The sequence below is a fragment of the Arthrobacter sp. NPDC058288 genome, assembly GCF_042880995.1.
In the GTDB taxonomy this organism is placed as follows: domain Bacteria; phylum Actinomycetota; class Actinomycetes; order Actinomycetales; family Micrococcaceae; genus Arthrobacter.
The window spans coordinates 619,692-733,379 of record NZ_JBHVYH010000001.1 but is presented as its reverse complement, the minus strand read 5'-3'; the positions used below and the strand labels follow the sequence as shown (position 1 = coordinate 733,379).

Below are 113,688 nucleotides of genomic sequence, written 5' to 3'. Positions count from 1 at the left end.
TCGTAGGACAGGCCTTCGAGATCGCACAGGACGACGGCGGCGCGGAAGTCCGGCGGCAGTTCCTCCAGGGCGGCCTGGACGTCGAGGTCCAGGTTGTTGAATTCGAAGCTCTGTTCCGGGCCGGGCTCGCGGCCGGGCAGACGTGATTCGGCGTCTTCGGCGAGGGCATCAAAGCGGATGCGGCTCTTGCGGCGCGCCTGGTCCAGGAAAAGGTTGGTGGTGATCCGGTGCAGCCAGCCGTCGAGGGTGCCGGGCTTGAAGTTCTCCAGCGACCTGAAGACGCGGACGAACACCTCCTGCGTGAGGTCCTCGGCGTCGTACTTGTTGCCGGTCAAACGGTAGGCAAGGCGGTAGACCTTGGCGGAGTGGTTGGTTACCACTTCCTCCCAGGTTGGCCTGACCCACTCCGCTTCTGACTGGGCCACTGAATCTTCAATTGCCGGGACAGGTGCCACAACTGATGCTGACATCGTCCACTCCCCTCGTGGATGGTACTAACGCCTGGACGGTGCTGACACCAGTGCTTCGGCGCCGATCACCTCCTGGATGAGCGGATTACCATCATTTCAAAGTTGGCTGGGAATTTCCTGACTATCCCGGGGCTTCAGCCTTGGGCGGAAACCCGCGCGGCCCGCGCGGCCGGGACAGTGGTTCCCGTCACATCCGGAAGCAGCCACAGCCCGCCGGGCCGTCACCTCCGGGCCGGGCACCGCCTGACACAGTACGCTGTTAGGAACAATCCCCTTGCCGCCCAGAAAGCGAATCCTCATGAGCGCCGATAAGTCCACGAGCTGGTCCTACGCAGAAGATCTGCCTGCCGAGGATGAAGTATTGCTGCATGCTCGGGAGCGTTCCTTTGAGCTGGGCGTCACGCCGGTCGGACCTGGCGTGGGAGCGGTGCTGACGGTGCTGGCGGCAGCTTCGAAAGCGCAGACGGCTGTGGAAATCGGAACAGGAGCCGGCGTCTCCGGCGTCTGCCTGCTGCGCGGCCTTGGCCCCCAGGCGGTCCTGACCACCATCGACGTGGACGTGGAACATCTCAGGGCGGCACGGGAGGCATTCCAGGAAGCCGGAAGCCCTGCCAACCGCACACGCACCATTTCCGGACGTGCCGGTGACGTCCTGCCGCGGCTGACCGACGGCGCCTACGATCTGGTGTTCATTGATGCGGACAAGCCGGGCACCCCGGGGTATGTGGAGCAGGCCATCCGGCTGCTGAAACGCGGCGGCTTGCTGGTCATCAACGACGCGCTGGACAAGGACCGCGTTGCCAACCCGGCGGCCCGGGATTCAACCACCGTGGTTCTACGCCAAGTGGGCAAGGCAATTCGCGACGACGAACGGCTGGCTTCGGCCATGCTGCCCACCGGTGACGGGCTTTTGGTAGCGGTCAAGAAATAAGGAAGGGCCCGCAGCCAAAGGCCGCGGGCCCTACCCGGGCAAATCTATTCGGTAACGCCGACGAGGCATTCCTTGAGGTTTGCCGCCTCTGCCGCGTTAAGTTCGACCACAAGCCGCCCCCCGCCTTCGAGCGGCACACGCATAATCAAGCTGCGGCCCTCTTTGGTTACTTCCATAGGGCCGTCGCCGGTGCGTGGTTTCATAGCCGCCATGAGGAAAATCCCCTCCAATAGTCCCAGGACCTACCAGCCCGGGCGGGCTGTGGCCGCGTCGTCAATCAAGCCGCTATGGCGGCCTAGCAGCTACCGCCATGGCTGAACAGTTGTGAATGCAATTTGTTCATGCTTAACCCCTATTATCCTGTAATTACCCGGCTGTAGCTAATTGATGGATTTTCTTCATCACTTGGAAAATTGTGGCCGACTGTGTCGTGCGTCATAGTCCTGCAGGCCGGCTCACGGCGGATAGTCGCCCCCGCCTGGCAGCTGGGCCCAGGCCCACAGCCACACGATCCAGACAATCTGGAGCAGGACGAACATGGTGACCACCGTTCCGCGGTAGGCGCGGGAACGCGACATGAGGGCTGCACTCAGCGCCAGCGGGAAGAGCGGCAAGAGCATCCGGAACGTGCTGGTCTGGGGATGCAGGAACACGAGCAGATAACCCATGTAGCAGACGCACCAGAGCCGCAACTCTGTCCCCAGCGCCGCCACGGGAGAAGATGTCATGACAAGCCCGAAGGCCGCTACAAATACAAATGGAGCCAGCACCCCCAATACCGGCCCGAACAGCTGGATTCCGGTGTCGAACCACGGCTTAAAGGGCACAAGGTCGTGGCCGCGCCAGACGGTTTCCGTCTTGGTGTAGGCCGCAGGATCTCCGGTGACGGCCCAGGCAATGGCAGGCCACAACAGGGCGCTGAGCCCGCTGACCACGGTCAAGACCGCCAGGCCCAGGAGGTCCCGTCCGCTGTGAGGCGGGGCCTCGTCGCCGCGTCGGATGCCGGGACGCGCGCGCTCCCACAGACGGTAGGCGAGCAGCCCTCCCGCCATGGCGGCAAACGGAATCCCTGTAGGCCGGGAAAGGCACATGAGGACGACTACCGGCATCGCCCACAGATATCGCCTCTGCACGACCAGGAGGAGTGCCGACGCCAGCAGCAGAAGGTTCAGCGACTCGGCATAGGGAACCTGGAGGACGGCGGCCACGGGGAACGTGGAAAAGAAGGCTACCCCCCACATCGCCGTGCGGTGGGCGGCTTTCTGCCGGAAGAGGCGATACACCACCAGGGCGGCGCCCAGCCCGGCAGCCATCGCAATGAAGGTGAGGGCCAGCGCGGGGTCCATGCCCGTCATGGCCGAGACTGCCCGTCCCAGCATCGGAAAGAGCGCATAGAAAGCCCAGGCGTTCTCCTTGACGTTCCCGCCGTCGTCCAGGGGAAGCTGGCTCGGGTAGCCGTTCAGGAGTATCTCGCCGTACCAGCGGGCGTCCCAGATATTGATGAAGTTCCAGTAATCAGGCTTTGCGGGAAACCACGGGTTGACTCCCTGGTGGAGGGCGGCCGCCATGAAGATGCAGGCGCTGACAACCCGCGCGGCAGCGTACACGGAGGCCACCTGCGCCCACCACGGCCATCTGCCCGCGCGCGCGGCGGCTGACACCATCTTTTTCCGAACCAGGGCGTTCAGTCCCGGGTTACCTTCCTGCACCACCCGTCCCGCGGACGTGCCCTGTTGGCTCAAGGCACGCTCTCCCCCGGCTGCGCCGGCGTACGGAGTTCCATCCGCAGCCGTTCAATTTCGTGGTCCTTGGCGGCTAGCTGGTCGCGGAGGTCGTCCAGGACCTGGTCCACCTGATCCATGCGGTAACCACGCAGCCCAAGCGAAAACCGGATCCGGTCAACATCGGCAGGTGATGCCTCGGCCGGGAGCAGCACGGGGGGCAGCGAGGCCACGGGATCGTCGAAACCGGCCAGGAGCGGGGACTCCCGGGACCGCCGGCGTCGAAAAACACCCGACGCGGACCCCCCTCCGAAGAAGAGCGCGGCGCCGATCAAAGCGATGGCGAGGAATATCAGGAAGAAACTCACAGGATCCATCGTGCCAGACGCCGTCGCGGCTGTTATTCCGGCCGCTGGTTGCCGTTCGGCCCGCCCCCGCCATTGCCTGCGCTGCTTCCCGGCGACGGCCGGATGGCGCCGTGGATGACCAGGTCCACGGCGTGGCCGGGCTCATCGACAACCTGGATGAGGCTCAGGTCCTTCTCAGAGATCATGCCGTCTTCCACAAGCGTGCCCCTGATCCAGTCGATCATGGGTCCCCAGAAGGCAGTCCCAAGGAGGACGATGGGGAACGAGGTGACCTTCCTGGTCTGGACCAGGACCATCGCCTCGAAGAGTTCATCCAGGGTGCCGAGGCCGCCGGGCAGCACAATGAAGCCCTGGGCATATTTCACGAACATCGTTTTGCGCGCGAAGAAATATCGGAAGTTGATCCCAAGGTCCACCCACTGGTTGAGGCCCTGTTCAAACGGGAGCTCAATGCCAAGCCCCACGGAGACGCCGTTTCCCTGGACGGCCCCCTTGTTGGCCGCCTCCATGGAGCCCGGGCCGCCACCGGTAATGACGGCGACTCCCGCTTCGGCCAGTTTGCGGCCCACCTCAACGCCCAGCTCGTAGTAGACGGAACCGGGTTTGGTGCGGGCGGATCCGAAGACGCTGACGGCCGGCCCCAGGTCAGCGAGGGCACCAAAGCCTTCCACGAACTCGCTCTGGATCCTGAGCACGCGCCAGGGATCCGTGTGGACGAACTGGCCCGGTCCCTTTGTGTCCAGCAGGTGCTGGTCCGACATCTCCACCGCCGCCTGTTTGCGCCGCAGCTCCAGCGGACCCTTGTGACGGGTGGCAATGGGAGGTACTGGAGTTGGAGAAGGCTGCGGATCGGTACTCATCCACCAAGGCTAGCGCGGTTCGACAAGCCCGGCCGTCCGGCGCGTCGGAACCCCCAGCAGCGGGCACCCGGGCCGCTGACCAGCAGGTATCTCTTGAATTACGATCTGCATGAAGTTGGAGTGATTGGCGTCATATCCCGCTAATGTTCGCTAGATTCTCTCTTATGACTACTCAAGTGCCCGGCGATGCGCTCGTCTCCCTGAAAGCCGTGAACAAGCACTACGGCCAGCTGCACGTACTGAAGGACATCAACCTCAACGTCCGCAAGGGCGAAGTTGTTGTGGTCATCGGACCATCCGGTTCCGGTAAATCGACTCTCTGCCGGGCCATCAACCGTCTCGAGACCATCGATGACGGCAAGATCGCCATCGACGGCAAGGAACTCCCGGAGGAAGGCAAGGAACTCGCCAAGCTGCGGGCCGATGTCGGGATGGTCTTCCAGTCTTTCAATCTCTTTGCCCACAAGACGATCCTCGAGAATGTCACCCTGGGGCCGATCAAGGTCAAAGGGGTGCCCAAGGCCCAGGCCGACAAGGACGCCATGGCACTGCTTGAACGCGTCGGCGTCGGACACCAGGCGCCCAAGCTGCCGGCACAGCTGTCCGGCGGCCAGCAGCAGCGCGTGGCAATTGCCCGCGCCCTGGCCATGAAGCCGAAGGTCATGCTCTTTGACGAGCCCACCTCTGCCCTTGACCCGGAGATGATCAACGAAGTCCTTGACGTCATGATCCAGCTGGCCAAGGAAGGGATGACCATGATCGTGGTCACCCACGAAATGGGCTTCGCCCGTAAAGCGGCTGACCGCGTGGTGTTCATGGCGGACGGCCAGATCGTCGAGGACGCCACACCCGAGGAGTTCTTCACGAACCCGCAGAGCAACCGGGCCAAGGATTTCCTCTCCAAGCTCCTCACACACTGATTCCCCGAGACCGCACCAACTCAGTTCGCACCCCGGCCACCACAGTGGCCGCCAATGAAAGGTAATGTCATGAAGGCATTTTTGACCCGACGAAAGTCCTTTGTGGTTGCAGCATCGGCAGCCCTCGCTCTGACACTGAGCGCCTGCGGCGGCGGCGGCGGAACCACCAGCAACCCCTCAGTCGCGGAGAAGCCGACCTTTGCGGCAGGCAGCACCATGGAGAAGCTCTCCAAGGCCGGTTCCATCAAGATCGGCACGAAATTTGACCAGCCGCTTTTCGGCCAGGTCGGCCTGGACGGCAAGCCCATCGGTTTTGACGTTGAAATGGGCAAGCTGATTGCTGCCAAGCTGGGCATCCCTGCCGACAAGATTGAATGGTCCGAGACTGTTTCGGCCAACCGCGAACCTTTCATCGAGCAGGGCAAGGTGGATCTGGTCATCGCCACGTACACCATCAACGACAAGCGCAAGCAGGTCGTCAGCTTCGCCGGACCCTATTACGAGGCCGGACAGGCCCTGATGGTCAACAAGGACAACGACACCATCAAGAAGCCCGAAGACGTCAAGGGCAAGAAAGTCTGCTCCGTGACGGGTTCCACCCCCGCAGGCACCATTGTGGAGAAGTACGGAGCCGTACTCGTTCCCGCCGCTACGTACTCGGCCTGCCTGGAGCCGCTGCGCAACAAGCAGGTGGAAGCCATCACCACGGACAACGTGATCCTGGCCGGCTTTGTGGATAAGGAACCGGAAGCTTTCAAGCTGGCCTCGGACGAAACCTTCACCAAGGAGCCTTACGGCATCGGCCTGAAGAAGGATGACGCCGTTTTCCGCAACTGGATCAACGACCAGCTGGAAGAGTTCAGCAAGGACGGGTCTTACAAGAAGGCCTGGGAAGCGACCGCGGGCTCCGTCATTAAGACCGCCCCCGAACTCCCTGCCATTGTTCGTTACTAAATAACGCAGGGCGGTTGCCGGAGTCCGATCCGACGCGATTCCGGCAGCCGCCAACCCATCTTCGCTCCCGTCCGCGACACACAGCCGAAGGATGTTATGGACGTCATCATCGCAAACCTGCCACTTTACTGGGAAGGCTTTCTCCGAACCCTGTTCCTGTCTGCCGTATCCGGAGTCATTGCCTTAGTGCTGGGAACCGTGCTGGCCGCAGCCCGGGTCTCCCCCGTTGCCGCCCTCCGCGGTTTCAGCATGACCTACGTGGAGATCCTGCGGAACACCCCCCTGACCATCGCCTTCTTCTTTGCCGCGATCGTCCTCCCCAGGCTCGGGGTGAAATTCGAGCAGTTTGAAGTGGCCGCGATCATCGCCCTCAGCGCTTACACAGCTGCCTTCATCGCCGAGGCTGTCCGCTCCGGTGTCAACAGCGTTCCCGTCGGTCAAGCCGAAGCCGCACGGAGCATCGGCATGAAATTCGGGCAGGTGCTGTCGCTGATCATCCTGCCCCAGGCGTTGCGGACGGTCATCCCGCCGTTGATCAACATTCTGATCGCGCTTGTGAAGAACTCCTCCGTTGCCGGCGCGTTCTTCGTCCTGGAACTGTTCGGCTACGGCCGTCAGCTCGCCAATTCCAACGGTGATGCAGTACTGGCCGTTCTCCTCGGAGTGGCCTTCTTCTACCTGCTGATCACTGTTCCGCTGGGCATCCTGGCGAGCACCGTCGAACGAAAGGTGGCGATCGCCCGATGAGTTCAGTTCTGTATGACGTCCCGGGGCCAAAAGCCCGGAGGGTCTCACTGATCGGTTCCGTTGTAGGTTCCCTCCTGATCCTTGGCCTGCTGGCCTGGATCATCAGCACGCTGGCTCAGCAAGGTATCTTCGAGGGACGCCGCTGGGCCATCTTCACCCGCGCGGATGTTTGGACGCTGCTGGGCAACGGCATCGGCGCAACCCTGAGCGCTGCCGCTGTGGCCGCCGTCATCGCGTTCCCCCTGGGGCTGCTGCTCTGCCTGCTGCGGATTTCCGACCTCGCCGCCATCCGGGTTCCCACCCGGATTGTGCTGGAATTCCTCCGGGGCATGCCCGTGGTACTGATGATGTTTTTCGTCCTGCTGGTCTTTGGGACCAACCAGTTCATCGCGGTGGTGGCGGGCCTTGTCCTGTACAACGCGGCCGTTTTCGCGGAGATCATCCGCGCCGGCATCCAGTCCCTGCCCAAGGGCCAGCGCGAAGCAGGCCTGACCATTGGACTGACAAGCTTCCAGTCCCGCATGATCATTGAGCTCCCGCAGGCCGTTCGCCGGATGATGCCCTCGCTCGTGGCCCAGCTCGTGGTTCTGCTGAAGGACACGTCCTTGGGTTACATCGTTGCCTACGGTGAGCTGCTGCGGGCGGTGCAGGTCATGGCTGACTTCCTGGGAACGCAGTTCCTGTTCCCGGTCTTCTTCGTGGCCGCCGCGATCTACATTGCCATCAATATCTGCGTTTCGCGCATCGCAGTATGGATCGAACGCCGCGGCTCCAAAAAGGCCGCCGGCGGCGTGGCCAAAGCCGAGCCTGAGCCGATTGAAGCCGAAGTGGCCTAGCAATCTCGACGTGCAGTACCAAGAAGGCCCGGATCAACAGATCCGGGCCTTCCGTCGTAATTCGTGCGGTGTACCTGCCTAGCCGGCCAGCCACGTCCGCAGCGCACGCAAGCATTCGCGGATCGCGTCGGCGTCGACGTGTTCGTTGTCCTTGTGCGCCAGCAGCGGATCGCCGGGGCCGAAGTTCACGGCGGGAATCCCCAGCTCACTGAAGCGCGCGACGTCGGTCCAGCCGTACTTGGGTTTCGGTTCCGCACCGACCGCGGCCACAAAGGACGCGGCGGCAGGATGGTTCAGACCGGGACGCGCGCCGGCGGCGCTGTCCGTTTTGACGACGTCGAACCCGTCGAGAAGTTCCCGAACGTGGGCTTCGGCCTGCTCCGGCGTCTTGTCCGGAGCAAAGCGGTAGTTGATTTCCACCACGCAGCGGTCGGGGATGACATTGCCGGCGGTGCCCCCGTTGATCTTTACCGCGTTGAGGCTTTCGCGGTAGTCCAGGCCGTCCACATTGATGGTGGCCGGTTCATAGGCGGCCAGCCTGGCGAGGATAGGGGCCGCGGCGTGGATGGCGTTGCTGCCCATCCAGGCCCGGGCGGAATGCGACGCTTCGCCGACGGTGGTTGCTTCGAAGCGCATGGTGCCGTTGCATCCGCCTTCCACAGTCCCGTGTGTCGGCTCCAGCAGGATGGCAAAGTCGCCGTTCAGGAGCTCGCCATGGTTGCGGACCAGGCGCCCGAGTCCGCTCTTCACCGCTTCCACTTCCTCATGGTCGTAGAACACGAAGGTGACGTCCTTGCCCGGTTCCGCGCCGCCGTCGAACATTGTTGCCGCCAGTGCCAGCTGCACCGCGACTCCGCCTTTCATGTCCGTGGTGCCGCGGCCGTACAGCAGCCCTTCCCCCGGCGCGCCGGACGGCCAGAACGATGGGACGGTGCCCAGTGCCCCTTCGGTGGTCGGCAGGGGCACTGTATCCAGGTGCCCGGCCAGGATGATCCGCTCCGGGCGGCCCAGGTCGGTACGGGCAATGATGGAATCGCCGTCCCGGACGATCTTGAGCTGCGGAATCTTCAGCAGGGCGTGTTCGACGGCGTCGGCAAGTTCCTTCTCGTTGGCCGAAACGCTGTTGATGTCGATGAGCGCAGCAGTGAGGAGGGCGACGTCCTGGCGGAGATCCAGGCGGACAGAGGCGGTTTGAGCAGTCACGATGACAGTCTAGTTCGAGACCTGCTCCCGCCTCTCGATAGACTGGGACCATGACTGAAACCGCTGCTGCTTCCGCCGTGCCCGCTGACAATTCCGCGTCCGCCGACGCCCGCTCCGCCTATGGCTACGGTGTGGCCACCATTTCCACCCGTAACGGTGAGGCCACGGTGCTGGACGTCTGGTTCCCGGCGCCGTCCCTTGGAACAGCAGCGGACAGCCTCCGGAACGTGGAAAGCGCCGACCCCGTGCTGGCCGAGATCGCTGCCGCCGGCGCCGACGCGGACCGCGGCACGGAACAGCAGGTTGTTTTCGTCCAGGTGCACCTGGACGAAGCCCCCGCCGATACGGCGGATGCCTACCTGCGCCTGCACCTGCTCTCGCACCGGCTGGTCCGGCCCAACACCATCAACCTGGACGGTATCTTCGGCAAGCTCCCCAACGTCGTGTGGACGAACTTCGGCCCGGCTGCCGTTGACGGCTTCGAAATGACCCGGGCAAGGCTGCGCAAGCGCGGCGCCGTGACGGTCTACGGCGTGGACAAGTTCCCCCGCATGGTCGACTACGTGGTGCCTGCAGGTGTCCGGATCGCCGACGCCGACCGCGTCCGGCTTGGCGCGTACCTTGCCGAGGGCACCACGGTGATGCACGAAGGGTTCGTCAATTTCAACGCCGGCACCCTGGGCACCTCCATGGTCGAAGGCCGTATCTCAGCGGGTGTCGTCACGGGCGACGGCACCGATGTTGGCGGCGGCGCGTCGATCATGGGCACCCTGTCCGGCGGCGGCAAAGAGAAGATCTCCCTCGGCGAACGCGTGCTGCTGGGCGCGAACTCCGGTGTGGGCATCAGCATCGGCGACGACTCGGTAGTGGAGGCCGGCCTGTACGTCACGGCCGGGACCCGCGTCCGCGTGATCGGGCCGAAGGACGCCGACGGCGAGGACACCACCCGGGTGGTCAAGGCAGTTGAGCTCTCCGGTGTGCCCAACCTGTTGTTCCGCCGCAATTCGGCGAGCGGCGCTGTTGAGGTGCTCCCCCGAAAGGGCCAGACCGTGGAACTCAACGAGGCACTCCACGCCAACTGATTCCCCCCGTCCGCACACGTCAACCGGCCCGTCCAGGGCCTGAGGGAGTAGCCCCGTGTCACGGAGACGCGGCCTGCGCCGCCTGCTAGTGCTGGGGCTGGCCCTGGCCCTGATTGCCGGCGGAATTTACACAGCCGTGAACTTTATCCAGCGCTCGGAAACGCTCATTGCCGAGAAGTGCACCTCCGTCGTCGGGTCGCGGAAGGCCGAGTTGGCCACGGACCAGGCTGCCAACGCGGCCCTGATCACCGCCGTCGCCGTGCGCCGGGGGCTGCCGCCCCGGGCGGCGAGCATCGCTTTGGCGACTGCCATGCAGGAGTCCAAGCTGCGCAACATCGAGCACGGGGACAAGGCCGGGCCGGATTCGCGCGGACTGTTCCAGCAGCGCCCCTCGCAGGGCTGGGGCACCGAAGAACAGGTGATGGACCCCTATTATTCGACCGGGGCCTTCTACGACGCCCTGGTGAAGATTCCGGGGTATGAGTCAATGGAAGTCACGGCTGCCGCGCAACAGGTCCAGCGCTCGGCCTTCCCGGCAGCCTATGCCGAGCATGAGGACATGGGCCGGGCCTTTGCCTCCGCCCTGACCGGGCAGTCTCCCGCTGCGTTGGACTGCACCCTCAAGTCTCCGGAGGGTGCCGGTGATGTCCAGGCCGTTCTCGCCGAGATCAACGCGGCTTTCGGGAACGTCCGGGCGTCGGCAGACGGCACCACGATCGTGCTGGAGGCGGACGGCAGCGAGGCGTGGGCCCTTGCGCAGTGGGCCGTCGCGAACGCGAAGTCCCTGTCGGTGACGGAGGTCGGAGTGGAGGGACGCAGCTGGGACCGCGCGTCCAGGAACGGCTGGCAGCCCTCGGAAGCCCAGTCCGGCCAGGTCACGGTTACGGTCGCCGCCGGGGCTTCCTGACGGTCAGACGAGCAGTTCCACAACGGGCTGGACGTAGCTTCGGAACACCTCGGGCTGGGAGAGTAGTTCCCTGCTCATGATGATCTTGTCCGGCTCCAGGTACCACGCCCGAGGTTCCGTCAGCGGAAGTTCGATGATGGTCAACGTGAAGTCACGCGACCCGCGGCCCACTTCCAGCAGGCGGTCCTCCACCATGTCGCCGAGGAGTTGCGGGGCGCCGCTGGCCTCGCGTTCCGCTTCGAGCGCTGCGTACTCGGCACGACGCTCCCGTGCCCATGTCAGAGCCGAACCGAAGTGCGCCTGCAGCACGCGCTGAAGAGCCGGAGAGTTGCCAAAGGCCTCGAAGTCCGGCGGCGTCACGTCCGGGGTCATTTGGGGATGCGCCTTGAGCAGCTGCTCCCACCAGGCCTCCCATTCCGTCTTCAGCGCACTGATTCCGCCTACTTCGGATGTGAGGTTGGTGTGGTCCACGGGACGGATTTTGGGTGCCAAATGGCTTAGCGCCGGACGCCCGGCGGAGTTGAGGCCTGCGGCGTCGCGAACATAAAGCGCGATGAGCATGGGACCCGAGGTGTCCATGGTGATTCGCCAGCCAGGACCGCCTGTTTGGTGCATCCGAATGGCCTCCCTTGGCATGTTTACTGTCCCAGTGTATTCCTGATGACTACCCACGTTAATGGCTGGTTGAAGACTAGCCCAGACTCTGCAGATGCGATGACAGGACGTCCCGGCACATCTCTGCTGTCATCCATTCCGGCTGCAGCAGCGCGTGCATCGTCAATCCGTCCAAGGTAGCCAGCAGCCTCTCCGCCTCGGTCACCAGAGCCTGGTGCGCCTCGCCGTCCTCCGATTCTCCGGGGCCCCGGAGTTCCATAATCAGCCAGCCCACGACGGCGGCAACAGCGCGGTGGCTGCGGTCGGCCTCGGCGGCCAGGGAAGGCCTGATGCGGGCGGCATTCTTGAACGCCATCCAGACACATGCGTCCACTGCCCGCTCCTCGTCCAGCGGGAGGAACTGGCCCAGCAGGGTTAACACACCCTCCCCGTGCTCGGGCGTCCCGGGGTGCTGCCGGCTGAGGTGTTCCCGGGCCACGTCCAACCTGCCCGTGATCCTGTCCACCACAACACCAAAGGAATGGGCCAGCAGCTCGTCGCTACTGGCAAAGTAATGGCGAACGGAACCTACCGCCAGTCCGGCCTCGTCAGCCACTTCACGCAGGGACGCCCGTTCCAGCCCGTCCGCCGCGATGATCCTGAAGACTGCTTCGACAACTTCCCGGCGCCGGACTGCGGCATCAACAATTTTGGGCACCCTTATTATTTAGCACAGTTGTGCCGCCAAGGTGTGGGCAACACGGGCGGAAGCCTGGCGAATTGGGATAGCGTTGAGTCCATGAGAATTCTGGTTACGGGCGGCACCGGCTACATCGGGTCCCACACTGTTCTGTCCCTGCAGGAAGCCGGCCATGAGGTAGTGGTCATCGACAACCTGGTCAATTCAAGCGAAGAGTCGCTGCGCCGCGTAACCGAGCTCAGCGGCAAGGAGGCTGTGTTCCACAACGTCGACCTCGTGGACGAGGGGGCTGTTGACGCTGTCTTCGCGCAGGACCGGATCGACGCAGTGATCCACTTCGCCGGGCTCAAGGCCGTGGGCGAATCCGTTCGGGAGCCGCTGAAGTACTACTACAACAACCTCGTAGGAACTCTGAACCTGATCCGCGTCATGGACCGGCATGATGTCCGGTCCCTCGTGTTCAGCTCCTCCGCAACCGTGTACGGCGAGCACAATCCCATCCCCTACGTGGAAAAGATGGAGATCGGCGCCAACAATCCCTACGGCCGGACCAAGGAACAGATCGAGGACATCCTGTCGGACCTCGGAGCCGCGGACAGCCGCTGGCACATCGCACTCCTTCGGTACTTCAACCCGGTGGGAGCGCACCCCTCCGGCCGGATCGGCGAAGACCCCCAAGGCATCCCCAACAACCTGGTTCCGTTTATCGCCCAGGTCGCCGTGGGACGCCGCGAGAAGCTGATGGTCTTCGGCGGCGACTACGACACTCCCGACGGCACCTGCCTGCGTGACTACATCCACGTCGTCGACCTTGCCGAAGGCCACGTCGCGGCCCTCAACCACGTGGCGGACCGTACCGGGGTCTTCCGCTGGAACCTCGGCTCCGGCAAGGGATCCTCAGTGCTGGAGGTGCTGCGTTCCTTCGAAAAAGCCGTGGGCCACGAGCTGCCCTACGAGATCACCGGCCGTCGGGCGGGAGACCTCCCGGCGTTCTGGGCTGATGCCACGTCCGCGCTGGCGGACCTGAGCTGGTCCACCACCAAGACGGTGGACCAGATGTGCGAGGACCACTGGCGCTGGCAGAAGAACAACCCGCTGGGCTATAACTCCTAGCACCGGCACGAACGACGGCGGCCGCCCACCTTCGCAAAGGTGGGCGGCCGCCGTCGTTAGTGCCTAGCTCGCCGGGTAGTTGCGCTCCGGCTCTCCTGTGTAGAGCTGGCGCGGACGGCCGATCTTGGTGCTGGGATCGTTGATCATTTCGCGCCACTGGGCAATCCAGCCCGGCAGGCGGCCGATCGCAAAGAGGACAGTGAACATCTTCTCCGGGAAACCCATGGCCTTGTAGATCAGCCCGGTGTAGAAGTCCACATTCGGGTAGAGCTTGCGCTGGATGAAGTAGTCATCGCCCAGGGCCTTCTCTTCGAGGCGCATGGCGATGTCCAGCAGTTCGTCGTTGCCGCCAAGCTTGCCGAGTACTTCGTGTGCGGTGTCCTTGACGATCCTGGCCCGCGGATCGTAGTTCTTGTACACGCGGTGCCCGAAGCCCATAAGGCGGACGCCGTCTTCCTTGTTCTTGACCTTCTCCATGTAGTCCTCGGGCTTGATGCCCTCGGTCTGGATCTGGCGCAGCATCTTGAGCACTGCCTCGTTGGCGCCGCCATGGGCCGGGCCGAACAGCGCGTTGATGCCTGCGGATACGGAGGCGAAGAGGTTGGCATTGGACGAGCCCACCAGGCGCACCGTGGATGTGGAACAGTTCTGTTCGTGGTCCGCGTGCAGGATCAGGAGCAGGTCCAGGGCCTTGACCATGACCGGATCCAGCTCGTACTGCTCGGCGGGGAGTCCGAAGCTGAGGCGCAGGAAGTTCTCCACGAGGTTCATGGAGTTATCCGGGTAGAGCATGGGCTGGCCGATGCTCTTCTTCAATGCGTAGGCTGCGATGACCGGCATCTTGGCCAGGAGCCGGTATGTGGAAACTTCCACGTGCTCCGCGTTGAAGGGGTCCAGGGAGTCCTGGTAAAAGGTGGAGAGGGCGGACACGGCCGACGACAGTACAGGCATCGGGTGCGCGTCGCGAGGGAAGCCGCCAAAGAAACCCTTGAGCTCTTCATGCAGCAGGGTGTGGCGGCGGATGCGCTGGTCGAAGGCATCCAGCTCGGTGGGCGTCGGCAGGTTGCCGTAGATCAGCAGGTAGGAAACTTCCAGGAAGCTGGAGTGCTGGGCCAGCTGCTCGATCGGGTAACCGCGGTACCGCAGGATTCCGGCATCGCCGTCGATGTAGGTAATGGCCGAAGTGGTGGCCGCGGTGTTCATGAAACCGGGGTCAAAGGCAACGGCGCCTGTCTGCTTCAGCAGTTTGGAAACGTCATAGCCTTCGTTTCCTTCTACAACCTTGATGCGCGGGAGTTCGAGTTCGCCGCCCGCGTGGCGCAGGGTTGCGCTGGTGGTCTCAGTCATGGAGTCTCCTCATGAGGCGTCAGGGCCTCTCTGTAGAAAGCTTGATCCAACCTCCGGTGGAGCCGCCCGAGGAGCCTGCATGGCAGGGATTCCAACGGCCGGGCTGCCTTCTTGTAGAAAGCCACCATTGATAGTCAGTTAAAAAGTACCGCTCCAAGGCAAGGTGACACTAATCCGCTAGTGCCTAAATGCCCCGAAAACGCCCCCGTTGTGTTGCGTGTCACACCATTGTTACGGACCCGTAGCCGCTACGCGCCGGTGGTCAGGCGGCCAACTGCCGCGTCAATCCGCTCATCCGCGGCAGTCAGCGCCACCCGGATGAACCCGTTGCCGGCGTCGCCGTAGAAGACGCCGGGACCCACAACGATTCCGAGTTCGGCAAGCCTGCCCACTGTGTCCCACGTCGCCTCTCCGGCCGTGCACCACAGGTACAGTCCGGCCCTGGACTCGTGGATTGTCAGCCCGAAGGCCTCGAGTGCCGGGACTATCCGTTCCCGCCGCCCGCGGTAAAGGTCCTTCTGTGCCTGTACGTGGGCGTCGTCCCCCAGCGCGACCCGCATGGCTTCCTGCACCGGGTAGGGAACGATCATGCCGGCATGTTTGCGGCTGTTGACGAGGTTGGCCATGATCACCGGATCACCGGCGACGAAAGCTGCACGGTACCCCGCAAGGTTTGACTGCTTGCTCAGCGAATACACCGCAAGGAGGCCGTCATGGGATGGTCCGGCGACGCGAGGGTCCAGGATGCTGGGCACGGGATTGCCGCCGCGCTGGACGTCCCACTCCCCCCAGCCCAGCTCCGCATAGCATTCATCGGAAGCAACCACGGCGCCCGCCTCACGGGCCTGGTCGACTATCCGTTTCAACGACGCGGCGTCACGGACGCTTCCGGTGGGGTTGGCGGGCGAGTTGACCCAGACGAGCCGGACGCGACGCCGTGTGTCGTCATCCAGTTCATCAAGATCGTCGGCGGCGATTGCTTCAGCACCGGCGAACGTCGCCCCGATGTCGTAGGTGGGGTAGGCAACCTTAGGACGAACGACGACGTCACCGGGCTTTAGCCCCAAAAGGAACGGCAGCCAGGCCACAAGTTCCTTGGACCCGACGGTCGGCATCACGTCCCGGGGGTCCAGGCCGGGAACGCCGCGGCGGCGCGCGAACCAATCGGCGATGGCTTCCCGAAGTGCCGGCGTTCCATGCACGGTGGGGTACCCCGGGGCGTCAGCAGCCCGCTGGAGCGCTCCCTGAATCAGGGCGGGCGTACGGTCCACCGGGGTGCCGATGGACAGGTTGACTGCCCCTCCGGGGTGCTCCGCGGCCCTGGCAAGGTACGGTGCCATGGCCTCCCACGGGTAGTCGGGCAGGCTGAGGCCGAAGGTGCGTACGGCAGAGGTCACGCCAGGCGCCTCAGTGATCCTGGTTCTGGGGCGGCAGGGCGGCAATCATCGGGTGGTCGGTGTGAGTATTGCCAACCTTCGCGGCACCGCCGGGAGAGCCCAGATCGTCGAAGAACTCAACGTTGGCCTTGTAGTAGTCGGCCCACTCGTCGGGGGTGTCATCCTCGTAGTAGATGGCCTCCACGGGGCAGACGGGTTCGCAGGCGCCGCAGTCGACGCATTCGTCCGGATGAATGTAGAGGGACCGCTCACCCTCGTAGATGCAATCGACGGGGCACTCCTCAATGCATGCCTTGTCCTTGACATCTACACACGGCTGCGCGATTACGTACGTCACGTCCCTTGCCTCTCCACGTTGGTTCCGGCGTTCGGCCGGATATCACTCCCGGCCTGAGCGCCGGGCTACTGACTTCTGAGCCTATTATCTACCAGCCTGTTCCCGCGAACCTAGCCCGTCATACAAAGCCCCGCGTCATACAAGCCCGGCGTCCTAGTATGGAGTGGTGAATTCGCAGATCCCCACTCCCCGGCAGTTCCTTGAAGGCGCCCCCCTGGGCACCAGGGTGGTGGTGCGTTACAGGATACCGGAGGGCCTGACGGATGCGCTGGGCGACCTGGCGGCGATCAACCAGGCGGAATGCACCGTCCGGACCCGGCGGACCGACGTCGTTATTCCGTTAGCCCTGGTGGTGGCAGCGAAGCCGGTGCCACCGGCACCGGCGCGGCGTGCCCCGCGTACTGCTCCCCGGCCGTAACCCTGGCCCTGGCGCTCCGGACAGGCTTGGCTACACTTTCCCTATGAACCGGCCGGAGCTGGACCCTGATGCGGACGTTGTCGCCAAGGGCCGCGCCCTCAGCTCGCCGCTCCGGCTTCGGATCCTGCGGATGTGCCTGCACCAGTCCCGGACCAACAAGGAGATCGCCGAACTCCTGGACCTCAACCCGGCGTCGAGCCTCCACCATGTCCGGACTCTCGTGCGGACCGGGTTCCTGGTGCCTGGAGAGCGCCGGAAAGGCAAGAGGGGCGCTGTGGAGGTTCCCTACACGGCCAGCCGCACGTCCTGGCATACGCCCGTGGACAATGTGGCTCCGATCCTGATCGAGACGTTCCTGCAGGAGACCAGGGATCTTCCGTCGGAAGACATCGAGGTGTGGCGCCTCGGGGTGAAGTTCAACGCCGAGCACCGGGAGGAAATGCTCGCCAAGCTGAGGGCGGTCATGGAAGAGTACGTCCGGCTCCCGGCCGACGACGACGGCGAGGCCACCTCGCTGATGATCGCCCACCACCGGGACCCGACAGCCGGTTAGCCGGCGCTGAAGCGCGATCAGGCCGGAGGCCGCTGCCTCCGGTAGCGCCGGCACCACAGGAGCATGAGCACGGTTGTGCCAGCGATGCCGTAGATCCAGGTGTTGCCCGGAAGGTCTCCGACGATGAGCCGCTTGCCGGGCTCCAGCATGGACAACCAGCCCGCCAGAACGTAGGCAAGGCCGCCACACACCGCCGTAGGGACGACTGACCGGAAGCCCGCCCCGAGGAGCAGCTGGACCGACCCGAGAAGGACCAGCGCCACCACCGCACCCCAGGGAAGCACGACGCCGGCCAGCATCGATTGGTGGCGGTGCAGTACCGTGCCCGCCGCTGCAACAAAAAGAGCTGCCGGCACGGCGGCGGCGATGCCGCCTGCCATGCCGGCAGCTCTACTGTTCACGAGAGTGATAACCCGAACGTGCCGGGATCAGACCTTGGCGCGGGCGCGGTTGGCCTTGGCACGCTCGTTGGTGTCAAGGATGACCTTGCGGATACGGATGGACTCCGGGGTGACCTCAACGCATTCGTCCTCACGGGCGAATTCGAGGGACTCTTCGAGCGTCAGGTCACGCGGGGGCGTCAGGTTCTCGAAGGTGTCGGAGGAGGCTGCACGCATGTTGGTGAGCTTCTTTTCCTTGGTGATGTTGACGTCCATGTCGTCCGCGCGGGAGTTCTCGCCGACGATCATGCCCTCGTAGACCTCAGAGGTGGGCTTCACGAAGAACGAGCCGCGTTCCTGCAGGTTGATCATGGCGAATGGCGTCACCACACCGGCGCGGTCAGCGATCATCGAGCCGTTGGTGCGGTACTCGATCGGACCGGCCCAGGGCTCGTAACCTTCGGAGATGGAGGCCGCGATGCCGGCGCCGCGGGTGTCCGTGAGGAACTTGGTGCGGAAACCGATCAGGCCGCGGGCCGGAACGATGAACTCCATGCGGCACCAGCCGGTGCCGTGGTTGGCCATGTTGGTCATGCGGCCCTTGCGGGCTGCCATGAGCTGCGTGACGGCGCCGAGGTACTCTTCCGGCACGTCGATGGTCATGTGCTCCATCGGCTCGTGGATCTTGCCGTCGATGGTCTTGGTGACCACCTGCGGCTTACCGACGGTCAGCTCGAAGCCTTCGCGTCGCATCTGCTCAACGAGGATGGCCAGTGCCAGCTCGCCACGGCCCTGGACTTCCCAGGCGTCGGGACGCTCGGTGGGGAGAACCTTGATGGAGACGTTACCGATCAGCTCCTTGTCCAGGCGGTCCTTCACCTGGCGGGCAGTGACCTTGGCGCCCTTGACCTTGCCGGCCAGCGGCGAGGTGTTGATACCGATGGTCATGGAGATGGCGGGATCGTCCACGGTGATCAGCGGCAGCGGCTGCGGGTTCTCGGCGTCGGTCAGCGTCTCACCGATGGTGATGTCCTCGATGCCGGCGACGGCGACGATCTCGCCAGGGCCGGCGGACTCGGCCGGAACGCGGTCCAGGGCCTTGGTGGCCAGCAGTTCGGTGATCTTGACGTTCTTCAGCTCACCGTTGGCGCGTGCCCAGGCAACGGTCTGGCCCTTGCGCAGGGTGCCGTTGTAGATGCGGAGCAGAGCCAGGCGGCCAAGGAACGGGGAGGCGTCCAGGTTGGTGACGTGGGCCTGCAGGACACCGTTCGGGTTGTACGTCGGTGCCGGGATGTGCTCGATGATCGTCTTGAACAGCGGCTCAAGGTCCTCATTCTCCGGAGCCGTGCCGTCGGCCGGCTGCTCGAGGGAGGCGCGGCCAACCTTGGCGGCAGCGTAGACAACCGGGACCTCGAGGATCTTGTCCAGGTCCAGGTCCGGAACTTCGTCGGCAAGGTCGGAGGCCAGGCCCAGGAGCAGGTCCATGGACTCGTGGACAACTTCTTCGATCCGCGCGTCGGGGCGGTCGGTCTTGTTGACCAGCAGGATCACCGGCAGGTGGGCAGCGAGGGCCTTGCGGAGCACGAAACGGGTCTGGGGCAGCGGGCCCTCGGAAGCGTCGACGAGGAGCACAACGCCGTCAACCATGGACAGGCCGCGCTCCACCTCGCCGCCGAAGTCGGCGTGGCCGGGAGTGTCGATCACGTTGATCGTGATGGTCTCGCCCTGGGAGGACGGTCCGTTGTAGGCCACCGTGGTGTTCTTGGCCAGGATGGTGATGCCCTTTTCGCGCTCCAGGTCACCGGAGTCCATGACGCGGTCTTCGAGGTGGTTGTGCTCGGCAAAGGAGTTGGTCTGCTTGAGCATGGCGTCGACCAGGGTGGTCTTGCCGTGGTCAACGTGGGCCACGATCGCGACGTTGCGCAGGTCACTGCGCGATGCAGTGGCTACCGCGGTGTTGGTGGTGGTTTCAGACATGCGTTATTGCTCGATTCAGTGGTGAAGTCAGCTGTGGTATCGCGACATTTCCAACCGGAACGCACGACGGACGAGACCCTTTGGCACAGGGCGCCTTCTACAAGTCTAAGCGCTAGGTCATTTATTGGCCTAAAAACCCCAAATCCACACCCCCGGAGCCCCGTTACCGAAGTGTCACTTGAATGGGATGAATAGTGCGTAAAGTTACTGGATATTCCCACTGCCATGCCTCATGATTACGGAGGTAACAGCCAGCACAGCCCGGAGACCATAGATGCGATTTGCCTCAGCTTTGCCCCGCGTCCTCGCACCTATGATCGTCATCGGCGTCCTGATGGCAGGCTGCGGCCAGGCACCACAAACACCGAACGCCGCTACGGAATCCAATGGTGCCGCTGCAGGCGCCGTGGCGGAGCCGTCAGCCGGCGCCGCTCCGCTGAAGTCGGCATCCGCTCCCCGGAAGTCCGCCGCCGCACCGGTGGCTGCTTCGCCGGGTGAACCGGTGGCGGCAGGTTCCGGAACCAAGGCACAGCTCACCCCGGCGCTCGATCCGGCAACCATGGCCCCGGGATCCGTCTACAAGAACCCTTCGAACGGCCGCAACGAAGTGATCGTGGCGAACATCAAGCGGACCGCCGTACTGATCGGGGATTCCCAATCGGAACCGGAAGCCGGCTGGCCGCGCCAGGGCCTGTCCGCCATGGGCTACAACGTCTTCTTCTGCGGCCGCGGAGGTACCGGGTATGTTGCCTCGAACGGCAAGACCGGCAACTACATTGACGCCCTGCAGCGCGGTGACTGGCAACTCCCCTACGGCTCCCCCGCACTCGTTGTCATCGAGGGCGGCGGAAACGATGCCGCACGTGGAGCAACCGACGCCCAGATCGTGGCCAATGCCGAGCGCCTCATCGCGTCGCTCAAGCAGCGCTACCCGGGATCCAAGTTCGCCATGATCGGTACCCTGGCCCGCGGGGTCAACTATGGCGGGGGGCGCAGATCACAGGTGGATACACTGCTCGGCACCGTCGCAGCCAAGCACGCCATTCCTTTCATCAGCGTCGGGGACTGGCTGACCAAATACGACCTGGCCAAGGAGCTGGCCGATGGCGTGCACATGAACAGCGTGGGCCACAAGGCGCTGGGCACGATCCTGGCCGCACGGCTGAAGGAACTGGGCCTTGAGGCGCCGGCCCAGCCCGCCACCTCGGCGTTGCCGGTCGGTTAGGCCGGCGTTCCGGCTTTCGTCCGCATCTTCCCCACGCAACCCGATAAAGAAGGAGCCGGTGTCCGCCCGCGGGGGACGGACACCGGCTCCTTCCTTGTGCACCTGCAGGTGTCTGCAGGCACCTGCAGGCTAGGTCTGCTCAGGCAACTTCAGGCGGCAGCATGAGCCGCGCACCCGGTATGGCGTTGAGCAGCGCCTTCGTGTAGTCCTTCTGCGGCGCGTCGAAGACGTCATCCGTTGAACCGGTTTCAACCAGCTTGCCTTTTTCCATCACGCACACGTGGTCCGCGATCTGACGGACCACGGCGAGGTCGTGGGTGATGAACAGGTAGGTCAGGCCCAGCCTGGATTGGAGCTCAGCGAGCAGGTTCAGCACCTGTGCCTGGACCAGTACGTCGAGGGCGGAGACCGCCTCGTCGCAGATGATCACTTCCGGATCGAGTGCCAGCGCACGGGCAATGGCAACACGCTGCCGCTGACCGCCGGACAGTTCGTTCGGGTACCGCTGCATGGTGGACTGCGGCAGCGCCACTTGGTCCAGAAGCTCACGGACCTTCTTCTCGCGGCTGGCCTTGTCCCCGATCTTGTGGGTGCGCAACGGTTCCTCGATGGTCCGGAAGATGTTGTACATCGGGTCGAGGGAACCGTACGGATCCTGGAAGATCGGCTGCACGCGGCGGCGGAACGCGAAGATCTCCTTGTTGTTCAGCGTGGACGTGTCCACGCCGTCGAACACGATCTTGCCTGACGTCGGCTGGAGGAGGTTAAGCACCATCTGCGCCACTGTGGACTTGCCGGAACCCGACTCCCCCACAATCGCCGTCGTGGTTCCGCGTTTGACGCTGAACGAGACGTCGTCCACGGCGGTGAAGTCGGTGGACTTCCCGAAGCCGGAACGCAACTTGAACACTTTGCGGAGGTTCTGGATCTGGAGCACGTCTTCGGTCATGGTCGGCTCGACAACCACAGCGTCGCTCGGAGCAAGCAGTTCGTCCGACTCGACGCCGAGCTCCTTGGCCACCTGGATGCGCCGTGAAGCAAGGGACGGGGCTGACGCCACCAGGCGCTGCGTATACGGGTGCTGCGGGTTCTGCAGCAGCTCCAGCGACGGTCCGGACTCCACGACCTGCCCGCGGTACATCACCACCACCTTGTCCGCACGTTCGGCCGCGAGGCCCAGATCGTGCGTAATGAGCAGCACGGCCGTGCCCAGCTCGGTGGTCATCTTGTCCAGGTGATCCAGGATCTGTCGCTGCACGGTTACGTCCAGGGCCGACGTCGGTTCGTCAGCGATGAGCAGCCGCGGCTGGCAGGACAGGCCGATGGCGATCAGCGCACGCTGGCGCATGCCGCCGGAGAATTCGTGCGGGTACTGCTTTGCGCGGCGCGCCGCATCGGGAAGCCCGGCTTCGGAAAGCACCTTCGCGACGTCGTCGGGTCCGCTGGGCAACCCGTTTGCCTTGAGCGTTTCCCGGACCTGGTAGCCGATCTTCCAGACCGGGTTGAGGTTCGACATCGGATCCTGCGGCACCATGCCGATGCTGTTGCCGCGCAGTTCGATCATGCGCTTCTCGGAAGCGTGGGCAATGTCCTCGCCATCAAAGATGACCTGCCCGGCGGCCACCCGGCCGTTACCCGGGAGCAGGCCGATGGCGGCCAGCGCCGTCGTCGACTTGCCGGAACCGGACTCGCCGACAATGGCGACCGTCTCACCGGGCATCACGGTGAGGTGGGCATTGCGGACAGCGTTCACCTCGCCGTTGCTGGTGGTGAAGTTGATCGCCAGATCCTTGATTTCAAGGAGCGGGCGTTCGGCAGTTGCGTCGGCTTCGAAAATTTCGACAGAGGCGTTCATGGCGTCCCCTTTCATCGCTTGCGCGCTTTGGGATCGAGCGCATCCCGCAGGGCGTCGCCCAGCATGATGAAGCTCAGGACGGTGATGGACAAAGCGATGGCCGGATACAGCAGCGGCATCGGGTTGGAGCGCAGGGACGCCTGTGCCGCCTGGATGTCATTGCCCCAGGACATGACGCTTGGCGGGAGGCCGATGCCCAGGAAGGACAGGGTGGATTCGGCCACGATGAACGTGCCCAGTGAAATGGTGGCCACGACGATGATCGGCGCGAGAGAGTTCGGCATAACGTGACGCATGAGTGCACCGAACTTGGAAACTCCCAGCGAGCGGGCGGCCGTCACGAAGTCCGCGTTGCGGACCTCGATCACGGCGCCGCGGGTGATGCGGGCGATTTGTGGCCAACCGAAGGTGACCAGAATCAGCACGAGTGTCCAGGCCGTACGGTTGGCTCGGAACACCGGAAGCTGCATCATCACGATGGCGCCGAGGATCAGCGGCAAAGCGAAGAAGATGTCGTTGATGCGGGCCAGGATGGCATCCACCCAGCCCCCGTAGTATCCGGCGAGGGCACCGGTGATACCGCCGATAAGGAGTACGCCGAGGGTGGTGAAGAGTCCGACGGTCACCGAGGAGCGCGTGCCGAAGATGACACGTGCGTACACGTCGCAGCCCTGCTGTGTGAAGCCGAGGGGGTGCCCGGCCGCCGGTCCGGCGTCGGAGTTGGCCAGCTGGCATGCTTCTGAAGCCGGGTCAATGCCGGAAAAGAGCGACGGGAACAAGGACACGGCCACGACGACCAGGATGAGGAACGCGGAGATCAGGAAGAGCGGCTGCCGGCGCAGGTTCTTCCAGGCCTCGCCCCAAAGGCTCAGCGGGGCCTGGTCCTCCTTGACCTTGTCGGTTGCCTGCAGCGGCGTCTCGGAAAAGTCGGCGACAAAGTGTTCGATGTGCCGCTTTGCCGGTGCGTCAGTGAGTTGGGATGATGCGATGTTCTCAGGCGTCATAGCGGATCCTCGGGTCAAGCCAGGCGTACAGCAGGTCTACAAGCAGGTTGGATACGACGTAGATCAGCACCAGCACGGTGACGATCGAGACAACCGTGGGGCCCTCGCCCTGGGTAACGGCGCGGTAGAGCCGGTTGCCGACACCGGGGACATTGAAGATGCCCTCGGTCACGATGGCTCCGCCCATCAGGGCGCCCAGGTCGGCGCCGAGGAACGTGATGACCGGGATCAGCGAGTTGCGCAGGATATGCACTCGGACCACGCGGAAACGGGACAACCCCTTGGCCGTGGCGGTTCGCACATAGTCGGCGTTCATGTTCTCAATGACGCTGGTCCTGGTGAGGCGCAGGACGTAGGCGAAGGAGCCTAGGCCGAGGACGATCGCCGGCAGGATGAGGTCCTGGACGGTGGCGGCCGAGCTGACCGTCGGCTTGGCCCAGCCGAGCTGCACGCCGATGGTGAACTGCAGCAGGAAGCCGAGCACGAAGATCGGGATGCCGATCACGATCAGGGATGCGACCAGGACGGTCGCGTCGAAGAACTTGCCCTTGCGGAGGCCCGCAATCAGGCCGAAGATGATGCCGAAGGCGGCTTCGAAGATCAAGGCCATGACGGCCAGTCGGGCTGTGACCGGGAAGACCTCGCCCAGCACAGCGGCAATCGGGCGTCCGGAGAAGTCCTGGCCCAGGTCGAAGGTGAAGATCCCCTTGAGGTACAGCACGTACTGGATCCAGAAAGGCTGATCGAGGTGGTATTGCTCCCGGAGTTTCGCCGCCACGGCCTCATTGACCGGCTTGTCGCCGAAGAGAGCCACGATGGGATCACCAGGCAGACTGAAGACCAGGAAGTAGACGAGCAGCGTGGCGCCGAGGAATACCGGTATCAGCTGCAGGAAACGCTTGAGGATGTAGGTCGCCATCAGCGAAGGACACCCCCGTCGGCAGGCATCCCGTCCAAGGATGCGGCGGAGTTGTTCATCAAAGAACCTTTTCACTATGGGTGCAGCCGGCGCCGGTGCAGTCACGGCGGCAGGGCTGCGGAAAGTTCGCCCGAAGAGCCGGGCATCAAAAAATGGATAACGGGTGGAAGCACGACGACGGCGGAGGCCCCGGTGTGGGCGGCCCCCGCCGTCGTTTCAGTTGCTACTTACCGGTGATGTTGTAGTACAGCGGAACGCCGTCCCAGCCGTAGTCGACATTGGTGACCTTGTCGCTCCAGCCGCCCTGGGCAACCTGGTACCACAGCGGGATGGCCGGCAGGTCCTGGAGGAGGATCTCCTGGGCCTTGTTCATGGCCTTGTTGCCGTCACTGACGGAGGAAGCGGCAAGACCTTCAGAGATGGCCTTGTCGAACGCCGGGTTGGCGTACTTGGCGTCGTTGGAACCGGCACCGGTCTTGTAGATCGGTCCGAGGAAGTTGTACAGCGACGGGTAGTCTGCCTGCCAGCCGGCGCGGATGGAGCCGGTGAGCGTCTTGGCGGTGGCGTCGTTGCGGGCTTCCTTGAAGGTTGCGTACGGCTTGCCTTCAACCTTGATGCCGAGGGTGTTCTTGAGCTGGTTGACGACAGCCTCGACCCATGCCTTGTGTCCGCCCTTGTCAGCGTTGTAGGCAATAGTGAAGGTCTTGTCAGCGTCCCACTTCTGGATCGCGTCAGCCTTGGTCCAGGCTTCCTTTGCCTTGGCGGCATCGAAGGTCAGGTTCTCGGAACCCGGGATCGAGTCGCTGTATCCGTCCAGGACGGGAGCAGTGAAATCCTTGGCGGGCTGGCGTGCACCGCTGAAGATGACCTTGGTGATTTCCTCGCGGTTGATCGCCATGGAGATGGCCTGGCGGCGGAGCTTGCCGGCTTCGCCACTCCATTCGGGCAGGTACTCCGGGATGGCAATCGTCTGGTTGCCGGCGTACGGCTTGTTGATGGTGCGGTCGCCGAGGTCAGACTTGAAGTTCTTCAGCGCGCTGGTCGGGATGGTCTGCAGGATGTCCAGGTTGTTGGACAGCAGGTCCTGGTAGGCGGCGTCGTCGTTCTGGAAGATCTTGAAGGTCACGCCGGCGTTCTTGGCCTTGCGCGGGCCGTTGTAGTCCGGGTTCGGAACGAGCTGGATCTGCACATTGTGCTGCCAGCCGCCGTCCGCAAGCTTGTACGGGCCGTTGCCGACCGGCTTTTCGCCGTAGCCCTTAGGGTCCTTCAGTGCCTCCGAGGGGACCGGAACGAAGGCGGTGTAGCCCAGGCGCAACGGCCAGTCGGATTCCGGCTGCGTCAGTTCGACGGTGAAGGTCTGATCGTCTACAACCTTGAGGCCGGACATGGTCTCAACGGTTGAGCCCTCTGCGCTGGCTTCGTCGTAGCCCTTGATGCTTTCAAAGAAGCCACCGCTGAGCTGGGCGTTCTTGGCAGCTGCACCGAAGTTCCAGGAGTCGACGAACGACTTGGCCGTGATGGCCTCGCCGTTGGTGAACTTCTGGTCCTTCTTGATCTTGATGGTGAAGTTCTGGCCGTCCGGTCCTTCGATGGATTCGGCGAGTTCATTGACCGGCTTGCCGCTGGGGTCGTAGCTGACGAGGCCCGCGAAGATCATGTCGATGACTTTGCCGCCGCCGACTTCGTTGGTGTCAGCCGGCATCAGGGGACGCTGGGGTTCGGAGCCGTCGGCGATGATCACCTTGCTGGTGTCACCGCCGGTACTGCCGCTACCGGTTGTGGAGCCGCCTCCGGCACCGCATCCGGTCAGGGCCAGGGCCGCGATGGCAACCATGCCCAGTGCTTTGGAAGTGCGCGAAAAACGCATTCCGCCTCCTATGAGTTGTGGGAGTTGAGTAGGGAAATCTTGTGTTTCCCTGCAGGCCGGGCACAGAGTTGTACTGTGACGTGGCATACACAAGTGAGTAGCCTAACCTCAAAATGTCCAAATAATGGAACTCCGTTGCCAAACTGTAACCGGGTCACAATTTGACCACTAGCGTCAACACCACAGCATTTCAAGTCACATGTTACTCACTGGTATGCTACCCCTGATGTGACGGACGCTACTCCACTCCACTCGCCAGCAACTGTGCCCGCAGCTCCCTCCGCTCACGCTGTTTTTCGGGGTCCGGAAGGGGCACCGCAGCCAGCAGCCGCTGCGTGTAGGCCTCCTGCGGATTGCGCAGAATCTGGTCCCGGGTGCCTTGCTCGACGATCCTGCCCCGCTGCATCACACAGATCCGGTCGGCCAGCACGTCGACCACTGCCAGGTCGTGGGTCACGAACAGGCAGGCAAAGCCGAGGTCCTTTTGGAGGTTCTGGAACAGTTCAAGCACTTTGGCCTGCACGGAGACGTCAAGGGCCGACGTCGGCTCATCCGCAACCATCAGCTTGGGCTTGAGCGAAAGCGCCCTGGCAATGCCCACGCGCTGTTTCTGGCCGCCGGAGAGTTCATGCGGGTACCGGTTGCGGTAGCTCCGCGGAAGCTCGACCTGGTCAAGCAGCGCTTCGATCCGCTTCTGCAGCGCGCCTCCTTTGGCCTCACCGGCAAGGAACATCGGTTCACCGATGCTTTCGCCGATCGGAAGGCGCGGATTCAGCGACGACGACGGGTCCTGGAACACCATGCCGATATGCCGCCGGACCTGGTGCAGCTGTTTGCCGTTTTTCTTTGCGGCGGATATGTCCTGGCCCACCACCCGCATGGTGCCAGCGGCGACTGGAAGCAGTCCCACTGCCGCCCGGCCGATGGTGGTCTTCCCGGAGCCCGATTCGCCCACGAGCCCCACCACCTGGCCCGGGTAGATCACAAGGTTTGCGCCTTCGACTGCCCTGAAGGCCGGTACACGGCCTTGCTTGGGGTACTCGATGGCCACGTCGGTCAGCTCCAGGACCGGTTCGCCCTGGGGCCTTTCCGCTGCCGCAGCGGCAAGCGCCGCAGCGTTCTCGCGTTCGCGCCGGGCCAGTTCCGCGTGGTCCACCGATTCGAGTTCGGCGTGTGTAGCGGCGGCCAGCGCGGCAGTGACGTCCACCTCTTCGCCGGGCTCCGCACCTCCTTGGCCGAGGTGCGGCACTGCCGCCAGGAGAGCCTGGGTGTACTCGTGCCGGGGGTTGCGGAAGACTTGTTCGGCCGTTCCCGTCTCGACAATCAGCCCCTGCCGCATCACGGCGATCCGGTCGGCAAGGTCCGCCACCACGCCCATGTCATGGGTAATCAACACGATGGCGCTGTCCAGCTTGTTCCGGAGGTTGCGCATGAGGTCCAGGATTTCGGCTTGGACTGTCACGTCCAAGGCAGTGGTGGGCTCGTCGGCAATAAGGAGTTTGGGATCGCAGGACAGTGACTGCGCGATCATGGCCCGTTGCCGCTGGCCTCCGGACAACTGGTGGGGGTAGGACCTGAAGGCCTTCTCCGGGTCCGGGAGCTCCACTAGTTCCAGCATCCGCAAGGCACGCTCCTTGGCCTGGTCAGGCGAAACTTCGTTGTGGAGCCGCACCGTCTCCACGATCTGCGCCCCAACTGTGTAAACCGGGTTGAGGGCGGTCATCGGCTCCTGGAAGATCACGGCCACATCCTTGCCGCGGACCTCGCGGATGTTGGCTGCGTTAGCGCCGAGCAGTTCTTTACCGGAGAGCCGGACGCTCCCCGACACCCGGCTGTTGCTGGGCAGGAGGCCCAGAAGGGCCATGGAACTGGCACTCTTTCCGGAACCGGACTCCCCCACAATGGCCAGGACTTCGCCTGCCCTGACCTCGTAGTTCAGGCCGATGGCCGCGGGCACCCACTTCTTGTCCACGCCGAAGTCAACGCTGAGATCGCGGACCTCAAGGACAACTGCGCCCTTGGCGGGTTCCTGCGCCCGGGCGGGGTCCTGGCCCGGGGTGATGTTGTCAGTCATGACGGTTCCCTTCCGCCCAGGCCACGACTGCACCGGAGATTAGTGCTGTGGCCTGGAATCCTGAATTATTAGGGGCATGAGCAGTGTGCCGCACGCCGGAAATGTTGAAGTCTTCAAAGCCCGCACCAACAAGTGGTTCGCGTGGCTGTCCTGGCTGGTCGCAGCCCTCGGCGTGGCCGTCACCGCGGCGGCCGGAGAACCGGCCGCGCTTCTGGGCACAGGCCCGCTGCTGCTCATCGGCTTTCTGGGCTGGCTGCTGTTCTGGATGCCGTCCGTCGTAGTCCACGACGGCGGGATCACACTGGAGAATCCGTTCCGCTCCGTTCACGTCCCGTGGGGCGCCCTCGTGAATGTTGATACCCGGTACGCCCTGACGCTTGTCACGCCGGCCCGGAACTATGTTTCCTGGGCGGCACCTGCACCGGGCATCTGGGGCGGCCGGAACGCCCGTCCCGAGGACCTCAAGGGTCTGCCTTCCCCGACCTACGGGCCGGGAAAGTCCGTGCGTCCCGGGGACCTGAAGACTACGGATTCCGGCCAGGCGGCCCGCCTGGTCCGCGGGCGCTGGGAAGAACTGGTCGAGACCGGCGCCCTGGACGCGGGAAATGCCGAAGCAACGGCTGTCAGGGTGACATTCCGCTGGACGGCCATTGCCGCCACTGCCGTACTCCTGGCCGCCAGCTACTGGGGCGTGGCAGTTCCGTAGGGCGGATGCCCGGACAGGGCGCATTCAGTCGCCCACGGGGCCGTCGGCTGCTGGAGCGGGGGTCTTCCCCGCCTCGGCAGGCTTCACGTCCTTGGCCTTTTTGGCGTTGAACTTCTTCTGCCTCGGATCGAAGGCATCACGGAGTCCGTCACCAATGAAGTTGATGCTGAGGCAGATCAGGACAATGAAGAGGCCGGGGAACCAGAACAGCCAGGGCCGGGTGGCGAATGCTTCCTGGTTTTGTGAGATGAGCAGGCCCAGGGAAGTGTCCGGTGATTTCACGCCGACGCCGAGGTAGCTCAGGGCCGTCTCGAGCAGGATGGCAGCGGACATGGTCAGGGTCACGTTGACGATCAGCACGCCGATGGCATTGGGCAGGATGTGCTTGAAGATGATTCGTGAATTGCTGGCGCCGGAGATGCGTGCCGCGTCAACAAACTCCCGTTCACGCAGGGTGAGGAACTCCCCGCGCATCAGCCGGGCGAGGCCAACCCAGCTGACGAGGCCCAGGAAGATTCCCAGGATCAAGATGCCGTTGCTGGCAGCAAAGCCCGAGAACCAGCCTCCCTGGTCGCGGCGGTTGACGCTCTGGGCCACTACGGCGGCGAGCAGCAGCACGGGGATGATGATGATGACATCGGTGATCCGCATCAGCACGGCTTCGACCCAACCGCGGAAGTAACCGGACAGTCCGCCCACCACGGTACCGAGCAGTCCGGCGATGGTCCCGATGAGGAGCATGATGATGATGGACTGCTGGGCTCCGCGCATTGTCATGGCGAAGAGGTCGCGTCCGATCCGGTCCTGCCCGAACGGGTGCTCGCCCCAGGCAGGCGGCCACAGGGACGCCGTGGGCACGCCGTCGTTGACGAGCGGCGAGACATCCAGGTGGTTGTATTTCCACCAGCCCGGAATTCCGGCCCAGCCGACTGACGTGAACGCCATCAGGAAGATGATGGCAAAGATGACCAGGCCTGCGATGGCTCCGCTGTGGCCCAGGAACCGCTTACGGACTATTTGTCCCTGGCTCAGCCCTTTCGCGTCGGGTTCAAGGGACGCACCCGGCGGCCTGGGGTGCGAGTGCTCGGCGAGGAATTCTTCCTGCTGGGTTGGCTGGCTCATGCCTTAATCCTTACGCGGGGATCGAGTGCGGAATACGCAAGGTCTGCGATCAGGTTGAACACCATCGCGGTCACTGCCACGCAGACGAAGACGCCCATCACGGGGTTCGGGTCCGTGTGCATGATGCCGTCAAGGAAGAGGAACCCCATGCCTCTGACCGAGAACACAGTCTCGGTGATGACGGCGCCGCCGATGAGGGCACCGATATCAAACGCAACGATGGTAGCAATGGGAATCAGGGCATTGCGGAACGCGTGTCCCATCACCACGGACCTTTCGGAGAGGCCTTTGGCGCGGGCTGTCCTGATGTAGTCCATGTTCATGATTTCCAGCATGGACGACCGGGTGAACCTCGTGTAGCTTGCCAGCGAAACCAGGATGAGGGCCATCGTCGGGAGAATCAGGTGGGTGAAGGTGTCCAGGGTCAAAATCCAGAAGTCGCCCTGGATGTTGGGGGTGCCCGCCCCGATGGTGGCGATGGGCCTGCCCCGGACCCTGCTGTTGCTGAAGTAGCTGGGCCACGCCTGCATGAAGCGGTCCATGAGGACGAGTCCACCCACCAGGAAGGCAGTAATGCCCGCGGCGCGCATGGACTGGCCCCGGTCGTAGCCGCCCGTCAGGTAGCCCACCGCTACGCCCACGCCGATTGTCGCGATGCCAAGCAGGACGATCATGATGGCCGTCGCCTGGTTGAGCAGCGGCTGGACTGCGAAGTAAGCCACCACACCAAGTGCCACCACGATCAGCGATGCCTGGAGCGCCTTCCGGTTCTTTAGCCCGGCAACCAGGAGGGTGACGGCGAAGGCGAGGCCCACTCCGGCAATCGCTATGACCACCGGTCCAAGGCCGGGATTCCGGAACCACTGGACAACGGAGAAATAGATCAGGATGAGGCTGACCGCGAGGAACACGATGCCGCCTGAAACGATCCGACGGCGGGCCGCGCCGCCCACGGCGACGCCCACGATCAGGCCCGCGACGGCGCCGATTCCCAAGGCCACCGGCAGCGGAATCTCAGGATTGCGGAGGAAGTCGTTGAAACCGATGGCCCCGTATTCCTTCAGAAGCACCGCAACCCAGAAGATGGGCAGCGAGAAGAACAGGAAGGCCATGAACGTCACGCCGTAGTCCAGGGCACTGTATTGCCGAAGCGCCGTGATGATGCCCAGGGCAATGCCGATAAGGATGGCCAGGATCGTTGCGCCCGTGACAAGTGTCAGGGTTTGCACCAGCGCAAATCCGAGCGCATCGGTAATCGGCTGCCCGGCGATGTTCTTGCCGAGGTCGCAGGAGCTGCCGAAAGGAACCAGGCACCTGGCTGCCCCGCTGAGCCACTTGAAGTACCGGAGGGGTGCCGGGGTGTCCAGGTCGAGGAGCTGGCTGCGCGAGTCCATGAGCTGTTGTTTATTCGGAGCGCTGCTGGCGCGGAACTCCTCCAGCGGATCCCCTGACGACGCTGTCAGGAGATACACGAGGAATGATGCCCCAAGAAGTATAAGTGCGGCCGTAATCAGTCGCCGGACGATGTACGTCACCATGGTGGAAAGCCTCGATATCCGGGCCGGGATCTCACCGGGCCCATCGCTGAATCAGTCCGGCTGCCCGCATGAGGTGGGCGGAGAGCCGGCAGAGTACCGGTGGTGCCGGAGAAGGCGCCGGGACGTTGGTGCATTTGTCCCGGCGCCTTCACCTGCTATCTTGCTCGCTGAGCGGGGGCTTTACTTCTCAGCCCACTCCCAGAAGTTCCACCAGACACCGGTCTGGTTCGGCATGAACTTCACGCCCGTGATCCGGTCACTGTAGGCGTCGACTCCGACGGACTGGAAGAGCGGAAGTCCGTAGGCGGACGCCCAGATCTTCTTGTCGATCTCCTTGCTGAGCTCGTCCTGCTTGCTGCGATCGGTGGTGACGATCAGCTCGTCCATCAGCTTGTCAGCTTCCGGATCGCTGAACTGGTTGAAGTTCGATCCGTTGCCGGTGCGGAAGATCTGAGGTACGCCGGAAACTCCGACACCCGGGTTGATCCAGCCGAAGATGGTGGCATCGTAGCTGCCGTCGCCCAGGGCCTTGCCCCAGTCAGACTTGCCCAGGCCGCCGTCAACGATCTTGAAGCCGGCCTTGGTGGCCGACTCGCGGATCAGGGAAAATGCGTCAACGCGGTTGGGGTTGTCCTTGTTGTACATGATGCGGATCTCAGGCGTCTTGCCGGCGAGCAGCGCCTTGGCGCCGTCGATGTCCACGTCCTGATAAGCGGAAGAACCATTGTTCTTGGCCGAATCAGCGTAGGCCGCCTGGGCCGGAACAAACAGCTGCGAGTCCAGCGGCTTGGCCTCCGGGTCAAGCTTCTTAACAATCTTGTCCACGATGTCCTTGCGCGGAACGGTCTTCATGAACGCCTCACGGACGCTCTTTTCGGCCAGCGGACCCGAGTAGTTCAGGTCGATGTGGTCGTAGGAGAGCTGGTTGCCCTGCTCGAGGGTGACACCCTGGCTTTCGAGCGCCTTGAGCTGCTCAATCGTGTCAGCAGAGGCCTGCGGAGCAATGATGTCCGCTTCGCCGTTCTTGAGTGCCTGCACCTGTGCCGGAGCGGAACCGATGTAGCGGACCGTGATTTCGTCCAGGCTGGCTTCCGGTCCCCAGTTGTAGTCCTTGTTGCGGACCATGGTCAGGGACTGGTCCTGGGTGACGCTCTTGACGATGTACGGGCCGTTGGAGAGGAAGAGGCTCGGATCGGACGGAAGGGTCTTGGTGTCGAAACCGGTGTTCCAGAGATCCGCCATGGCCTTAAGCTTCTCGTCTGCCGGCTTCGGGGCCTTGGGATCGCCCTTCGGCTTTTCCTTCAGGTAGTCCACGAGCGCCTTCGCGTCGGTCAGGCCGGCTTTCTTGGCCAGGACGTGAGCCGCGATGTCGATCCCCGGGCCGCCAAGGATGGTTTCCCAGTCGGCGAAGGGCTTGGAGTACTTGATGGTCATGGAACGGTTGCTGTCACCGATTTCGGGGAAGTCGGTGAGCTTGAGACCGGTGGGATCACCCGCGTAGGAGAAGTAGGACGTGCCCGTCTTCGCTTCGGAGTCGGCATCGTCGTAGTAACCCGAGAAGGCCGCCCACTGCAGCAGGAGGTCGGCCGCGGTGACCGGCGTCCCGTCGGACCATTTCACTCCCTCATTGATGGTGTACTTCACCGTCAGGGGATCGTCGGAAGTCTTTTCCATCTTGCCGAACTTCTCGTTGCGTACAACGTTCAGCTGGTTGTCGATGTAGTAGAAACCCGAGTGGGTGGCATAGCTGATCTTTGAGTTGATGTCCGTGTTGCCATCGGCAGTGTTCGGGTTGAACGTGTTGAACGCGTTCACCTCGACCACAGTGGCTGAACCACCCTGTTTGCCGGCAGTAGCGCTTGACGGGGTTGTCCCGCCGCTGTTGCCGGCGCAGGCGCTGAGAGCTAGCGCGGCAGCAGCCGCGACGCCTACCGCTTTGGAAATACGACCGAAGCGCATTCCGCCTCCTATGTTTCTGTGGTGTTGAAAAGACCGCCGCTGTAGGCGCCGGCCAGACCCGCCCATTCCCCCAGTGAGAATGTGGCTCGTCTCACATGAGCAGTAGCCTAGACCCGAAAAGAATGCGCATGGGACCAAAGTTGCCTGTGGGTAAAGGTTGTTACCGAGCTGCAACAATGGACAGGGGGAACCGTTTTAGTTCTTCAAGAAAGCGGGCGCGCAAAACGCCGCCCCGCGCCGATCCAATGACAACAAAAGCCCCGATTCTCTGGAATCGGGGCTTTCACCGTTAATGCTCAATCACTGACTTTGGAGGCTCCTGCTACACGTTGAAGCGGAACTCCACGACGTCGCCGTCGGCCATGACATATTCCTTGCCTTCGATGCGGACTTTGCCCCGGGCCTTTGCCTCGGCCATGGAACCGGCCTCGATGAGGTCGTCGAAGGAAACAACTTCGGCCTTGATGAAACCGCGCTGGAAATCCGAGTGGATGACGCCCGCGGCCTGCGGTGCGGTGTCTCCCTGGTGGATGGTCCAGGCTCGGGTCTCCTTGGGACCGGCCGTCAGGTAGGTCTGCAGTCCCAGCGTGTGGAAGCCGACGCGCGCCAGCTGGTCGAGGCCGGATTCGTCCTGGCCGTTCATCTCCAGCATCTCGCGGGCCTCTTCCTCGTCCAGTTCCACGAGGTCGGATTCAAGCTTGGCGTCGAGGAAGACGGCGTCCGCCGGGGCGACCATGGCGCGCAGTTCTTCCTGCTTCTCCGGGTTGCCCAGAATTCCTTCGTCCGAGTTGAACACGTAGATGAACGGCTTGGCTGTGAGCAGGCCGAGCTCCTTGAGGTGCTCCATTTCGAGCTTGTCGCTCTTGATCGAGGAGAAGATGGTGTCGCCGCGTTCCAGTACAGCCTGCGCCGCCTTGATGGCTGCCAGTTCAGCCGCGTCGCGCTTCTTGATCTTGACTTCTTTTTCGATCCGGGGAATGGCATTTTCAATGGTTTGAAGGTCAGCCAGGATCAGTTCGGTGTTGATCGTTTCCATATCTGAGCGGGGATCCACCTTGCCGTCGACGTGGATGACGTCGGGGTCATCGAACACACGGACAACCTGGGCAATGGCCTCTGCCTCCCGGATGTTGGCGAGGAACTTGTTGCCCAGGCCTTCGCCCTCAGACGCACCCTTGACGATCCCGGCGATGTCGACAAACGACACCGGAGCGGGCAGCAGGCGCTGGGATCCGAAGACGGCGGCCAGCTTGGCGAGCCGCGGGTCCGGCAGGTTGACCACACCGACGTTCGGCTCGATCGTGGCGAACGGATAGTTCGCCGCGAGCACCTGATTGCGGGTCAGTGCGTTGAAAAGGGTTGATTTGCCGACGTTGGGCAGTCCGACGATGCCAATAGTAAGAGCCACGAGCACTAATTCTACCGGCAAACGGGCCGGGGACCTGCGTCCGCTGGTTCCTGATCGCCCCGGACCGTGACCGCACGTGCGTCTGCGACAAAAATGTCAGAGGCCCGTGCCAAAGTGAACACATGGACGCTTTTGCACTGATACTTGCCCTGCTGATGCTCATTCTTGGTGCCGTGGTTGGCGCAGCCTGCACCTACGTGGTGTTCCGGCGGCGCAGCGTGGCCCTGGAGCAGGACTTCGACGGCGTTTCGGCCCGCCTCTCGGAGGTCAGCGCCCAGTTCGCGGCGGCCGACGCCGAGCGGCGCCTTCTGTCGGCGCAGAACCGGGAGCTGGGCGAGGCACGCAATCAGGACGGCAGCGTCCTCCGCGCCCTGGCCCCGGTGGCAGAGAAACTTACGGCAGTGCAGCAGCAGGTGTCCCTGCTTGAACGTGACCGTCTGGAGCAATACGGGCAGCTGGCACAGCAGCTGCAGGAGGCGCGCCTTTCCGACCAGCAGCTTCTTCGCTCAACGCACGCCCTTGAATCCGCCCTGCGGTCCAACAGCGCCCGCGGCCAGTGGGGCGAGGTCCAGCTGCGCCGCGTCGTGGAAGCTGCAGGCATGCTCCGCCATGTGGACTTCCACGAGCAGCAGCACAGCGCCGGGGCGGGTAACGCCGTCCGGCCCGACCTCGTGGTCCAGCTTCCGGGCGGGAAGCAGCTTGTGGTGGACGCCAAGGTGCCCCTGGCGTCCTACCTGGAGGCCCAGGACCTGGGATCCTCGGCGGGGCAACAGCAGCCTGGGGCCGCGCTCACCGGCCAGAACGCGCTGCTGACGGCACACTCCAAGGCTTTGAAATCACACGTGGACGCCCTGAGCACCAAGAAATACTGGGACATTCCGGGCAATTCGCCGGAACTCGTCATCTGTTTTCTGCCAGCGGAATCCATCCTGGCAGCCGCGCTTGCGGCGGATCCCGCCCTCCTGGACTACGCCCTGAACAAGAACGTGGTGCTTGCGTCCCCGGGCACCCTGCTGGCCGTCCTGAAGTCAGTGGCGTTCACATGGCGCCAGGATGTGCTGACAGACAGTGCCCGGGAGCTCTTCGAGTTGGCGCGGCAGCTCTACGAGCGGATGGGAACGCTCGGCGAAAATGTCACCAAGCTGGGGTCCTCGCTGAAGACTTCCGTTGACCGCTACAACTCGATGGTGGGGACGCTCGAAGCACGGATCCTTCCCACGGCCCGGAAACTCAACGCCCTCGAAGCCGAAGGACTGGTCACGCCGCCTGCGGTCGAGGTGACGCCCCGATCCGTGGCGGCACCCGAGCTCCAGTCTGAGGAGTCGGCCGCCTAATACGCGGCCGGGCAGGAATCAGAAGGGAGTGCGTCAGACCCGCGCGCCGCGTCCGCCGAGGGCGCGGGTCACGTCGCCGGACTTCTTGAGGGTTGCGCGCAGCTCCTTGGGCAGCGAGAAGAGCAGGTCTTCCTCCGCTGTGACCACTTCCTCCACGGCGCCGTAGCCGTAGTCCGCAAGCAGCCGGAGCACGTCCTTGACCAGCACCTCCGGAACGGAGGCACCGGAGGTGACGCCAACCGTGGCGACGCCTTCGAACCAGGCCTCATCCACTTCGTTGGCGAAGTCGACGCGGTAAGAGGCCTTTGCGCCGTATTCCAGTGCAACCTCCACAAGCCGGACAGAGTTGGAGGAGTTGGCGGAGCCCACCACGATGACCAGGTCGGCCTGCGGGGAGATCTTCTTAATGGCCACCTGGCGGTTGGTGGTGGCATAGCAGATGTCGTCGCTGGGCGGATCCTGCAGCGTCGGGAAGCGTTCCTTCAGCAACCGGACCGTTTCCATGGTTTCATCCACGCTTAGTGTGGTCTGCGAAAGCCAGATGACCTTTTCCGGATCCCTGACTGTCACCTTATCCACTTCATGCGGGCCGTTGATGATCTGGATGTGCTCAGGGGCTTCGCCGGCCGTTCCTTCAACTTCCTCGTGGCCGTCATGGCCAATGAGGAGGATGTCGAAGTCGTCCTTGGCAAAACGGACGGCCTCCCGGTGCACCTTGGTAACCAGCGGACAGGTTGCGTCAATCGTACGCAGGCCGCGGTCCTCTGCCGATTGCACCACTGCAGGCGATACCCCGTGGGCCGAAAAGATGACCAGGGCACCTTCGGGGACCTCATCGGTTTCATCAACGAAGATGGCGCCCTTCGCCTCAAGCGAGCTCACGACGTGGACGTTGTGAACGATCTGCTTACGGACGTACACGGGCGGACCATAGTGTTCCAGTGCCTTCTCAACCGCAATGACTGCCCGGTCGACTCCGGCGCAATAGCCGCGGGGAGCTGCGAGCAGTACTTTTTTGGGACCGGGCACCGGTGCCGCAGCCAGCACGTCCTCAGGCGACCGGCGCCTGCGTGGAATTGACGGCATGGGGATGGAGACTGCTGAGGTGGTCATTGTTCAATGCTACCGGGAACGCCGGTCGCGCCCGGCGCGGGCAACGACGGCGCCTGCAACAACACGGAGAATGACTCCCGCCACGATGAGGACTCCGCCGGCAATGAGTGCCGCAAGGATCCACTGCCCGAACCGCTCGGAGGATGCCGCCACAAATTCGCTCTTGAAGATGTCCGCCACCTCGTTTCCGCTGGCTGTCCCGCCCACTGCGAGTCCGGCAGCGTCTGAGCCGAGTTTCCACACCGCCGCCAGCACCAACGCCCCGGCTCCCGTACCCGCCAGCACGGTCCAGCGGCGGCGCGCGGCAATCAGGGCCAGAAGGAAGGCGATGGCGGAGCCGGCAGCCACCGCATAGCCCATGGGGGCATACGCCGAAACCTGGTCCACGAGTTGACGCTGGCTTGGCTGTCCTATGTTGATCAGCGTCTCATCCGGCGCGTCCAGCGGAACATTTACTGCATCCGAAATCTGTTTGGTCAGCAGGCCAACCAGGGGTGCCACATCCAGGGTGAGGGACGTGGCCGGCTCAGCCTCCGGCGAGCCGGCCCCCGAAGCCGGGAAATTGAGCCGGTGGCTCTTCCTCAGCGTCTCCTCCCAGGCTGCCGGATAACCGGGGAGCGCCGTCAGGGATTTGGCGGCAGAGTCGAGGATCGGCTGCACTAGTTCCGCGAAGGGTTCAGGAATGCGGCCGGCCGGATCGATGCTGCCAACCGCTGCGGAAGCCAGCCGTTCCTGGAAGGCTGTGTCCTTGCCCAAGGGGGCGGCGAGGGAAACAAAGCCGTCCTCCTGGACAATGTTCCGGTCAACCCAGATGGCTGGAACGGCGACGGCGGCCAGCAGCAGTCCAAGGATGACGGCGGCAGCTGAGACAAAAGTGCGCAAGGGATTCCTCGGTTGTGGTGGGCGGTACTGCCATCCTAGGGCTGCCGGCGGGGAAGCAAAAATGTCGGCCGGCAGTGGTAGAGCTATGGATAGAGTTGATTCGGTTTGATGCCCGTCCGTTATTGATGCACTGCCCCCGCAAAGGATTCCCATGCCCAAGGCTCCCTCCCCGTCACGGTCCCACCGTGCCTGACAACGTGCCCGCGGCCACCACGGTTCCTGCCACGGCTGCCGAAACGAGCCCGGACAATCCCTGGCCCCTGCAGCTCCTGTCCCAGAAGCTCAAAGCCCACATCGACCGGACGCCCTCCGCCTGGGTCGAAGGCCAGGTCATCGAGTTGAACCGCCGCGGCGGCAGTGCCTTCATGACGCTCCGGGACGTCGACGCCGAAATTTCGCTGCCCGCGTCCATCTGGTCGAATGTGCTGGATCGCCAGGATGTTCCCCTGGAACGGGGTTCCAGGGTTGTCGCGCTCCTGAAAGCCGAGTTCTGGCTGAAGACGGGGCGCCTCAACATGTCGGTGAAAGACATCCGGCCGGTGGGGCTGGGAGACCTGTTGGCACGGATTGAGCGGCTCCGCCACGCACTTTCCATGGAAGGGCTTTTTGCGGACTCCCGGAAGAAACGCCTCCCGCTCCTCCCCCACCGGATAGGTCTAATCACCGGACGCGACTCCGACGCCAAGAAGGACGTGCTGCGCAATGCCGCGCTCCGTTGGCCCGCCGTCGAATTCGAGGTCAGGGAGGTCGCCGTGCAGGGAAACACGGCTGTTTCCCAGATTATGGCCGCGCTGCGGGACCTCGATGCCGACCCTCATGTTGACGTCATTGTGATTGCCCGCGGCGGCGGCGCCCTTGAGGACCTCCTCCCGTTTAGTAATGAGGACCTGATCAGGGCCGTGTCCAACGCCTCCACGCCGGTGGTCAGCGCGATCGGCCATGAGGCGGACCGCCCCATCCTCGACGACGTCGCTGATCTACGGGCCTCCACGCCCACGGACGCCGCAAAGAGGATTGTTCCCGATGTGGCGGAGGAACTTGCCCGGGTACGGCAGGCCCGGGACCAGCTCCGGCGCGGAGTCAACCGCCTGGTGGAGCGGGAATCCGACCGGCTGGCTTCCCTGCATTCACGGCCTGTGCTCGCCGCGCCGGAGGTCATGGTCAGCGCCCGGGCCGAAGACGTGGCCCGGCTCAGCAGCCGCTCCCGTGCAGCCATCAGCACGGCAGTGCTGAGAGGGGCTGACCAGATCCTCCATCTTCGCAATCAGGTCCGATCCCTTTCCCCGCAGCAGACGCTGGATCGGGGCTACGCAGTGGTGCAGGTCGCCGGGACAGACCCGGCCGGGGACGCACCGCTGGCAGTCGTTCGGCACCCTTCGCAGGCTCCGGAGGGCTCTGATCTGTTCGTACGGGTTGCCGGTGGGTCCTTTGCCGCCCGGTCCACCGGCGGCCAGCGAATAACCGATCCCTAATCCAGCCCGCGCCGGAGAATCGCCCGGTAGCACCCATCCACTCATCACCAGCAGGGAGCAATTACATTGGCAGCAGAACAAAACCCGAACGCAGACATCGAGGCACTGAGCTACGAGGAGGCACGGGAGCAGCTTGTGGCTGTCGTGGGCAAGCTGGAAGCCGGCGGGGCCAGCCTGGAGGACTCTCTCGCGCTGTGGGAGCGGGGCGAAGCCCTTGCCAGACGCTGCGAGGAGTGGCTGGAAGGCGCCCGCAAACGGCTGGCCGCCGCCCGAAACCAGGCCGGCCCGGAGTCATAGGCCCCGGCCCGTCAGGACCGCTCCACGAGGCTCCGCTCAAGGTCGACGTCGAATTCCGCGGCGGGCCACTCAAGGTTAAGGTCTTCCAGGGCCTGGAGCAGCAGTTGCTGCACGGCGATGCGCGCGTACCACTTCTTGTTCGCCGGGATCACATGCCAAGGCGCCACTTCGGTATGCGTCTTATCGAAGGCCGCCTGGAAAGCGGCCATGTAGTCGTCCCAGAAGGCACGCTCCTTCAAGTCGCCGCTGCTGTACTTCCAGTGCTTCGAAGGATCGTCCAGCCGGGCCAGCAGGCGGGCTTTCTGTTCGTCCCGGCTGATGTTCAACATCACCTTGACGATTCGGGTGCCGCTGGCTGAAAGCCTGGCTTCAAATTCGTTGATCGCCGTGTAGCGCCGCTCCAGCTCTTCCGGAGAGGCCCAGCCGTGGACGCGGTGAATGAGCACATCCTCATAGTGGGAGCGGTCAAACACCCCCACCATGCCGGCCGCGGGTACTTCCTTTTCGATCCGCCAGAGGAAGTCGTAGGACTTTTCCTCATCGGTGGGCGCCTTGAACGCCTTGAGCTGCACACCCTGCGGGTCCATGGCGCCCACGACGTGGGCCACGATGCCGCCTTTCCCCGCCGTGTCCATGGCCTGGAGGATCAGCAGTACGCGCTTGGTGCCGCCGAATTTGGCTTCCGCGAACAACTTCTCCTGGAGCGTGGCGAGTTTGCCGTCGAGTTCGGCCAGGAGGGCCTGTCCGTCCGATTTGCCGCCAGGGTACCCCGGAGTGGAATCCGGATCGACCTCGGACAGCCTGAACCCGTCACCGGCCGCGAGGGTTCCTGAGGGGTGTTCGTCGAATGTTTCGATTCCTGACATGTGAAGCCTTCCGCCGATGTGCCGCCAGTCCGGAGACCCGCTTCCTCGCGGCCGCGTCCGGTTGCCGCCGCCCGGGAAACACCGGGCGGCGCTGATGCCATCAGGCTAGTTCCCCTGGTACCGGCTCAGGAAGTCCCCCATACGGCCGATTGCCTCTTCGATATCCTTCACGTTGGGCAGCGTAACCATCCGGAAGTGATCCGGCCGTACCCAGTTGAAGGCGCGGCCGTGCGAAACGAGGATCTTCTGCTCACGGAGCAGGTCCAGGACAAACTTCTCGTCGTCCCGGATGTGGAAGACCTCCGGATCCAGTTTCGGAAACAGGTACAGCGCTCCCCTCGCCTGCTGCGTGCTGACGCCGGGGATGGCATTAAGCAGGTCGTAAGCCTTGTTCCGCTGTTCCAGCAGTCGGCCCCCGGGCAGGATCAGGTCATTGATGCTCTGGTATCCCCCCAATGCCGTCTGGATGGCATGCTGGGCAGGCACGTTGGCGCACAATCGCATGTTGGCAAGCAGGCTGATGCCTTCGAGGTAGTCGGCCGCGTCCTTCTTTGGCCCGGAAATCGCCATCCAGCCGGCCCGGTAACCGCACACGCGGTATGCCTTGGACAACCCGCTGAAGGTCAGGCACAGGACGTCGTCGCCGGTGAGGCCGGCCAGGTTAACGTGGACAGCGTCCTCGTACAGGATCTTCTCGTAGATTTCATCCGCAAAAAGAACCAGGCCGTGCTTTTCGGCCAGGGCCACGATCTTCTTGAGGGTCTCCTCCGGATACACCGCACCGGTGGGATTGTTCGGGTTGATCACCACGATTCCCTTGGTCCGGGAGGTGATCTTGGATTCCAGGTCCTCCAGGTCCGGCTGCCAGCCGGACTCTTCATCACACAGGTAGTGCACGGGCCGCCCGCTTGCCAGGGCCACGGAGGCCGTCCAGAGGGGGTAGTCAGGCGTGGGGATCAGAACCTCGTCGCCGTCGTCGAGGAGCGCCATGAGGGACATGGTGATGAGCTCGCTGACCCCGTTGCCGAGGTAGATGTCGTCCACGTGGATGTTCTGGATACCGCGGGTCTGGTAGTACTGCGACACTGCGGTCCGGGCGGAGAATATTCCCCGGGAGTCACTGTAGCCCTGGGCATGGGGCAGATGGCGGATCATGTCCACCAGGATCGCGTCCGGCGCTTCAAAACCAAACGGGGCCGGGTTTCCGATGTTCAGTTTGAGGATCCGGTGACCCTCTGCCTCCATCTGCTGGGCGGCCTGAAGAATCGGTCCACGGATGTCGTAGAGGACATTATGAAGCTTGGTGGACTGCTTGAATTCTGCCATTCATCAAATATGCCATATGGAGGATGTACTTCCGCTGAGACTTGACTCACACCGAGAACGACGGCGGCGCCTGCCGGACCCCGTGAGGTCCGGCAGGCGCCGTCGGACTTGCTTTAGCTGGTTTGGCCTACTTGACGAGGCCCTTGTCCTTAAGCCAGGCGGCCGCGGCATCCTTCGGGTTCTGCTTCTGCGTCCCGCTGACTGCACGGTTGAGGTTGATCAGGTCATCCGTGGTGAGGGTCTTGGAAACGGAGTTGAGCGCTTCCTTGGCCTTATCGGTCATCTTGGCCTTGTTGTACAGCGGCAGGACCTGCTGGGCGATGAAGTTATTCTTGGGATCATCCAGGACCACCAGGTCGTTGTCGGCAATGGCCGGCGTGGTGGTGTAGATGTCCGCGACCTGCACCTTGTCCTCGAGCAGCGCCTTGACGGTGATGGGGCCGCCGCCGTCGCTGAACGGTTCCAGCTTCTTGGGTTCGCAGCTGTAGTTCTTCTTCAGTCCCGGCAGGCCGTAGGCGCGCTCTGCGAAGGTAGCCGGAGCTCCTACGACAAGCTCGCTGCAGACCTTGGCGAGGTCTTCGATCGATTTGAGCTGGTACTTTTCGGCCGTAGCTTTCGTCACCACCATGGCGTCCTTGTCCTCCGCCTTGGACGCTTCCAGCACGGCCAGGCCCTCCGGCAGCTTGGCCGGAAGCGCCTTGTAGATGTCCTCCGCCGAAACCTCGGTGGCTTCCTTGTTCACATGCAGCAGGAGGTTTCCGCTGTAATCCGGAATCACGTCCACCGAGCCGTCCTGGACAGCCTTGAAGTACACCTCGCGCGAGCCGATGTTGGGCTTGGTGCTTGCGGTCACGCCGGCGGCGTTCAAGGCACCGGCATAGATTTCAGCGATGATCTGGCTTTCGGGGAAGTCCGCAGACCCGATCACCAGCGCAGAACCTGACCCGGAACCGCCCGTGGCCGGCGCACTTCCCAGCGGGTCCGAACCGCCGCCGCACGCGGACAGGGCCAGGGCCAGCCCCACGCCGGCGGCCAGGCCGCCGAATGCGCGGCGGCCCAGGTTACTAGGGTTGGTTTCCTTCATGATGTACCTCCTTGAACAACAGGCTCCGCGGGCACGGGGTCTGTGAGAACAACCGGCGCCTGCTGGCTCCGGCCTGGCGTGGCAGAGGCTCCCCGCGACAGGAACAGCCTCTGGAAAACAGCGAGCAGCAGATCGACCGCGATGGCCAGCGCTGCTATCAGCAGCGAGCCGCCCAGCATCTGTGGAAAATCGGACAGCACCAGGCCGTCGAAGAGATACCGGCCCAGTCCGCCGAGGTTGATGTAGGCCACCACTGAAACTGTGGCGATCACCTGGAGCACACCGGTCCTGAATCCGCCGAACATCACGGTCAGGGCATTGGGAAATTCCGCCCGGAACAGCACCTGCAGTTCGGTCATGCCCATGGCCCGGGCCGCGTCCACGACGTTCCGGTCCACGCTGGCAATTCCGGCGTAGGTGCCCGCGAGCAGCGGGGGGACCGTGAGAATCACAAGGGCCCAGATAGGAGGCATCAGGCCAATGCCGGCAAGGAGCACGAAAAGGGTCAGCAGGCCCAGGGTGGGCAACGCCCGGAGTGCGCCGGCCAAGGCAACCACCGCCACCCGGCCGCGCCCGGTGTGGCCGACATAGAGGCCGATAGGGACGGCGATGGCGGTGGCAATCAGCATCACGAGCCCCGTGTACTGCAGGTGCTCAGCCAGCCTCGCCGGAATGCCTGAGCTTCCCGCCCAGTGCAGCGGGTCTCCCAGCCACGCGAAGGTATCCGCGAAGACGTTGCTCATGCCGACGCACCCCCCGTCCGCACATCGGACAGACGCCCGGCCGCCGAAGGGATGGCAGCTTTGTCCGTCCTGCCGGCCGCCCTGGTCCAGGGTGTCAGGAGCCGTTCCAGGAGCACCAGGACCGCATCCATCAGCAGCGCCAGTACCAGGATGGCAATGATCCCGACCACGACTTCGGTTATGAAGCCCCGTTGGAGGCCGGAGGTGAAGAGCATTCCGAGGTTTCCGATTCCCAGGAGGGCCGCCACGCTCACCAGCGAAATATTGCTGACGGACACCACCCGCAGCCCGGCGAACAGCACCGGCAGGGAGAGCGGGAGATCGATCTGAAGGAAGCGCGCGCCTGGCTTGAACCCCATGGCGACGGCGGCCTGCCGGAGATCTTCGTCGACGGAATCGAAGGCGTCGAGCGCTGCCCGTACCAGCAGCGCCACGGCATAGATCGTGAGGGCCACGATCACGTTGACAGGGTCAAGGACCCTGGTCCCCAGGACTGACGGGAGAATGATGAACAGGGCAAGCGACGGGACCGTGTAGAGCAGGGACGTGGCCGTGACAACCACGGAACGCAGGGTCCTGTTCCGCCGGGCGAACTGGGCCAGCGGAATCGAAAGCACCAGGCCAAGGACCATGGGCACTATGGCCAGCATGAGGTGCTGGCCGGCCAGCTCGAACACCCGCCCGCTGTTGGCCAGGAACCATTCCATCAGAGGGCACCCTGCCGGACCAGCCGGGCCGATTCGATGACCGCGAGCACCTCGTCCGCCTTAAGGACTCCAGCGAGCCGGCCGTCCGCGTCCACAGCCACGCCCAGGCCGGAGGGTGAGGACAGCGCCGCGTCGAGGGCGCGCCGGAGCGTATCCCCCTTCCGGAAAAGGGAACCGCCGGGTATCAGCACGGCGCCGGCACCGGGGCTTGTCCAGCCGAGCGGGCGTGACTCCGCATCCAGTACGAGCAGCCAGTCGCCGCCCGATCCGGCAGCACCGGCCTCCAGTTCCCTGCGACTGACCGTCGGCACGTCATGGAGGGCGACGGCGTCGGAAGGGCTGAACGCCAGGTGACGGAATCCCCGGTCCTTGCCCACGAACGAGGCCACGAAATCGCTCGCCGGCGCCCTGAGGATCTCCTCGGGAGTTGCATACTGGGCCAATTTGCCCCCGGTGGCGAAGACAGCAACCTTGTCCCCCAGCACGGTGGCTTCATCGATGTCATGGGTGACGAAAACGATGGTCTTGGCCAGATCCCGCTGCAACCGGAGAAGCTCCTGCTGCAGTTCGTCCCGCACCACCGGGTCCACCGCGCTGAACGGTTCGTCCATCAGCAGCACCGGCGGGTCTGCCGCGAGCGCCCGCGCTACTCCGACCCGCTGCTGCTGGCCGCCGGACAGCTGGGAGGGGTACCTCCTGCCGAGCACCGAAGCCAGCCCGACGACGTCGAGCAGTTCCTCGGCGCGCTTGCGCGCCTCCGCCTTGGGAACGCCGTTCAACCGCGGGACCGTAGCGATGTTGTCCAGAACCGAGCGGTGCGGCATGAGCCCGGAGGACTGCATGACATAGCCCATGGACCGCCGCAACTGCGCGGCCGGCACGGAGGTGACGTCTTTCCCGTCCACGGTAATGGTGCCGGACGTGGGCTCCACCATGCGGTTGATCATCCGCAGGGAGGTGGTCTTGCCGCAGCCCGAGGGCCCGACAAAGACAGTGATGGAGCCCTTGTCGATGGACATGGTGAGGTTGTCCACGGCCGGCTGCCCGCCCTGGTACTGCTTGGTGACGCTCTGGAATTCGATCATGGCTTCAGCCATTTCCGGGCTTACCTTACTGTTGGCGGCGACATCGGACGGTCAAGCCGGAAGATCATAAGCATGCTGATTTTCGGCTGTAAAGCAGGTAATACACAGCGTAACCAGCGGCCCGGACAAAGTCAGCGGTGCCGCGGCTACCGTAAGCATTCGGTGACCTGCGCCTTTTGGATGGGTGGCGGTGCCGGACTCTTCCACTTCATGCAGCCCGGCACCGCCGTCGCCCTTCCTTAGCGCGTCAACTGCGCTTCCGTTTGCCCCGCTTTCCGTCGCCGCCGGCGCGGTCGGCGGCGTTTTCGTGTCCGTAGCGCTCGGCCGCCCGCTGGCTCTTGCCCGCCACCACCACCTTCTGGTGCCATTCCCGCTGGTACGCCCGCCGGGCTGCTGCGTCGTGCCGGCGGTTGAGTGCCGCAAGCTCACGCTGGAGCTTGAGGTAGCTCTCCCACCTGCGGATCTCCAGCGTCCCGTCGACGAGCGCTGCCTGGACAGCGCAGCCGGGCTCCCGATCGTGCGCGCAGTCGGCGAAGCGGCACCGGCCGAACAGCTCCTCGAGGTCTCCAAACATCTCCCCCATTCCGTCCTCGGCGTCGAATAGCCCGAAGCCGCGCACACCGGGCGTGTCCATGAGCACCGTACCCCCGGGCAGCGGGACCAGCTCCCGGGAGGTGGTGGTGTGTCTGCCTTTGCCGTCGCCGGCCCGGACCGGACCGACGTCCTGGACGTGATGCCCGGCAAGGGCGTTGATCAGCGTGGACTTGCCGGCGCCGGAGGGCCCCAGCAGGACCACGGTGCCTCCGGCGGGCACGTGTCCGAGCAGTTCATCGAGGCCGTCGCCCCGTTCCGCCGACGTGGTCACCACAGCTACGCCCGCAGCCTGCAGGATGACCTTTCCGACGACGTCGTCCGCGATGTCGGCAAGGTCGGCTTTGGTGATGATAACCAGCGGGGTGGCTCCCGATTCCCACGCCGCCACCAGCGTTCGCTCCAGCCGGTTGTGGGTGAGGGGCCGGTCGACCGGGACCACGACTCCAACCACATCTATGTTGGCGCCCAGGACCTGGGCCTCCGAGGATGCTTCGAAGGCCCGCTTTCGGCTCAGCGCGGACTGGCGGGGCAGCACAGCGACGACGGCGGGTTCCCCCGCCAAGTTGGCACCGAGCCACACCCAGTCGCCGGTGGCAGGGATGTCGCCGTTGGCCGGGTAAGGCAGGTGCCGTAGCTCCGCCGCCCCGGCAACCACGACCCTGTTCCGGTCCACACGGACCACCCGCCCGGGGCTCTCCGCGCCGGGGACGGGATGGGCCTCGAAAAGTGCTGCCGTCCGAGCTGTGAAGCCGTACTGCACGGGACCGGCCAGCATTGATGTTGAGGTGGTATTTGTTGAAATTTTTGCGGTCAGCACGTGACCTGGAGTTGTTTTCACTGAAAAACCTCTGGTGAGGCCCCGTGGGCACGGACTCCGCTGATTGAATCAGTTGGTGCGACTCAGCTGCTGCGGGTCAGGACGTGCTTGCGTCCGGGGCGGGAATAATGACGTTGTTGGCGCTCTGGGCGCACAGGAATATTGCAGTCATCATCTCCACCTCCCCGTGTCCGCGATCATCACACTTGATGTCAGACCGTTAGCTTTGCCGGGCGCATAAGCCGGCGGCTTTTCAAGGCTAAACCGTCCAGCCCGGCTTGGCTAGGGGTCAGGCCGTCCCACGTGTATCTGCGGTTGACGGGCCCCTGCCGGCAACCGGTTCTTCGGCCTAGAGTTGGTCTGTGACGAACCTTGAAGTAAGCCCCGTTGAAGAAGTGTGCCCGCCAGGACAGCCCGGAGGGTACGAGGGAAACGGTCCATGCCTCCAGTTGTGGCCGGCACGGGAAGTCCCGCTCGGCGGAGTCCGGGCCATGAACGTCCTCCGGACCCTTCCGCAACGGGGCCTGCCCACCGTGGGCGCCTGGTGCTTCCTGGACAGTTTCGGCCCGGACCGGGTGGCCATGTCCGTCCTGCCGCACCCCCACACCGGTCTGCAGACCGTAACGTGGCCCCTTGCCGGCACCATCAGGCACCGTGACAGCGTCGGCAGCGATGTGATTGTGCGTCCGGGCGAGCTCAATATTATGACCGCGGGCAACGGCGTCTCGCACTCCGAATTCGCCGTGCTACCGCCCCGGCGTTCTTTCGGTGAACCGACGGACGCCGGGTCTTTCGGCGCCGCAACCGTTTCGGCGGGGGCTTCCGACGCCGGGACCGAACTGCCGCTGCAGCGCGGCCTCCAGTTGTGGGTCGCCCTTCCGGACGGCGAGCGCCACAGGACACCCGCGTTCGAGCAGCACCGCAACCTCCCGGAGGTCACCGGTGACGGTTTCACCGCAACGGTGATGGTGGGAAGCTTCGCCGGGGTGGCCTCGCCGGCCACGATGTATTCACCCATCGTCGGTGCGGACATCACCTGCAGCGGATCAGTCGTCCTGCCGCTTGACCCCGAGTTTGAGCATGCGGTGCTGGTGCTCGACGGCGGCCTCACCCTCGACGGGCAGGACGTGCCGCCGGGTCCGCTGGGTTACCTTGGGGCCGGCCGGCGCCTGCTGGAAGTCGGGGCGCTGCCCGGGACCCGCTTCATCCTGCTGGGCGGCGAGCCGTTCCAGGAAGAGCTGCTGATGTGGTGGAACTTCGTGGGCCGGACCCACGAAGAAGTGGCACAGGCCCGCCAGGACTGGGAGGACCAGGCAGACCTCCCGGACCCGACAGCCGAAGGCTCCCGGTTCGGACTCGTCCGCGGGCACGGACCGGAGGCGGGCGCCGAGGCCGGGCGCATTCCGGCGCCTCCCCTGCCGGGTGTCCGGCTCCGGCCCCGCACACGTTCCTGACGCCGGCTGCTGGCGGCCGGGCGCCGGCTGCCGGACGCCGCACGGCGCCCGGAGGCTACCCCTGCTCGGCCACCAGCTGCAGGACCCCGAAGACAGGGTCCTGCTGCAGGACCCGAACGTCCGTGACGCCGACGGCGGCGAGGGCGCGCTTGAAGGAGTCCTGCAGCCGCGCCACGTTCATGCCGAGGCCGCTGCCCAGAATCACCGGGCCCTGGATGCCCAGCTTCCGTAAAGCTTGCGCAGCCAGTCCGGCGAGGTCCATGCCTGCCTGTTCAACAAGCGCTTGGCTGGCGGCGTGGCCCGCGTCTGCGGCTTCCACAACGAGCCGGGCCCGCTGGGCCCAGTACCGCCGGCCGGTGTCCGGTGAGTGGAAAAGCGCTATCAGCTTGTTGGGGTCCTCGATGTTGCAGGACCGCAGCAGGGCGGTGGTGAGTTCGTCGGGTTCCAGGCCCTGGTTCATGCGGCGGAGGCTGTGCCGGACAGCCTCGCGGCCCAGCCAGTAGCCGCTGCCTTCGTCTCCGAGCAGGTAGCCCCAGCCGCCGGCCCGTGCTTCCTCGCCCCGGTCATTCTTGCCCCAGGCAGCCGAGCCGGTGCCGGCGATAACGGCCACCCCTGTGCTCGCCCCGCCGGCCGCCAGCAACAGCCGCGAGTCATGGACCACCGTGATCCTGGCGCCGGGCACGTGGGGCGCGATCAGAGCTGAGAGTGCGGCCGCGTCCTCGTCCGTGTCGATGCCGCCGGCCCCGGCGTAGACCTGGGACACCGCGCCTCCGCCGATCTTCGCGAACAGCTCCGCCAGGTGCAGTGCCGCTTCCTCACGGCTGACGTTCTGCACGTTCGAGCTGCCGACGCTTTCGTCGGCCACAACCTTCCCGTCCTCGAAGCGGACGCCGCGCGTCTTGGTGCCGCCGATATCCAGGCCGATCACAGCGCCGGGGATCACGGTGCCGGGGATCCTGGCGGGCGGTGCCGCGGACGGCGCGTCGGGGGCACCGCCGGTGGAAGGAACAGAATCCGTCGCCGGCAGGTTGTCAGAATTAGTCACGTGAACAGACTACTGAGTGACCACAAGGAGCAGGGAATGACGGGCGCTATTTTCGGGACACGGATCATCGCCGCACCCATGGCAGGGGGAACTTCGACGCCCGGGTTTGTGCAGGCCGTGCACGCCGCCGGCGGGCTGGGTTTCCTGGCTGCGGGCTATAAAACCGTGGCAGCGATGCAGTCCGATATCCGCGAGGTGCGCTCCGCCGGGGCGCGCTTCGGCATGAACCTCTTCGTCCCCGACCGGACGCAGCTCAATCCCCCGCCCGCCGTCAGGGAACAGATGGAGCATTACCGGCGGAGCCTCGAGCCGGACGCCCGGCGGTACGGTGTGTCCCTTCCCGGGCTGCGGCTCGACGACGACGACGAGTGGCAGGGCAAGATCGACGCCCTTCTGGAGGATCCCGTGGAGTTTGTCAGCTTCACCTTCGGGCTCCCGGAGCAGGCCGGTGTGCATGCGCTCAAGCGCGCCGGTTCCACGATCATTGCCACGGTCACCAGCCCGGCGGAAGCCTCGCTGGCCGTAGAGCGCGGAGCGGACATCCTGGTGGTCCAGCACGGCAGCGCGGGCGGCCACAGCGCGGCCTTCCTGGCCCGGGAAAACACTCCGGACTCCCCCGGCTCCGCGACGACGGCGCAGCTGCTGGCCACGGTGCGCACCGCCGTCGGCGTTCCCCTCGTGGCGGCCGGCGGAATCATGGATTCCGCGGGCCTCGACTCGGCACTGGCCGCGGGGGCAACGGCCGCCCAGCTGGGTACGGCGTTTCTGCGCAGCGACGAAAGCGGCGCCCGCCAGCTCCACAAGGACGCCCTCGCCAGCCAGGCCTTTACGGAGACCCGGATGACCCGTGCGTTCACCGGCCGGCAGGCAAGGGCCTTGGCGAATTCCTTCGTCAGGGAGCACGACGACGCACCGGAGGGGTACCCGGCCCTCCACCATCTCACCGCTCCGATCCGCGCGGCGGCCGCCGCGGCAGGTGACCCGGAAAGGCTGAACCTTTGGGCCGGAACCGGATGGCGCAAGGCGGAAGCCGGTCCGGTCTCGGACATCATCAACAGGATGCTTGCGGGTTCGGCCCTTCCCTGAACAGACCCGCCCCTTGAAGCGGGCGGCTCAGCCCTCCGAACGCGCACGGATAAGTCCCGCCAACAGCCCCGGCCCCTCGGTCAGGACCATTTCCCGGAACAGCCTGACCTGATCGGCCTCGGCCTCGTGGCCGGTGCGGCGTTCGCGCCAAGCCAGGCCGATTTCACGGAATGCCAGTCCTGATGCCAACGGCACCTCCACCCAGCCAAGGTTTCCGGTGTGCTCAGTCACTGTCCGGCCTGGAGCCTGGCCACCGGGCGGGAGGATGCTGACGCCCAGCCCGGCGGATACCAGCCCGCGGACGGTGTGGGAATCCTGGCTTTCGAAGGCGATGCGCGGGCGGAAACCGGCCTCGCGGAACAGGGCGTCCGTCAGCGACCGCATGCCGTATCCGTGCCCCATGGCCACGAACGGATCGTGCCTGATGTCGGCGATCCGGGCGCTCATCCGGCGGGCCAGGGGGTGTTCATGGTGCACCACCAGCCTCAGGGGCTCCCGGTACAGGGCCGCTGAGCCGATGCTGCGGCCCGCGGGCGCGATGGGCGCCGTCAGGGCGAGATCAGCGGCCCCTGCCGCGAGTTCAGCCAGGCAGCCATCCCGGGCTCCCTGGCTGAGGTCAAAGGCGGTCTGCGGGTGGCGGCGGTGGAACGCATTGATCAGGAGGGGCAGCGTCGCCTCGCCAAACGTGTGTTGGAACGCCACGGCGATCCTTCCGCGCACCACCTCGGATTCGTGCCGCACCAGGTCCAGTCCGGTCCGGAACTCGTTCAGCGCGGCATCGATGTAGGGCAACAGCGCCTTGGCGGCGGGCGTCAGCCGCACTCCCCTGCCGTCCCGGACCAGGAGTTCAGTGCCCACCACGGCACTGGCACGGGCGAGCGCCCGGCTGACGGTGGACTGGGGCATGCCCAGCAGCTCCGCCGTTTCCGTCACGTGCTGCGTCCGGCCCAGTTCGGACAGGACTGGAAGTAACGGCAGCAACTGCGCCAGCTGTTTGTGCTCAATGTCCATCGTGGCCTCCTTGAGATTGATCCGTTTTCAGCATTTGTTCCATGTAAATCATGCATTGGAAGCATGCCATCCGGCGATCTACGCTGGCTTGGTGCACATGACGGCAACGCAGGACACCCCCCAACCCGGCCCGTGGGCAGGCCATCCCAAGGGCTCGGCCGCCTACGGACGACTGCTCGCGGGGCTGGCCTTCGCCGGGGTGGCGACATTCGCGCAGCTTTACTCCACCCAGGCCGTGCTGCCGATCATGGCCGCGGACCTGCAGATCACGGCCGCCGAAGCCGCGCTGACGATCTCGCTGGCGACGGTGGGGCTGGCCGTCACTGTCATCCCGTGGTCCTTCCTGGCTGACCGGATCGGCCGGGTGCGGGCGATGACCCTGGGCATCACGGCCGCGACCGTCCTGGGCCTGCTGGTTCCCCTGGCCGCCACCTTTCCCATGCTCCTGGGGCTCCGCTTGCTTGAGGGCATGGCGCTCGGCGGAATTCCGGCAATCGCCATTGCCTACCTGAATGAGGAAGTCCACAAGGCGCACGCCGCCATGGCGGCCGGAAGCTACGTCGCGGGAACCACGCTGGGCGGGCTTGCGGGACGGCTGGTTGCGGGCCCCGTCGCTGAACTGTGGGGATGGCGGGCGGCCACATTGGCCGTCTCCGTCCTGGCCGCCGTTGCTGCCGTCCTGTTCCTGGTCCTGGTGCCCAAGGCCCGCGGCTTCACACCCGCACACGCCAGCGGATTCCGCGGGGCCGCAAGGATGCTGGCGGGCCACCTGCGCAATCCCCGCCTGCTGGCCCTCTATGTGCAGGCGTTCCTGCTCATGGGCGGCTTCGTGGCCGTGTACAACTACCTCGGCTTCCGGCTGTCCGGTGATCCGTTCGGGCTGCCGGCCACCGTGATCAGCCTCATTTTTGTGGCATACCTGTCCGGGACGGTGACCTCCAGGCTGGCCGGCGGGCTCACGCAGAAGTTCGGACGGCGGACCATCCTGCTGGCGGGAATCGTGCTGATGGTCCTTGGCCTGGCGCTGACATTAACGCAACTGCTGGTCCTGATCCTGGCCGGTCTTCTCGTTTTCACCGGAGGATTCTTTGCGGCGCACAGCATCGGGGCAGGCTGGACCGGAGGGATCGCCACCACCGGCCGGGCGCAGGCCGCCTCGCTGTATAACCTGGCCTACTACCTTGGCTCCAGTGCGATCGGGTGGGCAGGCGGCCTGGTATTCCAGTCCTTCGGCTGGACGGCGCTTGCCCTGGTGGTCATCGGGCTGGGATGCACGACGGCGGTGATCACCGCCGTCGTGCATCCTGCGTCGGGCGCCGGGCAGCCGGCCGGCTAGCGCGTTCCTTCAACTGCCTGCAGAAGGTCCGCCACAATGTCGGTGGCATCCTCCAGACCCACAGACAAGCGGAGCAGGCTGGCCCGCGGCCTGGCCTCGGCGGCAACGGGCCGGTGGGTCAGACCGGCCGGGTGCTGGATCAGGGTATCGATGCCGCCCAGGGACACGGCGTGGGTGATCATCCGGACCGCCGCCGGGACCCGCTCGGCGTGCTCGGCGCTGGCCAGTTCAAACGCCAGCAGCGAGCCGGGGCCGGACATCTGTGTCCCCACCAGCCCCAGCGGGTCGCACTCGGGGAGGCCCGGGTAGTGGACCGACTTCACGAGACTGTGTCCGGCCAGGGCAGCGGCAACCTTGTGCGCCGTTGCCTGCTGTGCCCGCACGCGCACCGGCAGGGTGGCCAGCCCGCGGTGGAGCAGATAAGCCGGCCAGGGAGTCAGGATCCCGCCTGTCACGGCACGGACCTGGCGGAGCCTGGTGGTCCACTCCACCGAAGCCGCCACCACACCGCCCATCGCGTCCCCGTGGCCGCCGAGGAATTTGGTGGCGCTGTGCAGCACGAGCGTGGCCCCGTGAGCCAGGGGCTGCTGCAGCACCGGGCTGGCAAAGGTGTTGTCCACCAGGACCGGCACGCCGTCAGCGTCCCGGGAGAGTTGAGCGATGTCCACCAGTTCCAGACTGGGATTGGCGGGCGTCTCCACAATCACCAGCCCCGTGTCCGGACGCAGGGCCTCGCGGACACCGTACGCCGTCGTGAACGTCACTTCAGTGCCCAGGACGCCCGAGGCGAGGACGTGGTCACTCCCGCCATACAATGGCCGGACCGCCACCACGTGCCTCCTGCCGGCGGCCACGGTCGCGAGCAGGACGGCCGAAAGGGCAGCCATCCCGGTGGCAAAGGCCACCGCCTCGGGTGCGCCTTCCAGGGCGGCCACGCCCTCCTCGAAGCGGGCCACGGTGGGATTCCACAGGCGCTGGTAGACGGTGCTCTGGCCTTCCAGGGGCATCCCGCCGGTGGCCATTTGTTCATAAGCCCGGCCGCCGTCGTGGACCGACGGAAGCGGTGCAGTGGTGGAGAGGTCGATCGGCACGGCATGCACGCCTTGTTCGGTGAGGCCGGCCCGGCCTGCATGGACAGCCAGTGAATCGGGAGAAAGCACGGGACTCCTTTGAATTATTCGCCATTGAATCCGGCAAGTCTCTGGCAATAATTCGGAGATTCATAGTGCTCACGAATGGAAATGTCGGAAAGTGGAGTTTATGATGAACTCATAACACTTTGAGGAGGCGCTGTGAGTAGCGGTGCGAAGAATATTCGGCTGGGCGCGGGGACCGAACCGCTGGACGCCATCGACGAGCGGCTGCTGGCAGCCCTCGTGGACGACGCCCGGATCTCAAACAAGCAGCTGGCCGAGCTCGTGGGCATCGCTCCGTCCACGGCCCTCATGCGCACGCGGGCGCTGTCCGAACGCGGCATCATCCAGGGCTTCGAAGCGAAACTTAGCCTGTCAGCCATCGGGCGGTCCGTCCAGGCACTCATCGCCGTGCGGCTCCGCGCCCACGACCGCGAACAGATCGACCGGTTCACGTCCCGGGTGCCCCGGCTCCCGGCCGTGCTGTCCACCTTCCACACCTCGGGGTCGGTGGACTACCTGCTGCACATTGCCGTGGCCACTACCGAGGACCTGCGCGACTGGGTCCTGGACAACCTGGCCACCGATCCCGTGGTGGGCCACACCGAAACCACACTGGTGTTCGAACACATCCCCGGCAACCACGGGCCGCTGCCGGACTGACCGGCCAGCCTGCTGGATCACCGCCACGAGCGGGCAGTCCGGCCGGATTATTTGGTTCGGCTGCGGGACTCCCCACTAGTGCCAGATGTAGAGCCCGGAGTGCGCGGCGCCCATGATGTCACTCCGAAGGACGTCCAGCTGCTCCCGGCGGAGCATGGCGGCGCGTTCACGCTCGGCCCGGTCGGAGAGAATGACCTGCCGGCGTTCAGCCCAGCGGACCAGCGCCGTACCCAATCCTGCCGCAGCAGACTCGACGGCGGTGGGCCTGCGGTACGGGCTGCAGGCAGCTGATCCGGTGGCGCAGACTGTGCTCATCTCACTTTCCTTTCAGGACTTTCCGGTGGTGTGTTCTGACGTTCTTCGTTCCGCGACGAGCGGATCCGGCCTCCCGCTGACGCGGGAACGCCGAGGAGGGGAAAGGCGTTCAGGTGGATCTGGACCGGGCGGGCGCCTTCCTGTTCGCCTTCATTCCTGATGTCCTCCAGCAGGCGGTGGCCGTAGGCTTCCAGGGCGGCGGTGTACCTCGCCAACTGGTCCGCCGTGAGCCGCGCATTCGCAGTGCTGATCAGGGCCGCGTGGAGCCATGCTGCATCAAGGGTGTCGCTGCCGTGTGCCATGAAGTCCGCCAGGACTGCCTGCCGGCTGTGTTCAAACTCGCGGGTGACCAGCCGGGAGGCTTCCTCCGTGGCAGGAGATGTTGCCAGTTCCGGGGAGGTGATCTGGATGGCCCCGCGCGGGCGTTCCCACCAGCGCTCCCGGGCCGTGCCCTTGCCTTCAACCTCCCGGACGAAGTCGTGCTTTGCCAGCTGCCGGAGGTGGTAACTGGTGGACCCGCTGGATTCGTTGAGCAGTTCGCCCAGGCTGCAGGCCGTCTGCGCCCCGTAGCGGGAGAGCATCTCGAGGATCTGCACCCGGAGCGGGTGTGCCAGCGCTTTCAGCGCCACAGTATCGACGCGGCGGACCGGAAATGGCGCATCCTGCTCAGGCTGAGGTGCCGAGTCCAGTGGACCCCCGGACGGCCGGGCTGCTGCTGGTGCGATGTCCGGTGAACTGTTCATGCATCAAAAATACGCCTGCAAAGAAACCTTTGCAAGGGTTTCTTTGCAATGATTTATTTGCATTAGTTTCTTTGCAATCCGGCCTCGTCGAGGCCGCTTAGCCCGGCCGGCGCAGGGCTGCGGCAAGTGTCACGGCGGCCAGGACAAGCGCCAGGAGGGCGCAGAGCAGCACGAATCCTGCCACCGCCGCCTGCAGCCCGTACACCGCCGTCGCAATTCCCAGGCCGATCACCGGCAGTGCGCTGCCAAGGTAAGTGATCACGTACACGGTGCTGATGATCTGCGCATGCCGCGACGCCTCCACCTTTCCGGCCACATCGTTGAACACGGTCCGAAAGGACACTCCTTGGCCGACACCTGCGGCCAGGCTCGCGGCGATGAGCAGCCACGGGCTCCGCCAAGCTGCGGCAGCGGCAATCAGGAGCACCGACACCGCCAGCACAGCCAGGCCGGCCGGCACCACAAACCTCCCGCGAACGGCCAGCAACTGGCTGAGGGCGGAAGCACCGAGGGTCAATCCGGCGAGCACTCCGATGAGGGGGCGGGAGTCTGCGCCGACGATCTGGGCAAAGTAGCCGGGGGCCAGCGAAAGGCAGAAGCCGAAAACGGTGAAGCTCAGGAACCCGACGGCGGACGCCAGCCAGAAGGCGCCACGGGCTTCACGCGAAACGGAGGGGCGGCGGGGCGCCAGCACCTTCAAGGACTGCGGGCCGGCGACGGACGTGATGGCGGGCCGCGCCTTGAGCAGGTACAACGGAACCAGCATGGCGATGAGGACAACGGAGTGGAGGTAGTACGGCGTGGATGTCGGCCCCGGCAGGAGCGAGAGGATTCCCCCGATGGCCGGACCGGCTGCGACTCCCCCGGCGGACGCCAGCAGGGTAAAGCGCGAGGCCCAGTCGGGACGGGCCGGCAGCAGTTCGCGCAGGGCAGCGGAACTGGCTCCGGTGGCCAGGGCCACCGCGATGCCCTGAAGGGCGCGCCCGGCGGACAGCATCGCCAGGCTGTCCGCGTTGGCAAAGATCATCCCGCCGGCCAGGCCCACGACGACGGCGAGCAGCAGCGCCGCCCGGCGGCCGATGTGATCGGACCAGTGTCCGGCCAGCATGAGCGTGGACACCAGCGCCAGGACATAAGCGGAAAACGCCACCGTGATCCCGAATGACCCGATGCCCAGGTTCGCCTGGAGCAGCGGGTACAGCGGGGTTGCCAGGTTCGCACCGACAAGGAGCGTGAAGATCACCACGCCGGCCATTACCAGCCGCGCCGTGGTGGAAGCGTCCCATGCCCAGCCGCCGGCGGTAGCCGGGCGCATGCGGAGTTCGCTGAAGACAGTCATGTGCGTGCCTTTGCCTGCAGAGCCGGCCCGTCTCTGTTCCTTGTGGGAACGCCGCGGTCCGGGCGAAAAGAATTTGGTACTAACAGAATGGGGCACACCTGACCTTGGAGACCAAGTTCCGTGCCAAAATTGAGCAAAATAGTCAATGATGCCCAGTAGAAATGAACCGGAGTGATGATTTGAACAGCCTGGACACTACGGACCTGAAGATCCTCCTGGAACTGATCCGGGATCCGCGGGTCCAGATCGGCGAGCTCAGCGACACCCTGGGCATCGCCCGCAATACGGCGCAGTCGCGGGTCCGCAGGATGCTCCGCTCCGGCCTGCTGCACGACGGCGGACGGGAGATCGACCTCGAGGCGGTGGGGTACGACGTCGTCGCTTTCGTAACGATCGAGGTCAGCCACCGGGAGCTCGACGGCGTGGTGGGCGCCCTGCGCCTGATTCCGCAGGTCCTGGAGGTCCACGAGATCTCCGGCCGTGGCGACGTCTGGTGCCGCGTGGTGGCAACCGATACCCACAACCTGCAGGCGGCCCTGCGGTCGATCCTCAGGATCAAGGGCGTCATCCGGACGGAAACTGTCCTCGCCCTGCACACGCACATCCCCTACCGCACGGAGCCGCTCATTAGCCGGCTTGCCCAGGGCGGGGCGCCGACGGCAGCACGCAAGGGACTGGGATAATAGCGCGTGACCATCATCGACAACGCCGTATACGTGAACGGCCGCCGGACCGCCGAACCGCACAATCTTGAGCAGACCTTTGAGACCCTGGCGGACCACGGCGGCATGGCCTGGATCGGCCTGTACCGGCCGACCGAGGCTGAGATGTCGGCAGTGGCCCGGGAGTTCGGACTCCACCTCCTCGCGGTGGAAGATGCCATCTCGGCCCACCAGCGGCCCAAGTTGGAACGCTATGATGACGTCCTCTTCACCGTGCTGCGCCCGGCCCGGTACCTTGACGATACGGAAACGGTGGAGTTCGGTGAACTGCACGTGTTCACCGGCACGAACTTCGTGGTCACTGTCCGGCACGCGGAAACAGCCGGCGTGGCACAGGTGCGCCAGCGGCTGGAAGGCCGCCCCGAACTCCTGCGCCACGGCCCGGAAGCGGTGCTCTACGCTCTGATGGACCAGGTGGTGGACGACTATGTTCCGGTTGTTGCCGGCCTCGAAAACGACATCGATGAAATCGAGGACCAGCTGTTCAGCGGAGACTCCGCCGTCTCCCGCCGCATCTATGAGCTGGCCCGCGAAGTGATCCAGTTCCAGCGGGCGATCCATCCGCTGCCGGGAATGATGCAACTGCTCAAGCGCGGCTTCGACAAGTACGATGTGGACACGGACCTCCAGCATCACCTCCGGGACGTCGAAGACCACGTGGAGCGGCTGATCTCCCGCGCCGATTCTTTCCGCGACATCCTTCAGAATGCTCTCACCCTCGACGGCACCCTCACCGCCAACCGGCAGAACGAGGCGAGCGCCGAGCAGAACGAGCAGGTCAAGAAGATCTCCTCGTGGGCGGCCATCTTCTTCGCCCCGTCCTTCGTTGCCGGTGTCTACGGCATGAATTTCGACCACATGCCCGAACTTCACTGGGCTTTCGGCTATCCGCTGGCGATTGCCATGATGGCCGCAACGGCAGCCTTGATGTACACGATCTTCAAGCGGAAGGGCTGGCTCTAGGAGCCGCCGGCATGACTGGGACACCGTCGGGAGGTCCGCAGCAGGCCCTCCGGCCGGGCCGGATCATCGTCCCCGGCACGGCCCGGCAGCTGGGTACGTTCGGACTGTTCGCCCCGGCCCCCGGCCAGCGGCGGACCGTGGACGTGGCCGGGAGGCCGATGGAGGTCAAGAGCGCCGAAGGGGACCTTTTGTGGGTGGGTTTCGGCGAACTCACCGGTGCGAAAGCGGCCGCCACGGCTTTCGCCTCCCTGGCGGTCCGGTTCAGGGAGTGGGTGGTGGACGGACTTCCGACCGGGGCCGGTGCCGGCTCCCAGGAGTGGCAGCAGTTCCTGGCCGTGGTGGACCTGCTGTTTGCCGCGGACGTCACCCTCTTCGTCATCGGACCGGCGATGCCGGAGTCCGGCCCCGACAACCCGTTATCGCGCCTGCTCCGGGTGGAGTCCGGCGAAGAACTCCCGGCGGAGCATCCGTCCGGAAGCTAGCCCTGCGCGGGCTGGACGATGGTCACGGTGCCGGCCCCGCCGTCGACCTCTATCCGCTGCCCGCTCGTGATCCGGCGGGTCGCCACGCCCGTGCCCAGCACGGCGGGAATGCCGTATTCCCTGGCCACTATGGAGCCGTGGCTCAGCGGGCCGCCAACATCCGTCACAACGGCCGAGGCCATGGCGAACAGCGGCGTCCAGGCAGGAGTGGTGATGCGGGCCACCAGCACCTCCCCCGGCTGCATCAGGGAAAAGTCTTCCGGACCGGCCAGGACCCGGGCAGGTGCACTGACCCGCCCCTGGCTGGCGCCCACGCCCTTGATCGTGTTCCCCTGCTGTTCCTGGGACCCCTCCGGCATCATCCCGGCGAGGGACCGCTGGAGCCACCGGATCTCGGGCAGCATCTGCGGGGCGGTTGCGTTACGCTGGCCCCGCCAGCGTAGCTTCCGCTCAGCGACTGCCTCCGCCAGGACCGGCCGGTCAGCACCCGTGATCGCCGCCGGACCGCCCGGCGCCGCAAGGCCGAATTCGACCGCACTGCCGACTTCCTGGTGCCGAAGCCAGAACACGTCGCCGGAGTCCGCAATGAGGCCGGCCGTGACCAGCCGCTCTCCCAGTTCGCGCAGCATGCGCCGCATGAGCGGCCACCCGAGCCCGACGTCGGCAAGCGCGTCTTCCCGGATCGGCGCCGGCCCCTGCGCCCACCGGAGCAGACGAACGAAAGCCTTCCTGCGCGCAGGGTGCAGGCGGGCCAGTATCCTGCCCGTGCTGTCCTCACGGCGGGCGGCGGCGAGCTCCTGGCGCCGGTGCGGGTCGTTGCCCTGCCCCCGCAGGTAGAACTTCAGCGTGTCCAGCAGCGGGGACGCGTCGTCTGCGGGTACGGGATTAATGAAGTCCAGGTTGTAGACCGTATGGCCGAAGCGGTCCAGGTGGAGCTGAAACCGGCGTTCCCACTGCTGCCACAAGACGTGGTCCATCCCGCTCGGAGGCGTCCCTGACAGCTGGGCCCGGGCCAGCGATTTTGTCGGCGTCGCCAGGATGGCCTCGGCGAGCCCCGGGACTCCGAGGGACCACCCGGCCAGGTCGAAGAGGGATTTTTCCGCCCGGATCGGCTGGCTGTCGTAGCCGAGCAGAAACGTGGCAGCCGGCGGGTCGCCGTCCTGCCGGACAAACTTGTCATAGAACTTCTGGAAAGCGAGCTCGCTCGACGTCGCAATCGGAATGATCGACTGGACGGCTGTGTAGTACACCGTGCCGGCATCGAGCAGGGCAGATACCCCCTCCAGCAGCTCCTCCCCGGTCAGGTCGGCAAGGGGCTTAGCAGACCAGGACTCCACCACGCGCACGTAGCGCGGGTGCGAATAGTCCCGCCAGCCTTGGACCCCCATGTGGGCATCTCCCCGGATGAGGGCACGGACAGCGGCCGGAGTCTTGCCCATCAGCCGCCACAACGCCGCTGTCCGGTAGTAGTAATAGGCGTAACCGTTGACGGCAGGCAGGCCCAGGTCGCCGTCGCGGAGGCTGCTCTTGCCGAACGCCTGGTCCATCAGGGCATTCAGGGACCGGGACACCGAGCCATCAATCAGGTCGGCAAACAAGGGCGACAGCGGATCGGGAAGCTGCTCCACGATGCTCGCCCGGAAATACAGCCCCTTGGGGTACGGCACGCTCCAGTCGCGCGGCGTTTCCCCCGCGGGTTCGGGCAGGGCGGTGATGGGCCGTGACTGCAGGATGAAGAATTCGCCGCCAGCGCGTGCCCACTCGATGTCCTGCGGGGAGCCGAAGTGCCGGGCAATGCGGGTTCCGTAGCCGGCCAGTGTTGCCGCCGCGGCGTCGTCCAGCACGGGTTGATGTCTGAGGGAAGCGGGGACGGGTTCCTCACGGGTGCCCCGGTCGGCGTAGGCCGTCATGACCGCCTTGTCCGCTGTCCGCCGGAAAACCACCTTGCCGGTCGCGGCCTCGACCACGATGTCGTCGGTGGAGACGGCTCCGCTGACCACGGATTCGCCCAGCCCCCATGCGGCAGCGACCACGATCTGGTCGCGGCGTCCGGTGGCCGGGTTGGCGGTGAACATGACTCCAGCGGCGTCAGCGGCCACCATGTGCTGGACCACCACAGCCAGCCGGACCTGGTCCGGGCCGATGCCCTCCCGGGCACGGTAGGCCATCGCCCGGGAGGTCCAGAGGGAGCCCCAGCAGTTGATGACCGCATCCATGAGGACATCGGTGCCACAGACGTTGAGGTAGGTGTCCTGCTGGCCCGCGAAACTGGCCGAGGCGAGGTCTTCGGCGGTGGCCGAGGAACGTACCGCCACCGCAGTCTCCGCGCCTGAATCGGGACCGGTGCCCTCGCGTGAGCCCAGCCGCCGGTACGCATCCCGGATTTCGGCGGCTACCTCCTCAGGCATTGAGCCACCGGTAAAGAGTGCTCGGATCTGCCTGGAAGCTTCCTCGTAGTCGCGGGACGTGGCGCTCGCCGGCACGGCGGCGTACTCCTGGATGCGCCCGGCCAGCTGGTTGTCCCGGACGAACAGCTCGTAGGCACCGGTGTTGATCAGGAATCCAGGGGGGACCGGCACACCCGCCCGAACGAGTTCGCCCAGCCCGGCGCCCTTTCCGCCCGCCGTCGCGACTCCGTCCCGGCCGACTTCGCTGAACTCATTGATGTAAACCATGACTGCGGCGCCTCCTATTCGGCCGGGCCTTCCCGGCAGCCCCTGATTCACAACATACTGGCACGCGCACCGCCATCGGGCCATGGCCGGGCGTTCCGGTGCCGGACCTGTCCAAAGGCCCTTTTGCTACCTCGCCCGGAACCCTAGTGTGGGTCCATGGCTGACGCATTTTCCTCCCTCGTGGAGACGTTCAGGAACGTGGGTGTGGCGCGGGCTTACGGCGCTCCGGTGCAGATCGGGGGCGAGGAACTGATCCCGGTGGCACTGGTCTCCTTCGGCTTCGGCGGCGGGGGTGACTCCGGTCCGGAGGGCGCCAACGGCGCCGCGGAAGGAGGCGGGGGCGGGGGCTTCGTGCTCCCCCTCGGCGCCTACCTGACAAACGGGCAGGGCCGGGTGGTGTTCCGGGCCAATACCCTGGCGGTTCTCGCAGGGCTGGTCCCGGTGGTGTGCGCCGTAGGGATGTCAGTTCGCGGAGTGCTCAAGACGGTCAGCGCAAACCGGCGGTAGTCCTGATCCAGTCCAGTTCGTAGGGAACGGACGCCGACAGGTTCAGGTAGGCGGGCGCGGGCGGCAGTTCAATCGCATTCGTCACCCCGACCAGCTTCTGGTCACCGTGGTCGGACCAGATGACAGGGCCCCCGCTGTCACCGCGGTTCGCCGACGTATGCGGCGAATAGGTACAGAACTGCCAGGGACCGGCGATATCCGGGCATGCCTCCGTGGGAACTGTTGTGAGCCGCGTTTCAACCAGCCGGCCAGCGGGATCGCACGGTACAGCGGGGTTGAACGGGTCCCCTGTACAGCCATAACCGGCCACCGTGACCTCGGCCCCCACCGGAGCCGGCGTGGACGCCAACCCGATGGTGGGCTCGTCAACGGCCGATTGCAGGAAGAGCAAGGCTATGTCGTCCTTGATCCTGGCGGGGTCGTAGCGCGGCATCGGAACGGCCCTCGCCACCCCGATGGTGTACTCGGAGCGCTGCTGGCCGTAGTGGAATGTCACGGCGATGGCGGACGGGCTGCGTCCGTTGTTGCTGATGCAGTGCGCCGCCGTGACCACAGTGTCTTCCGCGATCAAAGATCCGGTGCAGGAGGCAACCCCTTCCGGGTAGGCCAGTTCCACTTTGACGGCCCACGCGTACTCGTCGGAGTCCGCCCTGCTCCCGTTATAGACGGCGAGGGCCGGAGCGGCCGTGGCTGCCGTAAGTGCCGCTGCGAAGAGAGCCGACAGCAGCGGTGCCGCTAGTCGCCGGCGCGCGGAGCGTGTCCGCATACCTTCGCCGTTACGGGCCGTGGTGTGTGTGGGGATTCTTGTGCGCATGAGGGTGCTCCTCATCATTGCCTGGAGATATATCGCGGATGTGGTGGAGGAACCGTGACTAACCCAGGTTCCCGGAGATCGCACATCTGCCCCCAGTCGCAGCACCATAACTCTGCTCCTCCGCTTGAGCGGCCGTCAAGGCATGTTGCATGCAGGCTGGGAGGTTTGCGCCAGCGGTCAGGCGTCAGCGGTCAGGCGGCGCGTACCTCGACCTCACCGGGCAGGGCCGCATCGGCTCCGAAGACCAGGTACCGGTTGGCGATCTTTTCACTGAAGAACCTGTCGTGGCTGACCACCACCACGGCGCCGGGGAAGTGCATGAGCGCCCGTTCCATGACCTGGGTGCTGGACAGGTCGAGGTGGTTGGTGGGCTCGTCCAGAAGCAGCACCGAGGCGCCGGACAGCAGGCACTGCGCCATGGCGACGCGCGCCTTCTGCCCGCCGGAGAGGTTCCCGATCTTCTGCTTGAGGTCCGCCTCGGAGAACTGGAACATCGCAAGGAACCGGTTGACGGACTTCTTCGTGGCGCTGAACGCCAGGCTGCCCGGCAGCGCGTTGACCGCGTGGGACACGGTATCGGCGTCGTCGAGCTCTTCAAGCATCCGGTTGTAGGACACGAAACCGGGGCCTTTTGCCCAGGAGACGACGCCGGCGTCTGCTTCTTCCTCCCCGGTCAGCACTTTCAGGAGGGTGGATTTGCCGCTGCCGTTCGCGCCGAGCACGACGATCCGGTTCCCGCGCCTGATTTCGAAGCCAAGGTCGTTGAAGAGTGCTTTGTCTCCGTAGGACTTGGCCAGCCCCTCCACCCGGCAGAGGACGTCCTTGACGTGCAGGCCGCCGTAGATCTCGGTGACGATCTGGTCCACCGGGCGGGGTGTACGTGATTTCTTGATCTTGGCCAGTTGGTTTCCCAACCCGCGGCTGGCGGCCTTGGCGGCCTCGCGGCGGTCGGCGATCCCTTCAGCCTCGAAGGCCAGCAGTTCGGATTCGTGCACAAACTGCTGTTCCAGGGATTTGAGGCGGAATTGCTTCTGCACGATGTATTCGCCGAAGTTGCCCGGGTACTCGTGCAGGTGGAAGTTTTCCACTTCGATGATCCGGGTGACGACGGCGTCGAGGAACTTCCGGTCGTGCGAGACGATGACTGCTGCACCCTTGAAGTCCCGGAACCAGCTTTCAAGCCATTCGACGCCAGCCACATCCAGGAAGTTGGTGGGCTCATCCAGCAGCAGCACATCCGGATCCTCAAGGAGGATCTTTGCCAGCGCGGCCCGGTTGCGCCAGCCGCCGGACAGTTCGTCAATGGCGCACACCCTGTGGGCGTCGCTGAAGCCCAGCGTCGTCAGGACCTTGTCGATCCGCCGGGGGTAGTCCCAGCCGTCGAGGCGGTCCATCTCCTCGAACAGTTCGGCCTGGCGGGCAATCAACCGGTCGAGTTCTGCTGCTGCGGGGTCCCCGGCAATGGCTGCGTCTATGGCCGCCAGTTCTTGCTCGACAGCCTTGATCTCCGAGAACAGTCCATCCAGGACATCGGTAATGGTTAATTCCCCGTTGAGCTCGGAGAACTGGGAGAAGTAGCCGATCCGAGTCCCCGGATCCACGGTGACCGTTCCGGCGTCCGGAGTGAGCCGGTCAAGGATCAGCTGGAGCATGGTGGTCTTGCCGGAACCGTTCTTCCCGATGAGGCCCACCCTGTCGCGCGGTTCGAGGCGGAAGAAGGCCTCACGCAGTATCTGGGTGTTTTCGAATCGCACGCTGACATCTTGCAGCCGGACAAGGCTCATTGCTGCTGTCCTCTCGGGAGTGGTTCACGGGTGCGCAGTGCCGGGCCGGCAACGGGAAAGCTCCCCCACCCGGTGCTGGCACCGGATGAGGGAGCTTGTTTTTGTGGAGCTAAGGGGATTCGAACCCCTGACCTCTTCGATGCGAACGAAGCGCTCTACCAACTGAGCTATAGCCCCCGGTCGGATGCCATTCCTTCGGAGGAATTCCTGGAACAGGCAAACCAGTGTCCCTAGGCTACAAACTATCTGCGCGCTTCGCCAGCCAGCCCGCGAATGTCTCAGTTCCGTACCGGTGCTCCGGGACCAAGTTGCCGCCCTCCCGCAGGTATCTGCCGGTGGCACCGGGCAGGGGCAGCCGGACCAGGCGGGCGCGGGATCCGCTAAAGTTCTTCCAGGTTTCCGCCAGTTCCGCCATTCCGTTGACTGCCGGGCCGCCCACAGTCCGGAGCCGGTGGAGCTCCTGCGAGGGCTTCTCGAAGGCCGCTTCGAGCAGTGCCGAGGCAGCCTCGCCGGGCGCTATGGTCTGAAACCGGGCACCCTTGATCACCGGAATGAGTCCCACCCTCGCGCCGGCCGCGAAAAGCTGTGCCAGGAGGCTGTGAAACTGGGTGGCGCGCACGGTGACGGTCTCAAGGGAAGACGCCGCATAGCGGCCTTCCTTATCCGCCTTGGACCGATAGAAGCTCAGGGGCACCTGGTCGCAGTTAATGATGGACAGCAGCACAGCCTTGCGGACACCCGCATCGTTCGCTGCGTTGAGGAGGCGGGCGCCGCCGGCCGCGAAATCTTTGAGGCCCCGCCCTGATCTGCCCTCGAGGCAGTCAATAACGACGGCGGCACCGGCCAGTGCGGCCGCTAGCCCTTCACCGGTGGTGACGTCTGCGCGGTAGTAGTCCGCGCCGTCGTACGCCCCTTCGTCGCCGGGGACAGGCGGGTACCGGCTGATAACGGAAACTTCGTGGCCCAGCTGCAACGCCTGGCGGACCACCTCACGGCCAACCTGTCCGGTACCGCCGGCAACACAGATGCGGGTCATGCTCCAGACGTTACAGGCTCAAGCCCGGCGGCGCTGCAGGACGTCGTCCAGGTTGCTCAAGGCGCTCTGTGCCTTGGTCAGGGGCTTGGGAGCACCACCGGAGGCAGCCGCCGCCGCCGCCGGCCCCTGCTTGAGGGACGGCTTCCCTACAGCTTTCGGAGCTTCGGGCAGGTCCAGCGGATCAGGAGCCGCCCGTTCTGCCTTGGCAGCTTCCACGTACGTCGGCTTGGGAACGTCGACAGGCTCCCAGCTGGAGTCCGCGCTGACAGCCGAGCCAGGCGCAGTGGCGGTGCGGAGCGCAGTGTCCCCGGAGGCCTTCGCCTCGGCGAGGGCCGCTTCACGCAGTTCCTGGGCCGTCAGCGGCTTCATCTTTGGCTTGTTCCCTGCTTCGGCGTCGAAAAGGGGAATTTCCGGAGCGTCCACGGCAGGTTCCCGGCTGGGACGCGGCACGACAGTGCGCGTCTGCCGTTCCGGCGCTGTCATGGCCGCCCGGAAGGCAGCGTTCATTTTGGCGCGCCGGTCACGCACTGCCAGACGCCGCAGCAGAGCGACGGCGGCGATAGCCGCGAAAAGGGACCCGACAGGCAACCAGGACGAGCCCATCCCGAAAACACGGAAGATGCCGGCCACCACCCCGGTGAGCAGGGCTACCACCCCCACGAGCGCGATGGCGCATCGTCCGTATCGGATCCTCAGTGCACCCGGTCGCGCCGTCGCCGGCCCCGGGCCGGCTGCGGTTGTCACGGACCCCTGGGCGGATCCGGTGGCCTGCTTGGTTACCATTGGTTTCTCCTGCTGGGCGGCCATCTTCATGACGTTTCCGGCTTGGGGGTCTGCGGGTTCGGCGAAGTTGATTTCGGACATCAGCTCGGCTGCGGGTTGAAGCTGATGCCGGCGGTTCCTGAGTACATAAGGGGCCACCCACACAATCCAGAGCGCAACAGCGACAACAAGGATCACTGAGCTGCTAAGGGGGAAGTCCACATTCAAAACCGTATGAGCAATTGGCCGACAGCTCTGGCATTAGCTCCGGTGTGTCGCAGGGCAGGTGGCAAATCAATGGATTTATGACGAAGAACACGCCAGGAAAACCCGGGCACCGCGGGTGGAAAGCCAACAGGCCCGATCAGGCAGGGCGGCTTCGCAGCCACCTGGCCAGCAGCCCTTCCGGAACTTCATCGGACGTCAGCGCAAAGGACCGGTGGTCCGCCCATTCACCGTTGATGTGCAGGAACCGCGGCCGGTAGCCTTCGTCCCGGAAACCGAGCTTTTCCACCACCCTCAGGCTGGGCCCGTTTTCAGGCCTGATGTTGATCTCCATCCGGTGCAGCCCGAGGGTTCCGAAGCAGTAGTCGGTGGCCATGGCAACGGCCGTGGGTGCGATCCCCCTGCCGGCACAGGACTTGTCCACCCAGTATCCAAGCGTCGCCATCATCGCCGAGCCCCAGACGATGGATGACACGGTAAGTTGACCAACGATAACGGGGTCGCGCCGGGACGGCGTGCGCTCGGCGATCACAAAAGGCAACGCCGTGGCCTGGGCAGCCTGGGCGTTGAGGGACCTCACCATTTGCCGATAGTCCGGCAGAGCCCCTCCCGGGGCCGGATTCGAGGCCTCCCACGGTGCCAGCCATTCGGAATTGCGCGACCGCACCGCCATCCATTCCTTGCGATCACGGTACCGGATGGGGCGCAGCACAATGTCACCGCATTCCAGCGTCACCGGCCAGATGCTGCCCCGCATGGGACGTTACTTGGCCAGGGAGGAGGTGAATTCCGGCAGCCACTCCCGCAGCCCGGGGCCGAGGTCCTCGCTGTCGCAGGCCAGCTGGACGCAGGCCTTCAGGTAGCTGAGTTTGTCGCCGGTGTCGTAACGGCGGCCGCGGAACACGACGCCGTAAACGCCGTACCCTTCGCCCTCCCCTGCAGCAAGTTCCTGGAGTGCGTCCGTCAGTTGGATTTCCCCGCCCCTGCCCGGTTCGGTGCGTTCGAGGACGTCGAAGACTGCCGGGTGGAGGACGTAGCGGCCGATCACGGCCAGGTTGGACGGCGCCTCCGCGGCATCCGGCTTTTCCACGAGCTTCCTGATCCGCACGAAGCCGTTCATGTCTGTTTCGTCGATGTCGGCGCAGCCATAGGCGCTGATCTGGGACGACTCCACCTCAATGAGTGCCACCACGGAACCACCGGTCTTGGCCTGCACTTCGATCATTTTGCTGAGCAGTTCGTCGCGGGCGTCGATGAGGTCGTCGCCAAGCAGAACCGCAAAGGGCTCATGGCCGACGTGCTGCTTCGCCCGCAGCACGGCGTGGCCGAGGCCCATGGGGTCGCCCTGGCGGACGTAGTGGATGTCACCGAGGTTGCTTGCGGCCTGGATGGCTTCAAGCTTGGCAGTATCGCCCTTGGCTTCGAGGGTGGCCTCCAGCGAAGGGACCCGGTCGAAGTGGTCTTCGAGGGCGCGCTTGTTCCGGCCGGTGATCATCAGGATGTCGGTGAGGCCTACGCTGACAGCTTCTTCGACGACATACTGGATCGCGGGCTTGTCCACGACCGGCAGCATTTCCTTGGGCATGGCCTTGGTCGCCGGAAGGAACCGGGTGCCGAGGCCGGCAGCAGGAATGACAGCCTTGCGGACGGAGGTATTGGTGGTAGTCACTGGACTAATCTAACGTCAGGGACCAAACATTGGGTAATTGCCCGAACCGCCATGGCTGGCCCCCGCATCGGGGCCTCCGGTCGCGGCCTCCTGACTTGGAAGGACGGCATCGATGCCATCGAAGGAAGAGATCCGCTCGGCCCACAGAAGCCAGCGTGCGGCTTTCCCGCCCGGCAGCCTGGACGCTGCCGGTGCCGGTATCGCCCGGCACGGGCTCCAATGGGCCGCCATGGTTGCGGCCGGTGAGCGCAGCACTTTTGCCGTGTACCTGGGGGTTGGAACCGAGCCTCCGACCCTTCCGCTCATTGCGGCTTTGCATGGCACCGGGCATCGCGTGCTGTTGCCGGTCTGTGGACCTGACCGCACCCTTTCCTGGGTCTACTGGACTCCGGCAACCGTATTCGTCCGCAGCAGTTATGCGCCCATCGAGGAACCCGTCGGAGAACAGCACGGCAGCGAAGCAATGGCCGGAGTAGCCGGGCTCTTTGTCCCCGCCACGGCAGTGGACTTGTCGGGCAACAGGATCGGGCAGGGCGGAGGCTACTACGATAAGTTCCTCGCCTCGCTGGAGGCTGCGGGCCGACCTGTGCCCGCGGCGGCGGTGGTCTTTGACAGCGAAGTCCTGCCGGCCGGCAGCATCCCCGCAGAGTCCTTTGACCGCAAGGTACCGGTTGCTGTTACGCCGTCACGAATCGCGAAGCTCATGTGAAACCCGCCCGTTGCGGATGATAGAATTGGCACTCAGGCCCTGCGACTGCTAAAGGGGAAACCTGCCGAGAGACTTCGGCAGTGATTTCCCGACAGGCAGCACGGGACCTGCTCGTTTGTCCCAGAGGAGGATTTCCAGTGCCCACGTATGCATATGCCTGCAAGGACTGCAGCCACGCCTTCGAGATCGTGCAGTCGTTCACCGACAGCTCCCTCACCTCCTGCCCCGAGTGCGAGGGGACCCTGCGCAAGAAGTTCAACAGCGTAGGCGTCGTGTTCAAGGGTTCGGGCTTCTACCGGACGGATTCCCGCGATTCCAAGGGCAGCAGCGTTTCGCCTGCCCCGGCAGCCGCTCCGGCGCCTGCCACCGCCGCCGCCAACTGAGGATAAGCCGGCGATCCGCCGCTCCAGCACCGTTCCTCCAAGCACTGGTACTCCAGTGGAGTAGACGGTACTAAAGGTGCGAGTGCCCTGCCAGGCCGGTTATCCACATAGGGCCGGGCTGTGCTGTCCGCATGACAGCTGGCATCCGTAGCCTGTCGGTATGCCCTCCATCCTTCGCAGCAACGGACTTTCCTCGCCCCGGCAGATCTTTGGAACCGGACGCCCCGGCCGTGCAGGGCCTTCCGGACTGCGGCGCTTCTCCTCGTCGCTGAACCGCAACCGGAGGCTCGTCGTCGCACTGCTGCTGTGCGCTGCCGCCGGCATCGCCGTACAGCAGCTGACTCCGGCGCCGGCCCACACAGTCACTGCCCTTGCTTCGGCGCGCGACCTTCCCGCCGGAGCAGCATTGTCAGGCAATGAGCTGGTGCCCGTGAAGGTGCCGCCGGGGATGATGCCCGCCGGGGCCTTCACGGACGTCTCCTCCCTGCAGGGGAAACAGCTGGCCGCACCGCTGCGGAAGGGTCAGCTGATCTCCGATACTCAGATACTCGGACCGGGGCTGCTGGCAGGCACGGAACCCGGATCTGCAGCTGTGCCCCTGAGGATGGCGGATCCGGCGTCCATCCAGCTCGTGGCGCCGGGCCAACTGGTCAACATTGTGATGACCAACGGAAGCGACTTCGGCAAGACTGCGGAATCGGAAGTGCTGGCAGCCTCCGTGCCGGTCCTGTGGACCTCGGGTCAGGGCGGACAAACCGGACAATGGCTGGGAACCGGAGAAACAGAGGGGCTCATAGTGGTCGCGGCGGATCCGGACCAGGCACGCCGCCTCGCAGGCTCCTCAACCCAGGGAAAGCTCTTCTTTGTGCTGGTGGGATCACAGGGCTAGCTGCACCCGGCTGGCTTGACCGGCCGCAGGTGCACCACCGGCTGCGGGCGGCTCAGCCCCAGTGCGGCGGCTTCTGCTCCTGGAGCCAGGCGTCGTGGTCGTAGTCAGAAGCGTCTCCCCAGCGCTTCGGGTCATCCTCGGAAGCCTTGTTCGGCAGCACTCCTGAGGGAACGCCAACACCGGCCTGCTGCAGGGACCTCTCCGGTGCTGAATCGTCCTGTCCGCTCCGGGGGGTGTCCTGGCTGCCAGTTGCCTTGCTGTTTGAGTCCATGCCGTCTTCCTTGATGTCTTCCGCTGCCTCAGTGCCCGCGCCACGGAGCTCATCCCGGGATACGCGGCCCTGCTCCAAGGATACCGAGTGCGTGTCCCCGGCAGCCACACTGCCGGAATTGCCGCCTTCGGACTCGGCTGTCTCACGTGGCCCGTTGTTGCCGCGGTCGGCGCTGTTCAGCGTCAGGTTGTCCACGTCGTCCTCGAAGAACGCCTGCGAGGCGGAGGAGAAGCCGCTGACCACCGGCTTCTCCAGCCCGAGGTATCCACCGATCCGGTCAGCGCAGGCGGACGGGTCGGTAAATACCTCGATCGTCCACAGCGGCATGTAGCGCCAGCCGAGCCGCTCGAGCAGTTGCGGCCGGAGCCTGCTCCGTCCACGGACGCTCATGCGCCGGTATTGCTCAGTGCCGTCGGACTCGATTGCCACAGGCCTGGGGATTTCGGCGTCATCATGCCCGATGGAATTCACCGGATCCGCGGCAGCGGCGACGTCAAGCACACCGTCATACTGATGCCAGACCCGGGCTCCCCGGGCACGCAGCCTGTCAGCCAGGTCTGCCACGAGGGGATCGGCCCCCAGTGCCTGCTCGCTCGCCGCGGCGCGGGACGCGGGCGTACCCAGGTCAGTGTTGCCTGCAATCTCACGGTCGAGCAGCTCATAGAAGTCGAGGGCGCCGTGGCTGAGCCGGCTGACGTCCAGGTCTTCCGGTTTGAAGCAGCTAAGCACATGCAGCGATCGCCGGGCTCGGGTCATGGCCAGCGCAAACTTCGCCCGGCCCCCTTCGGCGGACAGCGGCCCGAAGTTGTGGAGCGCCCGGCCGTGCGGCGTGCGGCCGTACCCCGGGGAGAAAATTACGTGGTCGCGGACCAGGCCCTGGGCCCGTTCGAGGTCCACCACCCGGAAGGATTCCGGTCCGGCCGTGAAGAAGCTTGCCAGCAGCGGGTAATTGGGCAGCTGCAGCCGGATGGCCTCGCCGATCCTGGCGGCGTGGCGGAGGCTTGCCGTGACGACGGCAAGGGAGGTCCTTGGCCGCAGGCGGGCGTGCTCAAACACGAGCTCAACCACCCGGTTGACCTCTGCCACGGCGGACTCCACGCCTTCCTGGTCAGCGCTCGGAAGACCGGTACCGTCCGGCAGGTATTCCACCAGCAGGGCGCGGTCCAGTCCGGTGGCGGTCTGACCTTCCGGGAGCCTGTGCAGGCGGCCGTCGTAGAAGCTCTTGCTCAACTGCAGCACGAGATCCTCGTCGACTGCCCGGTAAGCGCAGGTCAGGCGCCGGGTCGGCAGCACGGCGGACAGGGCCGTGTAGGCGCTCTCGACGCTTTGGTGGGCAGTCTCGCCGGCGGCCAACCGCTCGACGCCGACAGTAAACGTCCGGGGACTTGCGATCTTGTCGTCGCCGAAGGCAACCACCTGCCTGGCCCGGGCGATGGCCGGGAGGACCGCCTGAAGGGAAGTGGCTTCTGCGTCGAGGATGACAACGGCGTCGAACTTCTGTTCAGCCGGGAGCAGGCCGGTCATGAGGTAGGGGCTTACCGACCAGACCGGCACCAGCATGGGGACCAGGGCCGGGGCCTGGGCCGTCAGGGCGGCGAGGGTGACCCGGCCGTCTTTAAGGAGGCTCCGGAGCAGGTCCGCCTGCCGGGGATTCTCGGCAATGCCTGCGCGCCACCGTTCGGCCAGCGTCCACCGCAAGCGTGCCGCGCCGCTGGCGATGTGGGCGTTGTCCGCCAGGCGGTATTCGGCCTCGAGCTGTCGCAGGGCGTCGCCGTCGGACATTGCCAGGTAGTCGTCGCCGCTGATCATCGCTTCAAGGGCTGACTGCCACCAGGCAAGTTCCAGCTCTGCCGCGACGGATTCCGCGGGCACTTCCCGCTCGGCCAGGTCCGCGAGCAGTTCGCCTAGTCCATGCTCACGCATGTTCTCGATGAGAAGCGTCCGCTCCGGAAGGGTCTTGAGGGTCCGGGTGTCGGCAACCAGCCGCTCCAGGCGCTCCATCAGTTCTTCATAGGGCGTGTTCTGAAGGTCGCCGCCTGCCGCGGTGTGCCTGACGGCCGCACCCAGCTGGGCAAGTTCCCGCTCCAGGCTGCGGTACATCACGTTCACTTCGCCCAGGCCGGACGGCACTGCGGGGTGCCGCTGCGTGGTGGCGTAATCCGCCCACAGCGCCCGCTGCTCCTGGACCAGTACCAGCGAACTGTGGAGGTCCGCAATGTGCACGCCGGGCCGGACGTATTCCTTGGCCACGCGGCGCAACCGGGAACGTTGCATGGAGGGCATCTCGATGTTGCGTTCGCGGCGCCACGGGGAGGTGGCTGTCGCCGAGATGAGGTCGTGGACCGGCCGGTCGAAGATGTCCGGGGTGAACTTGTCCAGGCTCTCCCTGACCGCCATCAGCAACTCGAGCTGGGCACCCCATTCCTGGAAGGTGGTCCCGAGGCGGATTTGGGCGTGCTCGGCGACTTCGTTCATACGGTTGCGCAGCACCGGCAGGTTCTTCTCGACCGAGCGCGCAACGTCCTGTGCCTCTTCGGTTTCCTTGCGGGTCAGGAGCCGGGCGCCGTGCCAGGGGCTGGCCGTGGAAGCCCGGCTGAAGCTGCCCAGTTCGGCTGCACGGCGGAGCCTTCCGGCAAGTTCCTCGCGGTCGCGGATGTTGTCCAGGACGCTGCGCTTCAGGCGCACGGTAGTGGCGGGCGGCGTCGGCTGGATGGACGTCAGCTCGGCCAGCGACTGCATGGCCTGATAGGGCGAGCAACCCCAGCGCTGGCGGACGTTGTGGAGCGAGGCCACGTGGTCCATGAGCGCATGCCGGTGCTCCGCAAGCGTGGTGTGCAGGTTTTCGAGCTGGGGCTGAAGCGACTTTTCGTTCCGGACAATGGCACGCACCAACTGTCCCTTGAGCTGTAGCGGCGTCGCCGTTCCGGACAGGGCAAACAGGATGGACTCGAGGCCCAGTGCTTCCAGCTGGGCGCCGATTTCACTGAGGCTGGCCCGGCGGTCGCCCACAACCAGGACGGTCTTCCCTTCGTCAACCAGGGCGCCGATGGTGTTGATGGCAGTCTGGGTCTGTCCTGTGCCCGGCGGGCTGCTGACCAGGAGGGAATCGCCCGCGCGCACGGCGTCCACCACATACTGCTGATCGGCGTCGGCGTCGAGAAGCAGCAGCTCGTCGGCCGGGTCCCGCTGGTCGATATCCTGGAACCGGTCTTCCGCGAGCTCGGCCACTTCCACGGACTCCCCTGCCGCAGAGCGGGCCAGGGCAGCGACGAGGGGGTTGTTCTGGTTGATCCACGGGTCATCGAGGTTGCCGGATAGATCCGCGAACGTGGAAACGAGCAGGTTGTGTTCCACCTCGGCGCCATGGATAGGCTTGATGAGCGTCCCCAGGCGGTCCAGGACGGGCTGGGGATCGAACCGTGCCGTGCTGTACGCCATCCGGGTTACAGCGTTGACATCGAAGACTATCCCGTGGATGGTCTTCAGATGCCTGATAAGCGCCGGATTGATCTGGGCCTGCTCCGTCAGCTGGAGTTCGTAATCGTCCTCCCCCGGGCGGACCGTAAGGGAAATGGCGGTCAGCATTACCGGCGCAGACACACGCTGGGGTTTTCCGCCGACAGCCGACGTCCAGGACACAGTTCCGGCCGAAAAATACCCGGCGTCGATGCCACGGTCATTACTAAGCTCAAAAATCTTCGAGCGGAGGTTGCGCGAAGCCCTCGCCGCAACAACGTACTGATCGTGATCCCGGATCAGCGTCGACAGGCGTGTGCGCCGCCCCGCCATGAGCTGCGCCAATCCGGACGGATGCGCATGCGTGATGTCGATGGAACCTTCCGGCGTTTTGGTGAAACGCAGCATGGTGTCTGCTCCGGTGACCGGTTTAAGCCCCGACAGCCACTTCCTGAGCTCCTCGGAGCCCTCTGGGAGGCCTTGAACAACTGACACTACTGCCTTCTTTTCTGCGTTTGCACGTGAAGCCCTGGACCATACCGGCATACTTTCGAGCGTAGCCCGTATCGGGCCCCAGTGAGAGACCGCAACACTGGGGCGGGCCAAATTTGCGCCGGATTTGGGGAGAATAAAGCAAAGTGGCCGGCCTCATCGCTGAGGCCGGCCACTCACAGTGCTATTCCCACTCGATGGTTCCCGGCGGCTTGCTGGTCACGTCCAGCACCACGCGGTTGACGCCTTCCACCTCGTTGGTGATTCTGTTGGAGATCCTGGCCAGCAGGTCGTACGGAAGCCGCGACCAGTCGGCCGTCATGGCGTCTTCGGACGAAACGGGACGCAGGACTATCGGATGGCCGTAAGTCCGGCCGTCGCCCTGGACGCCGACGCTGCGGACATCCGCCAGCAGCACCACCGGCATCTGCCACACGTCGTTGTCCAGGCCGGCTGCAGTGAGCTCGGCACGGGCTATCGCGTCGGCCTTGCGGAGCAGGTCCAGGCGTTCCTTGGTCACTTCGCCGACGATGCGGATGCCGAGGCCGGGACCAGGGAAGGGCTGGCGGCCCACGATTTCCTGCGGCAGTCCCAGCTGGGCGCCGACAGCGCGGACCTCGTCCTTGAAGAGCGCACGAAGCGGCTCGACGAGTTCGAACTGCAGGTCCTCCGGCAGGCCGCCCACGTTGTGGTGGCTCTTGATGTTGGCCGCACCTTCGCCGCCGCCGGATTCTACGACGTCGGGGTACAGGGTCCCCTGTACCAGGAACTTGATCTTTTCACCGTGGGCGGCTGCCTCGGCGATGATGGCAAGTTCGGCTTCCTCAAAGGCGCGGATAAATTCGCGGCCGATGATCTTGCGCTTGGTCTCGGGATCGCTGACCCCGGCCAGTGCCGCCTGGAACCTCTCCTGCTCGTTGGCAACGTAGAGCTTGACGCCCGTCGCTGCCACGAAGTCGCGTTCAACCTGCTCGGCCTCGCCTTCGCGGAGAAGTCCGTGGTCTACGAACACACAGGTCAGCTGATCGCCCACGGCGCGCTGGACGAGGGCAGCCGCCACGGCAGAGTCGACGCCGCCGGAGAGGCCGCAAATGACCCTGGCGTCCCCGATCTGCTTACGGATCCGGTCCACCTGTTCCTCGAGGATGTTCCCGGTGGTCCAGTTGGGCTCGAGCTTGGCGCCCTTGAACAGGAAGTTCTCGAGCACCTGCTGGCCGTATGCGGAGTGCTTGACCTCGGGGTGCCACTGCACGCCGTAAAGACACTTCTCTTCGTTGGCGAATGCGGCGACGGGAGCGCCGGCGGTGGTGGCCAGAACTTCAAAGCCTTCCGGTGCTTCCTGCACGGAATCACCATGGCTCATCCAGGTGTTCTGGTGATGCGGCAAACCGTCCAGGATGGACCGGGCCTCCCCCACGGTGGTCGCTTCCGTGGCGCCGTACTCCCGCAGGCCCGTCTGGGCGACCGTGCCGCCCAATGCGTTGGCCATCGCCTGGAAGCCGTAGCAGATGCCGAAGACCGGGATCCCGGCTTCAAAGAGGTCGGCACCCACACTCGGTGCGCCTTCCGCGTACACGCTGGAAGGGCCACCGGAAAGGATGATGGCGGCGGGGTTCTTGGCCAGCAGTTGTTCGGTGCTGTAGGTATGCGGAACCACTTCCGAATACACATTTGCTTCCCGGACGCGGCGGGCAATCAGCTGCGCGTACTGGGCACCGTAGTCAACAACCAGCACCGGCTTCTGGGAAGTCTGGGATGCAGTGGGAGTAGTCACCGTACTAGCCTACTTGGCGCCGCCGTCCGGCCGCACATTGAGAAGCCCCGCGTAAGCGAACTCACAGGACGTGACCCGCCTGCTCAGTAGCGCTTGGAGGCCTGCGGATTCGCGGCGAGTTCCGCTTCCACCTCGGCGTGGAACTTCTTCTCCACGATGAAGGACAGGAGCGGGATGACACCGCCCAGGGCCAGGAGGATGAGCTTCGCGAACGGCCACCGCATCAGCGACCACAGACGGAAATTGGACATCAGGTACACGACGTACATCCAGCCGTGCACAATCAGCACCGTGACGGAGACGTTCACTCCCCCAAGCACGCCCTGCGGCTCGGCGTCTGCGAACCCGAAGCCAAACGGCTGGCCTGTCACCGCGTTGGTGCCGCCTGCGAACAAGTACTGGCCGAAGGCGTACCGCGCAACCAGTTCGGCGCAGAGCAGCAGGAGCATTCCGCCGGTGAGGTATGCCATGACTTTGTAGAACTTCAGGGCGGACCGGATCTGGGCTTCAGTCCCGCCGAACCTGCGCTTCTTGACGGTGCCCGATCCGCCGGTCTGGGACGGCTGGGGCTGGATGGCCGGCTTGGGATCGATCATGGCTGTACCTTTTGTTCGGTCGGGCTGGGGTTTTCTGATGTGCCGGCCTGTGGTCCGGCCTGCGGAGGTCCTTCTTCGCTTTCGCGGTGCGCATTGTGTTCGTCGTCGAACTCGTCCTCGAGGTCCCGGCGGTAGTCGTCCTTCACCATCCGCCACCAGATGAACAGCGCGAAGCCAGCGAAAACTATCCACTCAACCGAGTAGAAGAGATTGAGCCAGTTCACCTGCTGGGCCGGGGGCTGCGGGCCGATGTTCAGGGGCTTCAGGTCACCGTTGACCGCCGCTGCGCTGACGTCGGCGCCGGCTGCCATTTCGGAGGTGGCTGCCACGAACCCCGGATAGCTGCTGACTTCCCAAGTGTTGATCAGTTCCGCCACGGATACTGCCGTGGCGCGACCGGGGCCGGGAGCCGTGCCGGGCAGCGGGGCTTCGGACGGCAGGAGCCGTCCGGTCAGTTCAATGGTGCCCGACGGCGGGGCGCCGGCTTGCGCGGCGTCGGCCACCCATCCGCGGGCGACCGGGATCCACGTCCGGGGCGTCGCCCCGACGCCGCTGAGGACAGGGGCGTCCTGGACCGAAAACGCCGTTACGACCCAGAACCCGGTAGCGCCATCATGAAGGCGGCCGGGGACCAGCACCTGCTTGTCGGGATCGTAGGATCCCTTCGCCGTGACCATCTGGTCCGCCACGGAGCCGTGGAAGAATTCACCCGGCTGCAGCACAGTGACCAGCGGCCTGGTGTCTTCCGTGCCGGACGAAACCGGTGCTTCCGGTTGAGTGGAGCGGCCGAACTGCCACTGGCTCAGCAGCACGAAAACCCCGGAAATGACGATCGCGAACACGAGTCCGGCGATCCAGCGGGGTTTGAGGGCAGTTTTCAACACACCTTAACCGTACTTCGTCCTCGTGTAGAACAACGAAACGGGTCCCGCCCCTAGTGGTCGAAGAACACCAGGCTGGAGTTGATGAGCTCGGCGATCACTTCGGGGTCGTAGGCCCGGCGGAGGGACTCCCTGAACGATTCCTTTGACAGCGAACGGGCCAGGGTGGCCAGGACTTCGAGGTGGTCGGAAAATGAACTTGCCGGCGTCGCAATCAACAGAATAACCGTCGCCGGGCCGTCGGCCGCCCCGAAGTCAAGGGCCTTTCCGTACTTGGTGATCCCCACCGCGATTGACGTCCGCGAAACGAACTCGCTGCGGGCGTGCGGCAGGCCGACTCCCCCGGGCAGGCCGGTGGCCAGCTGGTGCTCGCGGGCGTTGACATGCTTCAGGAAGCCGTCGAGGTCCGAAACCCTGCCCGCCGCGTAGAGGCGTTCAGCCAGCTGGGTCGCCGCATCGGTCTTGTCCTTGGCATCAAGCTCAAGAATCACCATTTCCGGTGTGGTGAGTTCGGCATCGTACCGGTCCAGTGGTTCCGCCAAGAGTTGTCCCTTCAGTGAGGCAGGAGGCGCGCATCAGGCATCCGCATCGCCTCAGCGCAACGGGACGATGTCCTCGACCCCCAGGCGTGCGGCGTCGGCGGATTCGTCGTCCGGCTGCTCCTGGCTCAGCCGTTCGGCTTCCACCCGGGCAAGGTAATGCTTGATTTCGCTTTCGCGCTGCGCGTCGCTCCAGCCAAGAATTTCTCCCATCAGCTTAGCGACTACCGGGACGGCGGACACACCCCGGTCCCAGGACTCGATGGAAATCCGTGTTCTGCGCGTCAAAACGTCGTGTACATGACGTGCGCCTTCGTGGGTTGCCGCGTAGACGGCTTCGGCCTGCAGGTAGTCGTCGGCGCCGGGCAGCGGTTCAGCCAGTGCAGGGTTCTCCTTGATCAGCGCCAGGACCTCCGTGACCATTGACCCGTACCGGTTGAGCAGGTGTTCAATCCGGGCCACGTGCACGCCGGACTCTTCCGCCGTCCGGTTACGGCGGTTCCACGCCGCTTTGAACCCGCTGGCTCCCAGCAGGGGAATGGAATCAGTACAGCTCGGCGCCACGCGCTCGTCCATGCTGCGCGTCGCTTCATCGACGGCATCCTTGGCCATGACCCGGTAGGTGGTCCATTTACCGCCGGCCACCACCACCAGGCCCGGCACCGGGTGGGCCACCACATGTTCGCGGGAAAGCTTGGCCGTGGAGTCGTTCTCTCCCGCGAGGAGGGGACGCAGCCCGGCATAGACGCCTTCGACGTCTTCCCTGGTCAGGGGCCGCTTGAGCACCTTGTTAACGTGTTCGAGGATGTAGTCGATGTCCTTGCTGGACGCTGCCGGATGGGCTTTGTCGAGATGCCAGTCAGTGTCCGTCGTGCCGATAATCCAGTGCCGGCCCCACGGAATGACGAACAAGACGGATTTTTCGGTCCGCAGAATCAGGCCGACGGTTGACTGGAACCGGTCGCGCGGCACCACGAGGTGGATACCTTTGGAGGCGCGCACCTTCAGCTGCCCGCGGTCCGTCACCATGGCCTGGGTCTCGTCGGTCCAGACACCGGTTGCGTTGATAACCTGCTTGGCCCGGATGCTGAAAGTGGAGCCGTCCTCGCGGTTGACCACCTTCGCGCCCACCACCCGCTCACCTTCGCGCAGGAAGTCCACCACTGCAGTCTGGTTGACTGCATGGGCCCCGTAGTACGCGGCCGTGCGGATCAGGTTGGCCACGTACTTGGCGTCGTCAACCTGGCCGTCGTAGTAGCGGATGGACCCGACGAAGGCGTCGTCCTTCAGGCTTGGAGCAGCGCGCAGCGTGCCCCGGCGGGAGAGGTGCTTGTGGAACGGAACGCCCCGCTGGTGGCCGCTGGAAATTGACATGACGTCGTAGAGGGCAATTCCCGCGCCGACATACGGCCGCTCGAGGAAAGGCTTGGTCAGGGGGTACAGGAAGGGAACGGGCCGGGCCAGGTGGGGGGCGATCTCCGACAGAAGCAGGCCGCGTTCATGAAGCGCTTCCTTCACCAGCGCGAAATCCAGCATTTCGAGGTAACGGAGGCCGCCATGAATGAGCTTGGAGGAGCGCGACGAGGTACCTGCCGCCCAGTCACTGGCCTCCACGATGCCCACGCTGAGCCCCCGGGTCACAGCATCCAGGGCAGCACCGGTGCCCACGATGCCACCGCCGACAATGAGGATGTCCAGTTCCTTGCCGGGCTCCATTGTCGCCTTGAGCGCCGCCAGGGACGCTTCCCGGGCAGCCGGGCCGAGTGCCCCCTGCTGAAAGGACGAACCTCCGGAAGAACTGTTCATTTCACGCCTCCATCCGCATCAAACCTCGTAGTTCACCAGACTACTTCCTAGGCATGCGGATGGGCAGGGCTCTTTTTGCTGGCGGCCCCGGGGTCCGGGACCGCCTCAGTTCCGGAAGGCGCGTCAGTTTCCGGAGTACGGGGAAACGACGACGTCGACCCGCTGGAATTCCTTCAGGTCCGAATAGCCGGTGGTCGCCATCGAGCGGCGGAGGGCGCCGATCAGGTTGGACGTGCCGTTGGTGTGGTGTCCCGGGCCGAAGAGGACCTCCTCCAGCGGACCCACGGTGCCGACGTTGACCCTGTCGCCGCGCGGCAACTCCAGGTGGTGGGCCTCCTGGCCCCAGTGCCAGCCCTTGCCCGGCGCTTCTTCAGCCCGCGCCAGGGCACTGCCGAGCATCACGGCGTCGGCGCCCATGGCGATGGCCTTGACGATATCGCCGGAGGACCCCATGCCGCCGTCGGCAATCACGTGAACGTAACGGCCGCCGGACTCGTCCATGTAGTCGCGGCGGGCGGCGGCGACGTCGGAAATTGCCGAGGCCATGGGCGAGTGGATGCCCAGGGCGCGGCGGGTGGTGGTGGTGGCGCCGCCGCCGAAGCCCACCAGCACGCCCGCAGCGCCGGTGCGCATGAGGTGTAGGGCCGGGGTGTAACCGGCCGCGCCGCCCACGATCACCGGAACGTCCAGCTCGTAGATGAACTGCTTGAGGTTCAGCGGTTCATGGTCCTTGGAGACGTGTTCAGCGGAGACCGTGGTTCCACGGATGACGAAGATGTCCACGCCGGCGGCTACCACGGTCTTGTAGTGTTCCTGGGTGCGCTGCGGCGTGAGCGAGCCGGCAACGGTCACGCCGGCGGCACGGATTTCGGCCAGGCGGGACGTAATCAGTTCCGGCTGGATGGGAGCCTGGTAGAGCTCCTGCATCCGGCGGGTGACGGCAGGGCTGTTGGTCTCGTCCTCCAGCGCCCCGATCTGGTCGAGGACCGACTGGGGGTCCTCATACCGGGTCCACAGCCCTTCAAGGTCCAGCACGCCCAGCCCGCCGAGGCGGCCCAGTGCAATGGCGGTCTCGGGAGACATCGCCGAATCCATGGGCGCGGCGATGACCGGCATATCGAACTTGTAGGCATCTATCTGCCACGAGACCGAAACGTCCTTGGGATCACGCGTCCGACGGTTGGGGACGATCGCGATGTCATCCAGGGAGTAGGCACGACGCCCACGCTTGCCACGGCCAATCTCAATCTCATAAGTCACGTGACCACTTTACTTGACCACGCGGGATACGGCGGGGCGACTCCCCGCCGTCATCATGGAAACTGATAGTCCACACTTTATTGACTGCTTTTGTCAACTATTTACAACTTGTGAAAATACCTTTACGTTTACTCTCGGTTACCACCTGATCCAGCACGTGACCGTCCATCACTCCACCCTCCGGGCCACACCTATGCCCGATCCGAGAAAGAAGCTCCTTTTGGCAAAAGCAGCAAGTGCACCAATCAGGCGCCATCGCATACTGGCCCTGTCGCTCGCCACATCAGTCGGCACCCTGGCCTTCGCCAGTTCACCGGTCTTCGCCACCACCGAAGCCGACGGCGGTTCCGCCCCGGCCGCGGTCCAAAGCACTCGGGTGCAGGATGTGGCCGCCGGCGAGGCCTACACGAAGTTCATCGTGGACTACAAGGAGACCGCCGCCAACGACACGCCGAACGGCCGCGCCAACGCCTGGGGAAAGGCGGCCAACGCCCAGGGCGTGACAGTGAAGGAGGTCCGCACGCTGGCTACCGGCGGAACGCTGATCGAGGCGGACAGGGCCCTGGCAGGGCAGGCGGCCGAGGACTTCATGGCTGGAATTGCGGCCTCGGGGTCGGTCGAATCCGTCGAGCCCGACGCGCGGATGACAGTGGCGCTCACACCCAACGACCCGCGCTACGGCGAACAATGGGATTTCACCGCGACCAACGGTATGCGTATTCCCGGAGCCTGGGACGTCGCCACCGGGACCGGCGTGACAGTGGCCGTGATCGACACCGGCATCACGGCCCACCCTGACCTGGATGCGAACGTGCTCCCCGGTTATGACTTTGTCTCCGACGCCACCGCGGCACGGGACGGGAACGGACGCGACGCCAATGCGCAGGACCAGGGCGACTGGTACGCCGCGGGCGAGTGCGGCCAGACGACCGCCGGCAACAGTTCCTGGCACGGCACCCACGTCGCCGGCACCGTGGCCGCCGTGACCGGCAACGCCACCGGTGTGGCCGGTGTGGCACCCAACGCCAAAGTGGTGCCGGTCCGCGTCCTGGCAAAGTGCGGGGGTTCGCTGTCCGACATCGCCGACGCGATCATCTGGTCAGCCGGCGGTACCGTCTCGGGCATCCCGGCCAATGCCAACCCGGCAAAGGTCATCAATATGAGCCTGGGCGGATCCGGCTCCTGCGGCACTACCTACCAGGCGGCCATCGATTCCGCGATGTCGCGGGGGGCCACCGTCGTGGTTGCCGCCGGCAACAGCAACCAGGATGCCTCCGGTTTCCGTCCGGCGAACTGCAACAACGTTGTGAGCGTGGCTGCGAGCAATCCGAGCGGCAGCCTCTCCTACTACTCCAACTACGGTGCCACGGTTGACCTGACCGCGCCGGGCGGAGACGTCCGGGTGACCGGCGGCGGAATCCTCTCCACCATCAACACGGGCACCACTACGCCATCCGCTGCGGGCTATGCCAACTATCAGGGAACGTCCATGGCGGCTCCGCACGTGGCCGGGCTCGCCGCACTGATGAAATCCAAGACTTCTTCGCTCACCCCGGCCCAGGTTGAGTCCACGCTCAAGCAGGGAACCCGCGCCATGCCCGGCGGTTGCACCACCGGCTGCGGCGCCGGCCTCTCTGACGCCACCAAGACTATGGGACTGCTGGGCGGGACCACTCCCCCGCCGTCCGGCAATCTCCTGCTGAACCCCGGCTTCGAAGAGGGCGCTGTCTCCTGGACCTCCGACCACGCCGACACGTTTGAAACCGGAACGAATGCCCGGACGGGTTCCCGTTTCGCAGGACTCAACGGCTGGGGCCAGGCGACGTCCTACAAGCTGGACCAGGCATTCGCAGTGCCCTCCACCGTGTCCGCCGCGTCGCTGTCCTTCTACTTGAAAGTGCAGTCCGACGAAACCACTGCCAGCTCGGCCTATGACACGCTCAAAGTCCAGGTGATCAGCGGCGGCACCACCGCCACGCTGGCCACGTACTCCAACCTCAACGAGTCCGCCGGCTACGTGCAGAAGCAGTTGGACCTTTCCGCCTACAAGGGCAAGAGCGTCACCCTTCGCTTCCTGGGCGTCGAGGATTCATCGCTGTCGACTTACTTCTACCTTGATGACACGTCCGTGACCACCTCCTAGCTCTTTGCTCGGATGAGGAAGGAACCGCCGGCCGCGCACTCCTGCGCGGCCGGCGGTTCCTGCATGGGAACAAGTCCCCATCGCAACGACTTCGATTCATGGAATAGTTTGGACGGAGAAACCGCGGGCAGCCATCGCCCGCACAAACAATTTGGGGGACACCATGGCGCCAGGCTTTTACGGTGCTGACATCAACCAGCTTCGAACGCTGTCAAAATCCCTGGGGCAATCGGGAGCGCGGCTGAAGAACGTGGAATCGACCGTCAATTCCCTGGTTCAGTCGGCCGCCTGGAAGGGCTCAGACGGCGACAAGTTCCGCAGTGAATGGGCTTCCACCCTGCGGCCCATGCTGAACCGTTCCTCGGAATCGCTTAACAGCCAGTCGAAGCTCCTGCTGGCCCATGCCAACGACCAGGAACAGGCCAGTAACGCCGGAAGCGGCCACACCCCATCCCCGGTGCCGGGTGCCCCGGCACCGGCATCCCCGTCGGCGCCGGCTCAAGAACGGAACTGGGGCGATGCCTTTACGGACCCCAACTACGAACACGCGCCGTCGGGACTTGAATGGCTGCTTGAGAAGGGCATAACTGAGGACGGCAACGCCACCTCGGACATTGCCAGCGCCCTGCAGTTTGTCGCAGACAAGTTCAGCTGGAACCTCGAACTCGCGCAGGTCGAAAAGGGGGTCAGCAAGTTCTTTGACGCCATGAGGGGCGTCGGCAAGGGCCTCGTTGGGCTGGGCATCGTCCTGGGCGCCCTCGATATCGCGTCAGGCATCGAGAACCGCGATCCCTTCCGGGTCGCTGATGGGGCAGTTGGCGGAGGCCTGGCTTTAGCCGCGGGAATCGCCGCCGCCAGCGGCGTCGGACTGCCTGTTGCGGCAGCCATCGGCGGTGCCGGCCTCGTGTGGGGCCTGGCGTCCATGGCCTCCGGCGACGTACCTGTAACCAAGAGGATCTGGGACTTCGGCTCGGGGGTGGTGGGCGGGGTCAAGGACCTTGCCAACGGCGCGGTTGAGGGGGCGAAGGATCTGGCCGATGGCGCCAAGGATGCCCGGGGTTGGGTCGGCGGTAAGCTCGGATTCGGCTAGCAGACCGCGGCGGGGCGGCCCCGGTGCATAAGGCAGCAACAGCGGACCATAAGGAACACATGACTGAGCAGACATTGCCCGACACGGCGTACCGTGTCACGAGCCACGAAATTTTGGCCCTACTCGCGTTCGAGCCAGGGCCGGGGACAGCGCTAACCCGTCGTGTGCTGGGTCTTGCGGACCTCCCTGATGACCATGACATAGTCCGGGCCGGCGTCGGTACCCTCAACGTCCGGGACACGGCATCGGTTGATGGTGACGTGGTTAGCCTGCATGGCCCGGCCAACTTCCTGGCCCGGGTTTTTAGCACGGCGACTCTGTGGTTCGACGTTACGCGTGTAGGTCCGGATGCCGTGGCGCCTGCTTATGTCGTCGAATCTACGGCGGGCCGGGTTGCACTCTTCCTTCGACCCTTGAGCGAGTATGTTTGCCTTCCAATGAGTGACGACGCCGAGACGTTGGACATGGTGGAAGCCACCGTCAACGACGCCGTCGCCTCGGCGCGGACGCCTTCGGGCGGTATCATCACCTCCCGCCGTTACGACCGGGACGGCGAACCGGTGGTTGCCAACCTCAAGGTGCTCGAAGACGGCATGCTGAGTCTGGCGTCGGCACCCGTCGACGCCAGCGGGCAGCTGACAGTCCGCGACCTGCAGGCCGCTGAACGGCCCGGCGCCGTGGTCCGCTCCCTGCTGGCCGGTCCGGCGTGACGGGCCCGGACCTGGGCACAGGCCCCACCGTGATGACGCCCGCGGCCGCCTACGGATTCGGGCAGCGTCGGTCGTGGGTCTTCTCCGCCTGGTGGTTCTCTGCTGTACTGGCGGCTTCCGGTGTGGCATATGCCGGTTTTTCCCTGATGCTGGGACGCAGCCCGGAAACCGGCGTGGTCCTGGCCATCCTGGGTGCAGCGATGTCCGCCATGGGCTGGGCACTGACCGCCATGCCCCGCTTCACGCGCAAACTCCCCAAGCCGGCTGCCGACATCCCCCGGGTGGAGCAGGGTATCAGGACCACTCCCATTACGATCCGGACGTTCCTCATCGCCACCGCGCTGGGTGTGGCCGCACTGGCCATACTCACGCCCGGGGACGCGTATCCGGACATATTTCCCGTACTGGCAATGATCGTGACATTGGCAGCTGGCGTGTGTGCAGGGCTGGCACATATACGCCGGCTGATGATCCGGAGTCCCGAACTCTACGCCCGGTGGCTCGAACGCCGCTGACCACCGCCCGGCGGACCGGTCAGAACCCCTCGGCCTCGTCCACGGTGAGCTGGGATTCGAACATCCTGAAGTACCGGCCGCGGAGGGCCACCAGTTCGCGGTGCGTCCCCTGCTCAACGATCCGCCCGTCTTCGAGCATGTAGACGATGTCCGCTTTCTCAATCGTCGCCAGCCGGTGGCTGATGGCTATGATCGTGCTGCTGCGATCGGCGAAGAGCCGGGTGAAAATCCGGTGCTCGGCGAGGGCATCGATTGCCGACGTCGGCTCGTCCATCACCATAAAGGATGCGTTCCGGTAGAAGTTCCGGGCCATGGCAAGCCGCTGCCACTGGCCGCCGCTCAATCCGCTGCCCTTGCGCCCGCGCGGATCTTCCATCCAGTTGCTGACGTGGTTGTCCAGGCCGTTGGGCAGTTTGTTGATGAACTCGAGGGCCTCGGCGTCTGAAGCCGCCCGCCGGATTCGCGCATCGTCCCGCGGCGAATCGACGTCGCCAAAGAGAATGTTCTCCGCTGCCGTGGCGAACTCATATTTGAGGAATTCCTGGCTCAGCACCGCCAGATGGCGGTGCCAGGATTTCACGTCGACGGCGGCGAGGTCGACGCCGTCGAGCATCACCTGGCCCGAGTCAGGGCGGTAGAGCCCGGCGAGAATCCTGATCAGGGTGGACTTGCCGGCGCCGTTCTCCCCCACGATGGCGATGTGCTGGCCTTCGCGGATGGTCATGGTGATTCCACGGATCACTTCAATGTCGCTTCCGGTATACGTAAAGCGGATATCCCGCAGCTCCACGGTCTTCGGCGCCTGCAACAGGGGCGGCGCATGCTCGGAGTGAACCGGCAGCGCCATAAAGAGCTCGTAGTCTTTGAGGTTCGCCAGGTCCTCGTCGATGGAGCTAAGCGAGGAGACAAGATTGTTGGCCGTGGACAGCGCCCGGCTAACAATCTGCTGGACATAGAGGAACTGGCCCACCGGCTGGGCGCGGGCGATGATCTGGCCCACCACCCAGATCAACGAAACAACCTCGGCCCCGTACTGCAGGGCGTCCGCCGCCAGCTGCTTGGGAATGTAGCGCTTCTGGAAATCAAGCCGCCGCTTCTCGTCAGCGTCCCGGAGCCGGGACCGGAGCCCCATCAGGTAGCCGACGATTCCGTACAGCCGCATCTCAGCAATGTGCTGGGGACGCAGCAGGTTGGTTTCGATCATGCGGCGCTGCCGGCGGGAGTCCACCTGGGTGTTCCAGTGGGCGATCTGTTCACGTGAAAGTTTGAACTGCAGGTAGACGCTGGGAACGATGGCCACCAGGACGATCACGGCGATCCACCAGCTCACCAGCAGCAGCGCTCCGACCGCCAGGATCACCGAGACCAGCTGCGTGAAGATCGCGGCGATCCGGTCCAGGACCCGGGCATAGGAATCCGAGAACCGCTTGGCGCGGTCGTACAGGTCCACCGTTTCCTTGTCGTCGTACCGCCAGAACTCTAGTGCCAGGAACCGCTCGTACATGAGGTCCCCCACAATGGCCCCCACCCTGAAGCTCATGAGCTGCTGGATGTAGCGGTCCACGCTGCTGAAGGCGCCCCAGAAGAGACCCAGCGCGGCGGTGATGATGACGTAGACGACCGCCCGCTGCCCCTCGGCAGCGTCACCGGCGTACGCGGCAGCCAGCGCGGTGGTGGTCAGCGCGGCATAGTACGTGGTGACCAGGGGCAGCAGCGCCGAGATCAGCGAGCCGACCACCTTCATGACGACGGCGGCAGGTGAGGCCCGGAAGCTGACCCGCAATACCTGCGCCACGGCCCGGGCGTAGGGCCGCACGGCCAGCCGCCGCTGAGGGTCCCTTTTCGGGTTCAGTTCGGCGGGATGGCGTGGTTGGGACATGCCTCCAGCCTAGTGCTGCGGCACCGGCCTGGCGGCAGGGTCAGTACTTCTCACCGTACTGGTATTCAGGGAGTTCAAAGCATGCGCTGTAGCCCGCGATTCGAAGCGTTTCCGGTGGCTCCTCGAAGGAGATCAACAAGTGGGTGCCGTCCTCGTGCAGGAGATCGAGCGACCGGTCCCCGTTGAGGGTCTTGTCTTCTGAAACCCTCCACCCTGCCCGGCCGGACATTGCAGCGGCCACCTCATCCAGGAACCCGTCGCGGTCCACTCCCGGCTTCAATTCGGCTTCGGCATCACCGGCCCATTTTTTCCGCTCGCCCTCGCAACGCAGCAGGCTTGAGGTGTCGTTGGCCCACGTTGACAGGACTGCGTCGCCGGGCAGCAGCGCCACGATTTCCTGTTCCATCGACATGACCTTGGATTTGGCTGATTCGAGGCTGATGTCCATGTCTTTTCCGTTTCCGGCCTGCCCGCATGAGGCCACCATTGCAGTGAGTGCTGTTGCCCCGGCTACCCGCCAGGCGGTTGTCCACCCGCATCCGGCCCTACCGGTCACGGAGTTCCGTACGGACGTCGTTGATGGCCTTTTCATTCCAGGGATCCGTGGTGGCGATGAGGCTGTGGTTGTCGATGCTGTAGGCCTCTGTCCATTCGAAGCCCCCCGGCGGCTCATAAACGTGCTTTTCAAAGGCGGGCTCCTTCATCGGGTAATTCTCCCCCACAACCCCGTTTGCTTCGGCGGTCAGGAGGATATCGGGGTAGGTGAAACTGGAATAGTCGGTGCCGGGGTCAGGCTCCCAGCCAGGAGGCATGGCAGCGCCGGACAAGGCGATGAGCTTGTCAAAGTGGGCTCCTTCAGTCTCCGCCCCGGTGAGGTTCCGAAGTCCCCAGCTGTGGCCCATGCCCACCGATTGGGCCACGGACGGCAGCTCAAGGTCAACGGCGTCCTGGAAGGCCCGCAGAACTGGTGCCGAATCGGCCACGAACTCATCGCTCTTGGCCTCCACCAGGAATGCCTCAACAAAGTCACCGTCGGGAAACTCCGATCCTTTGTACACAAACGCCGCGGTCCCGCCCGATTTGTCCGCCTCGACAAAGCGGTTGGCCAGCTGCTGCGGGCCGCCGCCATAGAACGACGCTTCGTTGGTGGTGGTGCCGGGAACATAGGTGATCACGGACGTCGTGTGCTCGTCGTAGCTGCCGATGAGTTCCACGATGGACTGTTCACCGGGATCATAGGCCGCGAGCTGGATTTTCCCGTCGACCGCCCGCTGGAGATACGCCAGTCCGGACTGCCGTTCCCGCCATGCCTCGTGCTCGGCGGCGAAACGCACCGGATAGCTTGAATCCATGTTCCAGGGGTTGAATTCCGGTTCCGGATCCTTTGCTTGGAGCCAGACAATCCGTTCCTGGGCGTTCAGTCGGTTGGCCTCGACCCGCGCATCGAACGGTATGCCGTTCGTGTTTCCCGCCGCGCCCGGGTGGTCCCGGATGAAGTCCTGATGCTGGGCGTCGCTGAGACTCACCCACCAGTCCCGGACCTCGGGAGCGGACTTGCCGGCGATATCCCCCGGGCTGGGCGTTCCGGAGCTGCCGCCGGACGGCCCGGACACAGCAGAACCTCCGGCGGCCGAGCTAGCCGACTCCTGCTCGTTTGCCTGGCGCAGCAGCGCGTCCGCGGCCTGGTCAAGGAACAGGGCTGCTGCCCCCATCGAGCGGCTGTGGCTTCCTTTCCAGTCCTGGCGGAACCTCTCCGCATCAGGACCGGGCCACGGGGTTCCTGCCACACCGGCATTGAAGGCAAGCCGCTGGCCGTCCAGCATCCGCCCGGCCGACCGCATCGTGGCGGCGAGTTGCCTCAGCTGCGCCACATCGGCCCCGTGGAATCCGCCTGCCAAACCATCCCCCAAGACCGGTGAAGTATTTACTCCATCGAACATACAGACTCAGCAGTCCGAAGGGGATGGGGAAGACTCCCCATCCCCTTCGGAGCGGCGGACCTAGCGAGAGCCGTAGTTCGGGGCTTCCACCGTCATCTGGATGTCGTGCGGGTGGGATTCCTTGAGGCCGGCCGGCGTGATCCGGACGAACTTGCCCCGCGCCTTCAGCTCGGCAACGGTGGGAGCACCGGTGTAGAACATGGTCTGGCGGAGGCCGCCCACCAGCTGGTACGCAACGGATGCCAGCGGGCCGCGGTAGGCCACACGGCCTTCGATGCCTTCCGGAATCAGCTTGTCGTCGCCCGAGACGTCGGCCTGGAAATAGCGGTCCTTGGAGTAGGACGTGTTCTTTCCGCGGGTCTGCATGGCCCCAAGGGAACCCATTCCGCGGTAGCTCTTGAACTGCTTGCCGTTCACGAAGATGAGCTCGCCCGGTGATTCGTCACAACCGGCCAGCAGGGAACCGAGCATCACGGTGTCGGCGCCGGCAACCAGCGCCTTGCCGATGTCGCCCGAGTACTGCAGGCCGCCGTCGGCAATCAGCGGGACGCCGGCCGGGATGGCTGCCTTGGCGGACTCGTAAATGGCGGTGATCTGCGGAACGCCCACGCCGGCCACTACACGCGTGGTGCAGATGGAGCCCGGGCCCACCCCCACCTTGATGCCGTCGGCGCCGGCGTCGATGAGCGCCTGGGCGCCTTCGCGGGTGGCAGCCTGGCCGCCGATGATGTCCACGTGCGCGGCCACGGGGTCGGACTTCAGCCGGCGGATCATGTCCAGCACACCCTGGGAGTGTCCGTTGGCGGTGTCCACGAACAATGCGTCCACGCCGGCGTCAACGAGGGTCATGGCACGTTCCCAGCCGTCACCGAAGAAACCGATGGCGGCGCCGACGCGCAGCCGGCCTTCGTCATCCTTGGTGGCAAGAGGGTATTGCTCGGCCTTAGTGAAGTCCTTGGTGGTGATGAGGCCCTTGAGCCGGCCCTGGTCGTCAACCAGCGGAAGCTTTTCGATCTTGTTGGTGGCGAGCTTGTGCGAGGCTTCCTCGCGGCTGATCCCCACATGGCCGGTGACCAGGGGCATCTTGGTCATGACGTCGCTGACGAGGCGGATCGGGAAATCCGCTTCCGGTACGAAGCGGGTGTCGCGGTTGGTGACAATGCCCAGCAACCGCATACCCTCGTCCACCACCGGCAGGCCGGACACGCGGTAGTGCGAGCAGATCTCGTCCAGTTCGGCCAGTGTAGCTTCCGGTCCGATGGTCAGCGGGTTGGTGATCATCCCGGACTCGCTGCGCTTTACACGGTCCACCTGGTCGGCCTGGTCCTGGATGGACAGGTTGCGGTGGACAACGCCCAGGCCGCCCTGGCGGGCCATGGCGATGGCCATTCGGGACTCGGTGACGGTGTCCATCGCAGCGGACAACAGCGGCGTCTGGACGGTGATGCGCTTGGAAATGCGCGAGGACGTGTCTGCTTCTGACGGGATGACGTCGGTGTGTCCGGGCAGGAGCAGGACGTCGTCGTAGGTCAGGCCGATAAAGCCGAACGGGTTGTGTTCGGGCTGGGTCATGAGTGCGCCTCTTACCTTAATTCCGGGGTTCACGGGTAGGGGTTGCAGCTGATGACCAGCCCGTCATTACGGGACTGGCCTGTGCAGATGGTGGTGCCTTGGTGCGGAAGTGTTGAATAAATTCTAGAACCTCGGCGGCGATCCCCATATTCCGCGGGGGTAATGTGAGCAACCGCACCTGCCCGGTCGGGTCGCGCCGGCTCAGGTCCATCCGGTGGCGGCCAGCAGCCGTTGCTCGAACATGGGAATCATGCTCTGCACATACGTTTTGGTCAGGTGGTTGTCGTCCTTGTAGACGTAGACGTTGCCTACCACTGCCGGGCAGATTCCGTCCGCACAGATGAAGTCGCTCATGTCCATCAGGTGGAGGCCGGGCACCTTGCCGCGGTACTGGTCCAGCGGTGACGAGCCGGCGAGCGATTCGCTGAGCGGCGGATTGCATTCCTCCGCGGCGGCGCCCCGCTTTTGCACGCACTCCGGCATGTTGAACCCAAACCGCGGATTGTCGCGCACGCCCACGACGTCCATCCCGGCATCCGTGAACGGCTTGATGCCCTCCAGGTAGCCGGGGACCTCGGTCTCGAACGGCGCCTCAGTGTGTGTCAGGGACGCGACAGTGAATACGGCATCCGGCTTGTGTTCAAGCACGTATGCGGCGCTGGCCCTGTTGAAGGCGTTGCACTCAGCATCGCGCTCGGCCGACTCCGCACCGAAACGGCAGCTGCCCTTGAGGAGCGTGACTACTTCCCAGCCATGCTCCTTGGCGATCGGACCGAGGGCGGCCATGTACTGCTGCGCGTGCGAATCGCCCAGCACCACGATCCGCTTGGTGACAACATCGGGCTTGCTGTTCTGCAGGCAGCCCGAGAGCAGCGGATCACCGGGCACGTTGCCGTCAGTGCAGAGGCCGTCGATATCCGCCCACTCGTTCTTCATGGCGGCCGGCGCCGGAATAATCCTTGCTTCCGGCGTCGGTTTCCCCACGTTCTCGGGAGTCAGTGCGGCGGCACCCGGCGTCAGTTCCCTGGGCTGCGCCGCGGCGGCTGCTTCCTCAGCGGTCAGTTTGGTCTGCCACAGTGACACCGGCCCGGCGAGCAGGGCACCGCACGCCACAATCACGACGGCGTTCCGCCAGATCCGCCGTTGCGGCCAGTGCCATTCGCGCAGCGGTTTTTCCACGAACCGGGTGGTGAGGACGGCCATCACCACGGAGGCCGCGACGATGGCAAGGCCCTGTACGAGGTTTGGCGAGACAATGCCTGTGCCGGCGAGGGCCAGGACCAGCAGCGGCCAGTGCCATAGGTACAGTGCGTAGGAGTTGTCGCCGAGTGACACCAGGGGTTTCCAGCTCAGGAGGCGGTCGGCACCAAGGCGGCTGCCGCTCTGGCCGGCCACAATGATTGCCGCCGCCGCCAGCGTTGGCCATAGTGCCACAAAACCGGGAAACGACCGGTCCACTGTCAGCAGCAGGCCGCAGGACACCATGGCCACCACGCCGGCCCAGCCCAGGATGACCCGAAGGACCTTTCCCGGCTTGAGGTAAGGAAGTGAGAGAGCCAGCAGGGAGCCCAGCGCGAACTCCCACAGCCTGGTCCTGGTATCGAAGTAGGCGTAGGCCTGGTTGCTGGCCGTCTGGTCAATGGAGTAGGCCAGCGACGCCGCAAAAATCACGCCGAAGGCAATGGCCAGCAGCAGGCGGTAACTGATCCCGGGCCTGCGGAGGACCCGGTGCAGCGCGGCTGTTCCCGCGAATACCAGGGGCCACAGGATGAAGACCTGGCCTTGGATGGACAGGGACCAGAAATGCTGGAGGGGGCTCGCGCCGGAGTGGTCCTGGGCGTAGTAGTCGACGGCGGAGTCCGCGAGCAGCCAGTTCTGCCGGTAGAGCAGTGAGGCCCATGCCTGGTCCAGAATGTCCGGCCAGCGGCTTTGCGGAAGGATGGCCCACGTGCCGGCCAGGACACCCAGGATAACGACGACGGCGGCAGGCAGCAGCCGCTTGAACAGGTGCAGCCAGTGGCTGACCAGTTTGAGCGGGCTGCCGCTTTCCACCTTCCGTACGAAGGAGAGGGTAAGCAGGAACGCGGAGATGAGCAGGAAGATGTCCACTCCGCCGGACACCCTGCCCAGCCAGACGTGGTAAGTAACCACCATCAGTACTGCAAGGGCCCGGAGGCCCTGGACCTCGGGGCGGTAGCCCTTCCTGGCAGCCTTGCCGGGGCTTGCGTGCGTGGCTCCGTTTAGTCGTTGGCTCGTCATTGTTCCTTCCAGCCCGTCACCGCCATGAACCGTTCCTCGAATATCGGCGTCAGGGTCTTCATGTAGGTGGCGGTCGGGTGGTTATCGTCCAGATAGGCAATGATGTTTCCGATGACTGCCGGACACGTGGCTCCCGGGCAGAAGTAGTCCGAAAAATCCAGGTTCTTTACGTTCGGGTAGGCGTTGGCCGGAGACTCGCCGGGGTAGGCGTCTGTCCGCGGCATAGCGCAGGCTGCTTCGTCGTCGGGATGCCGGGTCAGGCATTCGGGAACCGAGCCGGTAAACCGCGGGGTGTCCCGGACGGATACCACGGGAATATTGGGACCGGCAGCGGCTTCCAGCATCCCGGCCCAACCGGGGTCCATGAATTCAGTCCGGGGCTCGCCGTGGCTGACCCGGGTACTGGTGGTGAAGATGAGATCAGGTTTGATCTTGGCAATTTCCGCTGAGACTGCATTATTGAAATCCACGCAATCCTCCGGGATGGCCGGGTCAGCCCCTTGGGTGACGGGGCACAGAGCCTTGACATACGTCACCACCGACCAGTTGTAGCGTTTGGCCAGTTCCATGACCGGGGTCGCCCAGACGCCGGCATGCGAACTTCCCCACACCACGATTGTCTTCTTGGGTGACTCCACGTCGCCGTTGCTGCAACGAATGCCGTTCGGGTCATGAAAGCCTTCGCAGCCGCCCGGGAAATCCGCCCAGTCGCTGCTGACGTCCGCAAGGTCCGGCAGGAGGACTGCATCTTCGGCCGCGGTCCCCGAATATCCGGGCATCAGGCTCTTGGCGCCCGGATTGTTATGTTCAGCCTGGGCCAGCGCGGCATCTGCCTGCAACTGAATTGCATATCTTGCTCCGCCCAGCGAACCCGCAGCGAGCGTGAGAACGAGGGCGATCGCGACGACGGCGCGCCTGCGGTTAACCTCCGGCCACCTCCATTCGCGCCACGGCTTCTCGATAAAGCGGGTGGTGAGGTAGGCCAGAAGCATCGAGACGGCAATGATGACCGTCCCTGAGAGCGGACCGGCGTGGTCCCGGCCCGTGGCAGCGAGGGCAATGACAAGGACCGGCCAGTGCCACAGGTACAGGGCATACGAGTTGTCCCCCAGCCGGACCAGGGGACCGGCGCTGAGGATCCGGTCAACGCCGAATTTGCTCCCGGTCTGACCGGCCGCGATGACGCAGGCGGCCGCAAGAGTGGGCCAGAGCGCCGCCACTCCCGGAAAGGCCGCCTGGACGTTGAGCAGGATTCCGCAGCTGAGCATGGCCACCACGCCGAGCCAGCCGAGAAATATCCGGCCGGTCCGCGGAAGCCGAAAACCGGGGAGAATTAGAGCCACGAGAGTGCCAAGGGCGAATTCCCAGAGCCGCGCGCCGGTATCGAAATAGGCCTCGGCCTGGTTTGTGGCGGTAAAGACGACGGAGAAGGCCAGCGAAGCCAGGAAGACGCCGGCAAAGACGTAGCACAGCAGGATGCGGTAATGCAGCCGGTACCGCTTAGCAAGGAGAGCGGCGCCGGCAAAAATCAGGGGCCACAGGACAAAGACTTGGCCCTGGATCGAGAGCGACCAGAAATGCTGGAAAGGGCTGGCGCCGCTGTGGTCGGTCGCATAGTAGTCGGTGGCCTGTGACTGAAGCAGCCGGTTTTCGACATAGAAAAGTGACGCCCAGCCTTCGGAAATGATGCTGAGCCAGCGTGTGCGCGGCAGAAACAGTGAGCTCGCCGCCAGGACTGCAATGATGACGGTGACGGCCGCCGGCAGGAGGCGCCGGAACAGATGGAGCCAGTGCTTGAAAAGAGCCATGGGCCGGCGCTGCTCATACCGGCCCACGAACTGCAGGGTCATCAAGAAGGCCGAAATAAGGAGGAACACGTCCACTCCGCCGGAGACCCGTCCGAACCAGACGTGGTAAGTCACCACCATTAGTACGGCCAAGGACCGTAGACCTTGGATTTCCGGCCTGAACTTTGATTTTCGGCTCGCTTCAGTGCCGGCGCCACTGCGGCGCGGCGAGGCCAGGGCTCTCGCTATGGACATAGAAAAACCCCTCAAGCGGATAACCAAAGCATCCATGTTACCGATTCGTAACTTTTATCGCCAATCGCCGGCGCATGCGGGAAGAGTCCCCGGCTTCCATTAAGGCACTGCCAGCTGGGAGTTTCCAGGGGGAGGGTTTCGGTCGCGGACCGGTCTGGAAACTAGGCTGGTGCCGACGCCGGCGTGCAGAACCGGTCAACACGGAGGAGTGGCCACAGTGATCGTTCAGGTGCGCATTTGCATACCCGCGGAGCTCTCCGACCTGGTGGTGGAAAGTTGCACCCAGCAAACCGGCGCGGCAGAAGTCGCCCTGCATAAAGGAGCGTCCATCCAGCCGCCGGGGGACGTGGTGGTGGTCCACGTGGCGAGGGAATCGGTGGAGGAGCTGCTGGAAAAGCTGCATGCCCTGAACGTCCAGGAGCTGGGTTCCATCGCCATTTCCATGCCCGAGCTTATGCTCTCCCGGCGGGCCGACCGGGCTGAAGCCGCAGCGCCGGGCGACGGGGCGGACGCCATGATCTGGGATGAGGTGACGCGGCAGACGGGCGAGGATTCGCGGCTCACATGGAGCTATCTGGCGTTCCTCGTCCTGGCGACGCAGCTGGCCGCGATCGGGATCGTCACCGATTCAACCATCGCCATTGTGGGAGCCATGGCCGTTGGACCAGAGTTCGGGCCGCTCGCCGCGCTGGCGGTGTCGTTGGCACAGCGCAAATGGAAGCTTGGACGCAGCGCCGCGCTGGCCCTGGGCGTTGGCTTTCCCGTAGCGATGCTGCTGGCGGCCCTGACTGCCTGGTTGTCGGTTCCGCTGGGGCTCTTTCCTGCCAACACCCTGGACACCGGGTCCGCCGTCGAATTCATCTACCATCCAGGGCCTTACTCGTTGATCGTTGCGGTGCTGGCCGGCGCAGCCGGGATGCTCTCCGTGATCAGCCGGCGCTCGGCAGCCCTGATCGGGGTCTTCATTTCCGTGACCACCGTTCCAGCCGCCGGGTTCGTGGCCGTCGCACTGGTCCTGGGCGAGTATCAGAAAGCGGCGGGCTCGGCCCTTCAGCTGCTGTTGAACCTCGTGGGCATCGTGGTTGCGGCGCTGGCTGTCCTCATCTTCTACCGGATCATCACCAAGCGGCTGCCGGAGGGCAGTGCCCGGCTGCTGAGGCGCCGGGCACTGCGGGCCCGGAGCTAGGCCGCCGGCGAGAGGGCACAAAAAAGCCGGCCCGGCGCGGGCGGTTCCTGGAAACCGTCCGGCCGGGCCGGCTTTTATGGCGCTGGCTGGAAGCTAGTGCTTGTGGCCTGCGTGCTCGTCCTCGTCGGCCGGCTTCTCAACAACGAGGGTCTCGGTGGTGAGAACCAGCGCTGCGATGGAAGCGGCGTTACGGAGGGCTGCGCGCGTCACCTTGACGGGGTCAATAACGCCGGCAGCGATGAGGTCTTCATATTCGCCGGTCTTGGCGTTGAAGCCCTGGTTGACTGCAGACTCGGCAACCTTGGCGGTCACTACATAGCCGTCGAAACCGGCGTTCTGGGCGATCCAGCGCAGCGGCTGGACGAGTGCGCGGCGCACGATGCCCACGGCCGAGGCTGCGTCGCCTTCGAGAGCGGTGACTGCAGGGTCCTCGTCCAGTGCCTTCAGGGCGTGGATGAGGGCTGAGCCGCCACCGGCAACGATGCCTTCTTCAAGGGCAGCGCGGGTCGAGGAAACTGCATCCTCGATGCGGTGCTTCTTTTCCTTCAGCTCCACCTCGGTGGCTGCGCCAACCTTGATGACACCAATGCCGCCGGCCAGCTTGGCCAGGCGTTCCTGGAGCTTTTCCTTGTCCCAGTCGGAGTCGGTGCGGGTGAGCTCTGCGCGCAGCTGGGCAACGCGTGCCGCTACGTCCTCGGCCGTGCCGGCGCCGTCAACAATGGTGGTGTTGTCCTTGGTCACCGTGATGCGGCGGGCCGTGCCCAGCACCTCGAGGCCAACGGAATCAAGGCTGAGGCCCAGTTCCGGGGAGACAACCTGTGCACCGGTAAGGGTGGCGATGTCCTGCAGCATGGCCTTGCGGCGGTCACCGAAGCCCGGAGCCTTGACGGCCACGACGTTCAGGGTGCCGCGGATTCGGTTGACGATCAGCGTGGACAGGGCCTCGCCCTCGACGTCCTCGGCAATGATGAACAGCGGCTTGGAGCTCTGCAGCGCCTTTTCCAGGAGCGGCAGGAATTCCTGTACCGAGGAGATCTTGCCCTGGTTGATCAGGATGAGGGCGTCTTCGAGCACTGCTTCCTGGCGTTCCGCGTCAGTGACGAAGTACGGGGACAGGTAGCCCTTGTCGAACTGCATGCCCTCGGTGAGGACCAGCTCGGTCTGCGTGGTGGAGGACTCCTCGATGGTGATCACACCATCCTTGCCGACCTTGCCGAATGCCTCGGCCAGGAGCTCGCCGATCTCATCGCTCTGTGCGGAGATGGCTGCAACGTTCGCGACCTGGGAGCCTTCGACCGGGCGGGCGTTCTCCAGGAGACGGGCTGCAACGGCTTCGACGGAAACTTCGATGCCGCGCTTGATCTGGCCCGGGGCGGCGCCAGCCGCCACGTTGCGCAGGCCTTCCTTGACCAGTGCCTGGGCCAGGACGGTGGCGGTGGTGGTGCCGTCACCGGCAACATCGTTGGTCTTGGTGGCGACTTCCTTGGCCAGCTGGGCGCCAAGGTTCTCGTACGGGTCGTCCAGTTCGACTTCACGGGCGATGGTCACGCCGTCATTCGTGATGGTGGGAGCGCCCCACTTCTTGTCCAGCACGACGTTGCGGCCGCGCGGACCAAGCGTCACCTTGACCGTGTTGGCGAGCTTGTCGATGCCGGCTTCAAGCGACCGGCGGGCAGCGTCGTTAAACGCAAGCTGCTTTGCCATGGTTTTGTCCTTTCAAGACAGAAACCCCGCGCCGCTGACCTGTCAGACATGAATCAGACGGATCGGCTGCGCGGGGGTCCAAGAGTTACTTTACGACGATCGCCAGAACGTCGCGGGCGGACAGCACGAGGTACTCGGTGCCGCCGGTCTTGACTTCGGTTCCGCCGTACTTGGAGTAGATAACGACGTCGCCAACGGCTACGTCGACCGGAACGCGGTTGCCATCTTCAAAGCGGCCGGGGCCGACTGCAACAACTTCGCCTTCCTGCGGCTTCTCCTGTGCGGAGTCCGGGATAACCAGGCCGGAAGCCGTGGTCTGCTCTGCTTCGAGCGGGCGGACAACAATACGATCCTCAAGAGGCTTAATAGAGACCGACACTCGGACCTCTCCTTTACGTCAGCAAATTCATGGACTGGAAAACTGTTGCGCCTGAGCTTGCAAACCGTCGTCGCGGTGCCGGCAGCAGCGTGGCTGGCAGTTCTTCATGTGTTAGCACCCTCCTAGGGAGAGTGCTAATGATGACTCTATGTAAGTGGTTAGCACTCGGTCAAGGCGAGTGCCAGAATTTCGTTCCCGGTGAACGCTTTAGCGCCCTGCCAGGTCCTCAAAGTCAACGTCGTCGCCATCTTCCGTGTCGTCGTCGTTCGTAACGTTGCGGTTCCGGTAGAGGACGACGGCGGCGGCGAGCGCCGTAGCCACCGAGGCAATGAGGAACACGAGGCCGCCTACGCGGACCGCGGCGTAGGACTCGCGGATTTCCCGGGCCTCGTCGGTGGCGTCCTGGATGTTCTTGCCGCCCACCGAGTACACCGTTGCGTTGAAGGAATCCAGGAAGAAGATGATGACCAGGAGCGCCAGGCACACCACGGCGATGGCGGAGCCGGCGATCAGCGCAGTCCGGGCATATTTGGCAAGTCCGGTATGCCTGGGGTGGTCATTGTTCTGCTCATCGACGGGTGGCTGCGGCCCTGCACTGTCTTCCATGCCTCCAACCCTAGCCGCACCGCGGGTATAGGGCTCCTCGATTAGGCTTGATGACATGGCTGACGCATTGCAGGACCTGATCGCTCCGCTCCTGACCAGCGAAGGCTGGGAGCTGCTGGCGTCACTGGGGCCCTATCGGGAGGACGAAGCGTTCAAGCTCAACGACTCGCTCCGGAAGGCCGGCCACTCCCCCGCCCTGGTGTCAGCGGTCCTCACCCAGTCCAGGCTGCGGACCAAGGCCGAGGCCAAGTTCGGCGAGTTCGCCCGGCAAATGATCTTCACGCCCGCGGGGCTGGAGCAGGCCACCCGCCTCAACGTGGCCGCCCGGCACGCGGAACGCTTCGCGGCCGCAGGAATCGAACATGTGGCCGACCTCGGCTGCGGGCTGGGCGCCGATTCCATGGCCCTGGCTTCGATGGACATCACGGTGACCGCCGTGGAAATGGACGAGACCACCGCCGCCTGCGCCACCATGAACCTGATTCCGTTCCCGCACGCCAGTGTGGTCCACTCCGATGCCACGTCGGTCGCGCTCGACGGAGTGGACGGCGTCTGGCTGGATCCGGCCCGCCGCACCACCTCGACATCCGGAACGCGCCGCATTTGGGACCCGGAGGAATTTTCCCCGCCGCTGTCCTTCGTGGAATCCCTCGCTGAGTCCGGGCGGGCCGTGGGCGTCAAGATGGGGCCCGGCATCCCGCATGATTCAGTGCCGGCCGGTTGCGAGGCGCAGTGGGTGTCCGTGGGCGGCGACGTCACCGAGGTGACGCTGTGGTTCAACGCGGTCAGCCGGCCCGGCATCCGGCGGGCGGCGCTGCTGCTCGGGCCGCAGGGTGCTGCGGAAATCACCAGCACGGAAGAGTTCGACGGCGGCCCGGTGGCGCCGGTTGGCCCGGTTGAAGGGTACCTGTACGAGCCTGACGGTGCCGTCATCCGGGCGGGGCTCGTGGCGGATGTCGCGGCACGGCTGGGCGGCCACCTCCTGGATGAGCACATTGCCTATATCTGCGCTCCTGAACTCGTGGACACCCCGTTTGCCAGGGCCTACAAGGTCCTGGAGGTCATGCCGTTCAACGTCAAGGCCCTCAAGGCCTGGGTAAAGCAGAACAACATCGGGGTGCTGGACATCAAGAAACGCGGCACATCAGTCACCCCGGAGGAACTGCGCAAGCAGCTTTTTGCCGGAGGCAAGCATGGCGGCAAAGGTTCCAAAGGCAAAAAGACGGCCACCCTGGTCCTCACCAGGATCGGCGAGGACCGGGTGGCCATCTCGGTGGAGCCGGTCCAGCCCCGGATCTAGCTGCGGGCCCAAGCTACCCGAAGCTACTGGGCCCGCATGAACTCTTCTGCCGCCCGGACCTGTTCGTCGGTGGGCCGGACACCGGTGTACAGCACAAACTGCTCCAGCGCCTGGATGGTGGCGACTTCCGCGCCCGTGATGACGGTCTTGCCGGCCGCGCGGGCCGCCTTGATCAGCGGCGTCTCAGCGGGCAGCGCGACGACGTCGAACACCACCTGCGCGGCGTCCACTGCCTCCTGCGGGAAGGACAGCGAGTCGGCATCCGGCCCTCCCGCCATGCCGACGGGCGTGACGTTGATGATCATGTCCGCCGTTCCGCCCGCATCCGCTGCCGGCAGCTCGGGGATCCAGTCGAAGCCGTAGAGATCCGCCAGCGGCTTACCTGATGCCTCGTTCCGGGCGACGATGGTGACGTTCGTGAATCCCGCGTCACGGAGGGCGGCGGCGGTGGCTTTGGCCATGCCGCCGGAACCCTTGAGCAACACTGAGTAGTTGGTGGGGATGGCGTTGCGCTGCAACAACTGCTCGATCGCCGTGTAATCGGTGTTGTACGCAGTGAGCCGCCCGCCGTCGTTCACGATCGTGTTGACAGAATCGATGGCCTTGGCGGAGGGATCCATGACGTCAACCAGCGCGATGACGTCTTCCTTGTACGGCATGGACACAGCGCAGCCCCGGATGCCGAGGCCCCTGACTCCGGCGATGGCCTGCGCCAGGTCGGTCGGTGCGAAAGCCTTGTAGATCCAGTTCAGGCCCAGCTGCTCATAAAGATGGTTGTGGAAGCGGGTCCCGTTGTTGCTCGGCCGGGCCGAGAGCGAGATGCACAGGGTCATGTCTTTATTCAGAATTGGCACGGGTCCATTAAACGCCTCCGGAGCCCGTACACCACTGTTACGCCACACGGCAGGGACGTCAGCAACCGCTTCCGGGCGCGTGGGGCCCGACGGCGGCAGGCAGCTTTCCGGGCGCCGGCGCCTTGCCCGCCAGGACGGCCGCCAGGGCATTGAAGGCCTCCTGGCTGCGCCCGTAAAGGGCCACCTTGGCAGGTGCCGCCGAGCCGGCCAGCGGCCACGGGGCATCCAGGGCCACCACGACATCGCCCGTGGCCGGCGGCCCTTCGTAGCCGATCAGCGTCACGAGCGGGCCGGCGCCGACGCCAATACCGGCAGCCCCGGCAGCCCTGGCGAATCGGGCCCGGTCCTGTTCGCTGCCGCCCGCCACGCGGACGCTCCCCGGCACCATGGGCCCGTGGCAGGGTCCGGCCAGGACGGTCACTGCGGCCGCGGAAATACGTTGGGAGAGGGCGGAGCCGCTTCCCGGGGCGGCTCCCGCCGGAGCAGGGGTCCGTGCCCGCCACATCATCATGGTCACCACCCGCTGCGCCGCCTCCTCGAGGCGTGGTGCTGGCAGCGCACCTGTCTTGACGGCACTAACCACTGCAGCATGGGCGGCACCCACGTCTCCGGGCATAAGCAGCAGGTCCGCCCCCGCTGCCAGGGCCAGGGGTGCGGCGGACTCTCCGGGGTATTGCTTCTTGATGGCACCCATGTTGAGCGCGTCGGTCACGGCAACGCCCTTGAAACCCATGCCGCGGAGGGCGGCGTAGCTCTGCTTGGACAACGACGCCGGCACCCCCGGTTCCAGCGCGGGCACGGAGATGTGGCCGGTCATGACCATGGGCAGCCCGGCATCGATGGCGGCCTGGAAAGGCTTCCAGTCCTTCGCGCGGAGCTGCGCCACCGTTCCTTTCTGCACCGGCAGGTTCTCGTGTGAGTCGACGGCCACTGAGCCATGTCCGGGGAAGTGCTTGGCGGAAGGCAGCAGCCCGGCTGCCAGCATTCCCTGTGAAAAGCCGACCCCCAGGCTTGCCGCCGCGTCCGGGTTGCCGGACATCGCCCTGGCCCCGATCGTTGGGTCCTGTGGCCCCGCTGTGACATCCGTATCCGGTGCGAAATCCGCAGTGAACCCGAGCCCTGCCAGCTCCGAGGCAAGCGCCTTGCCGGCTTCAGTTGCAAGCGCGACGTTCCCGGCCGCGCCAAAGCTCATGGGGGCCGGCCACTCCGTCAACGGAGCCCGCAGCCTCGCCACGACCCCGCCTTCCTGGTCCACACTGACGAGCGCGGGCCAGGAGCGCCCGTCCGCCTTGGCCGCCGTCTGGAGACGGCTGATGCCGGCTGCCATGGCGGGGGTATCCACGGTTCCGTCGGCGGACAGCGGCACATTGTCACCCATCACGATCGCCCCGCCCAGGTGGAGCCGTTCCATGGTTGCCGCGTGGGCAACAAAATCCGTTCCGGTAAAGAACGGCATCATCACCTGCCCGGCTTTCTGTTCAACACTCATTCCAGCGACGGCCGCGCGGGCCGCGTCTTCGTCCTGCTGCTGCGGCCCCCAACCGAGCGGGCGCTCTCCCGGGGCCGGGGTGGGAGCCCCGGACGTGTGGGGGGCTCCCGAAGCACCGGGTTCGGACCGCATGGCTCCGCCGGACGGCGATGCCGTTGCGGCGGGCGTTCCCGGGGACGTTGCCGAGGGGGACGGGGAAGGCACACCGGTGCAAGCAGCCGTCGCGAGTATGGCCGCCGCCATTGCGAAGGTTGCCGCTGAATTGCGGGAAGTCTTTGTGTGCGGCGTTCTTCTGTTCGGTGTTTTTTTGTGGGAACTGTCACTGCGTCCTTGAAACCAAGCCATCAACTCGATGCTACCCCTGCACTAGACTTGAACCACCCGTTGCCCGCCCTGCAGGCGGCTTCGGCAACGGACGGCGGAACAGTGAAGGGACCACATGAAGATTGATTTCGCTTCATCCAGGCAATCAACTCTTGGTGTGGAATGGGAGCTGGCACTGGTCAACGCGCAAACCGGCGAACTGGCCTCGGTGGCCAATGAAGTGCTTCGCGGCGTCGCGGCCAACCACCCCGAACTCAACGAGGACGACGAACACCCCCACATCAAGCAGGAACTCCTGCTGAACACAGTGGAGCTCGTCACCGGCATCTGCGAAACGGTGGCACAGGCCAAGGCCGACCTCAGCAGTTCCCTCGCCGCGGTGCGGGAAGTCACCGACCCCATGGGTGTTGAGGTCTTCTGCGCCGGAAGCCATCCTTTCAGCCCTCCCCAGCTGCAGCCGGTCACGGACAAGGCCCGCTACGCCAAGCTCATCGACCGCACCCAGTGGTGGGGCCGGCAGATGGTGATCTACGGAGTCCACGTCCATGTGGGCCTGGACAGCCGCGACAAGGTCCTGCCGGTGCTGGACGGCCTGGTGAACTATTTCCCGCATTTCCAGGCGTTGTCCGCTTCGAGTCCGTTCTGGGGCGGCGAGGACACCGGATACGCGTCCCAGCGCGCGCTGATGTTCCAGCAGCTGCCTACGGCCGGCCTGCCGTTCCAGTTCGCCACCTGGGCGGAGTACGAGTCCTACGTCCAGGACATGTTCACCACCGGAGTGATCGACACGATCTCGGAGATCCGCTGGGATATCCGCCCGGTCCCCAACCTTGGCACCATCGAGATGCGCATTTGCGACGGCCTGGCCACGCTGGAAGAGGTCGGCGCGATCGCAGCCCTGACCCAGTGCCTGGTGGACGAGTTCTCCACCATCCTGGACAACGGCGGCACCATTCCCACCATGCCCCCCTGGCACGTCCAGGAGAACAAGTGGCGTGCCGCCCGGTACGGCCTCGAAGCGATCATCATCCTCGACGCCGAGGGCAACGAGCAGCTGGTCACCGAGCACCTGCTCGAAACCCTGAACCGGCTCGAACCCGTGGCCGCGAAGCTCGGCTGCTCCGACGAGCTCGCCGACGTCGAGAAGATCATCAGCCGCGGTGCCGGCTACCAGCGGCAGCGCCGCGTCGCCGCGGAACACGGCGGAGACCTCCGGGCCGTGGTGCTGGACCTCGTCAAGCAGATGCGGAACGGCCCCACCGCCTAGACCCTTTGGTGCAGTGCCGGGCCGCAGGGCTGTGCGGGGCTACGCCGAAACCGTAGTGACCGGCATGGACGAATCCGGGGCGAAGCTGATGCCGCTGGGCTCGATGCCGGCCATCACCAGCTGGGCCCCCAGGGCCGCCACCATGGCGCCGTTGTCCGTGCACAGCTCAAGCGGCGGAACCGTCAGCCGGATTCCAGCCGCCCGGCACCGCTGTTCGGTCAGCTGGCGCAGCCGCGAGTTCGCGGCAACTCCGCCGCCCAGCAGGAGCTCGGTGATGCCGTTCTCCCTGCAGGCCAGCACCGCCTTGGACGTGATCACGTCCACCACGGCCTCCTGGAAGGCGGCCGCGATGTCCGCGACCGGCACGTGCTCGCCGCGGGCTTCGAACTGTTCCACGCAGCGGGCGACGGCGGTCTTCAGGCCGCTGAAGGACCAGTCGTAGCGGTGCGGGCCGGGTTCGTCCGCGGTGCCCATGTACTTTGGTTGCGTGAGTCCGCGTGGGAACCGGATGGCTTTGGCGTTGCCGGTCCGGGCTAGTTTGTCGATGGCCGGCCCGCCCGGGTAGCCCAGCCCGAGGAGCCGGGCCACTTTGTCATAGGCTTCGCCGGCGGCGTCGTCGATCGTGGAGCCCAGCAGCTCGACGTCGTCGGTGATGTTCCTGATCCGGAGGATTTCGGTATGGCCGCCGGAAACCAGCAGGGCGCCCAGGTGTTCAGGCAGGGTGTTCTCCTCCTGCAGCAGGCCGACGCCGACATGGGCCACCAGGTGGTTGATGGCATACAGCGGTTTGCCCGTGGCCACGGCGAGCGCCTTCGCGGCGCACACGCCCACCATCAGCGCCCCCGCCAGCCCGGGACCGGAAGTGACGGCGATCGCGTCCACGTCGTCGAGTTGGACCCCCGCCTCTGCGAGGGCTTCCTGAAGGGTGGGCACGAAGGCGTCCAGGTGTGCACGGGAGGCGATCTCGGGGATGACCCCGCCGAAGCGGACGTGCTCGTCCATGGAGGATGACACGGTGTTGCTGAGCAGCGCGGTTCCGCGGACGATTCCCACGCCAGTTTCATCGCAGGAGGACTCGATGCCCAGGACAAGGGGCTGTGTTCGGTTCATGGTGTGTCTGCCTCCTTGGCCGGCATAGTGTCTGTAGTCGCGTCGGTGCCTGCCGGACGGTCGACCAGGGCGGAGTCCTGAAGCTGGAGTCGCATGATCAGCGCATCAACGCCGTCCCGGTAATATCTCGGCCGGACATGGATCTGTTCGAAGCCGAAGCGGCGGTAGAGATCCTGGGCCCGCGGGTTGTCCGCCCTGACCTCCAGCAGAACGTCCGCCGCGCGGCGCCGCCGGCTCTCGGCGATGAGCTCGGTCAGCAGGGCCGAACCGATTCCCTTGCCTTCACACTCCGGGACTACGGCGATGGTCTGCACGTCCGCAATCGGTTCGATGCACATCAGTCCGGCATAGCCCACTATGTCACCGGCAACCTCGGCCACAAGGTAGTGGCGGGTCTCAGCCTGCGCCAGTTCGTCATGGAACATCTGCAGCGGCCAGGCGTCCACAGGAAACAGCCTGCATTCGAGGCTATGCACCGCGGGGATGTCCGTCCCGTTCATCTTGCGCAGCGTCACCCCTGCCGGCGCGGCGCCGGCCGCCATGCCGGTCACAGCGCACGCTTACGGGGCCCGGGAACCTGGGCGTCGGACTCGCGGAGGTACAGCGGCGTGGAATCCAGCAGCTGCTCCCCCGCGGCCAGCCTCGCCAGGGCAAACTGGCCAAGATAGAGGGCATCCGGCTGCTCCGTGCTGAACTCCGGATCGGCTTTCAGGACGCCCTCGTAGATGCCCGCACCGGCACCGAAGGCCGGGAGGTCGGGAAGATCGGCCGCGAAGCCCACGTGCGGTCCGTCAACGAGCCGGGGCAGCTGGCCGTCGACGAGGGAGTAGCGCGCCCAATAGACCTCTTTGCGCCGGGCATCCGTTGCCACCAGGAATTCCGGCACGGCCGCGGTCGATTCGGCCACTTCCAGCGCCAAAGCGTCCAGGCTCATCAGGCCGTAGAGGGGCTTGCCCCAGACGTAGGACAGGGTCCGCGCTGTGGCGATCCCCGACCGCAGCCCGGTGAACGGCCCCGGGCCCACGCCGGTCACGATCGCATCGATGTCCGCGCCCGTCACCCCGGCGTCGGCGAGCAGGGCGTCGATGCCGGGGGCCAGCACTTCGGCGTGGCTGCGGGTGTCCTCGGTGGAGAAACTCGCAAGCACTCCCTCCGGCGCGTCGTCAGAAACCAGCGCCGCACTGGCCACGGCTGACGTGTCGATGGCAAGGATGAGCATCAGGAATTCCCTTTCAGGGCGGCGGGCAGCAGCGGCTGCCCAGCCCAGCGCGGGCCGTAGCCGCGGATCAGAATGGTGCGGGGTTCGTCGTCGTCGTCCGTGTCGAAGTCAAGCACGCCGTCAGCGTCGCCCGGCACGGAGCCTGACGCGGCGCCGGGCGTAGAGCCCAGGTGACGGTGCAGTTCGACGTCGAGCAGGCTGTCACTGAGGTGTTCCACCCTTCCGCGGCCCCACTCCACCACGGTGACGGTGCTGTCCATGGTGTTTTCGAGGTCGATGTCATCGATCTCCGCCGCGGTTTCCAGCCGATAGGCATCCACGTGCACCAGGTCGGGACCGCCGGGCCGCGGGCCGTCCGGAAGGTTGGGATGGATGCGGACCAGGACGAACGTGGGGGAAATGATGCCCGCCCTCACGCCCAGACCCTCGCCAAGTCCCTGGGTGAAGGTTGTTTTGCCGGCGCCGAGCTCTCCGGTCAGGATGACGAGGTCGCCAGCGTCAAGAACGGCGCCGAGGGCCGCCCCGAGGGCATGGGTTTCCTCGGCGCTCTGCACCGTCAGGGACAGCTCCCATTGCAGATCATTCATCGTGCCGCCCCCGGCCCTTCTGTGTGGCGTTCGTTGACATAGCGTCGCGGGACCCGCGGACTGATCCGCGTCACGATCTCGTAGTTGATGGTGCCCGCCGCACGCGCCCAGTCGTCCGCCGTCGGGCCGCCGTCGGAGCCGTCGCCGAAGAGGACAGCCTCGGCTCCCAGCACGCTGGCGCCGCCGGCGGCCAGGCCGCGGGGTCCGAGGTCGATCACCATCTGGTCCATGGCGATCCTGCCCACCACCGGGTAGTTCCGGCCTTCCACCCGCACCGGGCCGCCCGTGGCCACGCGCGGCACACCGTCGGCGTATCCGAGCGGGATCAGTCCCAGGGTGCTGGCGCCGGCGGTGCGGTAGTTGAGTCCGTACGAGACGCCCTGGCCGGCGGGGACATCCTTGCAGTGTGACACCTGGGTGCGGACGGTCATCGCCGGGCGGAGGCCCAGCTCGGCCGGCGACTGGCCGTCGAAGGGTGAGAGCCCATAGATGCCAAGGCCCACGCGGACCAGGTCGAAGTGCGTGTCCGGGCGGGACAGCGTGGCAGGGGTGTTGGCCAGGTGCCGCACTTCGGGATCCACCCCGGCGTCCTCGGCGATGGCCAGGACTTCGCGGAAGGCCTGCAGCTGCTGGTCTGTTTCCGGACGGTGCGGCTCATCCGCCACGGCGAGGTGGGAGAAAATGCCCACCACGCGGAGCAGGCCTTCGTCCTGGTATTCCATGGCTTCGCCCACCAGGCTGTCCCATGCCTCCAGCGTTGCACCGTTGCGGCCCAGGCCGGTGTCCACTTTCAGGTGGATGCGCGCGGGGCGTTCCTGTTCCCGGGCTGCCAGGACGATCTTTTCCAACTCCCAGCCGGAGCAGCCAATGTCGATCCCGGCGGCGACGGCGGCACCGAAGTTGCTGTCCGGCGTGTGCAGCCAGGCGAGCAGCGGCGCCTCGATGCCTGCAGCGCGCAGCGCAAGCGCCTCTGAAATGTGCGCAACACCAAGCCAGCGCGCCCCGGCTTCAAGCGCCGCGCGCGCCACCGGCACGGCACCGTGCCCGTAGGCATCGGCCTTCACCACGGCCATGACCTGCGCAGGCGAGGCAACGGCGGCCAGATGGCGCACATTGTGCCGGATGGCGTCCAGGTCGATCACTGCTGTACGTTCGCCGGCTGAACGTTCGGTTGCTGCTGGGTAAGTCACCCTAGTGATTCTAGTGGCGGCGCGGCGGGTGGGCTTAATTCAGCTAGGCGTCGGAGAGGTGGGCGATGGTTGCCGTGGCCCGGCGCAGGGCCTGCGTGGGAACATCGCGGACGATGTCCTCGAGGAAGCTGAAGCGCCGCAGCCACTGGCTGCTTTGCCTCTCCGGCCTGGCGTTGGCCCGCTTCCACCAGTCGGCGATGTCGCCCCAGCCCGGCGCCGCGAGGGAACCGCCCACTTCCTGGACCGCCAGCGACGCGCACAGGTTGGCGAACCGCAGCCGGTCAGCCAGCGGCCAGCGCGCGAGGCTGCCCACGATGAACGCCGCGCCGAAGCAGTCCCCGGCCCCGGTGGGGTCAAAGGCCGAGACCGGCAGCGACGGCACCCACTCCTCCTCGCCCGTTTCGGAGTCCACGGCCATGGCCCCCTGCGGCCCCAGGGTCACCACGGCCACCGGAACCCGGTCGGCGAGCGCATACAGCGCTGCCCAGGGAGTGTCCCGGCCGGTGAACGCCATGGCCTCGCGCTGGTTGGGCATAAACGCGTGGAAGTACTCGAGGTTGTCGAGCCTGGTGGAGGACCATTTGCCGGTGGCGTCCCAGCCGACGTCCCCGAAAAGCTTGACTCCGGCGCTGTGGGCGGCCACAGCCCACGGGGCCAGTTCCTCGTCCAGGTCGGCGACGGCGGCGAGCGCAGCCGGCGGCGTGCCGATCAGTTCCGAGGAAGTGACCGGCGCCGGGTGGCCGTGGGTGACCATGGAGCGGTCGTGCTGCACGCTGAGCGAGACCGTCACGGGAGAGTGCCAGCCGGGTACCCGTTTGGACAGGGACAGGTCCACGTGTTCCTGGGCGGCCAGGATCTTCCAGTTGTAGTCCCCGTAGCCGTCATCGCCGAAGGCAGCCGCCAGCCCTGTCCGCAGTCCCAGCCGCGCAGCGGCGATGGCCTGGTTGGCCACCCCGCCCGGGCAGCTCCCCATCCCCTCGCTCCAGATTTCAGTGCCCGGCTCCGGCGCGTGGGGCAGCCCGGTGAAGATGATGTCCTGGAAGACCGTCCCCGTCAGGAGCAGGTCGAAGCTCCCGTCCGCGGGAGTGCGGACGGCGGAGAGCGGGTCGAACCGGCGCTCTGGTATCGCGTCCATGTTCGGCAGACTACGCCCTCGGGCCAGCCCTGCAAAGAGCCCCGTCCCTGGTCATGCGAAGGGCCCCGGCAGGAGTTCCCGTGAGCGGCCCGCCGTAGCCGAATAGACTGCGTGGTATGCGGCTCATGATTGCCGGTGGCGGCGGGTTCCGTGTCCCGCTCGTGTACCGGGCGCTCACCTCCGGCCCCTTCGCAGGGCTGGTGCGGGAGCTTGTGCTCTTCGACGTCGATCCCCTGCGGCTGGCTGCCATCAAGGCCGTTCTGGCAACAATGGGGGCTTCCGGCGGTGCTCCTTCATCCGACCGCCCCGGCCCTGCGGTCAGCACCACCACATCGTTGGCCGAGGGCCTCGCCGGCACCGACATGGTGTTCGCGGCCATCCGCCCCGGAGGAACAGCGGGCAGGACCGCCGACGAGCGCGTGGCCCTCGGACTGGGCCTGCTGGGCCAGGAGACCACGGGCGCGGGCGGGATCTCCTATGCCCTGCGGTCCATCCCGGGGATGCTGGCATTGGCCCGCGAAATGAAGCAGCGGTGCCCCGGGGCATGGCTGGTCAACTTCACCAACCCGGCCGGAATGGTCACGGAGGCGCTGGTGCCCGAGCTGGGAAGAAAGGTGATTGGCATCTGTGATTCGGCCGGCGGCCTGGTCCACCGGGCGGCCCGGGCGGCGGGGGCCGACTTGCCGGAGGGAAAGCTCGACGGCGTGGGCTATTACGGCCTCAACCACCTGGGCTGGCTGTACCGGCTGGAGTCCGGCGGGAAGGACGTGCTTCCCGGGCTGCTGGCGGACGCGCGGGCCCTGTCCGGTTTCGAGGAGGGGCGGCTCTTCCCTCAGCCGTTCCTCCAGGAGCTGGGCTGCCTGCCCAACGAGTACCTGTATTACTACTACGACACCGAACGGGCAGTCGGCGCAATGCGCGCGATGCGGCAGACGCGCGGCGAATCGATCCACGAACAACAGGCCGGGCTCTACCCGGCGCTGGCCGCGGCAGGTCCCCGCGCCTACGAACTGTGGGACGCAGCCCGACGCTCCCGCGAGGAAGGATACCTGGCTGAGGCACGCGCCGGCGGCGAACAGCGGGATGAGGAGGACCTCGCGGGGGGCGGGTACGAGCGCGTTGCCCTCGGCGTGATGCGGGCCCTGTCGGGTGGTGCGCCGTCGGGTGGTGCGCCGGCCGGGCGTACGGAGCTCATCCTGAACACCCCAAACGAAGGCGCGGTTCCCGGGTTGCCGGCGGACGCCGTCGTCGAGGTTCCCTGCCAGGTGACCCCCGACGGCGCGGTGCCGCTGCCGCAGGAGCGGCCCGGAGAAGCCCAACTTGCCCTCATGCAGCGGGTCAAGGAGGTGGAACGGCTCACGGTGTCGTCAGTGGTGCAGGGACGACGTGCCGACGCCCTTCGGGCGTTCGCGCTCCACCCGCTGATCGATTCCGAGGAGCGGGCTGTGAAGCTTCTGGCGGGCTACGAAGCGGCGTTCCCGGGGCTCCGGCTGCTGTGGCACGGCGGGGCTTGACTTCCGACGGCTGCCGCTTCCGGCGGCGCCTACAGCTTGCGGTACATCACGTTCAGGCCCACGTAACCCAGCGTCGGGTGGTTGAAGGATTCCGGGATGGTGGCCAGGACCTCGAAGCCCATGGCCTGCCAGGCCGCCACGGCGCGGACGTTGCTCTCCACCACGGCGTTGAACTGCATGGCACGGAAGCCTGCAGCCCGGGCCGCGTCCAGCGAATAGGCGCAGAGGGCCTTGGCCAGTCCTTTGCCTGCGTGGTCCGGGTGGACCATGTAGCCTGCGTTGGCCACGTGGCTCCCTCCCCCGCCCTGGTTGGGGTGCAGCTCTCCCGTCCCCAGCACCGCCCCGTCCCGGACGGCCACGAATGCCTGGCCCGGGGCGTCCTTGAACCAGCGCGCGCGGGCCTCGTCCTCCGTGGTGCCGCGGTCCCAGGTGAACGTCTCCCCGGCCCGGATGACAGGCTCCAGGATGGCCCACATGCCGGGCCAGTCTGCTGCGGTGGCGGGACGGATTGCCATGCCGGCCGGGTGCTGGTTTGAATCTGCCGTTGCATCTGCGGTTGCGCTCACACGCGCCACGTTAGCAGGAGGGATTCCAGTGTTCGGGAGGTGTTCGGGACACTGCGAAGGCCGGGGCACTTCAGGAGTAGTGTTTTATCGGATGCAGTTCCGCCAGCCGAAGGGAGAGCCGTGACTCTGATCCGCCGTGTCGCGTTCCTTTCCCTGCACACCTCGCCCATGGAACAGCCCGGTTCCGGCGACGCCGGCGGCATGAACGTGTATGTGCGGGCGCTGGCGTCGGCACTGGCCGCCAGCGGGGTCGAGGTGGAAATCTTCACGCGGTCCACGTCGTCCGGGCAGCCCGCCGTCGAACACCCGGATCCCGGCGTATGCGTCCACAACGTGATCTCCGGACCGCCGCGAAAGCTGCCCAAAGAGGAACTTCCGGAGCTTCTGCACAGCATGGTGGCGGAAATTGAGCGCATCCGGCAGCGCCAGCCGCACGGCCGGTACGACCTCATCCATTCGCACTACTGGGTGTCCGG

105 protein-coding genes and 1 tRNA gene (2 of these 106 running past the window's edge) are annotated in these 113,688 nt (G+C 65.2%); 35 read left to right on the top strand and 71 right to left on the bottom strand.

Going from position 1 to position 113,688, the window contains the following annotated elements:
* Positions 1-470: the 5' portion of an RNA polymerase sigma factor SigE gene (sigE, locus tag ACFVWT_RS03435; RefSeq protein ID WP_011692635.1), read on the bottom strand. It extends 160 nt beyond the left edge of the window; only the first 470 of its 630 coding nucleotides appear in the window; the start codon lies at positions 468-470; the stop codon falls past the left edge of the window.
* A gap of 298 nt (positions 471-768) precedes the next feature.
* Between sigE and ACFVWT_RS03430 the strand changes: the two genes are divergently transcribed.
* The gene (locus ACFVWT_RS03430; RefSeq protein WP_390245226.1) at positions 769-1,401 is read left to right on the top strand and encodes an O-methyltransferase; all 633 of its coding nucleotides are present in this window, start codon (positions 769-771) and stop codon (positions 1,399-1,401) included.
* 44 nt (positions 1,402-1,445) lie between these two features.
* Here the strand turns inward: ACFVWT_RS03430 and ACFVWT_RS03425 are convergent, their stop codons facing one another.
* The 4 genes from ACFVWT_RS03425 to ACFVWT_RS03410 all read right to left on the bottom strand — a co-directional run bounded on the left by ACFVWT_RS03425 (position 1,446) and on the right by ACFVWT_RS03410 (position 4,350).
* Positions 1,446-1,613, bottom strand: coding sequence for a DUF3117 domain-containing protein (locus tag ACFVWT_RS03425; protein ID WP_009357720.1), 168 nt, complete (start codon positions 1,611-1,613; stop codon positions 1,446-1,448).
* 243 nt (positions 1,614-1,856) lie between these two features.
* The gene (locus ACFVWT_RS03420; RefSeq protein WP_390247052.1) at positions 1,857-3,065 is read right to left on the bottom strand and encodes a hypothetical protein; all 1,209 of its coding nucleotides are present in this window, start codon (positions 3,063-3,065) and stop codon (positions 1,857-1,859) included.
* Positions 3,066-3,139: 74 nt separating this feature from the next.
* The gene (locus tag ACFVWT_RS03415; RefSeq protein ID WP_390245224.1) at positions 3,140-3,499 is read right to left on the bottom strand and encodes a DivIVA domain-containing protein; all 360 of its coding nucleotides are present in this window, start codon (positions 3,497-3,499) and stop codon (positions 3,140-3,142) included.
* 23 nt (positions 3,500-3,522) lie between these two features.
* Positions 3,523-4,350, bottom strand: coding sequence for a TIGR00730 family Rossman fold protein (locus tag ACFVWT_RS03410; RefSeq protein WP_390245222.1), 828 nt, complete (start codon positions 4,348-4,350; stop codon positions 3,523-3,525).
* A gap of 164 nt (positions 4,351-4,514) precedes the next feature.
* On the opposite strand from ACFVWT_RS03410, the gene ACFVWT_RS03405 reads away from it, so the two are divergent.
* The 4 genes from ACFVWT_RS03405 to ACFVWT_RS03390 all read left to right on the top strand — a co-directional run bounded on the left by ACFVWT_RS03405 (position 4,515) and on the right by ACFVWT_RS03390 (position 7,807).
* Positions 4,515-5,270, top strand: a complete 756-nt coding sequence (locus tag ACFVWT_RS03405) for an amino acid ABC transporter ATP-binding protein (RefSeq protein ID WP_043429919.1) — start codon at positions 4,515-4,517, stop codon at positions 5,268-5,270.
* Between the two features lie 69 nt (positions 5,271-5,339).
* Entirely contained in the window at positions 5,340-6,224 is an 885-nt protein-coding gene (locus ACFVWT_RS03400; protein WP_390245219.1) for a glutamate ABC transporter substrate-binding protein, read from the top strand.
* A 96-nt stretch (positions 6,225-6,320) separates the two neighbouring features.
* Entirely contained in the window at positions 6,321-6,971 is a 651-nt protein-coding gene (locus ACFVWT_RS03395; protein WP_390245217.1) for an amino acid ABC transporter permease, read from the top strand.
* The gene (locus tag ACFVWT_RS03390) at positions 6,968-7,807 is read left to right on the top strand and encodes an amino acid ABC transporter permease (protein WP_390245215.1); all 840 of its coding nucleotides are present in this window, start codon (positions 6,968-6,970) and stop codon (positions 7,805-7,807) included. Before ACFVWT_RS03395 ends, ACFVWT_RS03390 begins: the two co-directional genes overlap by 4 nt.
* 78 nt (positions 7,808-7,885) lie before the next feature.
* On the opposite strand, the gene dapE is transcribed toward ACFVWT_RS03390, so the two are convergent.
* Positions 7,886-9,010 carry a succinyl-diaminopimelate desuccinylase gene (gene dapE, locus ACFVWT_RS03385; protein WP_390245213.1) on the bottom strand — a complete coding sequence of 375 codons (1,125 nt, stop codon included), beginning with the start codon at positions 9,008-9,010 and terminating at the stop codon, positions 7,886-7,888.
* A 50-nt stretch (positions 9,011-9,060) separates the two neighbouring features.
* Between dapE and dapD the strand changes: the two genes are divergently transcribed.
* Complete coding sequence (dapD, locus tag ACFVWT_RS03380) at positions 9,061-10,092, top strand: 2,3,4,5-tetrahydropyridine-2,6-dicarboxylate N-succinyltransferase (protein ID WP_390245211.1); 1,032 nt, start codon at positions 9,061-9,063, stop codon at positions 10,090-10,092.
* A 55-nt stretch (positions 10,093-10,147) separates the two neighbouring features.
* Positions 10,148-10,999, top strand: a complete 852-nt coding sequence (locus ACFVWT_RS03375) for a hypothetical protein (RefSeq protein WP_390245209.1) — start codon at positions 10,148-10,150, stop codon at positions 10,997-10,999.
* Positions 11,000-11,002: 3 nt separating this feature from the next.
* Here the strand turns inward: ACFVWT_RS03375 and ACFVWT_RS03370 are convergent, their stop codons facing one another.
* Both ACFVWT_RS03370 and ACFVWT_RS03365 read right to left on the bottom strand, forming a co-directional pair.
* Positions 11,003-11,614, bottom strand: a complete 612-nt coding sequence (locus ACFVWT_RS03370; RefSeq protein WP_390245207.1) for a hypothetical protein — start codon at positions 11,612-11,614, stop codon at positions 11,003-11,005.
* 76 nt (positions 11,615-11,690) lie between these two features.
* Complete coding sequence (locus tag ACFVWT_RS03365) at positions 11,691-12,311, bottom strand: TetR/AcrR family transcriptional regulator (RefSeq protein WP_390245205.1); 621 nt, start codon at positions 12,309-12,311, stop codon at positions 11,691-11,693.
* An 81-nt stretch (positions 12,312-12,392) separates the two neighbouring features.
* Between ACFVWT_RS03365 and galE the strand changes: the two genes are divergently transcribed.
* On the top strand, positions 12,393-13,406 hold the full coding sequence (galE, locus tag ACFVWT_RS03360) for a UDP-glucose 4-epimerase GalE (RefSeq protein ID WP_390245203.1): 1,014 nt from the start codon (positions 12,393-12,395) through the stop codon (positions 13,404-13,406).
* A 63-nt stretch (positions 13,407-13,469) separates the two neighbouring features.
* Here the strand turns inward: galE and ACFVWT_RS03355 are convergent, their stop codons facing one another.
* From ACFVWT_RS03355 to fdxA, 3 genes are all read right to left on the bottom strand, one after another.
* On the bottom strand, positions 13,470-14,753 hold the full coding sequence (locus tag ACFVWT_RS03355; RefSeq protein ID WP_043482784.1) for a citrate synthase: 1,284 nt from the start codon (positions 14,751-14,753) through the stop codon (positions 13,470-13,472).
* Positions 14,754-15,001: 248 nt separating this feature from the next.
* Entirely contained in the window at positions 15,002-16,150 is a 1,149-nt protein-coding gene (gene dapC / locus ACFVWT_RS03350) for a succinyldiaminopimelate transaminase (protein ID WP_390245201.1), read from the bottom strand.
* Positions 16,151-16,160: 10 nt separating this feature from the next.
* Positions 16,161-16,487, bottom strand: a complete 327-nt coding sequence (fdxA, locus tag ACFVWT_RS03345; RefSeq protein WP_055796733.1) for a ferredoxin — start codon at positions 16,485-16,487, stop codon at positions 16,161-16,163.
* A gap of 166 nt (positions 16,488-16,653) precedes the next feature.
* On the opposite strand from fdxA, the gene ACFVWT_RS03340 reads away from it, so the two are divergent.
* Positions 16,654-16,905 (top strand): hypothetical protein, encoded by a 252-nt coding sequence (locus ACFVWT_RS03340; protein ID WP_390245198.1) that lies wholly within the window; start codon positions 16,654-16,656, stop codon positions 16,903-16,905.
* Between the two features lie 43 nt (positions 16,906-16,948).
* Positions 16,949-17,458: an ArsR/SmtB family transcription factor gene (locus ACFVWT_RS03335; protein WP_390245196.1), complete on the top strand. Its 510-nt coding sequence runs from the start codon at positions 16,949-16,951 to the stop codon at positions 17,456-17,458.
* Between the two features lie 17 nt (positions 17,459-17,475).
* On the opposite strand, the gene ACFVWT_RS03330 is transcribed toward ACFVWT_RS03335, so the two are convergent.
* Together ACFVWT_RS03330 and typA are read right to left on the bottom strand one after the other, a co-directional pair.
* Entirely contained in the window at positions 17,476-17,838 is a 363-nt protein-coding gene (locus ACFVWT_RS03330) for a hypothetical protein (protein WP_390245194.1), read from the bottom strand.
* Between the two features lie 48 nt (positions 17,839-17,886).
* Entirely contained in the window at positions 17,887-19,815 is a 1,929-nt protein-coding gene (gene typA / locus ACFVWT_RS03325; RefSeq protein WP_390245192.1) for a translational GTPase TypA, read from the bottom strand.
* Positions 19,816-20,089: 274 nt separating this feature from the next.
* Here typA and ACFVWT_RS03320 point away from each other — a divergent pair, with 274 nt between their 5' ends.
* Entirely contained in the window at positions 20,090-21,040 is a 951-nt protein-coding gene (locus tag ACFVWT_RS03320; protein WP_390245190.1) for an SGNH/GDSL hydrolase family protein, read from the top strand.
* 139 nt (positions 21,041-21,179) lie between these two features.
* On the opposite strand, the gene ACFVWT_RS03315 is transcribed toward ACFVWT_RS03320, so the two are convergent.
* The 5 genes from ACFVWT_RS03315 to ACFVWT_RS03295 form a co-directional block, all read right to left on the bottom strand.
* Positions 21,180-22,895, bottom strand: a complete 1,716-nt coding sequence (locus ACFVWT_RS03315; RefSeq protein ID WP_390245188.1) for a dipeptide ABC transporter ATP-binding protein — start codon at positions 22,893-22,895, stop codon at positions 21,180-21,182.
* An 11-nt stretch (positions 22,896-22,906) separates the two neighbouring features.
* Positions 22,907-23,899 carry an ABC transporter permease gene (locus ACFVWT_RS03310; RefSeq protein ID WP_390245186.1) on the bottom strand — a complete coding sequence of 331 codons (993 nt, stop codon included), beginning with the start codon at positions 23,897-23,899 and terminating at the stop codon, positions 22,907-22,909.
* Complete coding sequence (locus tag ACFVWT_RS03305) at positions 23,889-24,818, bottom strand: ABC transporter permease (RefSeq protein ID WP_390245184.1); 930 nt, start codon at positions 24,816-24,818, stop codon at positions 23,889-23,891. Before ACFVWT_RS03305 ends, ACFVWT_RS03310 begins: the two co-directional genes overlap by 11 nt.
* A gap of 223 nt (positions 24,819-25,041) precedes the next feature.
* Positions 25,042-26,685, bottom strand: a complete 1,644-nt coding sequence (locus tag ACFVWT_RS03300) for an ABC transporter substrate-binding protein (protein ID WP_390245182.1) — start codon at positions 26,683-26,685, stop codon at positions 25,042-25,044.
* Between the two features lie 238 nt (positions 26,686-26,923).
* The gene (locus tag ACFVWT_RS03295) at positions 26,924-28,759 is read right to left on the bottom strand and encodes an ABC transporter ATP-binding protein (protein ID WP_390245180.1); all 1,836 of its coding nucleotides are present in this window, start codon (positions 28,757-28,759) and stop codon (positions 26,924-26,926) included.
* A gap of 76 nt (positions 28,760-28,835) precedes the next feature.
* On the opposite strand from ACFVWT_RS03295, the gene ACFVWT_RS03290 reads away from it, so the two are divergent.
* Positions 28,836-29,465, top strand: a complete 630-nt coding sequence (locus tag ACFVWT_RS03290; protein WP_390245178.1) for a PH domain-containing protein — start codon at positions 28,836-28,838, stop codon at positions 29,463-29,465.
* 24 nt (positions 29,466-29,489) lie between these two features.
* On the opposite strand, the gene ACFVWT_RS03285 is transcribed toward ACFVWT_RS03290, so the two are convergent.
* The 4 genes from ACFVWT_RS03285 to ychF form a co-directional block, all read right to left on the bottom strand.
* On the bottom strand, positions 29,490-30,587 hold the full coding sequence (locus tag ACFVWT_RS03285) for an ABC transporter permease (protein ID WP_390245176.1): 1,098 nt from the start codon (positions 30,585-30,587) through the stop codon (positions 29,490-29,492).
* Entirely contained in the window at positions 30,584-32,125 is a 1,542-nt protein-coding gene (locus ACFVWT_RS03280; protein ID WP_390245174.1) for an ABC transporter permease subunit, read from the bottom strand. The genes ACFVWT_RS03285 and ACFVWT_RS03280 overlap by 4 nt, the downstream gene beginning before the upstream one ends.
* Positions 32,126-32,305: 180 nt before the next feature.
* On the bottom strand, positions 32,306-34,084 hold the full coding sequence (locus ACFVWT_RS03275; RefSeq protein WP_390245172.1) for an ABC transporter family substrate-binding protein: 1,779 nt from the start codon (positions 34,082-34,084) through the stop codon (positions 32,306-32,308).
* Between the two features lie 322 nt (positions 34,085-34,406).
* Positions 34,407-35,492 carry a redox-regulated ATPase YchF gene (gene ychF / locus ACFVWT_RS03270; RefSeq protein ID WP_028269460.1) on the bottom strand — a complete coding sequence of 362 codons (1,086 nt, stop codon included), beginning with the start codon at positions 35,490-35,492 and terminating at the stop codon, positions 34,407-34,409.
* Between the two features lie 122 nt (positions 35,493-35,614).
* On the opposite strand from ychF, the gene ACFVWT_RS03265 reads away from it, so the two are divergent.
* Entirely contained in the window at positions 35,615-36,826 is a 1,212-nt protein-coding gene (locus ACFVWT_RS03265) for a DNA recombination protein RmuC (protein ID WP_390245170.1), read from the top strand.
* A gap of 33 nt (positions 36,827-36,859) precedes the next feature.
* Here the strand turns inward: ACFVWT_RS03265 and ACFVWT_RS03260 are convergent, their stop codons facing one another.
* Both ACFVWT_RS03260 and ACFVWT_RS03255 read right to left on the bottom strand, forming a co-directional pair.
* On the bottom strand, positions 36,860-37,939 hold the full coding sequence (locus tag ACFVWT_RS03260) for a 4-hydroxy-3-methylbut-2-enyl diphosphate reductase (protein WP_390245168.1): 1,080 nt from the start codon (positions 37,937-37,939) through the stop codon (positions 36,860-36,862).
* A 9-nt stretch (positions 37,940-37,948) separates the two neighbouring features.
* Entirely contained in the window at positions 37,949-38,821 is an 873-nt protein-coding gene (locus ACFVWT_RS03255) for a hypothetical protein (RefSeq protein WP_390245166.1), read from the bottom strand.
* 185 nt (positions 38,822-39,006) lie between these two features.
* On the opposite strand from ACFVWT_RS03255, the gene xseA reads away from it, so the two are divergent.
* The gene (xseA, locus tag ACFVWT_RS03250; RefSeq protein ID WP_390245164.1) at positions 39,007-40,293 is read left to right on the top strand and encodes an exodeoxyribonuclease VII large subunit; all 1,287 of its coding nucleotides are present in this window, start codon (positions 39,007-39,009) and stop codon (positions 40,291-40,293) included.
* A 66-nt stretch (positions 40,294-40,359) separates the two neighbouring features.
* Positions 40,360-40,590, top strand: a complete 231-nt coding sequence (locus ACFVWT_RS03245; RefSeq protein ID WP_390245162.1) for an exodeoxyribonuclease VII small subunit — start codon at positions 40,360-40,362, stop codon at positions 40,588-40,590.
* Positions 40,591-40,601: 11 nt separating this feature from the next.
* Here ACFVWT_RS03245 and ACFVWT_RS03240 read toward each other — a convergent pair whose 3' ends face one another.
* From ACFVWT_RS03240 to rsgA, 7 genes are all read right to left on the bottom strand, one after another.
* Entirely contained in the window at positions 40,602-41,456 is an 855-nt protein-coding gene (locus tag ACFVWT_RS03240; protein ID WP_390245160.1) for a polyphosphate kinase 2 family protein, read from the bottom strand.
* 105 nt (positions 41,457-41,561) lie between these two features.
* Positions 41,562-42,782, bottom strand: coding sequence for a pyridoxal phosphate-dependent aminotransferase (locus ACFVWT_RS03235; RefSeq protein WP_390245158.1), 1,221 nt, complete (start codon positions 42,780-42,782; stop codon positions 41,562-41,564).
* A gap of 127 nt (positions 42,783-42,909) precedes the next feature.
* The gene (locus tag ACFVWT_RS03230; protein ID WP_390245156.1) at positions 42,910-43,866 is read right to left on the bottom strand and encodes a glycine betaine ABC transporter substrate-binding protein; all 957 of its coding nucleotides are present in this window, start codon (positions 43,864-43,866) and stop codon (positions 42,910-42,912) included.
* Positions 43,863-44,609, bottom strand: coding sequence for an ABC transporter permease (locus ACFVWT_RS03225; protein ID WP_390245154.1), 747 nt, complete (start codon positions 44,607-44,609; stop codon positions 43,863-43,865). Before ACFVWT_RS03225 ends, ACFVWT_RS03230 begins: the two co-directional genes overlap by 4 nt.
* Complete coding sequence (locus ACFVWT_RS03220; RefSeq protein ID WP_390245152.1) at positions 44,606-45,316, bottom strand: ABC transporter permease; 711 nt, start codon at positions 45,314-45,316, stop codon at positions 44,606-44,608. The genes ACFVWT_RS03225 and ACFVWT_RS03220 overlap by 4 nt, the downstream gene beginning before the upstream one ends.
* Positions 45,316-46,413, bottom strand: coding sequence for an ABC transporter ATP-binding protein (locus tag ACFVWT_RS03215; RefSeq protein ID WP_390245150.1), 1,098 nt, complete (start codon positions 46,411-46,413; stop codon positions 45,316-45,318). The genes ACFVWT_RS03220 and ACFVWT_RS03215 overlap by 1 nt, the downstream gene beginning before the upstream one ends.
* Positions 46,414-46,648: 235 nt before the next feature.
* Positions 46,649-47,833, bottom strand: coding sequence for a ribosome small subunit-dependent GTPase A (rsgA, locus tag ACFVWT_RS03210; protein ID WP_390245148.1), 1,185 nt, complete (start codon positions 47,831-47,833; stop codon positions 46,649-46,651).
* 341 nt (positions 47,834-48,174) lie between these two features.
* Between rsgA and ACFVWT_RS03205 the strand changes: the two genes are divergently transcribed.
* Positions 48,175-49,266: a pirin family protein gene (locus ACFVWT_RS03205; RefSeq protein ID WP_390245146.1), complete on the top strand. Its 1,092-nt coding sequence runs from the start codon at positions 48,175-48,177 to the stop codon at positions 49,264-49,266.
* Positions 49,267-49,321: 55 nt separating this feature from the next.
* Here the strand turns inward: ACFVWT_RS03205 and ACFVWT_RS03200 are convergent, their stop codons facing one another.
* Complete coding sequence (locus ACFVWT_RS03200; RefSeq protein WP_390245144.1) at positions 49,322-50,311, bottom strand: N-acetylglucosamine kinase; 990 nt, start codon at positions 50,309-50,311, stop codon at positions 49,322-49,324.
* 36 nt (positions 50,312-50,347) lie between these two features.
* On the opposite strand from ACFVWT_RS03200, the gene ACFVWT_RS03195 reads away from it, so the two are divergent.
* Positions 50,348-51,397 carry a nitronate monooxygenase gene (locus ACFVWT_RS03195; protein ID WP_390245142.1) on the top strand — a complete coding sequence of 350 codons (1,050 nt, stop codon included), beginning with the start codon at positions 50,348-50,350 and terminating at the stop codon, positions 51,395-51,397.
* Positions 51,398-51,424: 27 nt separating this feature from the next.
* Here ACFVWT_RS03195 and ACFVWT_RS03190 read toward each other — a convergent pair whose 3' ends face one another.
* A complete protein-coding gene (locus ACFVWT_RS03190) occupies positions 51,425-52,408 on the bottom strand; it encodes a LysR family transcriptional regulator (RefSeq protein ID WP_390245140.1) in 984 nt (327 codons plus the stop codon).
* 97 nt (positions 52,409-52,505) lie between these two features.
* On the opposite strand from ACFVWT_RS03190, the gene ACFVWT_RS03185 reads away from it, so the two are divergent.
* Positions 52,506-53,744, top strand: a complete 1,239-nt coding sequence (locus ACFVWT_RS03185) for an MFS transporter (RefSeq protein WP_390245138.1) — start codon at positions 52,506-52,508, stop codon at positions 53,742-53,744.
* On the opposite strand, the gene ACFVWT_RS03180 is transcribed toward ACFVWT_RS03185, so the two are convergent.
* Positions 53,741-54,904: a trans-sulfuration enzyme family protein gene (locus ACFVWT_RS03180; protein WP_390245136.1), complete on the bottom strand. Its 1,164-nt coding sequence runs from the start codon at positions 54,902-54,904 to the stop codon at positions 53,741-53,743. The two genes, ACFVWT_RS03185 and ACFVWT_RS03180, sit on opposite strands and share 4 nt — an antisense overlap.
* Positions 54,905-55,036: 132 nt before the next feature.
* Between ACFVWT_RS03180 and ACFVWT_RS03175 the strand changes: the two genes are divergently transcribed.
* Complete coding sequence (locus ACFVWT_RS03175) at positions 55,037-55,540, top strand: Lrp/AsnC family transcriptional regulator (protein ID WP_209743257.1); 504 nt, start codon at positions 55,037-55,039, stop codon at positions 55,538-55,540.
* Positions 55,541-55,615: 75 nt separating this feature from the next.
* Here the strand turns inward: ACFVWT_RS03175 and ACFVWT_RS03170 are convergent, their stop codons facing one another.
* The 3 genes from ACFVWT_RS03170 to ACFVWT_RS03160 all read right to left on the bottom strand — a co-directional run bounded on the left by ACFVWT_RS03170 (position 55,616) and on the right by ACFVWT_RS03160 (position 57,937).
* Positions 55,616-55,855, bottom strand: a complete 240-nt coding sequence (locus tag ACFVWT_RS03170; RefSeq protein ID WP_390245134.1) for a 2-nitropropane dioxygenase — start codon at positions 55,853-55,855, stop codon at positions 55,616-55,618.
* On the bottom strand, positions 55,852-56,598 hold the full coding sequence (locus tag ACFVWT_RS03165) for an ArsR/SmtB family transcription factor (protein ID WP_390245132.1): 747 nt from the start codon (positions 56,596-56,598) through the stop codon (positions 55,852-55,854). Before ACFVWT_RS03165 ends, ACFVWT_RS03170 begins: the two co-directional genes overlap by 4 nt.
* 97 nt (positions 56,599-56,695) lie before the next feature.
* Positions 56,696-57,937: an MFS transporter gene (locus ACFVWT_RS03160; RefSeq protein ID WP_390245130.1), complete on the bottom strand. Its 1,242-nt coding sequence runs from the start codon at positions 57,935-57,937 to the stop codon at positions 56,696-56,698.
* A gap of 179 nt (positions 57,938-58,116) precedes the next feature.
* On the opposite strand from ACFVWT_RS03160, the gene ACFVWT_RS03155 reads away from it, so the two are divergent.
* Genes ACFVWT_RS03155 through zapE form a run of 3 tightly spaced genes read left to right on the top strand, consistent with a single transcriptional unit; the run spans position 58,117 to position 60,104 of the window.
* Positions 58,117-58,620: an Lrp/AsnC family transcriptional regulator gene (locus tag ACFVWT_RS03155; protein WP_390245128.1), complete on the top strand. Its 504-nt coding sequence runs from the start codon at positions 58,117-58,119 to the stop codon at positions 58,618-58,620.
* A gap of 6 nt (positions 58,621-58,626) precedes the next feature.
* A complete protein-coding gene (gene corA, locus ACFVWT_RS03150) occupies positions 58,627-59,622 on the top strand; it encodes a magnesium/cobalt transporter CorA (RefSeq protein WP_390245126.1) in 996 nt (331 codons plus the stop codon).
* 11 nt (positions 59,623-59,633) lie between these two features.
* A complete protein-coding gene (gene zapE / locus ACFVWT_RS03145) occupies positions 59,634-60,104 on the top strand; it encodes an AFG1/ZapE family ATPase (protein ID WP_390245124.1) in 471 nt (156 codons plus the stop codon).
* On the opposite strand, the gene ACFVWT_RS03140 is transcribed toward zapE, so the two are convergent.
* A complete protein-coding gene (locus ACFVWT_RS03140; protein WP_390245122.1) occupies positions 60,101-62,779 on the bottom strand; it encodes a PEP/pyruvate-binding domain-containing protein in 2,679 nt (892 codons plus the stop codon). The two genes, zapE and ACFVWT_RS03140, sit on opposite strands and share 4 nt — an antisense overlap.
* Before the next feature lie 156 nt (positions 62,780-62,935).
* Here ACFVWT_RS03140 and ACFVWT_RS03135 point away from each other — a divergent pair, with 156 nt between their 5' ends.
* Positions 62,936-63,286 carry a hypothetical protein gene (locus ACFVWT_RS03135; RefSeq protein WP_390245120.1) on the top strand — a complete coding sequence of 117 codons (351 nt, stop codon included), beginning with the start codon at positions 62,936-62,938 and terminating at the stop codon, positions 63,284-63,286.
* On the opposite strand, the gene ACFVWT_RS03130 is transcribed toward ACFVWT_RS03135, so the two are convergent.
* The 7 genes from ACFVWT_RS03130 to galU all read right to left on the bottom strand — a co-directional run bounded on the left by ACFVWT_RS03130 (position 63,267) and on the right by galU (position 69,576).
* Positions 63,267-64,100, bottom strand: coding sequence for a S1 family peptidase (locus tag ACFVWT_RS03130; RefSeq protein WP_390245118.1), 834 nt, complete (start codon positions 64,098-64,100; stop codon positions 63,267-63,269). The genes ACFVWT_RS03135 and ACFVWT_RS03130 overlap by 20 nt on opposite strands.
* 191 nt (positions 64,101-64,291) lie before the next feature.
* Complete coding sequence (locus ACFVWT_RS03125; protein ID WP_390245116.1) at positions 64,292-65,854, bottom strand: ABC-F family ATP-binding cassette domain-containing protein; 1,563 nt, start codon at positions 65,852-65,854, stop codon at positions 64,292-64,294.
* Between the two features lie 134 nt (positions 65,855-65,988).
* Positions 65,989-66,061, bottom strand: a tRNA-Ala gene (locus ACFVWT_RS03120).
* 58 nt (positions 66,062-66,119) lie between these two features.
* A complete protein-coding gene (locus ACFVWT_RS03115) occupies positions 66,120-66,920 on the bottom strand; it encodes an SDR family oxidoreductase (protein WP_390245114.1) in 801 nt (266 codons plus the stop codon).
* An 18-nt stretch (positions 66,921-66,938) separates the two neighbouring features.
* Positions 66,939-67,904, bottom strand: coding sequence for a hypothetical protein (locus ACFVWT_RS03110; RefSeq protein ID WP_390245112.1), 966 nt, complete (start codon positions 67,902-67,904; stop codon positions 66,939-66,941).
* Between the two features lie 142 nt (positions 67,905-68,046).
* Positions 68,047-68,664: a GNAT family N-acetyltransferase gene (locus tag ACFVWT_RS03105; RefSeq protein ID WP_390245110.1), complete on the bottom strand. Its 618-nt coding sequence runs from the start codon at positions 68,662-68,664 to the stop codon at positions 68,047-68,049.
* A 6-nt stretch (positions 68,665-68,670) separates the two neighbouring features.
* Positions 68,671-69,576 (bottom strand): UTP--glucose-1-phosphate uridylyltransferase GalU, encoded by a 906-nt coding sequence (gene galU, locus ACFVWT_RS03100; RefSeq protein WP_390245108.1) that lies wholly within the window; start codon positions 69,574-69,576, stop codon positions 68,671-68,673.
* Between the two features lie 112 nt (positions 69,577-69,688).
* Here galU and ACFVWT_RS03095 point away from each other — a divergent pair, with 112 nt between their 5' ends.
* The 3 genes from ACFVWT_RS03095 (at position 69,689) to ACFVWT_RS03085 (ending at position 71,557) form a co-directional block, all read left to right on the top strand.
* Positions 69,689-70,285, top strand: a complete 597-nt coding sequence (locus tag ACFVWT_RS03095) for a 5-formyltetrahydrofolate cyclo-ligase (protein WP_390245107.1) — start codon at positions 69,689-69,691, stop codon at positions 70,283-70,285.
* A gap of 137 nt (positions 70,286-70,422) precedes the next feature.
* The gene (locus ACFVWT_RS03090; protein ID WP_390245105.1) at positions 70,423-70,668 is read left to right on the top strand and encodes an FmdB family zinc ribbon protein; all 246 of its coding nucleotides are present in this window, start codon (positions 70,423-70,425) and stop codon (positions 70,666-70,668) included.
* A 160-nt stretch (positions 70,669-70,828) separates the two neighbouring features.
* The gene (locus ACFVWT_RS03085) at positions 70,829-71,557 is read left to right on the top strand and encodes a Flp pilus assembly protein CpaB (protein ID WP_390245104.1); all 729 of its coding nucleotides are present in this window, start codon (positions 70,829-70,831) and stop codon (positions 71,555-71,557) included.
* 52 nt (positions 71,558-71,609) lie between these two features.
* Here the strand turns inward: ACFVWT_RS03085 and ACFVWT_RS03080 are convergent, their stop codons facing one another.
* From ACFVWT_RS03080 to ACFVWT_RS03050, 7 genes are all read right to left on the bottom strand, one after another.
* Complete coding sequence (locus ACFVWT_RS03080; protein WP_390245102.1) at positions 71,610-75,830, bottom strand: AAA family ATPase; 4,221 nt, start codon at positions 75,828-75,830, stop codon at positions 71,610-71,612.
* A gap of 130 nt (positions 75,831-75,960) precedes the next feature.
* The gene (guaA, locus tag ACFVWT_RS03075) at positions 75,961-77,550 is read right to left on the bottom strand and encodes a glutamine-hydrolyzing GMP synthase (protein ID WP_390245100.1); all 1,590 of its coding nucleotides are present in this window, start codon (positions 77,548-77,550) and stop codon (positions 75,961-75,963) included.
* An 83-nt stretch (positions 77,551-77,633) separates the two neighbouring features.
* Complete coding sequence (locus ACFVWT_RS03070; protein ID WP_390245098.1) at positions 77,634-78,146, bottom strand: DUF3817 domain-containing protein; 513 nt, start codon at positions 78,144-78,146, stop codon at positions 77,634-77,636.
* On the bottom strand, positions 78,143-79,030 hold the full coding sequence (locus tag ACFVWT_RS03065) for an SURF1 family protein (RefSeq protein ID WP_390245096.1): 888 nt from the start codon (positions 79,028-79,030) through the stop codon (positions 78,143-78,145). Before ACFVWT_RS03065 ends, ACFVWT_RS03070 begins: the two co-directional genes overlap by 4 nt.
* Positions 79,031-79,080: 50 nt before the next feature.
* Entirely contained in the window at positions 79,081-79,569 is a 489-nt protein-coding gene (locus ACFVWT_RS03060) for a PTS sugar transporter subunit IIA (protein WP_390245094.1), read from the bottom strand.
* A gap of 51 nt (positions 79,570-79,620) precedes the next feature.
* Positions 79,621-81,372, bottom strand: a complete 1,752-nt coding sequence (locus ACFVWT_RS03055) for a glycerol-3-phosphate dehydrogenase/oxidase (protein ID WP_390245092.1) — start codon at positions 81,370-81,372, stop codon at positions 79,621-79,623.
* A gap of 123 nt (positions 81,373-81,495) precedes the next feature.
* The gene (locus ACFVWT_RS03050; RefSeq protein ID WP_043482875.1) at positions 81,496-82,632 is read right to left on the bottom strand and encodes a GuaB3 family IMP dehydrogenase-related protein; all 1,137 of its coding nucleotides are present in this window, start codon (positions 82,630-82,632) and stop codon (positions 81,496-81,498) included.
* 220 nt (positions 82,633-82,852) lie between these two features.
* Between ACFVWT_RS03050 and ACFVWT_RS03045 the strand changes: the two genes are divergently transcribed.
* Complete coding sequence (locus ACFVWT_RS03045; protein WP_390245090.1) at positions 82,853-84,775, top strand: S8 family serine peptidase; 1,923 nt, start codon at positions 82,853-82,855, stop codon at positions 84,773-84,775.
* Between the two features lie 163 nt (positions 84,776-84,938).
* Positions 84,939-85,865 (top strand): hypothetical protein, encoded by a 927-nt coding sequence (locus ACFVWT_RS03040; RefSeq protein ID WP_390245088.1) that lies wholly within the window; start codon positions 84,939-84,941, stop codon positions 85,863-85,865.
* A gap of 152 nt (positions 85,866-86,017) precedes the next feature.
* Here the strand turns inward: ACFVWT_RS03040 and ACFVWT_RS03035 are convergent, their stop codons facing one another.
* The gene (locus tag ACFVWT_RS03035) at positions 86,018-86,140 is read right to left on the bottom strand and encodes a hypothetical protein (RefSeq protein ID WP_390245086.1); all 123 of its coding nucleotides are present in this window, start codon (positions 86,138-86,140) and stop codon (positions 86,018-86,020) included.
* A 162-nt stretch (positions 86,141-86,302) separates the two neighbouring features.
* Here ACFVWT_RS03035 and ACFVWT_RS03030 point away from each other — a divergent pair, with 162 nt between their 5' ends.
* Both ACFVWT_RS03030 and ACFVWT_RS03025 read left to right on the top strand, forming a co-directional pair.
* Positions 86,303-86,575: a hypothetical protein gene (locus ACFVWT_RS03030; protein ID WP_390245084.1), complete on the top strand. Its 273-nt coding sequence runs from the start codon at positions 86,303-86,305 to the stop codon at positions 86,573-86,575.
* Positions 86,572-87,090, top strand: a complete 519-nt coding sequence (locus tag ACFVWT_RS03025; RefSeq protein ID WP_390245082.1) for a hypothetical protein — start codon at positions 86,572-86,574, stop codon at positions 87,088-87,090. Before ACFVWT_RS03030 ends, ACFVWT_RS03025 begins: the two co-directional genes overlap by 4 nt.
* Before the next feature lie 19 nt (positions 87,091-87,109).
* Here ACFVWT_RS03025 and ACFVWT_RS03020 read toward each other — a convergent pair whose 3' ends face one another.
* The 6 genes from ACFVWT_RS03020 to ACFVWT_RS02995 all read right to left on the bottom strand — a co-directional run bounded on the left by ACFVWT_RS03020 (position 87,110) and on the right by ACFVWT_RS02995 (position 96,782).
* Complete coding sequence (locus ACFVWT_RS03020; RefSeq protein ID WP_390245080.1) at positions 87,110-88,969, bottom strand: ABC transporter ATP-binding protein; 1,860 nt, start codon at positions 88,967-88,969, stop codon at positions 87,110-87,112.
* A 40-nt stretch (positions 88,970-89,009) separates the two neighbouring features.
* The gene (locus tag ACFVWT_RS03015; protein ID WP_390245078.1) at positions 89,010-89,417 is read right to left on the bottom strand and encodes a hypothetical protein; all 408 of its coding nucleotides are present in this window, start codon (positions 89,415-89,417) and stop codon (positions 89,010-89,012) included.
* 97 nt (positions 89,418-89,514) lie between these two features.
* Positions 89,515-90,867, bottom strand: a complete 1,353-nt coding sequence (locus tag ACFVWT_RS03010; RefSeq protein WP_390245076.1) for a hypothetical protein — start codon at positions 90,865-90,867, stop codon at positions 89,515-89,517.
* 102 nt (positions 90,868-90,969) lie between these two features.
* Positions 90,970-92,481: an IMP dehydrogenase gene (gene guaB / locus ACFVWT_RS03005; protein WP_011692718.1), complete on the bottom strand. Its 1,512-nt coding sequence runs from the start codon at positions 92,479-92,481 to the stop codon at positions 90,970-90,972.
* A gap of 201 nt (positions 92,482-92,682) precedes the next feature.
* Entirely contained in the window at positions 92,683-94,740 is a 2,058-nt protein-coding gene (locus ACFVWT_RS03000; protein WP_390245073.1) for an acyltransferase family protein, read from the bottom strand.
* The gene (locus ACFVWT_RS02995; protein ID WP_390245071.1) at positions 94,737-96,782 is read right to left on the bottom strand and encodes an acyltransferase family protein; all 2,046 of its coding nucleotides are present in this window, start codon (positions 96,780-96,782) and stop codon (positions 94,737-94,739) included. The genes ACFVWT_RS03000 and ACFVWT_RS02995 overlap by 4 nt, the downstream gene beginning before the upstream one ends.
* A gap of 217 nt (positions 96,783-96,999) precedes the next feature.
* Here ACFVWT_RS02995 and ACFVWT_RS02990 point away from each other — a divergent pair, with 217 nt between their 5' ends.
* Positions 97,000-97,968, top strand: coding sequence for a DUF389 domain-containing protein (locus ACFVWT_RS02990; protein ID WP_390245069.1), 969 nt, complete (start codon positions 97,000-97,002; stop codon positions 97,966-97,968).
* 93 nt (positions 97,969-98,061) lie between these two features.
* Here the strand turns inward: ACFVWT_RS02990 and groL are convergent, their stop codons facing one another.
* The 3 genes from groL to ACFVWT_RS02975 form a co-directional block, all read right to left on the bottom strand.
* Complete coding sequence (gene groL / locus ACFVWT_RS02985) at positions 98,062-99,672, bottom strand: chaperonin GroEL (RefSeq protein WP_390245067.1); 1,611 nt, start codon at positions 99,670-99,672, stop codon at positions 98,062-98,064.
* An 85-nt stretch (positions 99,673-99,757) separates the two neighbouring features.
* Positions 99,758-100,051: a co-chaperone GroES gene (gene groES, locus ACFVWT_RS02980; protein ID WP_003805290.1), complete on the bottom strand. Its 294-nt coding sequence runs from the start codon at positions 100,049-100,051 to the stop codon at positions 99,758-99,760.
* Positions 100,052-100,258: 207 nt separating this feature from the next.
* Positions 100,259-100,657 carry a hypothetical protein gene (locus ACFVWT_RS02975; RefSeq protein ID WP_390245065.1) on the bottom strand — a complete coding sequence of 133 codons (399 nt, stop codon included), beginning with the start codon at positions 100,655-100,657 and terminating at the stop codon, positions 100,259-100,261.
* A 55-nt stretch (positions 100,658-100,712) separates the two neighbouring features.
* Between ACFVWT_RS02975 and ACFVWT_RS02970 the strand changes: the two genes are divergently transcribed.
* Positions 100,713-101,957, top strand: coding sequence for an SAM-dependent methyltransferase (locus tag ACFVWT_RS02970; protein ID WP_390245063.1), 1,245 nt, complete (start codon positions 100,713-100,715; stop codon positions 101,955-101,957).
* A gap of 23 nt (positions 101,958-101,980) precedes the next feature.
* Here the strand turns inward: ACFVWT_RS02970 and ACFVWT_RS02965 are convergent, their stop codons facing one another.
* Positions 101,981-102,811, bottom strand: a complete 831-nt coding sequence (locus ACFVWT_RS02965; protein WP_390245061.1) for a shikimate 5-dehydrogenase — start codon at positions 102,809-102,811, stop codon at positions 101,981-101,983.
* A gap of 58 nt (positions 102,812-102,869) precedes the next feature.
* Positions 102,870-104,300, bottom strand: a complete 1,431-nt coding sequence (locus ACFVWT_RS02960; RefSeq protein ID WP_390247050.1) for a glycoside hydrolase family 3 N-terminal domain-containing protein — start codon at positions 104,298-104,300, stop codon at positions 102,870-102,872.
* Between the two features lie 439 nt (positions 104,301-104,739).
* Here ACFVWT_RS02960 and ACFVWT_RS02955 point away from each other — a divergent pair, with 439 nt between their 5' ends.
* Positions 104,740-105,891, top strand: a complete 1,152-nt coding sequence (locus ACFVWT_RS02955; protein WP_390245059.1) for a glutamate--cysteine ligase — start codon at positions 104,740-104,742, stop codon at positions 105,889-105,891.
* Positions 105,892-105,930: 39 nt separating this feature from the next.
* Here ACFVWT_RS02955 and tsaD read toward each other — a convergent pair whose 3' ends face one another.
* From tsaD to ACFVWT_RS02925, 6 genes are read right to left on the bottom strand one after another with little or no spacing between them, the layout of a single operon-like run.
* A complete protein-coding gene (gene tsaD / locus ACFVWT_RS02950) occupies positions 105,931-107,001 on the bottom strand; it encodes a tRNA (adenosine(37)-N6)-threonylcarbamoyltransferase complex transferase subunit TsaD (protein ID WP_390245057.1) in 1,071 nt (356 codons plus the stop codon).
* On the bottom strand, positions 106,998-107,543 hold the full coding sequence (gene rimI / locus ACFVWT_RS02945; protein ID WP_390247048.1) for a ribosomal protein S18-alanine N-acetyltransferase: 546 nt from the start codon (positions 107,541-107,543) through the stop codon (positions 106,998-107,000). Before rimI ends, tsaD begins: the two co-directional genes overlap by 4 nt.
* 5 nt (positions 107,544-107,548) lie before the next feature.
* Complete coding sequence (tsaB, locus tag ACFVWT_RS02940; RefSeq protein WP_390245055.1) at positions 107,549-108,220, bottom strand: tRNA (adenosine(37)-N6)-threonylcarbamoyltransferase complex dimerization subunit type 1 TsaB; 672 nt, start codon at positions 108,218-108,220, stop codon at positions 107,549-107,551.
* A complete protein-coding gene (tsaE, locus tag ACFVWT_RS02935; protein WP_390245053.1) occupies positions 108,220-108,807 on the bottom strand; it encodes a tRNA (adenosine(37)-N6)-threonylcarbamoyltransferase complex ATPase subunit type 1 TsaE in 588 nt (195 codons plus the stop codon). Before tsaE ends, tsaB begins: the two co-directional genes overlap by 1 nt.
* Positions 108,804-109,997 carry an alanine racemase gene (gene alr, locus ACFVWT_RS02930; RefSeq protein ID WP_390245051.1) on the bottom strand — a complete coding sequence of 398 codons (1,194 nt, stop codon included), beginning with the start codon at positions 109,995-109,997 and terminating at the stop codon, positions 108,804-108,806. The genes tsaE and alr overlap by 4 nt, the downstream gene beginning before the upstream one ends.
* Positions 109,998-110,040: 43 nt before the next feature.
* Positions 110,041-111,132, bottom strand: a complete 1,092-nt coding sequence (locus tag ACFVWT_RS02925) for a PfkB family carbohydrate kinase (RefSeq protein ID WP_390245049.1) — start codon at positions 111,130-111,132, stop codon at positions 110,041-110,043.
* 116 nt (positions 111,133-111,248) lie between these two features.
* Here ACFVWT_RS02925 and ACFVWT_RS02920 point away from each other — a divergent pair, with 116 nt between their 5' ends.
* Entirely contained in the window at positions 111,249-112,646 is a 1,398-nt protein-coding gene (locus ACFVWT_RS02920; RefSeq protein ID WP_390245047.1) for a 6-phospho-beta-glucosidase, read from the top strand.
* A gap of 29 nt (positions 112,647-112,675) precedes the next feature.
* Here the strand turns inward: ACFVWT_RS02920 and ACFVWT_RS02915 are convergent, their stop codons facing one another.
* Positions 112,676-113,161, bottom strand: a complete 486-nt coding sequence (locus tag ACFVWT_RS02915) for a GNAT family N-acetyltransferase (protein WP_390247046.1) — start codon at positions 113,159-113,161, stop codon at positions 112,676-112,678.
* 171 nt (positions 113,162-113,332) lie between these two features.
* On the opposite strand from ACFVWT_RS02915, the gene mshA reads away from it, so the two are divergent.
* Positions 113,333-113,688, top strand: partial view of a D-inositol-3-phosphate glycosyltransferase gene (gene mshA, locus ACFVWT_RS02910; RefSeq protein ID WP_390245045.1) — the 5' end (the start) only. The gene runs 910 nt beyond the window's last position; the window shows 356 of its 1,266 coding nt (coding positions 1-356); its start codon is at positions 113,333-113,335; its stop codon lies beyond the right edge, outside the window.

Coding starts and splice junctions, on each gene's coding strand:
- ACFVWT_RS03130 (WP_390245118.1), bottom strand. CDS start 64,100: ATGCGCACAAGAATCCCCACACACACCACGGCCCGTAACGGCGAAGGT.
- ACFVWT_RS02975 (WP_390245065.1), bottom strand. CDS start 100,657: ATGGAAGACAGTGCAGGGCCGCAGCCACCCGTCGATGAGCAGAACAAT.
- ACFVWT_RS03330 (WP_390245194.1), bottom strand. CDS start 17,838: ATGGCAGGCGGCATCGCCGCCGCCGTGCCGGCAGCTCTTTTTGTTGCA.
- ACFVWT_RS03170 (WP_390245134.1), bottom strand. CDS start 55,855: ATGAGCACAGTCTGCGCCACCGGATCAGCTGCCTGCAGCCCGTACCGC.
- ACFVWT_RS03055 (WP_390245092.1), bottom strand. CDS start 81,372: ATGAACAGTTCTTCCGGAGGTTCGTCCTTTCAGCAGGGGGCACTCGGC.
- ACFVWT_RS03185 (WP_390245138.1), top strand. CDS start 52,506: ATGACGGCAACGCAGGACACCCCCCAACCCGGCCCGTGGGCAGGCCAT.
- ACFVWT_RS03320 (WP_390245190.1), top strand. CDS start 20,090: ATGCGATTTGCCTCAGCTTTGCCCCGCGTCCTCGCACCTATGATCGTC.
- ACFVWT_RS03215 (WP_390245150.1), bottom strand. CDS start 46,413: ATGGCTGAAGCCATGATCGAATTCCAGAGCGTCACCAAGCAGTACCAG.
- ACFVWT_RS03115 (WP_390245114.1), bottom strand. CDS start 66,920: ATGACCCGCATCTGTGTTGCCGGCGGTACCGGACAGGTTGGCCGTGAG.
- guaB (WP_011692718.1), bottom strand. CDS start 92,481: ATGACCCAGCCCGAACACAACCCGTTCGGCTTTATCGGCCTGACCTAC.
- ACFVWT_RS03165 (WP_390245132.1), bottom strand. CDS start 56,598: ATGAACAGTTCACCGGACATCGCACCAGCAGCAGCCCGGCCGTCCGGG.
- ACFVWT_RS03240 (WP_390245160.1), bottom strand. CDS start 41,456: ATGTCAGGAATCGAAACATTCGACGAACACCCCTCAGGAACCCTCGCG.
- tsaE (WP_390245053.1), bottom strand. CDS start 108,807: ATGAATGATCTGCAATGGGAGCTGTCCCTGACGGTGCAGAGCGCCGAG.
- ACFVWT_RS03290 (WP_390245178.1), top strand. CDS start 28,836: ATGAGCAGTGTGCCGCACGCCGGAAATGTTGAAGTCTTCAAAGCCCGC.
- rimI (WP_390247048.1), bottom strand. CDS start 107,543: ATGGCGGCCGGCGCCGCGCCGGCAGGGGTGACGCTGCGCAAGATGAAC.
- ACFVWT_RS03335 (WP_390245196.1), top strand. CDS start 16,949: ATGAACCGGCCGGAGCTGGACCCTGATGCGGACGTTGTCGCCAAGGGC.
- ACFVWT_RS02960 (WP_390247050.1), bottom strand. CDS start 104,300: ATGAGTGTTGAACAGAAAGCCGGGCAGGTGATGATGCCGTTCTTTACC.
- ACFVWT_RS03035 (WP_390245086.1), bottom strand. CDS start 86,140: ATGCAGGCTAACCACGTCACCATCAACCGATGCCGTGTCCCGGACGTT.
- ACFVWT_RS03070 (WP_390245098.1), bottom strand. CDS start 78,146: ATGATCGATCCCAAGCCGGCCATCCAGCCCCAGCCGTCCCAGACCGGC.
- ACFVWT_RS03430 (WP_390245226.1), top strand. CDS start 769: ATGAGCGCCGATAAGTCCACGAGCTGGTCCTACGCAGAAGATCTGCCT.
- ACFVWT_RS03370 (WP_390245207.1), bottom strand. CDS start 11,614: ATGCACCAAACAGGCGGTCCTGGCTGGCGAATCACCATGGACACCTCG.
- ACFVWT_RS03085 (WP_390245104.1), top strand. CDS start 70,829: ATGCCCTCCATCCTTCGCAGCAACGGACTTTCCTCGCCCCGGCAGATC.
- ACFVWT_RS03305 (WP_390245184.1), bottom strand. CDS start 24,818: ATGGCGACCTACATCCTCAAGCGTTTCCTGCAGCTGATACCGGTATTC.
- ACFVWT_RS03030 (WP_390245084.1), top strand. CDS start 86,303: ATGAGTGACGACGCCGAGACGTTGGACATGGTGGAAGCCACCGTCAAC.
- ACFVWT_RS03405 (WP_043429919.1), top strand. CDS start 4,515: ATGACTACTCAAGTGCCCGGCGATGCGCTCGTCTCCCTGAAAGCCGTG.
- ACFVWT_RS03260 (WP_390245168.1), bottom strand. CDS start 37,939: ATGACCACCTCAGCAGTCTCCATCCCCATGCCGTCAATTCCACGCAGG.
- ACFVWT_RS03225 (WP_390245154.1), bottom strand. CDS start 44,609: ATGAGCAACGTCTTCGCGGATACCTTCGCGTGGCTGGGAGACCCGCTG.
- ACFVWT_RS03020 (WP_390245080.1), bottom strand. CDS start 88,969: ATGTCCCAACCACGCCATCCCGCCGAACTGAACCCGAAAAGGGACCCT.
- ACFVWT_RS03235 (WP_390245158.1), bottom strand. CDS start 42,782: ATGGCAGAATTCAAGCAGTCCACCAAGCTTCATAATGTCCTCTACGAC.
- ACFVWT_RS03195 (WP_390245142.1), top strand. CDS start 50,348: ATGACGGGCGCTATTTTCGGGACACGGATCATCGCCGCACCCATGGCA.
- ACFVWT_RS03135 (WP_390245120.1), top strand. CDS start 62,936: ATGGCTGACGCATTTTCCTCCCTCGTGGAGACGTTCAGGAACGTGGGT.
- ACFVWT_RS03410 (WP_390245222.1), bottom strand. CDS start 4,350: ATGAGTACCGATCCGCAGCCTTCTCCAACTCCAGTACCTCCCATTGCC.
- ACFVWT_RS03420 (WP_390247052.1), bottom strand. CDS start 3,065: ATGGTGTCAGCCGCCGCGCGCGCGGGCAGATGGCCGTGGTGGGCGCAG.
- ACFVWT_RS03275 (WP_390245172.1), bottom strand. CDS start 34,084: ATGCGCTTCGGTCGTATTTCCAAAGCGGTAGGCGTCGCGGCTGCTGCC.
- ACFVWT_RS03310 (WP_390245186.1), bottom strand. CDS start 23,899: ATGACGCCTGAGAACATCGCATCATCCCAACTCACTGACGCACCGGCA.
- ACFVWT_RS03295 (WP_390245180.1), bottom strand. CDS start 28,759: ATGACTGACAACATCACCCCGGGCCAGGACCCCGCCCGGGCGCAGGAA.
- ACFVWT_RS03000 (WP_390245073.1), bottom strand. CDS start 94,740: ATGACGAGCCAACGACTAAACGGAGCCACGCACGCAAGCCCCGGCAAG.
- ACFVWT_RS02920 (WP_390245047.1), top strand. CDS start 111,249: ATGCGGCTCATGATTGCCGGTGGCGGCGGGTTCCGTGTCCCGCTCGTG.
- ACFVWT_RS03315 (WP_390245188.1), bottom strand. CDS start 22,895: ATGAACGCCTCTGTCGAAATTTTCGAAGCCGACGCAACTGCCGAACGC.
- ACFVWT_RS03390 (WP_390245215.1), top strand. CDS start 6,968: ATGAGTTCAGTTCTGTATGACGTCCCGGGGCCAAAAGCCCGGAGGGTC.
- ACFVWT_RS03300 (WP_390245182.1), bottom strand. CDS start 26,685: ATGCGTTTTTCGCGCACTTCCAAAGCACTGGGCATGGTTGCCATCGCG.
- ACFVWT_RS03400 (WP_390245219.1), top strand. CDS start 5,340: ATGAAGGCATTTTTGACCCGACGAAAGTCCTTTGTGGTTGCAGCATCG.
- ACFVWT_RS03265 (WP_390245170.1), top strand. CDS start 35,615: ATGGACGCTTTTGCACTGATACTTGCCCTGCTGATGCTCATTCTTGGT.
- ACFVWT_RS03190 (WP_390245140.1), bottom strand. CDS start 52,408: ATGGACATTGAGCACAAACAGCTGGCGCAGTTGCTGCCGTTACTTCCA.
- typA (WP_390245192.1), bottom strand. CDS start 19,815: ATGTCTGAAACCACCACCAACACCGCGGTAGCCACTGCATCGCGCAGT.
- ACFVWT_RS03040 (WP_390245088.1), top strand. CDS start 84,939: ATGGCGCCAGGCTTTTACGGTGCTGACATCAACCAGCTTCGAACGCTG.
- tsaD (WP_390245057.1), bottom strand. CDS start 107,001: ATGAACCGAACACAGCCCCTTGTCCTGGGCATCGAGTCCTCCTGCGAT.
- ACFVWT_RS03160 (WP_390245130.1), bottom strand. CDS start 57,937: ATGACTGTCTTCAGCGAACTCCGCATGCGCCCGGCTACCGCCGGCGGC.
- ACFVWT_RS03220 (WP_390245152.1), bottom strand. CDS start 45,316: ATGGAATGGTTCCTGGCCAACAGCGGGCGGGTGTTCGAGCTGGCCGGC.
- ACFVWT_RS03080 (WP_390245102.1), bottom strand. CDS start 75,830: ATGCCGGTATGGTCCAGGGCTTCACGTGCAAACGCAGAAAAGAAGGCA.
- ACFVWT_RS02915 (WP_390247046.1), bottom strand. CDS start 113,161: ATGGCAATCCGTCCCGCCACCGCAGCAGACTGGCCCGGCATGTGGGCC.
- ACFVWT_RS03230 (WP_390245156.1), bottom strand. CDS start 43,866: ATGAAGGAAACCAACCCTAGTAACCTGGGCCGCCGCGCATTCGGCGGC.
- ACFVWT_RS02995 (WP_390245071.1), bottom strand. CDS start 96,782: ATGTCCATAGCGAGAGCCCTGGCCTCGCCGCGCCGCAGTGGCGCCGGC.
- ACFVWT_RS02925 (WP_390245049.1), bottom strand. CDS start 111,132: ATGGACGCGATACCAGAGCGCCGGTTCGACCCGCTCTCCGCCGTCCGC.
- ACFVWT_RS03425 (WP_009357720.1), bottom strand. CDS start 1,613: ATGGCGGCTATGAAACCACGCACCGGCGACGGCCCTATGGAAGTAACC.
- ACFVWT_RS02955 (WP_390245059.1), top strand. CDS start 104,740: ATGAAGATTGATTTCGCTTCATCCAGGCAATCAACTCTTGGTGTGGAA.
- dapD (WP_390245211.1), top strand. CDS start 9,061: ATGACTGAAACCGCTGCTGCTTCCGCCGTGCCCGCTGACAATTCCGCG.
- groL (WP_390245067.1), bottom strand. CDS start 99,672: ATGGCAAAGCAGCTTGCGTTTAACGACGCTGCCCGCCGGTCGCTTGAA.
- galE (WP_390245203.1), top strand. CDS start 12,393: ATGAGAATTCTGGTTACGGGCGGCACCGGCTACATCGGGTCCCACACT.
- ACFVWT_RS03280 (WP_390245174.1), bottom strand. CDS start 32,125: ATGGTGACGTACATCGTCCGGCGACTGATTACGGCCGCACTTATACTT.
- zapE (WP_390245124.1), top strand. CDS start 59,634: ATGACTGGGACACCGTCGGGAGGTCCGCAGCAGGCCCTCCGGCCGGGC.
- ACFVWT_RS03395 (WP_390245217.1), top strand. CDS start 6,321: ATGGACGTCATCATCGCAAACCTGCCACTTTACTGGGAAGGCTTTCTC.
- tsaB (WP_390245055.1), bottom strand. CDS start 108,220: ATGCTCATCCTTGCCATCGACACGTCAGCCGTGGCCAGTGCGGCGCTG.
- ACFVWT_RS03095 (WP_390245107.1), top strand. CDS start 69,689: ATGCCATCGAAGGAAGAGATCCGCTCGGCCCACAGAAGCCAGCGTGCG.
- ACFVWT_RS02970 (WP_390245063.1), top strand. CDS start 100,713: ATGGCTGACGCATTGCAGGACCTGATCGCTCCGCTCCTGACCAGCGAA.
- ACFVWT_RS03355 (WP_043482784.1), bottom strand. CDS start 14,753: ATGACTGAGACCACCAGCGCAACCCTGCGCCACGCGGGCGGCGAACTC.
- ACFVWT_RS03415 (WP_390245224.1), bottom strand. CDS start 3,499: ATGGATCCTGTGAGTTTCTTCCTGATATTCCTCGCCATCGCTTTGATC.
- ACFVWT_RS03015 (WP_390245078.1), bottom strand. CDS start 89,417: ATGGACATCAGCCTCGAATCAGCCAAATCCAAGGTCATGTCGATGGAA.
- ACFVWT_RS03105 (WP_390245110.1), bottom strand. CDS start 68,664: ATGCGGGGCAGCATCTGGCCGGTGACGCTGGAATGCGGTGACATTGTG.
- ACFVWT_RS03140 (WP_390245122.1), bottom strand. CDS start 62,779: ATGGTTTACATCAATGAGTTCAGCGAAGTCGGCCGGGACGGAGTCGCG.
- ACFVWT_RS03285 (WP_390245176.1), bottom strand. CDS start 30,587: ATGAGCCAGCCAACCCAGCAGGAAGAATTCCTCGCCGAGCACTCGCAC.